This is a genomic window from Pseudomonas sp. VS40, assembly GCF_018587885.1.
In the GTDB taxonomy this organism is placed as follows: Bacteria; Pseudomonadota; Gammaproteobacteria; order Pseudomonadales; family Pseudomonadaceae; genus Aquipseudomonas; species Aquipseudomonas pergaminensis.
Genome location: NZ_JAGYWD010000002.1, coordinates 1 through 115,343, shown reverse-complemented (window position 1 = coordinate 115,343; position 115,343 = coordinate 1). Strand labels below are relative to the sequence as shown.

97 protein-coding genes and 3 pseudogenes (1 of these 100 running past the window's edge) are annotated in these 115,343 nt (G+C 62.9%); 49 read left to right on the top strand and 51 right to left on the bottom strand.

From position 1 onward, the window contains the following. From KHP07_RS05600 to gspG, 9 genes are all read right to left on the bottom strand, one after another. Positions 1-5,345, bottom strand: the 5' portion of a protein-coding gene (locus KHP07_RS05600) for a filamentous hemagglutinin family protein (RefSeq protein ID WP_214496752.1). Its footprint begins 6,700 nt before the window's first position; only the first 5,345 of its 12,045 coding nucleotides appear in the window; its start codon is at positions 5,343-5,345; its stop codon lies off the left edge, out of view. 185 nt (positions 5,346-5,530) lie between these two features. Continuing rightward, entirely contained in the window at positions 5,531-6,733 is a 1,203-nt protein-coding gene (locus KHP07_RS05595) for a substrate-binding domain-containing protein (protein ID WP_099491835.1), read from the bottom strand. 448 nt (positions 6,734-7,181) lie between these two features. Continuing rightward, the gene (gene gspF / locus KHP07_RS05590; RefSeq protein ID WP_078049043.1) at positions 7,182-8,393 is read right to left on the bottom strand and encodes a type II secretion system inner membrane protein GspF; all 1,212 of its coding nucleotides are present in this window, start codon (positions 8,391-8,393) and stop codon (positions 7,182-7,184) included. Further along, positions 8,393-9,811, bottom strand: coding sequence for a type II secretion system ATPase GspE (gene gspE / locus KHP07_RS05585; protein ID WP_078049044.1), 1,419 nt, complete (start codon positions 9,809-9,811; stop codon positions 8,393-8,395). The genes gspF and gspE overlap by 1 nt, the downstream gene beginning before the upstream one ends. Before the next feature lie 841 nt (positions 9,812-10,652). After that, entirely contained in the window at positions 10,653-12,956 is a 2,304-nt protein-coding gene (gene gspD / locus KHP07_RS05580; protein ID WP_100490392.1) for a type II secretion system secretin GspD, read from the bottom strand. Then, the gene (locus tag KHP07_RS05575; protein ID WP_078049046.1) at positions 12,953-13,465 is read right to left on the bottom strand and encodes a type II secretion system protein M; all 513 of its coding nucleotides are present in this window, start codon (positions 13,463-13,465) and stop codon (positions 12,953-12,955) included. Before KHP07_RS05575 ends, gspD begins: the two co-directional genes overlap by 4 nt. After that, positions 13,458-14,516: a type II secretion system protein GspL gene (gene gspL / locus KHP07_RS05570; RefSeq protein WP_214496751.1), complete on the bottom strand. Its 1,059-nt coding sequence runs from the start codon at positions 14,514-14,516 to the stop codon at positions 13,458-13,460. The genes KHP07_RS05575 and gspL overlap by 8 nt, the downstream gene beginning before the upstream one ends. Next, a complete protein-coding gene (gene gspK / locus KHP07_RS05565) occupies positions 14,513-15,382 on the bottom strand; it encodes a type II secretion system minor pseudopilin GspK (protein ID WP_158235485.1) in 870 nt (289 codons plus the stop codon). The genes gspL and gspK overlap by 4 nt, the downstream gene beginning before the upstream one ends. 8 nt (positions 15,383-15,390) lie before the next feature. Then, complete coding sequence (gene gspG, locus KHP07_RS05560) at positions 15,391-15,840, bottom strand: type II secretion system major pseudopilin GspG (protein WP_099491840.1); 450 nt, start codon at positions 15,838-15,840, stop codon at positions 15,391-15,393. 148 nt (positions 15,841-15,988) lie between these two features. Here gspG and gspI point away from each other — a divergent pair, with 148 nt between their 5' ends. Next, complete coding sequence (gene gspI / locus KHP07_RS05555; RefSeq protein ID WP_099491841.1) at positions 15,989-16,354, top strand: type II secretion system minor pseudopilin GspI; 366 nt, start codon at positions 15,989-15,991, stop codon at positions 16,352-16,354. Here gspI and KHP07_RS05550 read toward each other — a convergent pair. Next, entirely contained in the window at positions 16,341-16,772 is a 432-nt protein-coding gene (locus tag KHP07_RS05550) for a type II secretion system protein N (RefSeq protein WP_078049051.1), read from the bottom strand. The two genes, gspI and KHP07_RS05550, sit on opposite strands and share 14 nt — an antisense overlap. A 93-nt stretch (positions 16,773-16,865) precedes the next feature. On the opposite strand from KHP07_RS05550, the gene gspH reads away from it, so the two are divergent. Then, on the top strand, positions 16,866-17,318 hold the full coding sequence (gene gspH, locus KHP07_RS05545; protein WP_214496750.1) for a type II secretion system minor pseudopilin GspH: 453 nt from the start codon (positions 16,866-16,868) through the stop codon (positions 17,316-17,318). Continuing rightward, positions 17,315-17,911, top strand: a complete 597-nt coding sequence (locus KHP07_RS05540) for a type II secretion system protein GspJ (protein ID WP_078049053.1) — start codon at positions 17,315-17,317, stop codon at positions 17,909-17,911. Before gspH ends, KHP07_RS05540 begins: the two co-directional genes overlap by 4 nt. Before the next feature lie 160 nt (positions 17,912-18,071). Here KHP07_RS05540 and KHP07_RS05535 read toward each other — a convergent pair whose 3' ends face one another. The 3 genes from KHP07_RS05535 to KHP07_RS05525 are packed head-to-tail and all read right to left on the bottom strand — an operon-like array spanning position 18,072 to position 20,222. After that, entirely contained in the window at positions 18,072-18,998 is a 927-nt protein-coding gene (locus KHP07_RS05535; RefSeq protein ID WP_214496749.1) for a FecR family protein, read from the bottom strand. Positions 18,999-19,035: 37 nt separating this feature from the next. After that, positions 19,036-19,581: an RNA polymerase sigma factor gene (locus KHP07_RS05530; RefSeq protein ID WP_078049055.1), complete on the bottom strand. Its 546-nt coding sequence runs from the start codon at positions 19,579-19,581 to the stop codon at positions 19,036-19,038. Continuing rightward, positions 19,578-20,222, bottom strand: coding sequence for a TonB family protein (locus KHP07_RS05525; RefSeq protein ID WP_078049056.1), 645 nt, complete (start codon positions 20,220-20,222; stop codon positions 19,578-19,580). Before KHP07_RS05525 ends, KHP07_RS05530 begins: the two co-directional genes overlap by 4 nt. A 217-nt stretch (positions 20,223-20,439) precedes the next feature. Here KHP07_RS05525 and KHP07_RS05520 point away from each other — a divergent pair, with 217 nt between their 5' ends. Continuing rightward, positions 20,440-20,751 (top strand): hypothetical protein, encoded by a 312-nt coding sequence (locus KHP07_RS05520; RefSeq protein ID WP_214496748.1) that lies wholly within the window; start codon positions 20,440-20,442, stop codon positions 20,749-20,751. 900 nt (positions 20,752-21,651) lie between these two features. Here KHP07_RS05520 and KHP07_RS05515 read toward each other — a convergent pair. Further along, positions 21,652-21,843, bottom strand: a pseudogene (locus KHP07_RS05515) (NAD(P)-dependent alcohol dehydrogenase); the annotation flags it as partial. Positions 21,844-21,947: 104 nt separating this feature from the next. On the opposite strand from KHP07_RS05515, the gene KHP07_RS05510 reads away from it, so the two are divergent. From KHP07_RS05510 to KHP07_RS05500, 3 genes are all read left to right on the top strand, one after another. After that, positions 21,948-22,844 carry a VOC family protein gene (locus tag KHP07_RS05510; RefSeq protein WP_100490380.1) on the top strand — a complete coding sequence of 299 codons (897 nt, stop codon included), beginning with the start codon at positions 21,948-21,950 and terminating at the stop codon, positions 22,842-22,844. Continuing rightward, positions 22,841-24,232 (top strand): alginate export family protein, encoded by a 1,392-nt coding sequence (locus KHP07_RS05505; protein ID WP_214496747.1) that lies wholly within the window; start codon positions 22,841-22,843, stop codon positions 24,230-24,232. The genes KHP07_RS05510 and KHP07_RS05505 overlap by 4 nt, the downstream gene beginning before the upstream one ends. A gap of 88 nt (positions 24,233-24,320) precedes the next feature. After that, positions 24,321-25,139: an alpha/beta fold hydrolase gene (locus KHP07_RS05500; protein ID WP_214496746.1), complete on the top strand. Its 819-nt coding sequence runs from the start codon at positions 24,321-24,323 to the stop codon at positions 25,137-25,139. A 54-nt stretch (positions 25,140-25,193) separates the two neighbouring features. Here the strand turns inward: KHP07_RS05500 and KHP07_RS05495 are convergent, their stop codons facing one another. Further along, positions 25,194-25,580 carry a DoxX family protein gene (locus KHP07_RS05495; protein WP_078049061.1) on the bottom strand — a complete coding sequence of 129 codons (387 nt, stop codon included), beginning with the start codon at positions 25,578-25,580 and terminating at the stop codon, positions 25,194-25,196. Between the two features lie 77 nt (positions 25,581-25,657). Next, complete coding sequence (locus KHP07_RS05490) at positions 25,658-26,533, bottom strand: LysR family transcriptional regulator (RefSeq protein ID WP_078049062.1); 876 nt, start codon at positions 26,531-26,533, stop codon at positions 25,658-25,660. A 112-nt stretch (positions 26,534-26,645) separates the two neighbouring features. Between KHP07_RS05490 and KHP07_RS05485 the strand changes: the two genes are divergently transcribed. Next, complete coding sequence (locus tag KHP07_RS05485; protein WP_214496745.1) at positions 26,646-27,878, top strand: YbfB/YjiJ family MFS transporter; 1,233 nt, start codon at positions 26,646-26,648, stop codon at positions 27,876-27,878. After that, entirely contained in the window at positions 27,875-28,873 is a 999-nt protein-coding gene (locus KHP07_RS05480) for an NAD(P)H-quinone oxidoreductase (RefSeq protein ID WP_214496744.1), read from the top strand. The genes KHP07_RS05485 and KHP07_RS05480 overlap by 4 nt, the downstream gene beginning before the upstream one ends. A gap of 121 nt (positions 28,874-28,994) precedes the next feature. Here the strand turns inward: KHP07_RS05480 and KHP07_RS05475 are convergent, their stop codons facing one another. The 3 genes from KHP07_RS05475 to KHP07_RS05465 form a co-directional block, all read right to left on the bottom strand. Further along, positions 28,995-30,119: an alkene reductase gene (locus KHP07_RS05475; RefSeq protein ID WP_078049065.1), complete on the bottom strand. Its 1,125-nt coding sequence runs from the start codon at positions 30,117-30,119 to the stop codon at positions 28,995-28,997. Between the two features lie 78 nt (positions 30,120-30,197). Further along, entirely contained in the window at positions 30,198-30,875 is a 678-nt protein-coding gene (locus tag KHP07_RS05470; protein ID WP_100490376.1) for a type 1 glutamine amidotransferase domain-containing protein, read from the bottom strand. Next, on the bottom strand, positions 30,872-31,501 hold the full coding sequence (locus tag KHP07_RS05465; RefSeq protein WP_214496743.1) for a TetR/AcrR family transcriptional regulator: 630 nt from the start codon (positions 31,499-31,501) through the stop codon (positions 30,872-30,874). Before KHP07_RS05465 ends, KHP07_RS05470 begins: the two co-directional genes overlap by 4 nt. A gap of 173 nt (positions 31,502-31,674) precedes the next feature. Here KHP07_RS05465 and KHP07_RS05460 point away from each other — a divergent pair, with 173 nt between their 5' ends. Continuing rightward, positions 31,675-32,619, top strand: a complete 945-nt coding sequence (locus KHP07_RS05460) for a GlxA family transcriptional regulator (RefSeq protein WP_078049068.1) — start codon at positions 31,675-31,677, stop codon at positions 32,617-32,619. On the opposite strand, the gene KHP07_RS05455 is transcribed toward KHP07_RS05460, so the two are convergent. Beyond that, positions 32,597-33,103 (bottom strand): GNAT family N-acetyltransferase, encoded by a 507-nt coding sequence (locus KHP07_RS05455; RefSeq protein WP_214496742.1) that lies wholly within the window; start codon positions 33,101-33,103, stop codon positions 32,597-32,599. The genes KHP07_RS05460 and KHP07_RS05455 overlap by 23 nt on opposite strands. Positions 33,104-33,282: 179 nt before the next feature. Between KHP07_RS05455 and KHP07_RS05450 the strand changes: the two genes are divergently transcribed. Then, entirely contained in the window at positions 33,283-34,155 is an 873-nt protein-coding gene (locus KHP07_RS05450) for an undecaprenyl-diphosphate phosphatase (protein ID WP_214496741.1), read from the top strand. 39 nt (positions 34,156-34,194) lie between these two features. Here KHP07_RS05450 and KHP07_RS05445 read toward each other — a convergent pair whose 3' ends face one another. The 4 genes from KHP07_RS05445 to KHP07_RS05430 are packed head-to-tail and all read right to left on the bottom strand — an operon-like array spanning position 34,195 to position 37,666. Next, positions 34,195-35,019 (bottom strand): sugar phosphate isomerase/epimerase family protein, encoded by an 825-nt coding sequence (locus tag KHP07_RS05445; RefSeq protein ID WP_214496740.1) that lies wholly within the window; start codon positions 35,017-35,019, stop codon positions 34,195-34,197. A 1-nt stretch (position 35,020) separates the two neighbouring features. Continuing rightward, positions 35,021-36,220 (bottom strand): NAD(P)/FAD-dependent oxidoreductase, encoded by a 1,200-nt coding sequence (locus KHP07_RS05440; RefSeq protein ID WP_214496739.1) that lies wholly within the window; start codon positions 36,218-36,220, stop codon positions 35,021-35,023. A gap of 2 nt (positions 36,221-36,222) precedes the next feature. Next, positions 36,223-36,543, bottom strand: coding sequence for a MocE family 2Fe-2S type ferredoxin (locus tag KHP07_RS05435; protein WP_028619741.1), 321 nt, complete (start codon positions 36,541-36,543; stop codon positions 36,223-36,225). Positions 36,544-36,571: 28 nt separating this feature from the next. Beyond that, a complete protein-coding gene (locus KHP07_RS05430) occupies positions 36,572-37,666 on the bottom strand; it encodes a fatty acid desaturase family protein (RefSeq protein ID WP_214496738.1) in 1,095 nt (364 codons plus the stop codon). 162 nt (positions 37,667-37,828) lie between these two features. Here KHP07_RS05430 and KHP07_RS05425 point away from each other — a divergent pair, with 162 nt between their 5' ends. After that, the gene (locus tag KHP07_RS05425; RefSeq protein WP_214496737.1) at positions 37,829-38,872 is read left to right on the top strand and encodes a LacI family DNA-binding transcriptional regulator; all 1,044 of its coding nucleotides are present in this window, start codon (positions 37,829-37,831) and stop codon (positions 38,870-38,872) included. On the opposite strand, the gene rtcA is transcribed toward KHP07_RS05425, so the two are convergent. Genes rtcA through KHP07_RS05410 form a run of 3 tightly spaced genes read right to left on the bottom strand, consistent with a single transcriptional unit; the run spans position 38,869 to position 41,931 of the window. Then, positions 38,869-39,894, bottom strand: coding sequence for an RNA 3'-terminal phosphate cyclase (rtcA, locus tag KHP07_RS05420; protein WP_214496736.1), 1,026 nt, complete (start codon positions 39,892-39,894; stop codon positions 38,869-38,871). The two genes, KHP07_RS05425 and rtcA, sit on opposite strands and share 4 nt — an antisense overlap. An 8-nt stretch (positions 39,895-39,902) precedes the next feature. Then, on the bottom strand, positions 39,903-40,691 hold the full coding sequence (locus KHP07_RS05415) for a nucleotidyltransferase domain-containing protein (protein ID WP_099491863.1): 789 nt from the start codon (positions 40,689-40,691) through the stop codon (positions 39,903-39,905). 13 nt (positions 40,692-40,704) lie between these two features. Next, positions 40,705-41,931 carry an RtcB family protein gene (locus tag KHP07_RS05410; RefSeq protein ID WP_099491864.1) on the bottom strand — a complete coding sequence of 409 codons (1,227 nt, stop codon included), beginning with the start codon at positions 41,929-41,931 and terminating at the stop codon, positions 40,705-40,707. A gap of 213 nt (positions 41,932-42,144) precedes the next feature. On the opposite strand from KHP07_RS05410, the gene rtcR reads away from it, so the two are divergent. Then, the gene (rtcR, locus tag KHP07_RS05405; protein WP_214496735.1) at positions 42,145-43,725 is read left to right on the top strand and encodes an RNA repair transcriptional activator RtcR; all 1,581 of its coding nucleotides are present in this window, start codon (positions 42,145-42,147) and stop codon (positions 43,723-43,725) included. Between the two features lie 197 nt (positions 43,726-43,922). Here the strand turns inward: rtcR and KHP07_RS05400 are convergent, their stop codons facing one another. Then, on the bottom strand, positions 43,923-45,884 hold the full coding sequence (locus tag KHP07_RS05400; protein ID WP_214496734.1) for a sigma-54 interaction domain-containing protein: 1,962 nt from the start codon (positions 45,882-45,884) through the stop codon (positions 43,923-43,925). Between the two features lie 184 nt (positions 45,885-46,068). Between KHP07_RS05400 and KHP07_RS05395 the strand changes: the two genes are divergently transcribed. The 3 genes from KHP07_RS05395 to KHP07_RS05385 are packed head-to-tail and all read left to right on the top strand — an operon-like array spanning position 46,069 to position 48,795. Beyond that, complete coding sequence (locus KHP07_RS05395; protein ID WP_078049081.1) at positions 46,069-47,073, top strand: Gfo/Idh/MocA family oxidoreductase; 1,005 nt, start codon at positions 46,069-46,071, stop codon at positions 47,071-47,073. Further along, entirely contained in the window at positions 47,070-47,849 is a 780-nt protein-coding gene (locus KHP07_RS05390) for a TIM barrel protein (protein WP_214496733.1), read from the top strand. The genes KHP07_RS05395 and KHP07_RS05390 overlap by 4 nt, the downstream gene beginning before the upstream one ends. 19 nt (positions 47,850-47,868) lie before the next feature. After that, positions 47,869-48,795 carry a sugar ABC transporter substrate-binding protein gene (locus KHP07_RS05385; RefSeq protein WP_214496732.1) on the top strand — a complete coding sequence of 309 codons (927 nt, stop codon included), beginning with the start codon at positions 47,869-47,871 and terminating at the stop codon, positions 48,793-48,795. 131 nt (positions 48,796-48,926) lie between these two features. On the opposite strand, the gene yghU is transcribed toward KHP07_RS05385, so the two are convergent. Then, positions 48,927-49,760, bottom strand: coding sequence for a glutathione-dependent disulfide-bond oxidoreductase (gene yghU / locus KHP07_RS05380; protein ID WP_100490367.1), 834 nt, complete (start codon positions 49,758-49,760; stop codon positions 48,927-48,929). A 102-nt stretch (positions 49,761-49,862) separates the two neighbouring features. Further along, entirely contained in the window at positions 49,863-51,086 is a 1,224-nt protein-coding gene (locus KHP07_RS05375) for an MFS transporter (protein ID WP_100490366.1), read from the bottom strand. A gap of 64 nt (positions 51,087-51,150) precedes the next feature. Here KHP07_RS05375 and KHP07_RS05370 point away from each other — a divergent pair, with 64 nt between their 5' ends. Together KHP07_RS05370 and KHP07_RS05365 are read left to right on the top strand one after the other, a co-directional pair. Then, entirely contained in the window at positions 51,151-52,149 is a 999-nt protein-coding gene (locus KHP07_RS05370) for an AraC family transcriptional regulator (RefSeq protein ID WP_100492445.1), read from the top strand. Positions 52,150-52,251: 102 nt separating this feature from the next. Further along, positions 52,252-52,848, top strand: coding sequence for a glutathione S-transferase family protein (locus KHP07_RS05365; protein WP_078049086.1), 597 nt, complete (start codon positions 52,252-52,254; stop codon positions 52,846-52,848). 156 nt (positions 52,849-53,004) lie between these two features. Here the strand turns inward: KHP07_RS05365 and KHP07_RS05360 are convergent, their stop codons facing one another. Next, positions 53,005-53,772, bottom strand: coding sequence for an SDR family NAD(P)-dependent oxidoreductase (locus KHP07_RS05360; RefSeq protein WP_078049087.1), 768 nt, complete (start codon positions 53,770-53,772; stop codon positions 53,005-53,007). A 137-nt stretch (positions 53,773-53,909) separates the two neighbouring features. On the opposite strand from KHP07_RS05360, the gene KHP07_RS05355 reads away from it, so the two are divergent. Beyond that, a complete protein-coding gene (locus KHP07_RS05355; RefSeq protein ID WP_078049088.1) occupies positions 53,910-55,058 on the top strand; it encodes an aldose epimerase family protein in 1,149 nt (382 codons plus the stop codon). A 113-nt stretch (positions 55,059-55,171) separates the two neighbouring features. On the opposite strand, the gene araH is transcribed toward KHP07_RS05355, so the two are convergent. From araH to KHP07_RS05320, 7 genes are read right to left on the bottom strand one after another with little or no spacing between them, the layout of a single operon-like run. After that, positions 55,172-56,140 (bottom strand): L-arabinose ABC transporter permease AraH, encoded by a 969-nt coding sequence (gene araH / locus KHP07_RS05350; protein ID WP_100490362.1) that lies wholly within the window; start codon positions 56,138-56,140, stop codon positions 55,172-55,174. Positions 56,141-56,149: 9 nt separating this feature from the next. Continuing rightward, complete coding sequence (araG, locus tag KHP07_RS05345; protein ID WP_214496731.1) at positions 56,150-57,652, bottom strand: L-arabinose ABC transporter ATP-binding protein AraG; 1,503 nt, start codon at positions 57,650-57,652, stop codon at positions 56,150-56,152. Then, positions 57,649-58,653, bottom strand: coding sequence for a substrate-binding domain-containing protein (locus KHP07_RS05340; RefSeq protein WP_010211214.1), 1,005 nt, complete (start codon positions 58,651-58,653; stop codon positions 57,649-57,651). Before KHP07_RS05340 ends, araG begins: the two co-directional genes overlap by 4 nt. Before the next feature lie 37 nt (positions 58,654-58,690). Further along, positions 58,691-59,554, bottom strand: a complete 864-nt coding sequence (locus tag KHP07_RS05335; RefSeq protein WP_214496730.1) for an SMP-30/gluconolactonase/LRE family protein — start codon at positions 59,552-59,554, stop codon at positions 58,691-58,693. Positions 59,555-59,590: 36 nt separating this feature from the next. Next, on the bottom strand, positions 59,591-61,171 hold the full coding sequence (locus KHP07_RS05330; protein WP_214496729.1) for an aldehyde dehydrogenase (NADP(+)): 1,581 nt from the start codon (positions 61,169-61,171) through the stop codon (positions 59,591-59,593). Positions 61,172-61,182: 11 nt separating this feature from the next. Beyond that, positions 61,183-62,172, bottom strand: a complete 990-nt coding sequence (gene araD1 / locus KHP07_RS05325) for an AraD1 family protein (protein WP_214496728.1) — start codon at positions 62,170-62,172, stop codon at positions 61,183-61,185. Between the two features lie 15 nt (positions 62,173-62,187). Then, the gene (locus KHP07_RS05320) at positions 62,188-63,510 is read right to left on the bottom strand and encodes an MFS transporter (protein ID WP_078049095.1); all 1,323 of its coding nucleotides are present in this window, start codon (positions 63,508-63,510) and stop codon (positions 62,188-62,190) included. Positions 63,511-63,703: 193 nt separating this feature from the next. On the opposite strand from KHP07_RS05320, the gene KHP07_RS05315 reads away from it, so the two are divergent. Together KHP07_RS05315 and KHP07_RS05310 are read left to right on the top strand one after the other, a co-directional pair. Next, positions 63,704-65,440 carry an IlvD/Edd family dehydratase gene (locus KHP07_RS05315; RefSeq protein WP_099491878.1) on the top strand — a complete coding sequence of 579 codons (1,737 nt, stop codon included), beginning with the start codon at positions 63,704-63,706 and terminating at the stop codon, positions 65,438-65,440. A 48-nt stretch (positions 65,441-65,488) separates the two neighbouring features. Next, entirely contained in the window at positions 65,489-66,211 is a 723-nt protein-coding gene (locus KHP07_RS05310; protein WP_214496727.1) for a FadR/GntR family transcriptional regulator, read from the top strand. A 155-nt stretch (positions 66,212-66,366) separates the two neighbouring features. Here the strand turns inward: KHP07_RS05310 and KHP07_RS05305 are convergent, their stop codons facing one another. Continuing rightward, entirely contained in the window at positions 66,367-68,493 is a 2,127-nt protein-coding gene (locus tag KHP07_RS05305; RefSeq protein ID WP_214496726.1) for a TonB-dependent siderophore receptor, read from the bottom strand. A 173-nt stretch (positions 68,494-68,666) separates the two neighbouring features. Between KHP07_RS05305 and KHP07_RS05300 the strand changes: the two genes are divergently transcribed. Continuing rightward, a complete protein-coding gene (locus KHP07_RS05300) occupies positions 68,667-69,356 on the top strand; it encodes an SOS response-associated peptidase (protein WP_214496725.1) in 690 nt (229 codons plus the stop codon). Here KHP07_RS05300 and KHP07_RS05295 read toward each other — a convergent pair. Further along, positions 69,347-70,438 carry an NADH:flavin oxidoreductase/NADH oxidase gene (locus tag KHP07_RS05295; protein WP_078049100.1) on the bottom strand — a complete coding sequence of 364 codons (1,092 nt, stop codon included), beginning with the start codon at positions 70,436-70,438 and terminating at the stop codon, positions 69,347-69,349. The two genes, KHP07_RS05300 and KHP07_RS05295, sit on opposite strands and share 10 nt — an antisense overlap. A 78-nt stretch (positions 70,439-70,516) precedes the next feature. On the opposite strand from KHP07_RS05295, the gene KHP07_RS05290 reads away from it, so the two are divergent. After that, complete coding sequence (locus KHP07_RS05290) at positions 70,517-70,828, top strand: ArsR/SmtB family transcription factor (protein ID WP_099491881.1); 312 nt, start codon at positions 70,517-70,519, stop codon at positions 70,826-70,828. Between the two features lie 8 nt (positions 70,829-70,836). Here the strand turns inward: KHP07_RS05290 and KHP07_RS05285 are convergent, their stop codons facing one another. After that, positions 70,837-71,295, bottom strand: coding sequence for a metallophosphoesterase family protein (locus KHP07_RS05285; RefSeq protein WP_099491882.1), 459 nt, complete (start codon positions 71,293-71,295; stop codon positions 70,837-70,839). A 170-nt stretch (positions 71,296-71,465) separates the two neighbouring features. Between KHP07_RS05285 and KHP07_RS05280 the strand changes: the two genes are divergently transcribed. From KHP07_RS05280 to KHP07_RS05265, 5 genes and pseudogenes are all read left to right on the top strand, one after another. Continuing rightward, positions 71,466-72,356 carry a bestrophin family protein gene (locus tag KHP07_RS05280; protein WP_010211227.1) on the top strand — a complete coding sequence of 297 codons (891 nt, stop codon included), beginning with the start codon at positions 71,466-71,468 and terminating at the stop codon, positions 72,354-72,356. Between the two features lie 145 nt (positions 72,357-72,501). Further along, positions 72,502-73,581: pseudogene (locus KHP07_RS29820) on the top strand (cache domain-containing protein); the annotation flags it as partial. A gap of 321 nt (positions 73,582-73,902) precedes the next feature. Next, positions 73,903-74,445, top strand: a pseudogene (locus KHP07_RS29815) (methyl-accepting chemotaxis protein); the annotation flags it as partial. 347 nt (positions 74,446-74,792) lie between these two features. After that, complete coding sequence (locus KHP07_RS05270; protein ID WP_214496723.1) at positions 74,793-77,201, top strand: glucose/quinate/shikimate family membrane-bound PQQ-dependent dehydrogenase; 2,409 nt, start codon at positions 74,793-74,795, stop codon at positions 77,199-77,201. Between the two features lie 55 nt (positions 77,202-77,256). Next, complete coding sequence (locus KHP07_RS05265; RefSeq protein WP_214496722.1) at positions 77,257-78,522, top strand: carbohydrate porin; 1,266 nt, start codon at positions 77,257-77,259, stop codon at positions 78,520-78,522. Positions 78,523-78,528: 6 nt separating this feature from the next. Here KHP07_RS05265 and rpiB read toward each other — a convergent pair whose 3' ends face one another. Continuing rightward, positions 78,529-79,014: a ribose 5-phosphate isomerase B gene (gene rpiB / locus KHP07_RS05260; RefSeq protein ID WP_100490347.1), complete on the bottom strand. Its 486-nt coding sequence runs from the start codon at positions 79,012-79,014 to the stop codon at positions 78,529-78,531. Positions 79,015-79,270: 256 nt separating this feature from the next. Between rpiB and KHP07_RS05255 the strand changes: the two genes are divergently transcribed. The 5 genes from KHP07_RS05255 to dhaL are packed head-to-tail and all read left to right on the top strand — an operon-like array spanning position 79,271 to position 84,194. Next, complete coding sequence (locus tag KHP07_RS05255; RefSeq protein WP_214496721.1) at positions 79,271-80,758, top strand: sugar ABC transporter ATP-binding protein; 1,488 nt, start codon at positions 79,271-79,273, stop codon at positions 80,756-80,758. Next, positions 80,755-81,732, top strand: a complete 978-nt coding sequence (locus KHP07_RS05250; RefSeq protein ID WP_214496720.1) for an ABC transporter permease — start codon at positions 80,755-80,757, stop codon at positions 81,730-81,732. Before KHP07_RS05255 ends, KHP07_RS05250 begins: the two co-directional genes overlap by 4 nt. A gap of 14 nt (positions 81,733-81,746) precedes the next feature. Beyond that, entirely contained in the window at positions 81,747-82,505 is a 759-nt protein-coding gene (locus tag KHP07_RS05245; protein ID WP_214496719.1) for an SDR family oxidoreductase, read from the top strand. Positions 82,506-82,541: 36 nt separating this feature from the next. After that, positions 82,542-83,543: a dihydroxyacetone kinase subunit DhaK gene (locus tag KHP07_RS05240; protein WP_078049111.1), complete on the top strand. Its 1,002-nt coding sequence runs from the start codon at positions 82,542-82,544 to the stop codon at positions 83,541-83,543. 3 nt (positions 83,544-83,546) lie between these two features. After that, a complete protein-coding gene (gene dhaL / locus KHP07_RS05235) occupies positions 83,547-84,194 on the top strand; it encodes a dihydroxyacetone kinase subunit DhaL (protein ID WP_078049112.1) in 648 nt (215 codons plus the stop codon). A 124-nt stretch (positions 84,195-84,318) separates the two neighbouring features. Here the strand turns inward: dhaL and KHP07_RS05230 are convergent, their stop codons facing one another. Further along, positions 84,319-85,296, bottom strand: coding sequence for a sugar-binding transcriptional regulator (locus KHP07_RS05230; RefSeq protein ID WP_078049113.1), 978 nt, complete (start codon positions 85,294-85,296; stop codon positions 84,319-84,321). Positions 85,297-85,384: 88 nt separating this feature from the next. Further along, the gene (locus tag KHP07_RS05225; protein ID WP_099491886.1) at positions 85,385-86,557 is read right to left on the bottom strand and encodes a XylR family transcriptional regulator; all 1,173 of its coding nucleotides are present in this window, start codon (positions 86,555-86,557) and stop codon (positions 85,385-85,387) included. A gap of 138 nt (positions 86,558-86,695) precedes the next feature. Here KHP07_RS05225 and xylA point away from each other — a divergent pair, with 138 nt between their 5' ends. From xylA to KHP07_RS05205, 4 genes are all read left to right on the top strand, one after another. After that, positions 86,696-88,012, top strand: coding sequence for a xylose isomerase (gene xylA / locus KHP07_RS05220; RefSeq protein ID WP_214496718.1), 1,317 nt, complete (start codon positions 86,696-86,698; stop codon positions 88,010-88,012). A gap of 227 nt (positions 88,013-88,239) precedes the next feature. Beyond that, positions 88,240-89,232 (top strand): D-xylose ABC transporter substrate-binding protein, encoded by a 993-nt coding sequence (xylF, locus tag KHP07_RS05215; protein ID WP_078049116.1) that lies wholly within the window; start codon positions 88,240-88,242, stop codon positions 89,230-89,232. A gap of 5 nt (positions 89,233-89,237) precedes the next feature. Then, positions 89,238-90,782 carry a D-xylose ABC transporter ATP-binding protein gene (xylG, locus tag KHP07_RS05210; RefSeq protein ID WP_214496717.1) on the top strand — a complete coding sequence of 515 codons (1,545 nt, stop codon included), beginning with the start codon at positions 89,238-89,240 and terminating at the stop codon, positions 90,780-90,782. Next, the gene (locus KHP07_RS05205) at positions 90,783-91,919 is read left to right on the top strand and encodes a sugar ABC transporter permease (RefSeq protein WP_214496716.1); all 1,137 of its coding nucleotides are present in this window, start codon (positions 90,783-90,785) and stop codon (positions 91,917-91,919) included. 25 nt (positions 91,920-91,944) lie between these two features. Here KHP07_RS05205 and KHP07_RS05200 read toward each other — a convergent pair whose 3' ends face one another. Together KHP07_RS05200 and KHP07_RS05195 are read right to left on the bottom strand one after the other, a co-directional pair. Beyond that, positions 91,945-94,491, bottom strand: coding sequence for a hypothetical protein (locus tag KHP07_RS05200; RefSeq protein WP_214496715.1), 2,547 nt, complete (start codon positions 94,489-94,491; stop codon positions 91,945-91,947). Between the two features lie 392 nt (positions 94,492-94,883). After that, the gene (locus KHP07_RS05195) at positions 94,884-96,383 is read right to left on the bottom strand and encodes a CoA-acylating methylmalonate-semialdehyde dehydrogenase (RefSeq protein ID WP_078049119.1); all 1,500 of its coding nucleotides are present in this window, start codon (positions 96,381-96,383) and stop codon (positions 94,884-94,886) included. Between the two features lie 109 nt (positions 96,384-96,492). On the opposite strand from KHP07_RS05195, the gene KHP07_RS05190 reads away from it, so the two are divergent. The 5 genes from KHP07_RS05190 (at position 96,493) to KHP07_RS05170 (ending at position 100,624) form a co-directional block, all read left to right on the top strand. Continuing rightward, complete coding sequence (locus tag KHP07_RS05190) at positions 96,493-97,434, top strand: LysR family transcriptional regulator (protein WP_078049120.1); 942 nt, start codon at positions 96,493-96,495, stop codon at positions 97,432-97,434. A gap of 132 nt (positions 97,435-97,566) precedes the next feature. Next, on the top strand, positions 97,567-97,830 hold the full coding sequence (locus tag KHP07_RS05185; RefSeq protein WP_223204463.1) for a hypothetical protein: 264 nt from the start codon (positions 97,567-97,569) through the stop codon (positions 97,828-97,830). A gap of 93 nt (positions 97,831-97,923) precedes the next feature. Continuing rightward, positions 97,924-98,868, top strand: a complete 945-nt coding sequence (locus KHP07_RS05180; RefSeq protein WP_214496714.1) for an ornithine cyclodeaminase family protein — start codon at positions 97,924-97,926, stop codon at positions 98,866-98,868. Beyond that, positions 98,865-99,998, top strand: coding sequence for an NAD(P)/FAD-dependent oxidoreductase (locus KHP07_RS05175; RefSeq protein ID WP_214496713.1), 1,134 nt, complete (start codon positions 98,865-98,867; stop codon positions 99,996-99,998). Before KHP07_RS05180 ends, KHP07_RS05175 begins: the two co-directional genes overlap by 4 nt. Further along, positions 99,998-100,624 (top strand): helix-turn-helix transcriptional regulator, encoded by a 627-nt coding sequence (locus KHP07_RS05170; RefSeq protein WP_078049123.1) that lies wholly within the window; start codon positions 99,998-100,000, stop codon positions 100,622-100,624. Before KHP07_RS05175 ends, KHP07_RS05170 begins: the two co-directional genes overlap by 1 nt. A gap of 139 nt (positions 100,625-100,763) precedes the next feature. On the opposite strand, the gene aotJ is transcribed toward KHP07_RS05170, so the two are convergent. Continuing rightward, complete coding sequence (gene aotJ, locus KHP07_RS05165; protein WP_078049124.1) at positions 100,764-101,540, bottom strand: L-arginine-binding protein AotJ; 777 nt, start codon at positions 101,538-101,540, stop codon at positions 100,764-100,766. Between the two features lie 263 nt (positions 101,541-101,803). Here aotJ and KHP07_RS05160 point away from each other — a divergent pair, with 263 nt between their 5' ends. The 4 genes from KHP07_RS05160 (at position 101,804) to KHP07_RS05145 (ending at position 107,690) form a co-directional block, all read left to right on the top strand. Continuing rightward, complete coding sequence (locus tag KHP07_RS05160; protein ID WP_214496712.1) at positions 101,804-103,504, top strand: AMP-binding protein; 1,701 nt, start codon at positions 101,804-101,806, stop codon at positions 103,502-103,504. A gap of 151 nt (positions 103,505-103,655) precedes the next feature. Continuing rightward, positions 103,656-104,111, top strand: coding sequence for a (2Fe-2S)-binding protein (locus KHP07_RS05155; protein ID WP_010211243.1), 456 nt, complete (start codon positions 103,656-103,658; stop codon positions 104,109-104,111). Beyond that, complete coding sequence (locus tag KHP07_RS05150) at positions 104,111-106,330, top strand: xanthine dehydrogenase family protein molybdopterin-binding subunit (RefSeq protein WP_099491896.1); 2,220 nt, start codon at positions 104,111-104,113, stop codon at positions 106,328-106,330. Before KHP07_RS05155 ends, KHP07_RS05150 begins: the two co-directional genes overlap by 1 nt. A gap of 16 nt (positions 106,331-106,346) precedes the next feature. After that, positions 106,347-107,690: a c-type cytochrome gene (locus KHP07_RS05145; RefSeq protein ID WP_214496711.1), complete on the top strand. Its 1,344-nt coding sequence runs from the start codon at positions 106,347-106,349 to the stop codon at positions 107,688-107,690. Positions 107,691-107,692: 2 nt separating this feature from the next. On the opposite strand, the gene gbdR is transcribed toward KHP07_RS05145, so the two are convergent. Together gbdR and gabP are read right to left on the bottom strand one after the other, a co-directional pair. Further along, positions 107,693-108,769 carry a choline metabolism transcriptional regulator GbdR gene (gbdR, locus tag KHP07_RS05140; protein ID WP_214496710.1) on the bottom strand — a complete coding sequence of 359 codons (1,077 nt, stop codon included), beginning with the start codon at positions 108,767-108,769 and terminating at the stop codon, positions 107,693-107,695. Further along, complete coding sequence (gabP, locus tag KHP07_RS05135; protein WP_214496709.1) at positions 108,766-110,175, bottom strand: GABA permease; 1,410 nt, start codon at positions 110,173-110,175, stop codon at positions 108,766-108,768. Before gabP ends, gbdR begins: the two co-directional genes overlap by 4 nt. Before the next feature lie 259 nt (positions 110,176-110,434). Here gabP and KHP07_RS05130 point away from each other — a divergent pair, with 259 nt between their 5' ends. Both KHP07_RS05130 and KHP07_RS05125 read left to right on the top strand, forming a co-directional pair. Beyond that, complete coding sequence (locus tag KHP07_RS05130) at positions 110,435-110,890, top strand: GNAT family N-acetyltransferase (protein WP_214496708.1); 456 nt, start codon at positions 110,435-110,437, stop codon at positions 110,888-110,890. A 234-nt stretch (positions 110,891-111,124) separates the two neighbouring features. Continuing rightward, positions 111,125-111,400, top strand: a complete 276-nt coding sequence (locus KHP07_RS05125; protein ID WP_214497074.1) for a hypothetical protein — start codon at positions 111,125-111,127, stop codon at positions 111,398-111,400. Positions 111,401-111,466: 66 nt separating this feature from the next. Here KHP07_RS05125 and KHP07_RS05120 read toward each other — a convergent pair whose 3' ends face one another. Then, the gene (locus tag KHP07_RS05120) at positions 111,467-112,360 is read right to left on the bottom strand and encodes a glycine betaine ABC transporter substrate-binding protein (RefSeq protein ID WP_214496707.1); all 894 of its coding nucleotides are present in this window, start codon (positions 112,358-112,360) and stop codon (positions 111,467-111,469) included. A 156-nt stretch (positions 112,361-112,516) separates the two neighbouring features. On the opposite strand from KHP07_RS05120, the gene KHP07_RS05115 reads away from it, so the two are divergent. Beyond that, positions 112,517-114,553 carry an NADH:flavin oxidoreductase gene (locus tag KHP07_RS05115; RefSeq protein WP_214496706.1) on the top strand — a complete coding sequence of 679 codons (2,037 nt, stop codon included), beginning with the start codon at positions 112,517-112,519 and terminating at the stop codon, positions 114,551-114,553. A 682-nt stretch (positions 114,554-115,235) separates the two neighbouring features. Here KHP07_RS05115 and KHP07_RS05110 read toward each other — a convergent pair. Continuing rightward, the coding region (locus KHP07_RS05110) for an IS3 family transposase (RefSeq protein ID WP_146427598.1) at positions 115,236-115,343 on the bottom strand (108 nt) is incomplete at its 5' end.

Below are 115,343 nucleotides of genomic sequence, written 5' to 3'. Positions count from 1 at the left end.
GACAACCGCCCCGCCGTGGACCAGGAGCCATTGCGCATCGCCTGCGCCGAACCGTCGCTTGCCCCTGCGGCGAGCCCGTTGATTTCCACCCGGAACGCCCCCGGCATCAGGGCATACGTGGAGGGCATCAGGGTATAGGTGCCTGCCGCCAGCCCCGGCACACCGGCGCCGATGGTGATTTGCTGGCCGATCAGCGGGTCGACCGCGCCCCCCTCCGGCGCCACCGGGGCATAGCCCGGTTGCACGCCCGGCACAATCGCGTAGACCGGGTTGGTACCCAGCCCCGGCAGGACAAAACCGCCGTTCGCACCGAATTGCACCAATGGGTTGTAACGCGCATCCGTGGAACCGCCGCGCCCGGAAATAAAGCCGGCCCCCAGCAATTCCCCACCGCCCGACAGATCCAGGGTCGCGTCCGGCAGCACGGCCACGGACTGCCCGCCCAACGTCACGCCAACCAACAGGTTGCCGGCGTTGTTCGCACCGCCCTGGCCAATGAACGTCACGGTTTTGCCGTTGTATTTGTAGATCTGGCCGTCCACGGTCCCGCCGTACGGCAGCACCAGGCCCTTGCCGCTCACCGAAGTGAGGCTGCCGGGCAGCAATTCCACGCGGGTGGAACCCAGCCTGCCGATTTCAATCAGCCCCAGCGGCGCGCGGACCACACCGCCCTGCTTGATGGTGGGGCCGCCCAATTGAAGGCGGCCAAACACCGAGTACGGCATGGCCGCATTGCTGTTACCGGTGCGAGCAATGGTCAGGGTGCGCGTCGGGTCGTAGGTGAAGCCGGTGTCGACGTCTTGATTATCCAGGAAGCCTGCCAGCACCCGTGCCCCGACTTCGGTAGCCGGGTACAGCTGCGCCGCGCGCAGGGTCATGTCACCGCGCGTCATCAGTTGAGTGCTGATGCCTTCGGCGATCACGTCCGCCCCGGCGCCGGCCAGGAAGCGCAGGTCGCCCTGGCTGGTCAGTTGCACATCATCGAAACCACGACGGTCGACATTCACCAGGCTGGTGTCGCTCAGCGGCAGGTTGCTGTTGTTGCCGAACAGCACGTTGCCGCGCACATCGATCAGGTTACCGCTGGCGGCAAACAGCGCCTGGCTGGCGCGTTGCGACATGCCGGTGGTCAATACCGGGTGCAGGTACTGGTCCTTGGCCTCCAGCGGTTCAAGGATGCCCGCCAACAGCAGGTACGGCGCCGACAGGTTGATACGGGAATTGTCCGCCGCCTGTTCCGTGAGGCCCATGGCGCCGCTGTACAGGCGCAGGCTTTGGCCCATGTGCAGCGACACGTCACCGTCAAAACCCAACAGGCCGTTGCTCAACACGGCGAGGTTGTCGAACCCGCCCGCGTTGACCTGGTCGACGCCAAGGCGACCATGACCATATTCCAGGCTGGCGGCCGCCGCGTCGGCGGTGTCCGGCAATGCACTGCCCTGGTGGGTCTGGCTCAGCAGCAGTTCGCGCAGCTTGAGCACGCGGTCGGTGACTGCGTTCTTGGCGTAGTACGGGCTTTCCAGGGCCAGGGACAAACTACCGCCCGCCGCACCGGCGCCACCAGCGCGGGCGACAAAGCTGCCATCCAGGTACAGGCCGTTATTGGAGGCAAAACTGATGCTGCCGCCATTGCTTGCCACCTGTACCCGACCCTGGCCTGGCACATCCAACGCCGCCTGGGTACCGGACGCGTCCAGGCGCGCGCCGTCGCGCACCACTACAAACAGGTCGCTGGCCTTGGCAATGCCGGTCGCCAGGTCGATGTCGCCACCGATGCTGATCTTGCCGCCGTTACGCACCTGGCCGTAGACACCGCCACGATTGTTCACCGCCGTGACCGCCCGCGATGCGACGTCGATCAGCGCGTTCTCGCCCACCCAGATCGAGCGGCCATGGCCAATGGCGTTGACCGCCTCGGACGCCTGGACCGTCAAGCCGCCAAGGCTGACGCTGCCCCCCCAGGCATTGAGGGTGCCGTTCAGGGTCAATTGGCCGACGCTGCGCAGGTTGATGCCCTGGCCGGGGTCGACGTTGATCACGGCGCCCTTGCCCACTGTCAGGGCCGTGGTGGCCAGTTCGGCGGCCGTCGAATCGCGATGGCCGGCAGTCAGCGCCAGGCTGGCGCCACGGCGCTGGGTCAGCACACCCTTGGCAGCGTCTTCCTGGTAAAGCGCCGGGGTCCAGCGCTCCAGGGCCGTCGCCGGGTCGCTGCCCGTTGGCGTGGCCGACGTCTGCTCGCCCAATCGGTAGACGGGCGTGGTGACATCCACCTGGGTACCGTCCGTGACCAGCAGCCCTTCGTTGCCGGTGATGTCGTACGCCGAGAAGCCCTTGTTGAAAAAATCCCCCGCCAGTTTCAGGGTATCGGCGGCGGGCGCCGTGCCGCTGTCGCCGATCTGCACCTTGCGCGCCTGCAATGCCAGGGTGCCGCCGCCCGTGACGCCATAGCCACGAATCTCACCGTCCAGCGCCAACGCACCGAGCGCCCCCAGGGTCACGTCGCCGCCCTTGCCGCCGATGAGCTTGCCGTCCACGCCGAGGGTGGCCCCAGAAGATGCATCCACCACACTGCCCTGCGCCAGGCTCACATTGCCGGTGCCGCGCAGCGATACCTTGCCGCCGTTGACATAGGCCAGGCCGCTGGTGTCGGAAGGGTTCAGTGGCAGGTTGTTCCAGCGCCCGCTGGCATCCAGCTTGACGCCGCTGGCGACGTTGACCGTGCCCGCCCCCGCTGCAATTGCATCCTCAACGGCCCCGGCTTTAAGCGGGTTGACCTGGCTGAGCAGGTTGCCGGCGTTGATACTGCCGCCGTGGGCCGTCAGGTTCGCATTGAGAGTGACCCCAGGCCCGAACAGGGTGATATCGCCGCCGTCCGCCACCTTGAGCGCGCCATTGACGGTGATCTGCTGTGTGGCGCCCACCTTGATCGCGCCCAGTTGGTAGCCATTGAGTGGGTCACTGTCGAGCACCATCTTGCCTTGGCGATCCGCCGGCAGTGCTGTGGTGAGGTCCAGGCCATCAGCAATGTTCTGCGTGTTGCTGTCGATCAGCACGTGGTCGGTGGCGCCACTCAGGGCGTAGCGCAGGGTGCCGGTGGTCTTGTTGTAGATCGGAATGTACTGACCAATGATCAATTGCGCCCGCTGGGCCATGGCCTTCTTGGATTGCTGGTAACCGTCGAGGTTGATACTTGGCGCCTGGGTCTGGCGATCGCCCTGGAATACATCGCTGATCAACTGGCCTTCCAGCACCGCGCTGGTGGTGCCGATTACCAGTTTGCCGGCATCGCGGCCCACGGTGTAACCGGCCTCATACCGGCGCTGCGGTGCAATCAGCGGGTTGTAGTAGTACTCGGTCTGGCCCCAGCGCGCGCTGTTGTCTTCATAGCCTTTGTAGAACCCCGAATAGAGGATGTCGCCCGGCGCCTTGGAGAGTTCATACAAGCGGCCATTGGGACCCTTGAGCCAGGTTTGCTGGATGTAGCCGGCTTGCACGTCCACGGTACCGCCGGACAGTTTGATCTGCGCGCCCTTCTGGGTCACCACATCGTTGCCGGTAAAGGTCACGGTGCCGCCCTGGGCCATCCATTCACCGACCGTGTGCCCCTGGGTGCCGAGGTAACCGCCAACTTCCAGCAAGCCGCCGGCGGTGTACCAGCGATCCGTCGCATAGCCGTTGGTGCCCGCCGGTACAAACACCAGCTCGCGCAGGTCTACCCACACATCGTTGTTGATCAGTTGCCCGCCGTCCCGGTTGACCGGCGCATCGCGCTGCTCGTTGCCCTGCACGTTGATCTTGATGTTGTTGGATTCCATCGACACCTTGACGCCGACCGCGCCTGACACGTCGATCATCGCGCCATCGCGCACCAGGCTGCGCCCCGTCGCGCTGACCGCCACCTGGCCGCCGGTGGCCAGGGTGATCGAGCCTTTCTGGAAGTCCACGGTGCCGCCGCTGACGATCTCGATCCGCGACTGGTCGGTACGGTCGGCCACGGTGCTGAGGTTGTTGAACGGGCCGGTGATCAGGTTGGCCGGCGTGCCATCGAGCTTGATCAGGCCGTTGTCTTTCTGGCCGTTGAGGGCGGTGCTGCCACTGGCGTCCAGCAGGATCGCGGTGGTGCTGCCCTCGCCCAGGGTCACGCTGCCGGTGGTGTCGGTGGCAGCGTTGAGCAAATGAAGGGTGCCGCGCGTGTCCACCGACGTACTGGCCAGGGCTACGCCGTTTTGCTGCACCTGGTGCCCGGTCAGGGTGATGTCGCCGGTGGAGGCCATGATCAGGCCGCTGTTGGTGACCTTGCCGGCACTGCTGCCGGCGTTGAGGCTGGTCGCCACTTCATTGCCGCGCGTGGTGGAGCGGTCGTTGCCGGTGGTGCCGACGCCCTTGCGGATGTAGAAGCTGTCACCCGCCGCCAAGGTCGTCTGGCCCTTGGCGGTCATGAGGGTGCCGGCGTTGTCCACTTCGGCGCCCAACAGCAAGGCGTAACCGCCGGCATCCGTGGACGTGGCCGGGTTGTGGGTCTGGATCACGGCGCCACGCTGTACCTGCACCTTGCCGGCGGCATCGGTAAAGGTCGGCTGGGTGCCGTTGGCGTCAACGTAGATACCGCGCTGGGTGAACTGCTCGTCGGTGATGTTCGCCGCTGCGGCCACCAGGTTACGCACATTCACCTGGCTGGTGCCGCTGAACACCACGCCGTTGCGGTTCATGATCATCACCGTACCGGCGCCGTTGATCTGGCCCTGAATCTCGCTGGGCCGCGCATTCGGATCGTTGACGCGGTTAAGCACCGCCCAGCTGGACTGCTGCTGGAAATCCACGGTGGTGTTGCGCCCGACGTTGAAGGTCTCCCAGTTGAGGATCGCCTTGTCGGCGGTCTGCTCGATGGTCACCGTGGTCTTGCCACCGGACTGGCTCTGGGTCGGGCCCTTGGCGTTGGTCCAGCCCTGGGTGAGGCTGTTATCGACCTGCAGGCCGCCCTTGCCCAAGCCATCGGGAACGTTCGAGACCTGGCCGAACGCCGCCTGGCGCCCCGCTGCTTGCGCCGCCTGCTGGGCCGCAATCGCCGCGACACTGGTGTTCAAGGTGCTGATGGAGCGCGACAACTGCTGCTTGACGCGCGCCTGTTGGTTCAACGAAGGAATCCCCGGCACCTGGCCTGCACCGGTACGCGCCGCCGTGGCCGCCTGGGACGCGCCTTTGTCGGCAAACCAGCCGGAACTGAACGCCGTGGCCGCCTGGGCATTCCCCGCTACCATCAACAACGCAATGGCCTGGGCCAGTGGTTTGAGGCGCAGGATTGTCTCTGGGGCTTTGAGGTTAACCGGTGATTTGCAGCGGACCATCTGGAATCTTCCTTCTTGGTGTTAGCCCAGGGGCAAGACAAGCTCACGTATGAGGGTTAGGCGGTTGGCAAGGGGCGCGACTGAACTTCTGTCATGGAAAGTTCACATGCGGCTGGTAACGCAAAAAAATCAGCAACGGCACAGGCCGTTGCTGATCAGGTGGTGCGGGTCTTGGGTAGCTTGGGTTACAGCGGACGACCGATGCCGTTGCAGACGTTGGTCTTGCCAATGCTCAGGGCGCTGGTGGACGTTACAAACGTGTCGGTGATGGCGGCTTTCCAGTTAGCGGGCAGCGGTACGAAACGGTTGGCCGAGATGGCGTCGTCGTTGTTGGCGGTTTCGCCGAAGTGCTTGGTGAAGAAGTCACGCACCTGGGTAGTCTGGCCAGCGTTGGCGTAGCACTGGCTGAAGATCAGGTTGGTGAAACCAAGGATCGGGTAGCCCGAAGTCGGGTAAGGCTGAACGCCGGCCACACCGTCTTTACCGAACACTGGCACCCAGTTGTCCGGTTGGGTGATGTCCAGTGGAGCGCTAGGATCGTTAGGGGCTGGAACCAGTGCGATGGCATCCGACACGTTGCCTGGCGCTGGCGATACACCTTCGATGCCGTTGGCGACGTCTTTACCGACGCGAGCGACTTTGGTGGCGTCGTCCAGACCTTCCAGGGTGGTTGCGGCGTAGTCAGGGCTCATGTAGGTGATGCGGCCTTGAGCGGCGTTCAGGGCGGTCATCACGCCTTGGCTGCCAGTGGCGGCAACGGCGCCAACCAACGGCGTCAGGCCCAGGCTGTAGCTGTTGGCGAAGGTGGTGGTGACAGCGAAGGTGCCAGGCTCAGTGGTGCACTTGGCATTCAGGAAGCGGGTGAACAGCTCGGTAGTGCCGCTGCTTTCGCTGCGATAAACCACGGTGATCGGGCCGGTACGGCCAGAGCCGGAGATGCCCGACCAGTTAGTGATACGGCCGGAGAACACACCGCACAGCTCTTTGACGCTCAGGTCAACCGCTGCAGTACCGCTTTTGTTGAACGGGATGGCAACCGAGGTGGCAACCGATGGCACCTGGATCAGCTTGCCCCAGGCAGCTTGTTTGGTGGAAGCGTAGGTCGACAGCTCAGCCGAGGTCAGCTTGGAATCGCTGCCTGCCCAGTGCACGTTCTTGTTGGTCACGCCGGCCACGAACTTGGTGTAGTCGTTGGTCAGGAAAGCCGCTTTGCCGTTGCCGCTGCCCACGCCGATGTAAGGGGCGAAGCCGGCAGTGAGTACGCCGGCAGTCTGATACAGCGGTTGTGGCAGGGTTGCACCGCCGCCGTTGATGTCAGCCATTGCAGCCTGTGCCGAGCACAGGGCAGCGAGGGTCATGGATACCGCGAGAACGTTGCGCTTAAACATGAAGAATCTCCTTTCGTCGTGTTTGTACGTTGGGGTAGATGGCTCTTGCATGACGCCATGGCTTCGGTCCCAAGCCGTCTTCCGGGGGTGGCCGGGGGTGAAAACCATGGGAGAGAAATTCGCAGTTTCCGATGACGGTTGTAGGAAAAAACCTCGGGAGGAACACCTTGATTTTTAAAAAGATTCTCGGGTGTTTTGGTCATCGTTTTGAGCGGTTTGGGCACAGGTGACAGCGAGGTTTCAGCGCAATGGGCTGCAAGCGCCGTGGGACGTCGGGATGTGACGGAATGAGGAACCCGAGGTTCGGGGCCACGCACAAAACACTGCCGAAAAAATATCGATTTGCAGGAGCCGGCTGGCCAGCGATAGCGGTGGGTCAGTTCTATCTGTGTCGGCTGACCTATCGCTATCGCTGGCCAGCCAGCTCCTTCAGGGTGAAAGGGTGTAATCAGGTGACCAGTTGGTTGATCTCGATGATCGGCAACAGCACCGCCATGACGATTACCAGCACCACGGCGCCCATCACCACGATCATCAACGGCTCCAGCAACGCGGTCATGCCCATGGCGCGGCGTTCGATATCCCGCGACAGCGTTTGCGCCGCGCGCTCCAGCATCGGCGGGAGCGAGCCGGTTTTTTCGCCGCTGGCGATCAGGTGGATCAGCACCGGCGGGAAGACTTTTTCCACCGCCAGCGCCGGGGCCAGGTTGACGCCTTCGCGCACTTTGGCGGTGGCGTCGTTGACGCATTGGCTCAGGCGGTCGTTGGACAGGGTTTGCCGCGCCGCTTCCAGGGCGCGCAACAGCGGCACGCCGGCACCGCCGAGAATCGCCAGGGTCGAGGCAAAGCGCGCGGTGTTCAGGCCCAATACAAAACGCCCGATCAGGGGCAGGCCCAATACACGGCTGTGCCAATTCAAGCGCGCCACCGGGTTGCGCAAATACAGGCGCCAGCTCCAGAAACCGCCAACGATCCCGGCAAAACACAGCCAACCCCAGGCGCGGATAAAGTCACTGGCGTTCAGCATTGCCAGGGTCAGCCCCGGCAAATCCTGGCGCGCCTGGGAGAACGCGCTGACCACCTGGGGCACCACGTAGCTCAGCAAGAAAATCACAATGCCGATGGACACCAGCCCCACCACGCCGGGGTAGATGAACGCGGTGAGGATCTTGCCCCGCAGGTTGTTACGCTCCTCGATGTAGTCGGCCAGCCGCTCCATGACCTGGGCCAGATCACCCGACTCCTCCCCGGCCGCAATCAACGCGCGGTAGATCGACGGAAAGTCCCGTGGCCGCGCTGCCAACGCATCCGCCAAGCGCATGCCTCCGCGCACATCGGCGCGCACGGCGGCCAGGGTCTGGGCGATATGCTTTTTCTCGGCCTGCTCCACTGTGGCGCTCAAGGCGGCTTCCAATGGCAGGCTCGCACCCAGCAGGCTTGCCAGTTGCCGCGTGGCCCAGGCCAGGTCGTTGTCCGACAGTTTGGCGGTGAACAGGCTGCTGCCGGAGGCCGCTTGCTGATTGCCTTCAATTTGCACCAGCAACGCCGTCAGGCCTCGGCTGCGCAGGCTGGCAAATGCCGCGCTCTGGCTGTCGGCCTCCACGTGCCCGGCCTCAACCTTGCCGCTGGCATCGGCGGCCTCGTAGCGATAGCGATTCATCAGGCGTCCCGTGTCACGCGCAGGATTTCTTCAGGCGCGGTGGCGCCGCTGCGCACCCAGCGCTCGCCGTCTTCACGCATGCTGAACATCCCGGCACGCCGGGCGGCCAGGCGCAGGTCCTGCTCGTTGGCGCCCTGGTGAATGAGGCTGCGCACGTCATCATCGACGCAAAACAACTCATGGATCCCGGTACGGCCGCTGTAGCCCATCTGGTTGCACTGCGCGCACCCCACCGGACGCCACGTGCCGGGCGCCGCCGGGTCCTCCTGCTTGCAGTGCGGGCACAGGCGGCGCACCAGGCGCTGGGCCAACACACCCAGCAAGGACGACGCCAACAGAAACGGTTCGACGCCCATGTCGATCAGCCGGTTGACCGCCGACACCGCGTCATTGGTGTGCAAGGTCGCAAGCACCAAGTGCCCGGTGAGCGAAGCCTGCACGGCGATTTGTGCGGTCTCCAGGTCGCGGATCTCACCGATCATGATGATGTCCGGGTCCTGGCGCAGAATCGCACGCAGCGCCAGGCCGAACGTCATGTCGATCTTGGCGTTGACCTGGATCTGGCTGATGCCCGGCAGGTCGTATTCCACCGGGTCCTCGACGGTGAGGATATTGCTGGTGCTCGCATCCAGCCGCGCCAAGGCGGCGTACAGGCTGGTGGTCTTGCCACTGCCGGTGGGCCCGGTGACCAGCACGATGCCGTGGGGTTGGCGGATCAACGTGTCCAGGCGCGCCAGCAACTGCGGCTCCATGCCCAGGGTCTCCAATTGCAGGCGCCCGGCTTGTTTGTCCAGCAGGCGCATGACGACTCTTTCACCATGGCCGGTGGGCACGGTGGACACCCGAATATCGATGGGACGACCGGCCACGCGCAGTGCGATGCGACCGTCCTGGGGCAGGCGTTTTTCGGCGATATCGAGTTGGGCCATGATCTTGATCCGCGACACCAGTGCGCCATGCAACGCCTTGCGTGGCGACACCACGTCACGCAGGGTGCCGTCGACGCGGTAGCGCACGACGGAGTGGGTTTCGTAGGGTTCGATGTGGATGTCACTGGCTTCGTCGCGGGCGGCCTGGGTGAGCAAGGCGTTGATCATGCGGATCACCGGGGCGCCGTCCTGGGTGTCGAGCAGGTCGGTGACTTCGGGCATGTCTTGCATGAGGCGGTCGAGGTCGACTTCGTTTTCGGCGGCGCCCACTACGGCGGCGGCGCTGCCGGTGTCGGCGTAGGCGCTGGTGAGCAGGCCGTCGAGTTCGTCGTCGCGGACCTGTTCGAGGTGGGTTTGGCCGAATTGGCGGTGGACTTCGCTGATGGACCAGCCGGGGGTTGAGGGGCACACGGTTAGCAGGTGGCCTGCTTCGGTGGGGCGCAGGAGGATGCGTTGGGATTTGGCCCAGGCGTACGGCAATAGGCTCATTGGGTTGGACCCGCTTTTAGGTGTACATATCCGTTTTTTGGGTAACGGCGGCTATTGGTTCCGCTCTTACAGCGGCTCACTTTTGAAAAGCGCAAAAGTAAGCAAAACGCTCTTGCCCCAAAACTCGGCACCTCGCCTGGGCTCGGTGTGCCCGTAATCCGACAGTGATTTGGGGGGCCGCCGCCACGCGCCATCCATGGCGCGGGGCGGCTAAACCGGCATCCCTGCCGGTTTACCCCCCAAATCCCTGTCGAATTCCGGCCAGCGTGTTTGACGGGGCGCCTGAGATCAAAAGCGAGATCAAGATCAAAAGCAAAAGCACAGCGGCCTGACAGCCGGCTTGAGTGGTGTGGAGCAAAGGCATACGCGGTCTTGTAGGATCTGGCTTGTCGGATTGCCGCATCGCTGCGATGCAGGCACCTCGGTGAGTCAGCTACACCCAGGTGATACTTTCGCAGGCAAGCCAGCTCCCACATTTGACCGAGTTCGACAGTCAGATACCGGTCAGCTCTAAGGCCGACGCGCTCTGCTTTTGCTTTGGCTCTGGCTTTTGCTTTTGATCTTAGGCGCCCCGTAAAACCACGCTGGCCGAACGCAGGCTTTGGAGCGTGGGTAACCCGGCAGGACGCCGGGTTAGCCGCGCTGGGCCAAGGATGGCCCATCGCGGCGGCCCACGCTCCAAAGCCGGAGTGAGGGCACACCGAGCCTAGGCGAGGTGCCGAGTGGTGGGGCGAAGACCTTTTGGTTACTTTTGGGGCGTTTGCCAAAAGTGACCCGCTGTAAGAGCGGAACCCTAAGTGGCCGTTACCGCAGCAACGGATATGTACTCGGTGAAAGATACTCATCGCGCGGGCACCGCCCTGATCACCGCCCGCGGCCCCTGCTGCCCAGGAATCGCCTTCTCCACCGAAGGCAACTGCGGCGCCTGCACATCCGGCATCGCCCAACTATGCTCGGGCTGCAACCCCCCTTGCGCCCTGCGCATAAACTCATACCGATTCAACGTAATACTACGCCCCGCCCCACTGTCCCGAATAATGTACGGCCGCAAAAACACCATCAGGTTGGTCTTGTTCACACTGCGCTTCTCATTGCGAAACAACGCCCCCAACCCCGGAATATCCGACAACCAAGGCACCGCATCATTACTCTGGCTATAGCCATCCTGCAGCAACCCACCAAGCACCATGATTTGCCCGTCATCGAGCAAAATACTGGTATCGATCGCCCGCTTGTTGGTCACCGTCCCCGCCTCCACCGAGGCCCGCGCATCTACGGTGCTGACCTCCTGGTAGATATCCAGCTTCACCGTGCCACCCTCGGAAATCTGCGGCCGCACATTCAGCTTGAGCCCCACCTCTTCACGCTGCACCGTCTGGAACGGGTTATTGCTGGTCCCCCCGCCACCGGTCACGTAGCTGCCGGTGACAAACGGGATGGTCTGGCCGACAAAAATACTCGCCGCCTCGTTATCCAGGGTCAGCAGGTTGGGCGTGGACAATACGTTGGTGCCACCCTTGCTCTTCAACGCACGGGCCAACACCTTGAGGTCGAGTACCTTGCCAATACCGGGAATGTCCACCGTGCCGTTGACGAGCCCCACGTTCAGGCCCTTGGGCAAAACGTCGATGCTGGTCTTGCTGGTCGGCGTGCTGTTCACCCCGCTACCGCCCAGGTTGACCCCGCCGAAACCGCCCTTGCCGCCCAGGTTGCCGGCCTGCCACTGCACGCCAAACTCAGTGGCATCGTCTTCGCCGACTTCCACGATCAGGCTCTCGATCACCACCTGGGCGCGGCGCTGGTCGAGCATGTCGATGACTTCGCGCAGGTTGCGGTACAGCGGGTCCGGTGCGGAGATCAGCAAGGTGTTGGTGGTGGCGTCCGCCTGGATAGTCACGCCGCCGGCACTGAACGCGGTGTCCTGATTCTCGTTGTTGGCGCCATTGGGGCTGGTCGTCGAACCAGGGGCCTGGCCATAGCCCGACTGCACACCGCTGCCGGTGGGTGTGCCGCTGCTGTTTTGCGCAGTGCTGGTGCCTTGGCTGTTCTTGCCATTGCCGCCCATGGCGCTGAGCTTGCCGCGTGCGTCATCGCTCACGCCGGAATCACTTTCGCCGGTGAGCAAGCCGCGCAGCGACTGGGCCAGCTTGCCCGCCTGGGCGTTGCGCAGGTACACCACGTGCATGTTGCTGGGGTTGCTCTGGGCATTGTCGAGCTTGTAGATCAGGTTGCGGGCCAGCTCGGTGCGCTCGGGGCTGCCGGAGCGGATGATGATCGAGTTGGAACGCGGGTCGCCGATCACATTGATCTTCTGGGTCTGGTCGGCGCCCTGGGTTTCCAGCAGCTCGGAGACCATGGCGGCGATGTCCACGGCAATGCCGTTTTGCACCATCACTACGTCGGTGTCGATGGCGCTGGGGGTGTCGATACCGTTGATGATCTGCGCCACCCGCGCGAGGTTTTCCGCGTAGTCGGTGATCACGATGCTGTTATTGCCGGGGTAGGCATTGATCGGGTTGTTCGGCGACACGATGGGGCGCAGCACCGGGATCAGGTTGACCGCGTTTTCATATTGCAGACGAAAGGTGCGGGTCTGCATGCCGCTGCTGCCAGCGCTGTAGATCGGCCCGCCGAGCAACTTGGCATCGGCTTCGGGCACCACCTGGGCCACGCCGCCCACATCGACCACGCTGAAGCCCTGCATGCGCAGCGCCGCCAGCAGCATGTCGTAGGCCTGATGCGCCGGCACCTGGCCTTCGCTGACCAAAGTAAGGTTGCCCTTCACACGCGGGTCCACCAAAAATTGCTGGCCCGTGGCGCGGGACAGCGCGCGCACCACCGCCTGGATATCGGCATCGACAAAGTTGAGCTGCACCGGCTGGTCGCCCAGCGGGTTGCGCGCCTTGACCGCCGCCGGGGCGTGGCCGCGCGCGCTGTTGGTGACCCGATGCTGGACGGGCGGCTTGGGTGCCGGTTCGCGCTGGCGATCGAGCAAGGTTTCGCCGCTGCGGCGGGTGTCCGCCAGGGGTTGGCCGAGTTCACTGTCCACCAGTAACGGCTTGGCTGGCTCCTGGCTGCTGCACGCACTCAGGGCCAGCACCAGCAGCGGCGCGACCAGACGAAACGGGGGGACTGACCACTTCATGAAGCTTCCTTAGCGCCAAGCGCCTGATCCATGCGAACGGTCCCGGACACAGTGCCGGCCGCGTTGTCGACGGTGTCGAGGGCGCGCTGCAAACGCGCCTCGGACACCTCCAGGGAAAACGAGCGGGCATTGCCCAGCAGCCAGCCCACCACCGCGTCGGCCGGGGCGTTGTCGAACGTCAGGCTCCAGCCACCAGGTGCCAACGCCTGCAAGTGGTAGTGGCCTCGCAGGCCGGCACTATCGAGGGCCTGGCGCAGTGCGGTTTCGTTACCCGGCCGGGGCGCGGCGACATCCTGCAACAGCACCTGCAAGGCTTCGGCCTGGGCACGCAACTTGGGGGTTTCGGCCTGCCAGTAATCGATCTTCTTTAGCGCGGGCGCCACCAGCACCAGCCAGGTCAACAGGCTCGCTAAAACCAGGCCGGCAGCGCCGAGCATGCGCTTCTCGCGCAGGGCCAGGCCACGCCAGAACACCTGGGCCTGGCTGCGCAGTCGCTGGATTTTATTCATCAGCGGCCCCTGGCTTTTCCGCCGCCGGCGCCGGGGCGATGTTCCAACCGTGCTCATCGCGGCTGGCGGCAAAGCCGGCCTGGGCCAACGCCGCCTGCCATTCACCTTCGGCCGTCGGGTTGCGACTGTCAGCCAATAGCTCGACGTGCAGGCGCCCCTGCTCATAACTCACGTTGTCGACGCTGCCGACCATGAACGGCAGGTGGCTGCCCGCCAGTTGCAACAAGCGGGTGAAGCGTTGTCCGGGGTCGTCCGCCGCGCCGCTCTGGCGTGCGGCCAATTGCTGACGCGCCTGCTGCAAGGGGTTGAGCACCACCGGCAATTCGGGGAACGCCTGGCGCACTTGCTGACTCATCAACGCCTTAAGTCGCTGGCCTTCTTCCACCTGGCGTGCGGCGTACAGGTTGAGTCCCAGGGTCCAGATGGCCACGGCCAGCGCCACACAGGCCAGCGCCCTGCCCCAGCCGCCAGTCGATGACGGGTTGAGGCGACCGTGCAACCCCCAGGCAGGCACCGGCCCACTCCACCGCTGGGCCGCCTCCACCAGCGGCACCTCCAACGCCTGCACGCCCAACGGGTGCACCGCGCCTTGCTGCAGGCTCTCACGTGTCAACAGATAGCCTTCATCCAACGCCGCTGCGCCCACCGGCAAGGCATAGGGCGCCGGGTACAGGCCGCGCAACTTGAGTGGCAATTGCGCCAACCGCTCCAGCCCGGCCTTGGGCACCCAGGCCACTTGCACGCGGCCATCGCTCTCACGCGGACCGTGGGCCACCTGCATCTGCTCCACCGGGCCGAGGATCAGCGCCTGCGCCGCACAGGCCACGGCGGCCGCTGTCTTCGCCGCCGGCAATGGCGGCAGTTCCAGGCTGGTGAGCAGGCTGTCACGGGGATGCAGGAAACAGTCTGCCGCCTGGCGCGATTTACCCAGTTGCGCCAGGCTCTGAGAGCCCTCTTCAACGACCACGCCACGCTCCAGCCAGGCAAACCTGACCAGGCTTTCGGCGCTCAATTGATCCAGTGGCGGCAGGCCAATGCGCAAGCGTTTCATACACCCACCCGCGACCAGATCACCCGTGGCTGACGGTCTTCTGGACGGTGCAACAAGGCGTCGAGGGCGACCCGGCGTTGTTCGCGACGCGCCTGGCCCTGCACGCGAAACCACTCGCTGGTAATGCCCACCTGCACCGACTCCACCGCCACCTGGGGCAAGTGCAGACGGTTGACGAAATCCCCACGGTTGATAAACCACTGCCCACTGTCACGCTCGGCCACCAGCCCATGGGCCTGGGACAGACTCAGCTGAGGCACCACCGCGCTGAGCACTTCGGCGCTCGCGGTGTTGCCGTTGACCCAGGTCGGGCCGGGCAGCACGCTGATATAGGCTTGCATACGCTGCAACACGACAGGGTCGAGGCCTTCGATGCCGCCCAGGTCATCCAGGTTGCGCAGCATCGGGTACTTGGCCGGCGCTACATAAGACGCGATCACCCGCTGGCTGATGCGCCGACTCACCGCCGGGTCAACACCGATCAGCCGGCACAGCCGCTCGAAACGCTGCAACTGTTCGGTGTCCACCTGCTGGCGATTGACCAGGTTGCGCAGGTTGAACTTGCCCTGCTCATCCTCGATGCGCCCCTCGAAGGCGCCACGCTGGACCAGCGCCCAGGGCTGGTCAAGACGGGTCAGCACGTCTTTCTGGCGCGCATCCCAGAGCAGCTGGCGGCTGCGCTCCAGGCCACCCTCCAATAGCCATTGGCCCTGGATACGCAACTGCTCGGCTTCCAGGCTGCGGGTGAATACGGTCTGGCGCGTGAGCATGGCGCCGGCCAGTACTGCCACCACCGCCGCGATCAGCAAGGCGCTGATAATCGCCATGCCGCGCTGCTTCGCCGCTGGGGGCGAACACCCTTTCATGGCGCGCCTTACAGCTGCCAGGAGCCAATATCGGCATTCACGCCATCGCCATCCGGCTGGCCGTCGGCGCCGAGGGAGAACACATCCACCTCGCCATTGGCGCCTGGGTTGAGGTAGTGATAAGGGTGGCCCCACGGGTCATTGGGCAAGCGTTCCAGGTAGGCGCGCCAGGTGCTGTTCTTCGCATCCGCCGGGCGTTCCACCAGCACCTTCAAGCCCTGGTTCATGCTCGGGTAAGTGCCGTGGTCGAGGCGGTAGAGTTTCAGCGCCTGCATCAACCCGCCGATGTCCTGTTTGGCCGCCGTGGCCCGCGCCTGGTCCGGACGGTCGAGAACCTTGGGCACCACCATGGCCGCCAGGATCCCGAGGATGACCACCACCACCATAATCTCGATCAACGTGAAGCCACGCTGCCCGCGAGGGCCTGGCAATGGGGACGTTAGGCGCGCGATATCCATCTCGACATTCCTTGGCTTGAGTGCAATTCGTGGCGCAGTGTTGCAAGAACACATGTCAGTCGTATTGAAAATCCTCGGGAGTTTCGGTCGCCAATCGGTCAACTGCCGGCGCTAGTCTGCGGGCCTGTTTCCAGGCTTTGAGAGCGCCATGTACGGCCGTCGCAAGGAGCAAGGTTTTACCCTGATTGAAGTGCTGGTGGCGCTGGCGATCATCGCCGTGGCCATGGCCGCCGCCGTGCGCGTGGCCGGGCTGATGACCCAGAGCAACGGGCTGCTGCGGGACAAGTCGATCGCCTTGCTGGCGGCCCAGAGTCGACTGGCGGAGTTGCGCCTGGAGGGACACCTGCGCAGCGGCCAGAAGACGTTCGAATGCGACCAGGGCCGCCTGAAACTGCGTTGCGAGCAGACCATCAACGCCGATGGCCGCGTGTTTCAGATCAACCTGCAGGTGCTCGACGCCAGTCGCGCAGCCCCGCCCCTGGCGCGCCTGGAAACCCAGGTCATGGCCGAGTGAGCAGCGGCAACGCCGGCCCTTGCGGCAACTTGTCGAGGTTGACGCGCAGCGTCTCGCCACCGCGTTCGATCTCCACGCCGTCGCCTTCGATGGCCGTCAGCCGCACGCCGGGGCTGAGCCGTTCACCCAGTAGAAAACTGCGTGGCGGGCCGTCATTCAGACTGAGGATCGCCACCGCCCCTCGCGCGCCTGCCAGCACCCCCGTGACCTTCACCTGCAGCGCCGTCGGCGCATTGGAAAACCACTGCAGCGCCGGGTTGTCGCTGCGCGCCGCCAGTGCCTGGGGCGTGGCTGGCGGTGTGTGGGATTCGGCGGTGGTCAGCAGCAGCGGCGTCCATACCGCCACGCCCGTCAGCGCGGCCAACATACCCAGCGCCTGCACGCCATGGGCCAGGGTGAAGCGAGGGATGAATGTCATGGGCAGAACCTCCTGTTTGTCCGTCGCACCAGCCTACAGGTCAATTCGCACGCTTTTATTTCACACACTCCCCAGTTCTCCAGGTGGTCACCGATGAAACAGCAAGGCTTCACCCTGATCGAGCTGATGGTGGTGCTGGTGATCATCGGCATCGCCAGCGCCGCCATCAGTCTCACGATCAAACCCGACCCGTTGCACCTGCTGCGCAAGGACGCCGAGCGCTTGAGCCAACTGCTGCAAGTCGCCCAGGCCGAAGCCCACGCCGACGGCCGCCCCATCACCTGGCGCGCGGATGCCAAAGGGTTTCGCTTTAACCGCCAACGGGACGACGGCCAGGGCATCGAAACGTTTACAAACGACGATCAACTGCGCCCGCGCCTCTGGGAAAGCACGCCGATGAACATCAGCATCGAACCCCGCCAACCCCTGGTGCTCAACGCCGAATGGATCAACCCGCCGCTGCGCGTGGTGCTGTCCGACGGCCAACACAGCCTCAGCCTGCAACGCGACGCCGCCGGCCTGATGCGCGTGGTCAGCCAACCATGAACAGGTCCCAGCAAGGCTTCACCCTGATCGAAGTGATGGTGGCGATCATGCTCATGGCGGTGGTCAGCCTGATCGCCTGGCGTGGGCTCGACAGCGTGACCCGGGCGGATCAGCATTTGCAGGCGAGCACCGAGCAGACCGAGGTATTGCTGCGCGCGCTGAACCAGATGCAACGGGACATCAGCCTGCGCGCCCGTGTCGAACTGACGCCCCCGGACACGGCACAAACGGAAGGCCTGGCCGCCGTGACCGTGCGCAGCTCCGACAGCAAAGGCTTTCGCCTCGACGTGATCCGCAGCGCCCCCATGGCAGGCGATGGCCTGCAACGGGTACGTTGGTGGCTCAAGGGCGACGCACTGTATCGCGCCGCCGCCCCGGCGCGGGATCGCTACCCCCTGCCGGCAGCGAAGGACGGCGTAGTGGTGCTGACCGGCGTCAGTGACTTGCAGGTACGGGTGTGGGAAGCAGAAAAAGGCTGGCGGCAGCTGAGCGGGAATCGACGCGAAGACCCGGTGGGACTGGAGATCAGCCTGGTGCGACAGACGCCGCAGGGGGTAGAAAAATACCGGCAGGTCGTGGGGCCGTTGAAGTAGGGGCGGCCCCTCGGCCGTCCCGCCGCCGTCAACGTTCGCGCTGGCCTGTCTCAAGCCACGCTGTGTTGACACTCAAGGTTGTCGCCAGTTTTTCCATGCGCGCAACCGGCAGCCCGCGTGAAAACCAATTGTTGAGGCACGGGATGAACAATCAAGGCCTTCAACTCAACAACACCACCCCACCCGGCAACTCCGTACACTTGGCCCCGTACGCATCCCGAATCAACAACGCCACACCCGCCAGTTGCTGCAAACTGAACCGCGCTTGCACCCGGCGTTGGCCCAGTTGCTTATTCAACAGCACCAGCATGCCGGGGCGGTATCGGTTGATTTCATCCACCACCGTCGCCAGGGTGGCGTTGTTGAAGACCAGCACTTGCTCACGCCAGGCCACGACCGCCTGGGTGTCCACCGTCGTCACGTCGCTGACGCCGGCAGCGCCGTAGGTGAGCTGCCGGCCGCTGTCCAGGCGCACGCTGCGCCCGGCGATGTCCACCAGAAGTGAACCTTCGATGCAGGTGACGCACACGTTGTAGTCGGTATTGCGCAGGTTGAAGCGCGCCTGTGCCGCGCTTACCCAGCCTTCGCCGGCCTGGACCTTGAGCGGTTGTACCACGTGGGCGACCACTTCGACTTCGCCCTCGAGCAGCTCGATGCCCTGCCCCACCCGGCTGATGCGGGTCTGGGTGTTGAGTTCCAGGCTGATGCCGTCGCTCAGCAGGACTTGGCGTTGCTCGCCGACCTCGGTGCGGTAATCGGCGGTGAGCCCGGCAAAGCCACCCGGTACGCCGACGCGAACCATTACCACAGCGGCAGAGGCGGCGATCGCACCGCCCAGGAAGGCACGCCGGCCAAAGCTGCGCGGTTGCGAGACGTGCTCCAGCGCAGGCGCCACGTGCTGCCACAGCGTCTTGGCCTGCTCGAATGCCTGGGCATGTTCCGGGCTTTGTGCGCACCAGGCCTTGAGGGCCTTGGCATCGGCCACGGTGGCGCGGCCCGAGGTCAGCAGGACCAGCCAATCGCGGGCTTCATCGTGCAGGGGGCTGGCGGCGGATTGCCGGGCGGTGGAGAGGCTAAAAATATTCAAGCGCGCACGTACTCACGGATTTATCAGGGACTCGACACTAAGACGGTTTTCCGGCCCCGGGACCGAACCGCTGAATCACTTTTCTTTCCAGGCGCTTGGCACAGTGGCCCAGGGCAGCCTTGATTTCTTTCTCGACCATGCGCGTGGAAATGCCGAAACGCTGGGAGATTTCCAGGTGCGGCGCCTCCTCCAGGCGGGCGGCGATGAGGATTTTGCGCCGGCGTGCCGGCAGCTCGTAGAGGGCCTTGACCAGGGATTGGATGTCTTTCTGGCCGCCCACCACCCGCGACGGGTCCTGGGCTTCGTCGGCGCTTTGCAGCAACTCTTCCACCTCGCTGCCGGTGAGCAGGCGCGCATCGGCCTGGCGGCGGTCGGCGGCGATGTTCAGGGCCATGCGGTACAGGTAGGCATTGGGCTGCTGCAGGTTCGGCGGCACGTCCATGCGGTCGACCCGCAGGTACGTCTCGTGCAGCACGTCGTTGGCCAGGTCCTCCGAGCCCAGGCGCTTGCGCAAACGCACCTTGAAGTCTTCGTAGGAGGCCAGGAACAAGCTGACCATTGTGCTGTGCCCGGAATTTTTCATCCGCCCGAGGCTCCTTTCGCTGCTGTGCATTCCATGCGTGTTCCTGTTGTGTCAGGCATCAAAAGTAAAGTCACCGGTTGGCGCAGCGAGCTTGGCGCCGGGCGTTCGACCCGCGCCGTTGCCAGGCTGCGCACCAGTGCTTCATCGCGTTGTTCATCGCCGGTGGAACTGACCAGCCGGCTGTGTTCGATCACCCCGTCCGGGTTGACCCACACCTGCACCAGCGCACGAAAACTGCCGGGCCGGGTCAGCGGCGAACGGCACAGGCTGCCTTCGATGGCTTGCTGCAGCGCCGTCGCGTAGCTGTTGTTGATCCGCACAGCACTGCGTGCCGCCGCACCACGGCTGGGGGGCGGCTGACTGACCTGCGGGGCCTGCAAGGTAAACGCATCGCTGCGTGCATAACGGGCCATCAGGCCACTCCCTGTCAGCAACATCGCCAGTGCCTCTTGCGCCGTAAAGCGCCCGCGCACCCCGATGGCACGCCGGCCCCGCGTCAACTCGCGGTCAACCAGCACCGCCATCCCGGTGGCGCGGCTGTAGGCTTGCAGTGCGTGTTCCAGGTCTTGCGCCGGCAGGTCCAACGATAACAGGGGTGAATCTGCCTGCGCTGCGCGACCACCGACCAGCAGCAACAGCAAGACCAGGGCGCATGCGACGCGCCTCCAGACTCCCTGTTCACCCCCTGCTCTGCATCGCTGCACGGCCGACGCGCCCTAGAAAACCGTCATCCTGAGGCCAGTTTATGAACCTGATGTTACGGTGATAGCAAAAAAAACATCACGGTGATGAGAGGCGCGCTGCACTAGACTTTCAAGCCTAACCGGCCCCCTCCCCAGGGCCCGCCAGGAGGCCCCGATGAAATCGTTACCGACCCTCGCCAGCCTGTTGCTGTGCGCCGCCCTGCCCTTGCTGGCCCATGCCGACAACAGCGCCGGCACTTGCGCCGAAGTCACGGTGGATGGCTACAAGGCACCGGACTATGGCTGCCTGAGCCAACAAATGGGCAACGACACAAATACGGCCAAGGCCGCGCAAAAGAACCGCGAAGCGCAGGCCCTTTCCGTGGAAAAGCGCCTACCGAATAAAATTGGCCTGACCACCCCGGCGGCGACCAGCGTACGCATGGGCAATACCTTCGGGACGTCGGTGAAGCCGCAGCGGCCTTGAGAAATCAAGCGCCCAGGCAATGCCATCGCAGGCAAGCCAGCTCCCACATGGGAACGGGATCGACAGCAAAAACCCGGTCGGCTTTAAGGCCGCCTTCGCAGGCAAGCCAGCTCCCACATTTAGATCGCGGGGCTACAGCCAGATAGCGGTCAGCTGTCAGGCCGCCTTCGCGAGCAAGCCCGCTCCTACATTTGACCGAGATCGACAGCAAAAACCCGGTCGGCTCTAAGGCCGCCGCGCTTTGCTTTTGATCTTGGGCGCCCCGTCAAACACGCTGGCCGGAATTCGACAGGGATTTGGGGGGTAAACCGGCAGGGATGCCGGTTTAGCCGCCCCGCGCCATGGATGGCGCGTGGCGGCGGCCCCCCAAATCACTGTCGGATTACGGGCATACCGAGCCTTGGCGAGGTACCGAGTGTTGGGGCGAAGGCCTTTTGCTTACTTTTGGGCCTTTCCAAAAGTGAGCCGCTGTAAGAGCGGAACCATAAGCGGCCGTTACCGCAGCAACGGATATGTACCCCGCCAGATCCAACATCCAGGCCGGCTGTCAGGCCGCCTTTGCAGGCAAGCCAGCTCCCACATTTTGATCGCGGGGCTACAGTCAGATAGCGGTCAACTGTCAGGCCGCCTTCGCAGGCAAGCCCGCTCCCACATTTTGATCGCGGGGCTACAGTCAGATAGCGGTCAACTGTCAGGCCGCTTTCGCAGGCAAGCCAGCTCCCACATTTGGATCCCGGGGGGACAGTTGGAGAGTGGTCGGCTGTCAGGCCGCTTTCGCAGGCAAGCCAGCTCCCACATTTAGATCGCAGGGCTACAGTCAGATAGCGGTCAACTGTCAGGCCGCCTTCGCGAGCAAGCCCGCTCCCACAGAGAGCTGATACCACCGAATCGTCGGTGGTATCAGGCGGCGTGGCTTTCTTTTTTCAAGCGGTCCATGTCGATCACGAACCGATACTTCACATCGCCCTTGAGCATCCGCTCATACGCCTCGTTGATGCCCTGGATATCGATCATCTCAATGTCCGAGGCAATCCCGTATCTGGCGCAGACGTCGAGCATGTCCTGGGGCTCCTGGATGCCACCGTTCAACGATGACCCGCATAGACGCTGAATCGTTCAACCGAGCACGTCCGTACAATCCGCCGGTCGGCCCCGTTCCTAAGATCGAGACTTTCTCAAGACGCAGGAGAGTGGGCATGAGCAGAAAAGTAAGGACGGTTGCGCTGGCAGTCACGTTGCTGGCCGAGGCCATGATGGGCAATGCCTTTGCAGCGACAGCGGCGGTCGCCGTGGCTCCGCAATACGACACCAGCCACGTTTACGTCGCCCCGGCCGATGTGGACCGTTTTACCCAGAGTTTCCTGGCCACATTCGGCGGCAAAAGCACGCCCCAAGTGGTGGTGAACGTGTTGCCGGTGCCCAGCAGCACCACCTCGCAACTGTTGCAGACACCCGTTGGCACAGTGTCGCTGTTCGGTTTCACCACGCCGATCCCGCACCCGTTCGGCCAGGAGCGCAACGGTTACCTGGTCAAGGACATGGATCTCGCCCTCAAGGCCGCCCGGGAAAACGGCGCGGCGGTGATCGTCAGCGACTTCCCCGACCCGATCGGACGTGACGCGGTGGTGCAGTGGCCAGGCGGTGTGAACATGCAACTCTACTGGCACACCAAGACCCCGGATTACGCCGCGTTCCAGACCGTGCCGGAAAACCGCGTGTACCTCAGCGCCGAGCGTGCCGACAGCTTCATCAAATCGTTTGTCGGCTTCTCCCATGGCAAGGTGCTGACGGATGACAAACACGCCCCTGGCGTGGATATCGGCCAAGCCAACGGTAACTACCGTCGCGTCGACATCGAATCGCCGTTCGGGCGCATGGCCGTGCTGGTCACCAACGGCCAACTGCCCTACCCGTTCGGCCATGAGACCACCGGCTATCAAGTGGCTGACCTGACGGCTACCCTGGGCAAGGCCACCGGCTCCGGCGCCAAAGTGTTGGTGCCTGCGTTCGACAGCAAAGGCCGCCGCAGCGCTTTGGTGGAGTTTCCGGGCGGCTACGTCGCGGAGATCCATCAACTCAACGCCGCAAAATGATGCGCCGCACAGGCTGGGGCCTGGCCGTGCTGTGGCCGCTGCTCGTCAGCAGTGTCCACGCCGACGAGCAAGCGACACGCCCGGCCATCAAGGCCAACCGCTGGCAGGAAGACTGGTCGGTGCTGCAGGACCCGGCGCTGCGCACGCAGCCGCTGGACAGCTTGAAGTACATCCCGCTATCCAGCGCGAACCCCTACACCTACTTGTCCCTGGGCGCGACGTTGCGCGAGCGTTTCGAGATGAACGATGCCAGTGGCTTCGGCGTGCGGGATGTGAAGCGTGATCGCTACCTGATCCAGCGCTTCCAGGTACACGCCGACCTGCATCTGAACGAGCACTGGCGCGTGTTCACCCAATTGGAAGATGCGCGGGCGTACGACAAGACGACAATCGGCGGCGCCGACCAGAATCGCGTCGACCTGCGCCTGGCCTTCGCCGAGTATGTGAATACCTTCAGCAGTGGGACCCTTAAGGCCCGTGTCGGGCGCCAGGATTTCGCCTTCGACCTGCAGCGCTTCATCTCATCGCGGGACGGCCCGAATGTGCGGCAGTCCTTCGATGCGCTGTGGGCCGACTGGGAGACCTCCAACTGGCGTTTTATCGGGATCGCCAGCCAGCCGGTGCAGTATCAGGACGGGCGTCACTTCGACGACAAATCCAACAGCGATGCGCGCTTCCACCTGGTCCGTGTGGAGCGACTGGTGGGCGGCAATAACGAGTTGTCCGCCTACTACGGCGTGTATGAGCGCACCGCCGCTCACTACCTGGACGCCGACGGCGACGAGACCCGCCACCTGTTCGACGCACGCCTGGGCGGCGCGGCCATGGGCTTTGACTGGGACATCGAAGCGATGCTGCAAAGCGGCTCGGTCGGCAACAAGGACATTCGCGCCTGGGCCGGTGGCAGCCGTACCGGCTACACCTTCGACAGCCTGGCCTGGAAACCGCGCGTCGGTCTGCAACTGGACATCGCCTCGGGCGACCGCAAAACCGGGGATGGCACCGTCGGCACCTTCAACCCGCTGTTCCCCAACGGCTACTACTTTTCCCTGGCGGGCTACACCGGCTACAGCAACTTGATTCACGTCAAGCCGTCGATCACGGTCAAGCCGATCGACAAGCTCAGCGTGCAAACCGCCATCGGCCTGCTGTGGCGCCAAACCACCAGCGACGCGGTCTATACCCAGCCCAACCTGCCGGTGGCCGGCACCGCAGGCCAGGGCAATCGCTGGACCGGCGCCTATGCGCAAGTGCGCACCGATTATGTGTTCAGCCCCAACCTCACCGGCGCCGTCGAGGCCGTGCACTACGACGTGGGCCAGACCCTGCGCGATGCTGGTGGTGACGACAGCAATTACCTGGGGGTCGAGCTCAAGTTCAGTTGGTAACCCCAAGCAAGCACACCCGTACAAGCCCTTGAACCGGTTAACGGCAATAGTGATCCTGCGTTTTACACCACCTTGAAAGGAGATGTTCATGAGCACATTCGTCGCCAAAGACGGTACCCAGATCTATTTCAAAGACTGGGGCAGCGGTAAACCCGTGCTGTTCAGCCACGGCTGGCCGCTGGACGCCGACATGTGGGAATACCAGATGGAATACCTGAGCAGCCGCGGCTTTCGCACCATCGCGTTTGACCGCCGTGGGTTCGGCCGCTCGGATCAACCCTGGACCGGCAACGACTACAACACCTTCGCCGACGATATCGCCCAGTTGATCGAACACCTGGACCTCCAGGACGTGACCCTGGTGGGCTTCTCCATGGGCGGTGGCGACGTCGCCCGCTACATCGCACGCCATGGCAGCGCACGCGTGGCCGGGTTGGTACTGCTGGGCGCGGTGACACCGCTGTTCGGCCAGAAACCGGACTACCCGCAGGGTGTGCCGACTGAAGTATTCGATGGCATCAAGGCCGGCCTGTTGAAAGACCGTGCGCAATTTATCAGCGACTTCAACACGCCGTTCTTCGGCCTCAACAAGGGCCAGAAGGTCTCTGATGGTGTGCTGACCCAGACCCTGCAAGTGGCGATGCTGGCATCCCTAAAGTCGACGGTGGATTGCGTGACCGCGTTCTCCGAAACCGACTTCCGCCCGGACATGACCAGGATCGACGTACCGACCCTGGTGATCCACGGTGACGGCGACCAGATCGTACCGTTCGAAACCACCGGTAAAGTGGCGGCCGCCTCGATCAAGGGCGCCGAACTGAAAGTCTACAAGGACGCGCCGCACGGGTTCGCCGTGACCCACGCGCAGCAGTTGAATGAAGACCTGCTGGCGTTCCTGCAACGCTGAAACGCCTGCACCACCCTCTCCTTATTTGGCCGGGCTTGCCCGGTCTTTTTTTGCTCAGGAGAAACGCTGGCCCAGGACCAGGCGACCGGGTCCGCTGATCAGCAAGGTGGTGAAGATGATCAACAGCAGCCAGCCGAACTGCCCTTCGAACAACGTCCACTCCGGGTGCACCACCCACAAAGCGATCAACAGCACCGCCAGGATCGGCAGGCACGCCAGGCGCACCAGCACCCCGGCAATGATCAGCAGCGGGCACAGCACTTCAGCGAAAATCGCCAGCAGCAACGTGATAGTCGCCCCCAGGTGAAACGGATCTTCGATCAGCTTCAATTGCTCGTTGTAGTTGAGCAACTTGGGCAAGCCATGCACCCACAGCAGGAACAGCGCCCCGCTGATCCGCAGAAACAATAGTCCCAGGTCCTGACGCGTCGATTCGTTCATAGGTGCTCTCGGTTGATTGCCACAAACGTTGATTGTGGCGACCGGGCCACCTAAGCGCTTGCAAGCCTGTGCTGACCTCACTCCCCGGTGCCGGCAAACGCCGCCACGATTTCATCGATCACCGCCCGCACCCGGGCGGTGTGGCGCAGGTCGGCGTGGGTCACCAGCCACACGTCATACGGCAGTGGCCGGGTACGCTGCGGCCACAGGCGCACCAGCCCGTCGCGCTCACCGGTGTACACCGGGATTTCACCGATGCCGATACCCGCGGCGATGGAGCGGCGTACCAGCAGGCTGGAACTCAAGGCGGCGACAATGCGCCCGCGCGCTACGGGCTCAGAGACCAGGCTCATGTCCTTCTGGCTTTGCAGGTAGGGTTGGTAGACCACCAGGTCATGGCCTTCGAACAGGCTGCCCGGCGTGGGCACGCCGTGGCGGTCGATATAGCCCTGGGACGCAAACAGTCCGACCGGCCAGCGCGCAATGCGCCGGGCGATCAGGTCGGGGTTGTCCGGGCGGGTGTTGCGCACGGCGATATCGGCTTCCCGCTTGGCCAGGCTGAGGATCTGGGTGGAGGCGTCCAGTTGCACGCGCACGTCGGGGTGCTTGTCGTGCAGGCGCGCGATGGACGGAATCAGGAAGTCGATGGCCAGGGAGTCGGTGGTGCTGACCCGCACCGTGCCGGTCAGGCGGTCATCCAGGCCCTGGATCTGCCGCTCCAGGTCGAGGGCCGAACGCTCCATTTTCTCCACCGAGAGCAACGCCGCTTCGCCTACCGCCGTGAGCGCGTAGCCTTCGGAGGTGCGCAGGAACAAGGTCGCGCTCAAGGACTTTTCCAAGGCATTGATCCGCCGCCCTACCGTGGCCTGGTCCACCCCCAGCACCCGCGCGGCACCGCGCAGTGTGGACTCACGGCACACCGCCAGGAACACCCGTGCATCATCCCAATTCATACCGCCCTCCAGTGATGCATATCTGCATCGCCATGACGCTAATTCGCTGCATTATTGCATCTTAAAACCTCTTTATGCTGGCCGCCAGAGAAAAACCTTGAGGACCGCCATCATGCTCGACACCCCTGTTTCATCCCGCAGCGCGGTCTGGCTGCCGATCTTCGCCGGCCTGTGTGCCAGCCTGGTCAGCATTGGCCTGGCGCGCTTCGCCTATACGCCACTGATTCCAACGCTGATCCAGGCCCAATGGTTTTCCGCCAATGACGTGGTCTATCTCGGCGCCGCTAACCTGGTGGGCTACCTGATCGGTGCGCTGATCGGCCGGCCCATCGCCCAGCGCACCTCGAACAAGACTGCCCTGCGCATCATGATGGTCGCGGTGACCCTGGCGTTCTTCGCCTGTGGCTTTGCGCTGTCGGTGGTGTGGTTCTTCGCCTGGCGCCTGCTGTCGGGGATTGCCGGCGGCGCGATCATGGTGCTGGTGGCCGCCACCGTGCTGCCCCACGTGCCGGCTGCCCGTCGGGGCCTGGCCAGTGGCGCGATTTTCCTGGGCATCGGCCTGGGCATTGCCGGCTCCGGTACACTCGTGCCGCCGCTGTTGAGCCTGGGCTTGCAGCAGACCTGGTTTGGCCTGGGCCTGTTGGCATTGGTGTTGACGGCGGCCAGCTGGTTCGCCTGGCCCACCGGTACGCTGCAGGAAGCACCGGCCCCCACGGGCACTTCAGCGCGGATGCCATCCGGCGTGTACCTGCTGTTCGCCCAGTACGCCTTTATGGCGGCGGGCCTGGTGCCGGCAATGGTGTTCCTGGTCGACTACGTGGCCCGTGGCCTGGGTGCCGGTGCACACACTGGCGCGATGATCTGGGTGATGTACGGCCTGGGCGCGATTGTGGGCCCGGTGAGCTACGGGTTCCTCGCCGACAAACTCGGCGCGCGCTTGAGTATCCGCGTGGTGCTGGTGGTACAGGCAATTGCGGTGGGCCTGTTGCCGGTGGCCGGCTCCTTTACCGGCCTGGCAGTGCTGGCGGTGCTCCTGGGTTCCTTCCCACCGGGCATCGTGCCGCTGGCCCTGGCACGGGTGCATGAACTGCTGCCCAACCATCACCAGCAACAAGTGGCCTGGAGCCGCGCCACCGTGTCCTTTGCAACGTTTCAGGCGCTGTCCGGGTTTGCCTATTCAGCCCTGTTCAACAGCAGCGGCGGCCAGCATGGGCTGCTGTTCCTGATCGCCGCCGGCGCGATCGTGGTCGCACTCGCCCTGGAACTGGGCATGATTGTGCTGAACCGTCGACCGCTCGACACGGTCCCAACCCATACGCTCATCGCTGCAGGTACTTTGAAATGACGCTTCCTAAAGAAATGACCCTGATTGAAATCACCACCCCCGGCGCACCTGAAGTGCTGCAACCGCGCCGCGCCGATGTGCCGGTCGCAGGCCCTGGCGAAATCCTGATCCGCGTGCATGCCGCCGGGGTCAACCGCCCAGACGCCCTGCAGCGCGCCGGCAAGTACCCGATGAAACCCGGCATGAGCCCGATCCCAGGCCTGGAAGTGGCCGGCGAAGTGGTCGCCCTGGGCGATGGCGTGAGCGAGTACGTCGTCGGCGACAAGGTCTGCGCCCTGACCAATGGCGGCGGCTACGCGCAGTTCTGCAGCGTACCGGCCAGCCAGGCCCTGCCGATCCCGGAGGGCATGGACTGGATTCAAGCCGCCGCCGTGCCGGAGACCTTCTTTACCGTGTGGGCCAACCTGTTCGGCCTCGGCGGTGCGCACAAAGGCCAGCGCGTGCTGATCCACGGCGGTACCAGCGGCATCGGCACCACCGCCCTGATGCTGTGCCGCGAATTTGGCATCCAGGCCTTCGCCACCGCCGGCAGTGCCGACAAGTGTGCCGCGATTGCCAAGCTGGGCGCCGAGCCGATCAATTATCGCGAGCAGGACTTTGCCGAGGTCATCGCCAAGCGGACCGGCGACAAGGGCGTGAACGTGATCCTCGACATCATGGGCGCCTCCTACTTGAACAACAACATCAAGTCCCTGGCCATGGACGGTCACCTGGTGATGCTGGGCTTCCTCGGTGGCGGCAAGGCCAACGACGTCGACCTGCTGGGCATCCTTGGCAAACGGGCGGTGATTACCGGCTCGCTGTTGCGTGCACGCACCCGGGAAGAAAAGGCCGCGATTGCCGAACAATTGCGCGAATACGTGTGGCCGGTGCTGGCCGCCGGGCGTTGCCTGCCGATCATTGACAAGGTGTACGAATACACCGACGCCGCCCAGGCCCATGCGCGGATGGAGGGCGGTGATCACATTGGCAAGATCGTGCTGCGCGTGGAGTAACACAGGGGCTGGCTTGCGTGGGAGCTGGCTTGCCTGCGATAGCATCGCCGCGGTCTGACTCCTACACCGAGATGCCAGCATCGCAGGCAAGCCAGCTCCCACCTTGATCAGCGTTGCCTGGCTATTGGGCGTACACCGGGTAGTCGATATAGCCTTCTGCACCACCGCCGTACATCCCTTCAACCCGCAGCGGATTCAACGGCCACCCGTTGAACAACCGCTGTGGCAAGTCCGGGTTGGCTATGAACGGCCGCCCGAACGCGATCAAGTCCGCCAGCCCGGCTTCGACCAGACCGGCACCGCGCTCAGCGGTGTAGCGACCGGCGTAGATGATGCGCCCGCTGAACGTGTCGCGCACCGCGCGGCGGAACGATTCGGGCAACACTGGGGCGTTATCCCAGTCTGCTTCGGCAATGGACACATAGGCGATGCCCGACTCTTCCAGCACCTTGATCGCTTCGACGTAGGTGTGATGCGGATCGTCTTCCACCAGGCCGATATACACCCGGTCCTGATCAGTGCCGCTGAACAGCGGTGAGAAACGCACCCCCAGCCGCTCAGGCCCGACCACCGCGCTCACGGCTTCGACGATCTCGCGCAGAAAGCGCAGGCGGTTGTGCAGCGAGCCACCGTATTCGTCATCACGCTGGTTGGCGTGGGCCGAGATGAACTGGTTGACCAGGTAACCATTCGCCGAATGGATCTCCACCCCGTCGAACCCGGCATCCAGTGCATTGCGTGCGGCCTGGGCGTAGTGCCCGACCAGTTCCTCGATCTCCAGGATGGTCAAGGCACGCGGCACTGGCGGTTGCTTCAGCTCCCCAACGCCCGGCGCGGTTTCGATGAAGGCCTTGGCCTGTAGCGCCTGGAGTGCCGAGGGTGCGACAGGTGCCGCGCCGTCTGGCTGCAAGGCGTTGTGGGACACCCGGCCAACGTGCCACAGCTGGGCGAAGATCACCCCGCCTTCGGCATGCACCGCCTCGGTGACCTTGCGCCAGCCGTCGATCTGCGCCGGGGAGTAGATACCTGGCGTCCAGGCATAGCCCTGGCCACGCGGTTCAATCTGTGTGCCCTCGCTGACCATGAAACCGGCACTCGCGCGCTGGCGGTAGTACTCGGCCATCAAGTCGGTGGCGATATCGCCCGGTTGCGCACTGCGCTGGCGTGTCAAGGGCGGCAGCACAATACGGTTGTTCAGCGTGTGGTGCCCCAGTTTTACCGGAGTACTTAAAATAGGCTCATTCATTGAATCATTTCCAAATAGCGGGCGCGCTAAAGCATTGGCGACTTATAAAAGTCACCAATGCATCAAGCGGTCAGTTAATTAAGCGGTGAGTGTCAGCAGGGCTTTGGCGACATCACTGGAACTACCAGGGTTTTGCCCGGTGACCAGCAAGCCATCGGTGATGACAAAGGATTGCCAGTCAGCGCCTTTCTCATAAAGGCCACCCAACTTCTTGAACTCATCTTCTACCAGGAACGGCACCACATTGGTCAGTTCCACTGCCGCTTCTTCCGAGTTGGAGAACCCGGTGACGCGACGGCCCTTGACCAACGGGTCGCCGTTGACCGCCTTGACATGACGCAAGGCGCCCGGTGCGTGGCAGACGAAACCGATCGGCTTGCCAGCGCGCTCGAAGGACTCGATCAGGGCGATCGACACCGGCGACTCCGCCAGGTCCCACAGCGGACCGTGGCCGCCTGGGTAGAACACGGTGTCGAAGTCATCGGCGTTGACCGAATCGAGCTTCAGCGTGTTCGCCAGGGCCTGCTGCGCAGCCGGGTCGGCGGCGAAGCGGTGGGTCTGTTCGGTCTGGAAGTCCGGCTGGTCGCTCACCGGGTCCAGGGGCGGCTGGCCGCCGGCAGGAGAAGCCAGCACCACCTCGGCACCGGCGTCCTTGAACGCGTAATAGGGGGCGGCAAACTCTTCGAGCCAAAAGCCGGTCTTGCGCCCGGTATCGCCGAGCTGGTCGTGAGAGGTCAGTACCATTAATACTTTCATTTTCCAGTGCCTCGATAAGTGGAGTTGTCAGTCTGTTCAGGCCAACCCAACAACTGCCGGGTCAACCCCAGCGCCTCGTCAAAAGGCGCCGTAGTACGGGTGATCTTGCTCATGACGCTGGTCCCCAGCCACAACGCATACAGGCGCCGGGCCAGGCTTTCGGGGTGTTGCGCAATGACGACCGAACCGTCTTCGACGCCCTGTTGCAAAGCCTCGGCGAGCAAGCCGATGGTGCGTGCGGTGCCGCGTTGCAGGGCCAGGCGCATCGGCTCTGAAAGGTCTGACACCTCAGCGCCGAGTTTGACGGCAAGGCATTTGCCCGCGTCGGTGCAGCCGGTCTGGTTGTCGATCCAGCAGTCCCAATAACGCATCAACTTGGCGTGCTGGGTTAAGCCCGGCTGGTCGAACAGCTGTTGCATGCCGTGCACGTAGTTGTCGAAGTAGTGGTCGAGCAATACAACGCCGAACGCATCTTTGGAGGTGAAGTAGTGATAAAACGAACCTTTGGGTACTTCGGCGGCTTGCAGTATTTCGTTCAGGCCCACCGCAGAAAATCCTTTGCGACGGACAATACGTTGCGCGGTGTCGAGAATGGTCTGCCTTGCACTTTTGGTTTCGTTGCTCATGCTTCATCCCGTCCGATTAGACCAGTCGTCTAGTTCGTTGAGGGAATGTTAGGAGGCGGGCCAATCGCGCACAATGTCAGATCCGCAAGGATTCCGGACATGCCGCGAAGGCAGTTGCCGTTTACCCGGCACACGCCGACAATCCCCTCTCCCGCGCCCCTTGGAGAATGACGATGCACAGCGTTGCGCTGATGGTTTACCCGAACTTCCAGTCCCTGAGCCTCAGCCTGGGGTCGGTGTTCGAGTGCGCGAACCTGCTGCGCGGCGAGCCGGCCTATGAGTTTCACTTGGTGTCGGAGAGTGGCGGCGCGGTGATGACGTCCCAGGGTTTCTCGGTGAACACCACGCCGATCCGGCCGGAGGGCTACGACACCCTCATCGTCAGTGGCTACCTGGAATTCCGCCTGCCGGAAGCCAACCTGCTCGAACTGGTCAAGGCCGCGTCCGCCCAGTCGCGGCGCGTGGCCTCCTTGTGCATGGGCATCTTCGTGTTGGCCGAAGCCGGCCTGCTGGCAGGCAAGCGCACCACCACCCACTGGATTCACGCCCCGGCCTTTCGCAAGCGCTACCCAGACATTCGCCTGGAGGAAGACAAGCTGTTTATCGTCGACGGCCAGGTATGGACAGGCGCCGGCATGAGTGCCGGCGTGGACCTGGCCCTGGCCATGGTGGAGAACGACCTGGGCAGCGACCTGGCCCGGCGCATAGCGCGCAAACTGGTGATCGCCCAACGGCGCGGCAGTGAGCAATCGCAGTTGTCGGCGTTGTTGGAACTGGACCCAAAATCGGACCGCGTACAACTGGCCCTGGCCTACGCCCGCGAGAACCTGACCCACGACCTTTCGGTGGAAGCCCTGGCCGACGTCGCCCGGCTCAGCCCGCGCCAGTTCAGCCGGGTGTTCCGTGAAGAGACCGGACAAACGCCGGCCAAGGCCATCGAATCCCTGCGGGTGGAAGCCGCCCGGGCGATGATGGAAACCAGTCGTCACCCGGTTGAAGTGGTGGCCCGCGAAACCGGGTTTGGTGATCGCGAGCGCATGCGCCAGGCGTTTTTAAGGGCGTTCGGGCAGCCGCCGCAGGTGATGCAGCAAGCCTTTAATGCAACGCTGCCCGCGTAATCAGGTAACTCACCAACTGCGGGTCATCGTCCAGCTCAATTGTCTGCACCGGGCGTGGCAGGTTATCCAGCACTGTGCGCCAGAACGCTTGGGACACTTCGTCCTGGTCATAGAAGCGCACCAGCCAATTGGCGTCGCCACTGCACAGCACCTGGCTGGCGATGGCGCGGCCGATGCCTTTGCGGCGGTAGCGCTTGAGGATGAACAGGTCGGCCAGCTCCAAGGCGTCGATGCCCGGCAGTTCGCTGCCTTCGATCAGCAGGAAGCCGGCGATATAGCCATCGACCAGCAGCAGGTTGGCGCTCCATTGCGGGTCCTGCCAGTAACGGGCCAGGTGTTCGTCATGGATGTAGAAGCGGCCGTCCGCCTCGACATCTTCCTGCTCCCAGTCCGACGACTCATAAGCGTAATACTGGTAGAGATTGCGGATCAGCTCGGCGTGCTCCGGGCCGGTCTGGATCAGTTCGACGGTGGTTTCAGGCATGGGGCTCTCGGTCAGGAATGCAGGGCGACATTGTTCACAAAACGCGGGGACAGTCCAATAGCGTCGCCAACCTTTCTACTTGCTGAACCGATTGCAAATAGGTGTTGCCTCCCCCGAAACCCTGAAACATTTCGAATAAACTCCGCGAAATTGCCTCCCCTTTTTCAAGGACACGTATTGTGAGCAACGTCTGTTCCGCCGGCCTGGATGTCGGTTTTGCCTCCCTGGATTACCTGCAGATCTTCATCCTGGGCGTGATCCAGGGCATTACCGAACTGTTGCCGGTGTCGTCCACCGCCCATATGCGCGTAGTACCCGCCCTGCTCGGCTGGCAAGATCCGGGCTCGGCGTTTTCGGCGGCCATGCAGTTGGCGGCGCTGGCGGCGGTGGTCAGTTATTTCTGGCGCGACGTGCGCCAAGTGACCACCGGCAGCATCGGCGCAGTGCGTCGAAGTGACTACAACGACCCGTGGTTCAAGCTGGCCGTGGCGATTGTGCTGGCGACCGTGCCGATCGGGATCGCCGGCCTGGCGCTGTCGTCGACCTTGAATGCCTGCAACTCGCCGTTGCGGGGGCTGATGGTGATCGGCATTTCCTGCGTGGTGATGGCGGTGCTGTTGGCCGTGGCCGAAGTGCGCGCACGCCACACCCGGGAGATGGGTGAAATGCGCCTGCGGGATGCGTTGATTGTGGGGGTTGCGCAGATTGGCGCGCTGATTCCTGGCGTCTCGCGTTCCGGTTCCACCCTCACCGCCGCGCTGTTCCTGAACTTCAAGCGTGAGGAAGCCGCGCGGTTCTCCTTCCTGCTGGGCCTGCCGGCCATCGCCCTCGCCGGCCTGAAGGAGCTGTGGGTGCTGCTGCATGCCGACCTGCCGGTGCACGCCTGGCCGCATTTGCTGTTCGGTTTGGTGGTGGCGAGCGTCTCGGCATTTTTTGCGATCTGGGGGCTGATGAAGTTCCTGGAGCGGTTCTCCACCTGGCCGTTCGTGATCTACCGCGCGCTGCTGGGGATTTTCCTGATCGTGGCGGTGAGCACCGGCCTGCTGCACTGACCCCGTCCTGTAGGCATTGGCAAGCCGGCTCCTACAGGGTCAACGGGTGGTCTGGCAGTCTTGCCACACTTGCCGAATCAGCGTCTGGAGCTTGAGCGCTTCGCTCCAGCGATCGCTGATCTCGCGGCCGTCGGCACCGGTGATCGCATAAGGTGGAGGGCCGAGTTCACAGGTGAAGGACAGGCTTTGCGGTGTGTCGGGCCGGGCCAGCCAGTCCTCGATCCCGTAGCGCCACCATTGGGTAAAACGCTGTACCCAGGCTTGGTGTTGAGGGAAGTCCAGGGAGACCTGCACTTGTTCGCTGCTGGCGACACGACCGTGGAAACCCCAGCTGTGGCGCAAAATCGTCTGGATCTGTTGATCGTCTTCAGCGGCGCCCGGCTCCGGCAGCTCACGCCCGACCACGTAGTGGGACAGGTCGGCCAGCAGTTTCAAGTCGGGCATCTGTGACAGCAGGTCGAGGGTGAACAGCAGGTCATTGGTGAGTCGATAACGGTGGGTTTCCAGCAGCACCGGAAAGTCCACCTGCTCGGCCAGGCGTTGCCAGCCTTCGACCAATCGGGCCGCTTCGGATTGGGTACGCGGGCGCACATCGGCTTGCAGGGTGAGGTGGTGGCAGCCGTAGCCGCTGATCACATCCAGCGCGGCCGCCAGGTCGTCCACCGTTTGCGGGAACAACTGGCCTTCGACCTGCAGGCCCCTGGCCGTGGCGGCGGCGTGCAAACGCGCGACGTCGGCGGGCTTGAAGTAATGGTCGGTAATGCCGTCGAAACCGGCGGCCTTGATGCGGTCGAGTTGGGCATCGAGCGAACCGGGCTCGGTTTGCATGGCCCACAGGGATTGGAACACCAGAAATTGACGCATATCAGCCTCGCAGCAAGTATTTGAGGGACAGCTCGGGGTCGGCCAGGCTGGCGGGGGCCAGCGACAAGTGTGCGTTGATCAGGCGCTCGCACAGCTTGATGTCCTTGGCCACGCTGTTGCCTGGCGCCCAGCCGCAGGCACCGTGCAAGCGCTGATCGGCATCCAGGTAGAACAGCAGCACGCCACCGCTCGCCAATGGGCGACTGACCGTCAGGGGCGTCATCACACCCACGGTCTGCAAGCCCCAGTCGTACTGGTCGGACCAGAACCCGGGGAGTGCCTCGAACGGCACGTCGCGACCGAGCAGGTTCAGCGCCGCATGCCGCCCCTGGGCCTCGGCGTTGCGCCAGGTTTCCTGGCGCTGGTAGTCGCCACCCAGGCGAAACTCGCACACGTCACCGGCGGCATAAATGCCCGGCGCGCTGGTGCGCAGGTGGCTATCGACGCGAATGCCCTGCCCCACTTCCAACCCCGCCGCTGCGGCCAATTCGGTATTGGGTTGCATGCCGATGCCAACCACCACAAGGTCGCAGGGCAAGCGTTGCCCGTCGACCAGCCACACGGCGTCGGCCTGGATGGATTCCAAGGCCACATTCAAGCGCACGTCGACCCCGTGCTGACGATGCAGCGCCAGCAGCGCCTCGCTGATGACCGGCGGCAACACCCGCCCCGCCAGGCGCGGACCGGCTTCGAGCAGTGTCACCTCGCAGCCCAGGCCACGTGCCGTCGCTGCCACTTCCAGGCCGATAAAGCCACCACCGACCACCACCAGCCGCGTACCTGCCTTCAGCGCACTGCGCAGGGCCAGCGCCTCATCATGGGTGCGCAGGTAAAGCACATGGGCCTGCTCCTGGGGCAAGCGGCGCGCCCGGCCGCCAGTGGCCAGCAACAGGCCTGCGTACCGCAGCCACTGGCCGTCGGCGAGTTGCAGCCGATGCTGCTGCGGCTGCAACTGCGTCATCGGGTTACCGGCGATATGCTCGATGCCCAGCTCGGCCAGCCGCGCGCTGTCGCACAGGCTGCAGCCAGCCAAGTCCGTCGTGCCCTGCAACACGCCCTTGGACAGCGGCGGCCGCTCGTAGGGCAAGTGCGGTTCGTCGCCGATCAGGATCAGGCGCCCGGCATAACCTTCTTCGCGCAAGGTCAGCGCCGCACGGCCACCGGCATGGCCGGCGCCGACGATGATCAGGGGGGCGTTCATCATCACGCCGTGACGGCGAGCAATACTCGCCCCGCTTCGACCCGTACCGGGTAGGTCTTGAGGTTGACGCACACCGGCGCGCCGAGGGCCTTGCCCGTACGATAATCGAAACGCCCGTTGTGCTTGGGGCACTCGATCACGTGGTCCATTACCAAGCCGTCGGCCAGGTGGATTTTCTCGTGGGTGCACAGGCCGGCGGTGGCGAAGAATTCATTCTCGGCCGAGCGGTACAGCGCGTAGGTGTGCGGGCCGTGGTCGAAGCGCAGCACGTCTTCTTCGTCTATTTCGCCCACGGCGCAGACGTCGATCCATTGATCGTTCATGGTGTTTTCTCTTGTTCTAGGGGGGAATTCAGCCAGCAGCTGTTTCTGCATGCAGCGGGGCATGGGCAGCCGGTTCGGCTTTAGTGTGGATCGGGCGCTGGATGAAGTAGGTCGGGTCGCTGCGCTGCTTCCAGATCGTCGGCAGGATTTCCTTGTACGCCTCGAACAGGTTGGCGTACGGCGGCGGGCAGTCGCTGCGGATTTCTTCGTGCAATTGCGCGAGCGCGTGGTACGGCACCATCGGGTACATGTGGTGTTCGAGGTGGTAGTTCATGTCCATGTAGATAAAGCGCAGCACGCGGTTCATGTAGATAGTGCGGCAGTTGCTGCGGTGGTCCAGCACGTCTTCCGCCAGGCCGACGTGCTGGGTAAGGCCGAAGATATAGCCGAGCCAGGCACCGTAGAGGCTCGGCAGACCCATCAGCATCAGCGGCAGCCAGCTGTGCAGGTACAACGCGGTGCCAATCACCACCGCATAAATACCAACCCAGATCCGTGCCGCGCGAAACACCTTGGGCCATTCGGATTCGGGAATGAAGTCCGCCTCCTGGGCACTCACCTTGCCAACGGCATGCCGCGCCACGCCGCTGAAGGTTTTCCAGGCCAGGGGCAGGTTGAACAGGCTCAAGAACATCATCAAGAAGCTTGGCGGACGCGGCTCGACGATCTCCGGGTCGCGGCCGACCACGATGGTGTCGGTGTGGTGACGGGCATGGCTCCAGCGCCATACGTGGGGTTCGAAGATGCACATGAAGCTGGCGACCTGATAGAGCACGTCGTTCATCCAGCGGGTCTTGAACGCGGTGCCGTGGCCGGTTTCATGCCAGCGCGGGTTGGACGCGGTGCCGTAGAGCACGCCATAGGCGAGGAAGAACGGCACACAGGCCCAGGTGCCCCAGAACCAGTAGCCACCAACACCGGCGGCAAACAGCGCGCTCACCCAAATAGCGGTGTCGAGCAGGGCCGGGCTGTCGCGGCGTTGCATCAGTTCTTTCATGCGCTTACGCGAGATCGGGGATTGGTACCAACTGGCCGAGACCAGGCCTTTCTCAAAGGCGCGGGCGGCTTCGGGGCCGGTGAGGCTGTAGTCGCGACGCGTGATAGGAGCAGTGTGTTCAGGCATTGTTATTGTTCTCCACAAGCGGGTGGTTGCTGGTGCTATGTGAAACCCACCATAGAGAACGGGTAATTCCCCCTCAAGGCCTTGAATCCATTCCCTATCAAGCTATCATCCAGGCCCAGCGGGGCTTGATAGTTTTCTATCAAGACGCTCAAGGGGCCTGTCATGAACAACCATAAACGCCCAACCATCGCCACCGTTGCCGCCCATGCGGGGCTCAGCGTGGCCACCGTCGACCGCGTGTTGAATGCACGCGCGCCGGTCAATCCAGAGACCGCCGAGCAGGTGTTCCAGGCGGCCGAAGCCGTGGGGTATTTCGCGGCGCGGTTGATCGGCCAGCGTATCCGCGAACGCCGGCCAACCTATCGCTTCGGCATCCTGTTGCTGGCGACCGCCCAGGCGTTCTATGCCAGCCTGGCGCAGGCGATCAGCGCCGCCGCCGAGCAGCATGCCGGTGCCAACCTGACGTGCCAGTTCGAGTACATCGTCGATCGCACGCCCAGCGCCATTGTCGCGCAGATCGAACAACTGGCCGTGCAATGCGATGGCCTCGCGGTGGTCAGCTTTGCCCATCCGCTGATCAACGCCTGCCTCAAGCAGATCCGCGAAGCCGGTGTACCCGTGGTTGCCCTGCTCTCGGATATCCACGAACAGGCCGAAGAACCCTACGTCGGCCAGGACAACCATGTGGTCGGCCGCACCATGGGCTGGCTGCTCGCCCGCACCTGCGGCGCGCGCAAAGGCAGCGTGGGCATCCTGCTCGGCGGCCATCGGTTTCTCGGCCACCAGGCGCGGGTCGAAGGCCTGCACAGTTACCTGGCCGAGCACGCGCCAGGGCTTAAGCCGTTGGAGCCGCTGATCAACCTCGACAACTGCGACATCACCGAAGAAGCCACCCTCGACCTGATCAGCCGCCACAGCGAGCTGCGCGGCCTGTGCGTGGTGGGCGGCGGCGGCGACGGCATCATCAGCGCCCTGGCACAATTGCCCAAGCGCCCGGCACTGTGTTGCATCTTGCAGGAGTCCACCGAGCTGTCACGCCAGGCGTTGCGCGAGGGGGTGATTGATGTGGTGATGGATTCACAGCCACGGCACACGGCGACCGCACTGGTGCAGTTGATGGTGCAATTGCAGGGCGCTGAGGGGTTCGATCCGGTGCGGCAGCGGGTGTATATACCGCCGCACATTGTCACGTCGGAGAACCTTTAGCGGGCGCGGCACTCGATTTTCAAACCGCCCTCCTCCAGCACGTGGCTCTCGATCACCATAGGCAGGAAGCGTTGGATCACCTGCATGTTGCTGTGCAGATGGTCGCTCATATGTGGCGTGGTGAAACGACCACCGCCAGCCAATGCCATCGGCAACAACAACTGGTCGGCCAGGTGCTCACCCACCGCCGCGTCGGTCCCCCGCCACTCCATGGCTTGGTCGATGGCCTGGTCGGCCACGGTCTCGGCACGCACGTTGGCCAGGCCGAACGCGCTGAACACTTCGGTGACGTGCTCGTGGACATACTCCAGCATCAGCACGTTGCCCGGTCCTTGCGCGGGGTCGACCTCAATCGGGAGCCACTGGCTGTCGTCGAACGACAAGCGCTGGCGCACGCGCTTGAACTCGCGCTCGCTCACCTGGGCAGGCAACCCGGCGTTCAGCGTTATCGCGCGGGCTTCGAGCAACTTGCCGCGCTGCATCAACTGCAACGGCGCCAGTTCGCCGGGCTGGATATAGACCTCCAGCTCGCCGCCGCCTGCGGGCACAAACCCATGCCGGTTCAAGCTCAATTCGATACGCGCGCCCATGCGCCGCAACAGCGGGAGCCAGGCACGCTGCAGAAAGTCCACCGGCGGTGCCAGTGGGTTATGGGTGCCGCCATAGATCGTCACGCGACTGGCCGTGGGGGCGCGCAGCAATGCCGGCAGCAAAGTCTGTAACACCAGGGTGCAACTGCCGGCCGTGCCGATGGAAAAGCGGTATTCGCCCCCTTGGATCGGACCGGGCTCGAACACCAGGGACTGCGAGCCCAATTGCGCACCGTGCACCTGGGCACCACAGACTTGCGCCGCCGCCAGCACAGCGGTCAGGTGTTGACGCATCAAGCCTGGCCGACTGCGCTTGGCGCGAATGTTTTTGATCCGCAGGGTCAGCCCGGTCACCATCGACAGGCTCAGGCCACTGCGCAGCACCTGGCCGCCGCCAATGGCCCCATCGAGTTCAATCACGTCCTGTTTCATCGTCATCCTTAAGCAAAGCGTTTGACCGTATCCCGCAGGTAGTGGTCCAGTTGTCGGGAGTCTGCATGGGTGCGTGGCAACACCGGTGCGCCGCGTTCCAATTCACGTTGTATGTACGCGTGCAGCGCCGGGCGCCGAGGCCCGTACGCCGCTTCCCCGGCATTGCGTTTCAGCGCCAGCAGGGTCGAGACTTCATCGAGTAATTGCGCGTCATCCACCGTGCTCAACAAATCAGCGAACGTCATCGGCGGCCGGCCCAGCCCCAGGTCGATCCAGCGCACTGCCAGCAAAGGTCGCAGCACGTAGAAGTACTTTTTGAACCGCACCGTGTCGCCTTGCAGGTAGCCGCGGAAATTTTTCCGGGCCATCGACAGGTAATGATTGCGCGCCGCCGGCGGGCTGTAGAACGTCTCGGCCAGGGCGCGCAGTTGCACGGTGGCGTCGACCTGCTGGCGATACACCAGCGGCGAGTCCAGCCATTCCAGCAACGTGGGGTTGGATTTGCGCAACAGGCCCAGCGTCTTGCGCAACTCCCAGCCACTCACGTCCAATTCATCATCCAGCGGACGCTCGATGACATCGCGCGGCGCATCCACCTGCATGAACCAGTCAGGTTTTTCCACGTAGACAAAGCGCACGTCGTAGTCGCTGTCGGTGGAAGCAAACCCCCAGGCCCGGCTGCCGGACTCGCAGGCATACAGCACGCTGACATTGCGTTCGCGCTCTATGCGCTCCAGCTCCAGCAGCACCCGCGCGCGCATGGCGTCGCTCAATGGGTGGCGTTCATCCTTTTGCATCTTGATTCCCCTCTTATCCTTTGACGCACACCACCTGGCGCAAGGTGTGCAGCACTTCCACCAGCTCGCGCTGGGCATGCATAACCTGGTCGATGTCCTTGTAGGCCATCGGAATTTCGTCGATCACATCGGCATCCTTGCGGCACTCCACATGGGCGGTGGCGCGGATCTGGTCAGCCAGCGTGAACGTATTCTTCGCCTTGGTGCGGCTCATGGTGCGGCCAGCGCCATGGCTGCAGGAACAGAACGACTCTTCGTTACCCAGCCCACGCACGATGAAGCTTTTAGCGCCCATGGAGCCTGGGATGATCCCCAGCTCGCCTTTCTTGGCCGACACTGCGCCTTTACGCGTGACCAGGATTTCTTCGCCGAAGTGCCGCTCTTTCTGCACGTAGTTGTGATGACAGTTCACGGCCTCCAGCGCCACTTCAAACGGTTTGCTGATCACCTGGCGCGTGGCCTGGACCACCGCACGCATCATCAACTCACGGTTCTGCCGGGCAAAATCCTGGGCCCAGCCCACCGCTTCCACATAATCATCGAAGTGCTGGCTGCCCTCTTCGAAATACGCCAGGTCACGGTCCGGCAGGTTGGCCAGGTGTTGGCGCATGTCGGCCTGGGCCAGTTGGATAAACAGGTTGCCAATGGCGTTCCCCACGCCACGCGACCCGCTGTGCAACATGAACCAGACGCGGTTGGCTTCATCCAGGCACACCTCGACGAAGTGGTTGCCGCTACCCAGGGTGCCAAGGTGTTGGCGGTTGTTGCTGCGCTCCAGTTGCGGGTACTTGTCGGTGATCGCCTTGAAGCGTGGGTGCAGCGCCGACCACACCTGATCGGCCTGGGCCGGCACCTGTTCCCACGCGCCTTTGTCGCGACCCTTGCGGCTGTGGGTACGGCCATGGGGCACCGCTGCCTCAATGGCGCAACGCAGGCCGTGGAGGTTGTCGGGCAAGTCGCTGGCCATCAACGTCGTACGCGCAGCGATCATGCCGCAGCCGATATCCACGCCCACTGCCGCCGGGATGATCGCCCCCACGGTGGGGATCACGCTGCCGATGGTCGAGCCCTTGCCCAAATGCACATCCGGCATCACCGCAAGGTGCTTGAAAATGAACGGCATCTGGGCGGTGTTCATCAGTTGCTTGCGCGCCTCGGGCTCCACAGGCACGCCCTGGGTCCAGAGTTTGATCGGCTTGCCGTTGGCGACTTCCAGCAGTTGGTAGGTGTTCTCTTGCATGATCTCGATTCTTTTCTTGAAAGCCGGCAGTGCGGCGTTGGCTGAGAGATAGCAGCGGGCGTGCCAGGTTTATTCCTACCGCGACAAAAAATTTTATCTCATTGTTTTATATCGTTATTTTTTATGATGCTGCTGCGTGACGTTAAAAACCGATGACAAGGGCGCTAGCGCATTCATATCCTTGTATATCGCCACTTATATTTTGGTCTAGTCATGAAACACAAGCGCACGGTCGCCATCGGGTTTATCGGGTCCAAGCTGGACCGCGTTGGCAAGGGCGCCAACCGCTGGAATCACTGGCGCCCCAGTGTCGGCCTGTGCCAGCAAGAGGACCTGCAGGTCGATCGCCTGGAGCTGATCCACGACATTGACGCCCGTGACATCAGCCTGGCCGAGCGGGTATGCGCCGACATCCAGCAGATCTCGCCCACTACCGAGGTGCGCCTGCACCCCATGCCACTGAATGATCCCTGGGATTTCGAAGAAGTCTACGGCGCGCTGCACGACTTCACCGCCGGCTACACCTTCGACACCGACCGTGAGGACTACCTGGTCCACATCACCACCGGCACCCATGTGGCACAGATTTGCTGGTTCCTGCTTACCGAGGCGCGCAACCTGCCGGCGCGCCTGATCCAGACAGCCCCCAGTCGCCGCCGGGACGACACCGCTCCCGCCACCGGCACCCACACCCTGATCGATCTCGACCTGTCGCGCTACGACCGCATCGCCTCGCGCTTCGCCCACCAACGCCTGGAAGGCCTGGCCTTCCTCAAGTCCGGGATCGCCACGCGCAACAGTGCGTTCAATGCTTCCATCGAACAGATCGAGCGCGTGGCCGTGCGCTCCACCGCGCCCATGCTGCTGATCGGCCCCACCGGCGCAGGCAAATCCTTCCTCGCCCGGCGCATTTACGAACTCAAGCGCAGCCGCCACCAGGTGCAGGGGCGTTTCGTGGAAGTCAACTGCGCCACCTTGCGTGGCGATGGCGCAATGTCGGCTTTGTTCGGGCACACCAAGGGCGCCTTCACCGGCGCGCAAAACGCCCGTGACGGCCTGCTGCGCGCGGCGGATGGCGGCATGTTGTTCCTTGATGAGATCGGCGAACTGGGCCTGGATGAACAGGCGATGCTGCTCAAGGCCATCGAAGAAAAACGCTTCTACCCCATGGGTGCCGACCGTGAAGTGGCCAGCGACTTCCTGATCATCGCCGGCACCCACCGCGACCTGCGCGGGCGCGTGGACGAAGGGCTGTTTCGCGAAGACCTGTATGCGCGCATCAACCTGTGGACCTTCGACCTGCCAGGCCTGGCAGGACGGCGTGAAGATATCGAACCCAATATCGATTTCGAACTGGAGCGCCACGCCCGCGAGCAAGGTCGTCGCGTGCGTTTCAACCTGGAGGCGCGCCGCCGCTACCTGGCGTTCGCCTGTTCCAGCGAAGCGGCATGGCTCGGCAACTTTCGCGAGCTGTCGGCGTCCATCACGCGCATGGCCACCCTGGCCGACAGCGGGCGTATCGATGAAGCCCAGGTCGAAGAGGAAATCCAGCGCCTGCGCTACGCCTGGGGGCTGACCGAAACCCATGCACTGCTGCCGGTCGATCTGGACCTGTTCGACCAGCTGCAACTCAAGGCGGTGATCGACGTGTGCCTGCAATCCGACAGCCTTTCGGACGCCGGCCGACGACTGTTCGGGGTTTCGCGCCAGGCCAAGGCACAACCCAATGACGCGGACCGCCTGCGAAAGTACCTGGCGCGCTTTGCCATTGATTGGAAGCAGTTGAAGCCTTAGGCCTGCTATACCGCCAGCTAGCGGGCAGTGAGTGGCATGTGCTGGAGATTGCCAAGACCAGGGTGGAACGCTCTATCGAGCGCATGAAACACGTTTAAACAATGTGGCAGAGGACTTGCTCCCGATAGCGGCGGGTCAGTCTGAATTTCCTTGGCTGACTCTCTGCTATCGGGGCAAGCCCCCTCCCACCTTTGGCCTCAGGCGCCGCGAAAATCGCTGGCACTCAGCCCGAACCGGCTCATTTTGTTGTACAGCCCGCCCCGCGACACGTTCAGTTGCCGGGCGGCCAGGCGGATGTTGCCGCCGGTGTTCTGGAGTGCGGCGACGATGGCGTGCATTTCGTGGCTGCTCAAGTCCTGGGCGGGTTGCGGCTCATAGGCGCGCAACGGGGTGTGCTGCTTGGTTTCCATCGGCAGATCGGCAGGCTGAATCAGCTCGCCCATCGCCAGGTTGGTCGCCCGCTCAATACTGTTTTCCAACTCCCGCACATTGCCCGGCCAGCCATAGGCCGACAGCAATGCCATCGCCTCCGGCGAAAAGCCCTGCACCGACTTACGCAACGAGCGTGCACAGCGCGCCAGGAAGTGCCGTGCCAGCAACGGAATGTCTTCGCGGCGCATGCGCAGGGGCGGCACGGTCAGGTTGAGCACGTTGAGGCGGTAGTAGAGGTCTTCGCGAAACGCGCCTAGTGCCACGGCCTGGCTGAGGTTGCGGTGGGTGGCGGCGATGATGCGCACGTCCACTTGCCGTGAGTTTTTCGCGCCGACGCGGGTGATCTCCCCCTCCTGCAAGACCCGCAACAGGCTGACCTGGGCATCGAAGGACATATCGCCGATCTCATCCAGAAAAATGGTGCCACCGTCCGCCAGCTCGAACTTGCCCGCCGAACCACCACGGGTGGCGCCGGTGAACGCGCCTTCGACATGGCCGAACAGTTCGCTTTGCACCAGGTCACGGGGGATCGCCCCGCAGTTGACCGCCACGAAAGGGCCTTTTTGGCGGTCGCTGCCGTTGTGGATGGCCTGGGCGAACAGCTCTTTGCCGGTGCCACTTTCGCCGAGGATCAAGGTGGTGGAGTCGCTGCGACTGGCGATACGCCCCAGGTGCAGGGCGTCGTGGATGGCTCGGGAGTTGCCCTGGATGGTTTCAAATGTATAGCTGGCCTGGGTGCCGATCAGGCGCCGGGTGATTTCGCGGATGCGGCGGTTTTCGCGCAGCGACACGATCACCCCGCCCTGCTCCAGCGGGCACACCGACACCAGGCAGGCGAGTTGGCCCCGGTTAGCCAGGTGGAAGGTGCAATCGAGATCGCGCACGGGCTCGCCAAGGACGTCGCTCAACTCACTACGACCCAGGTGCTGGAAAGGTCGCCCGACCAGCTCCAGCCCTACGCCGAACAACTGCCGGGCATAGCGGTTGAGCGCCTTGATGCAGCCGCGCTCGTCCAGCACCACCAGGCCTTCGTTGAGGACTTCGAGCACCGCTTGCTGCTCCTCCAGCAACGCCTGCAACGCCATCTGCCGCGATACCGCCTCGGCGGCCGCCTGCACCGTGCCGAGGGTATGGAAGTGAAACCAGCCAGGCTCGGCGGTGAGGGTCAGCATCGCCACGGTGCGGCCTTGGGCATTCCTGATCGGCGCGGCGGCGCAATGCATGCGGCGCTGGCGCAGGCCGATGCCGAAGTTTTCCTCGGCCAGCACGTACACCAGGCGGTCTTCGGCCAGGGCCAGGCCGGTGCAGTTGGTGCCTTGCACCGACTCCAGCAGGCGGCTGCCCACCGGGGTGATGTCCAGGCCACAGAAATACAGGGTGATGCCGTCGGCATCGGTGAGGTTGATATGGCCGCGCGGGTTATAGGCCAGCAAGCCGTGCATGACTTGCGCGGCGGCGGCGATCAGCACGCGGTGGGAGGCCAGGGTGGCGGTCAGCGTGTCGGCGGCGACAAAGCGGTACGCGTTGTCGGCTGGATCGATGCCGGCCTCGACGCTGCGCCGCCACGAATCCCAGATCACTTGGCGCACGGGCGCCGGGCGCTCGACCTGACCAGCCAGGCAATCGCGCCAGGCCTGCTCCAGCGCGGCCACTGGGCCGTCATTCAGCGCCGCAGGCCCCAGGGTCGTCAGGTAGTCGAGGTCTTGCACACTGAAGGCCATGCTCACTGGGTGATATCCATGTTCATGTTTTTGACATGTCAGTATAGGCATGTCATCAGAATGAACACTTTTTGTTTATAGATAATTATTAATCGTTATTTATCAACACGTTAAAAAATGGCACACGCCTTGCTCTCACCCCTTTGCCATCAGGACCGTCCTGCGGCCAATAACAACAAGGGGTTATTTCATGAGTACACAGAACATCCGCCTGGGCTTGATCGGTGCCGGCCGCATGGGCAGCTTCCACGGCCTGACCGCCGCGCGGCATATCCCCGGTGCCAGCCTGGCAGCGATTGCCGACCCGACGCCAGGCCAGGCCGCCCGCCTCGCCGCTGAACTGGGCGTGAGCAAGGTCTACACCGACCCGCAGCAGTTGCTCGACGACCCGGACATCGACGGCGTGCTGATCGCCGCCCCCGCCCGCAGCCACGCAGAGCTGGTGATCAGCGCCGCCCGCGCCGGCAAGGGCATCTTCTGCGAAAAACCCATGGCCATCACTCTCGATGAAGCCGACCGCGCTATCGCTGCCGCGGCCGATGCGCGAGTGCCGCTGCAAGTCGGGTTCAACCGGCGCTTCGCCAAGAGCTTTCGCACCGCGCACCTCGATGTCGCCGCCGGCCGCATCGGCACCCCGCAGTTGCTGCGCTCGCTGACCCGCGACCCGGCACTGAACAACCCGGCCAAGTCGCCGCAATGGGTGATCTTTCTGGAAACCCTGATCCACGACTTCGACACCCTGCGCTACCTCAACCCTGGCGCCGAGGCGGTGCAGGTCTACGTGATGGCCGACGCATTGATCGCGCCCGAATACAAAAGCAAAGGCTTCCTCGACACCGCCGTGGTCGCGATCCGCTTCGACAACGGCGCCATCGCCACCGCCGAGGCCAACTTCCAGGCGGTGTATGGCTACGACGTGCGCGGCGAGGTGTTCGGCAGCGCCGGCATGCTCAGCATGGGCAGCCTCAACGATTCCGACCTGGTGCGCTACCTGGCCCAGGGCATCCAGGCCGACACCCAGCGCCTGGACACCGACCTGTTGCGCGACGCCTATATCGCCGAGCTCAACCACTTCGTCGACTGCCTGCGCAGCGGCGCCAAGCCCCTGGCCAGTGGCGAAGACGCGCGTGCGGCATTGGCGATTGCCCGCGCCTGCATCGAGTCATTCGAAACCGGCAAGGCGGTGGCCGTATGAGCCCCTTCAAGCTGGCCGTCAGCGCGGAGATGGTGTTTCTCGACCTGCCCTTTGTCGAGCGCGTACAGCGCATTCATGCGCTGGGCTTCAGTGCCGAAATCTGGAACTGGACAGACAAGGACATCGCCGCCCTGGTCGCTACCGGCGCCGACTTCACCTCCATGACCGGCTACATCAGCGGTACCCTCACCGACCCCGGCGGTATCCGCCAACTGCTCGACAGCGCCCGCGAATCCTTAGGGGTCGCCGAACGACTGAATTGCCCCAGCCTCAACCTGCACGGCACCGGCCTGGGTGAAGGCGGCCTGCCCGTTCAACCGGTGAGCCAGACCACCGGGCGCATGTGGCTGAGCGCCTGCAAGACCCTGGAAAAAATCGCCCGCCTGGGGGAAGACGCCGGCCGTGTGTTCCTGCTGGAAAACCTCAACACCGAGGTCGACCACCCCGGCACCCCGTTCGCCCGCGCCGACGACACCCTGGCGCTGATCGAGGCCGTGGGCAGTCCGCACCTGAAGCTGAACCTGGACCTGTACCACGCGCAGATCGGCGAAGGAAATTTGATCGAACTGATCCAGCGCGCCGGCAGCGCCATCGGTGAAATCCAAGTGGCCGATGTACCAGGTCGCAAGGAGCCTGGCACCGGTGAAATCCACTACCCGGCCATTGCCAAAGCCTTGCACGCCATAGGCTACAGCGGCGTGGTCGGCCTGGAAGGCTGGGCCAGCGGCGACAGCGAGCTGGCCCTGGCGCGTTTCCGCCAGGCGTTCACCCTATAACAATAAAAGGATCACCCTTATGAATCGCTATTCGTTGTTTGCTGCCACCTTGTTGCTGCTGTTCAGCCAATGGACCTTTGCCGCCTATCGCATCGGCGTGAGCATCGCCCGGGTCGACGATAACTTCATGACCTACGTGCGCACCGGCCTGGAAGCGGCCGCCAAGCAGCAGGATGTGCAGATCCAGTTCGAAGACGCCCAGGGCGACGTGGTGCGCCAGCTTAATCAGGTCGAGGGCTTCCTCAACCAGAAGGTCGACGCGGTGATCGTACTGCCGGTGGACACCGCCGCCACCGCCAACATGACCCGTGCTGCCGTGGCGGCCAAGACGCCGCTGGTGTACGTCAACCGTCACCCGGACGAACGCACTCTGCCCAGAGGCGTGGTCACCGTGGCCTCTAACGACATCGAGGCCGGTCAGTTGCAGATGCGCTACCTGGCGGAAAAACTCGGTGGCAAGGGCAACGTGGCGATCATCATGGGCGATCTCGCACAGAACGCCACCCACGACCGCACCGAGGGCGCCAAACAGGTGCTCAAGGACTTTCCCGGTATCAAGGTGGTCGAGCAGCAAAGTGCCGAATGGCAACGCAGCAAGGGCATGGACCTGACCAGCAACTGGCTGCTGGCGGGCACGCAGTTCGATGCCATCGTGGCCAATAACGATGAAATGGCGATTGGCGCGGCCATGGCTTTGCAGCAGGCGGGAAAAACCAAGGGTGAAGTGGCGATTGTGGGTATCGATGGCTTGCCCGATGGGCTGGCAGCGATCAAGCGGGGGTTGCTGACGGCGTCGGTGTTCCAGGACCCGAAGGCCCAGGCTACCCAGGCCGTGCAGGCGGCGGTGCGAATGATCAAGGGCGAGGCGATTGAGTCGGAGGTGTGGGTGCCGTTCGAACTGATCAAGCCCGAGCAAGTGGCGGTGTTCGAGCAGCGCTACAAGTAGAGTGAAATACACAAATCCAAATGCGGGAGCGGGCTTGCTCGCGATTGCGGTGGATCAGCCAATGAATCTGTTGACTGACACTCCGCATTCGCGAGCAAGCCCGCTCCCACCTTTCTTACCGCGTCAGGCCTTTAGTCCAGGTCGCTGGCGTTATGCCGCTCGGCCAATTGCTCATGGGGCTCACCGGACACCCGATTCACCCGCCGGCCGCGCTGCACCGCCGGCCGCGCTTCGATCGCGTCTGCCCAGCGCAACACGTGCGTGTACTCATGCACCGACAAGAACTCCGCCGCGCCATACAAGCGACCTTTGACCAGCCCGCCATACCACGGCCAAATCGCAATATCGGCGATGGTGTACTCATCACCCGCGATGTATTCGCTCACCGCCAGGCGTTGGTCGAGCACATCGAGCTGACGCTTGGTCTCCATGGCGAACCGGTTGATCGCATATTCCATCTTGCTCGGCGCGTAGGCATAGAAGTGTCCGAAACCACCGCCCAGGTAGGGGGCGCTGCCCATCTGCCAGAACAACCACGACAGGCATTCGGCGCGGGCGGCGGGTTCGGTGGGGAAGAACGCACCGAACTTCTCCGCCAGGTATTGCAGGATCGCTCCGGACTCGAACACCCGAATCGGCGCGGCGCCGCTGCGGTCCAGCAGTGCCGGGATCTTGGAGTTGGGGTTCACCCCCACGAAGCCGCTGCCGAACTGGTCGCCATCACCGATCTTGATCAGCCAGGCATCGTATTCCGCACCGCTGTGCCCCAGGGCCAACAGTTCTTCCAGCAGGATCGTAACCTTCTGCCCGTTGGGCGTGGCCAGGGAGTACAACTGCAACGGATGCTTGCCCACCGGCAATTCTTTTTCATGGGTCGCGCCGGCCACAGGCCGGTTGATGCTGGCGAAAGTGCCGCCATTCTCGGTCTCCCAGGTCCACACTTTCGGGGGTACGTAATCGGTCATGCTGACTGCTCCAAATGTGCTTGCGTTCAACGAAGCGCTCCAGACTAAACCAAAGGTCGATGGCTCGTCACACCGTGAATGCGGCCAATCTCCAGGCTGACGTCAAAGATGCAGCGGTGCACCCACGGCCACATTGCCCGACACTGTTACCCGCAGTGCAATCAACAAGGCGGCCAACAACATCAACACACCGGCGCCTAGAAACACCCCGCTGATGCCACTGAGACTGAACATCGCGCCCCCACCGGCCGCACCCGCCGCAATGGCCGATTGCACGGATGCCACCACCATGCCACCAGCACTTTCAGCTTGATCCGGCACGGCGCGGGCCACCCAGTTCGACCACGCCACCGGCACCCCGCCAAACGCCATGCCCCACAACGCCAGCAGCAAGGCCTGGCCTGGCAGCGAGGCCGGCAGCAACACCAGGGCCAGCGCTGCGACGCCCACCAATACCGGCATCAGCACCAAGGTGCCGCGCGGATAACGCACCAGCATCCAACCGGCCAACAGCGTGCCGACGAAGTTGGCTGCACCGAACCCCAGCAGCATCAACGCCAGCCCTTCGCTGCCCACGCCCGTGGTGCTTTCGAGGAACGGCCGGATGTAGGTGAACAGCGCAAAGTGCCCGGTGTGCACCAGCACGCAGCCCAACATGCCGATGGCGATGCCCGGGCGCAGCAGCACATCCAGTACCGTGCGCAAGCGTGCGCTGCCCGTGGGGGCCAACGGTGGCAACGTGAACAGCTGGAACGCCAGCGTCACCCCGCCGACCGCTGCCGCCGCCAAAAATGCACTGCGCCAGCCATACAGGCCGCCCAGGTAGCTGCCCAACGGCACGGCAACCACCGTGCCCACGGCAATGCCACTGAAGATGATCGACAGCGCACGGGGCAGCAGCGCCGCCGGCACCAGGCGCATCGCGACCGCCGCCGCCATGCTCCAGAAGCCTCCCAGGGCCACACCCAGCAGGATGCGCATCAACAGCAGCACCGCCAGGCTGGAGGAAAACGCCACCAACAGGTTGGATGCAATCATCAGCAGAGAGAATCCCAGCAGCACCACGCGCCGGTCGATCCCACGCGTGAGGCCCGGTACCAGCAACCCGGCGAACAACGCCACCACGGCCGTCACGGTCACGGCTTGGCCGGCCAGCGCTTCCGACACGCCAAGGTCCAGCGCCATCGGCGTCAGCAGGCTGGCCGGCAGGTATTCGGCCGTCAACAAGCCGAACACCCCCATGGCCAGGGAAAACACCGCCATCCAGGCGGGCGCATCGGGCGCCACCTGGGCAGGGCGAGCGGCTTGGGCTACACAATCATTCATCACACGACATCCTCGGTAATTAGCACGACGGCCAGTCTAGGTTCGCCAACCCGGATGATCTATGATGCAAACCCTTGAGTTTTTGACTGAAACCCCGAACATGACTGCAGCAGCGCCCTTCAACCTGTCCTCCGACCTTATCGACGAACTGCTGCGCGGCATGCGCCTGCGCGGCGTGCAGTACCGACGCATCCAGGCCGGACCGACCTTCGGCATGGGCTTTGACGCCAGACCGGGGCATGCCTACTTCCACCTCCTCGCCGCAGGTACGGCCACCCTGCGCACCGATGACGGCAGCCTGTTCGAATTGTCGGCGGGCAATGCCGTGTTCATCTCCCACGGCGGTGCCCATGCGCTGCTGTCCAGTGCGGACAGGACGGTGCAGGACATCGGCGGCTTTGACACGACACCACTGGGCGAGACCGTCTGCGCCGTGGATGCATCACCGGACTCACCGCCTAGCACGTTGCTGTTCAGCGCCTGCATGGAGTTCGAACTCGGCAGTCTCCAGGGGCTCGGCAGCCTGATGCCAGCCTTGATGCTGATCGATGCCCAGGGCCAGCGTTACCCCGGCCTGATGCCAATCCTGGCGGTGATGGAGCGCGAAGTCGCCGCGGCTCGCGTCGGCTACCCCGGCATCCTCACGCGCCTGGCCGATGTGGTGGCTGCCATGATTGTGCGGGGTTGGGTGGAATGCGCCTGCGGCAATGCCTCGGGGCTGGTGGCCGCGTTGCGCGACTCACGCCTGGCGGGCGCCCTGCTCGTGCTGCACCAGCAACCCGGGCGCGATTGGAGCGTGGCCGAACTGGCCGCGCAGTGTCACACCTCCCGCTCGGTATTCGCCGAGCGCTTCCAGGCCACCCTGGGTCTCCCGCCACTGCGCTACATGACGGAACTGCGCATGCGCCTGGCCAGCCAATGGCTGACCCTGGAGCGTTTACCCATCGAAGAAGTGGCGCTGCGCCTGGGCTACACCTCCCAGGCAGCGTTCAGCCGTGCATTCAAGCGCATTACCGGCCAGCCACCGGGGGCCAGCCGGCAGAACATCAGGCGTCCTGCCTGAATGACCGCAGCCTGACCTTTGCAGGCAACATTCAGTCATTGCGCATGCCGATCCTGTGCCCTTACTCTCTGGAGCCATCACCTTGAGAGCAACGGAGGCTTCATGAAACTGATCGGCATGCTGGACTCGCCCTACGTACGCCGCGTGGCCATTTCCCTGGACCTTTATGGCGTGGATTTTGTGCATGAACCGCTGTCGGTGTTCAGCACGTTCACCGAGTTTTCCCAGATCAACCCGGTGGTCAAGGCGCCGACCCTGGTGCTGGATGACGGCACGGTGCTGATGGATTCCAGCCTGATCCTCGACTATCTGGAAACCCTGGCCCCGGCCGATAAAAAGCTGCTGCCCCCTTCCCCCGCAGGTCGTGCCCATGACCTGCATATCCTTGGCCTGGCCTTGGCGGCCTGCGAGAAAAGCGTGCAGATCGTTTACGAACACAACCTGCGCCCGGCCGAAAAGCTGCATGCGCCCTGGCTGGATCGCGTCAGCGGGCAATTGCTGGCGGCCTACTCGCTGCTGGAAAAGCAACTGCCTGACAGTCAGGAGTTGACCCAGGCTTCCCTGACGGCGGCAGTCGCCTGGTCGTTCAGCCAGTTCACCGTGGCGTCGGTGGTCAAGGCCGATGCGTTCCCCAACCTCAAACGCCACGCCGAGCGGCTGGAACAGCACCCGGCTTTCAAGCGTTACCCGATCGAATAAGCACCCTCGTCATGATGTCGGACTGGGTTTTGTGTGGGAGCGGGCTTGCTCGCGAAGGCAGCGTGTCAGTCGGCAACTTTATCAACTGACCCTGCGTATTCGCGGGCAAGCCCGCTCCCACATTTTGTCTGTGCAGCCTGGATAATTGAGCCCGACTCAGACCCACCCACCATCCACAATAAAGTTCTGCGCCGAACACATCGCCGAGGCATCAGAGGCGAGAAACAACGCCATATTGGCGATGTGTTCCGGCAAAACGCTCCCTGGCAAACACTGACTGCGGCTGATCAGTTCCTTGGCGGCATCGTCGACCCACATCGCCAATTGTTTTTCCGTCATCACCCAGCCCGGCACCAGCGTGTTCACGCGGATGCGGCTCGGCCCCAGTTCCCGGGCCAGGGCGCGGGTCATGCCGTGGGCGGCGGCCTTGCTGGCGGCGTACACCGGGTAGCCGGCCGAAGCCATCATCCAGCCCACCGAACCGAGGTTGATGATCGCGCCGCCGCCGGCGCCCTTCATCATCGGCACCACCGCCTTTGCGGCAAAGAAGGCGTGCTTGAGGTTGACGGAGATCAGCCGGTCGAACATCTCCGAATCGACTTCCTCCAGGGTATGGCGTACGTCATTGGCGGCGTTATTCACCAGCACGGTGATCGGCCCCAGCGAGTGTTCGAAACGAGTGATGGCGGCTTTATAGGCTATCTCGTCGGTGATGTCGCAATTGACGAATTCCACGGTGTGCCCGCGCGAACTCAACAGCGCCGCCAGGCGTTCGCCCTGGCTTTGCGCGCGGTCGACAAAGCCGACCTTGGCGCCTTGGGCGGCAAAGGCGCGCACCATGAATTCGCCGATGCCCGAGGCACCGCCGGAGATCAGGACAGTCTTGCCTTCAAGGTCGGGATAAACCGCGTGCTGAGTCGTCATAAAAGGTTGCCTCGCTTAATTAGTCTTATTTTATTTTGCAAAAATGGCGTTAAAGGCTATAAATTCGCTATCCAACCGACAAAATATCGCACATTAGTAGAACTATTCCACTCAAAACAACAAAAGGAAGTTCGACCATGAAGCACCCTCGTTACCTGCTTTCGGGCCTCGCCCTGTCCATGCTGGTCGCCAGCGGCGGCGCCCAGGCGGCGGGCCTTACCAGCGAACACAAACCGTTCGGTAAAACCAATGACGGCACCGCCGTCGAGCAGTACATCCTGCGTAACAGCCATGGCATGCAAGCCACGGTGATCACCTACGGCGGCGTGTTGCAGTCGCTGAAAGTGCCAGACAAACACGGCAAGCTCGACGACGTGGTGCTGGGCTTTGACGACGTGCAAGGCTATCAGAGCGGTACGGCGTTCTTCGGCGCGACCATCGGCCGTTTCGGCAACCGCCTGGCCGGCGGCGCCTTCGAACTCGACGGCAAACGCTACCAGGTGCCACTCAACGACGGCCCCAACTCGCTGCACGGCGGCGCCCAGGGCTTCGACAAGCACGTCTGGACAGCCACGCCGGTCAAGGCCAAGGACTCGGTCGGCGTGACCCTCACCTACCTGTCCAAGGACGGTGAAATGGGCTTCCCCGGCAACCTGAAGACCGAAGTCACCTACCGCCTCACTGACACCAACGAACTGCACATCGACTACACCGCCACCACCGACAAACCGACGGTGCTCAACCTCACCAACCACAGCTACTTCAACCTGGCCGGCGCGGGCAATGGCGACATCCTCAAGCAGGTCGCGACCTTGCATGCCAGCCACTACACGCCGGTGAACGCGACGTTGATTCCCACCGGCGAACTGGCGCCCGTCAAAGGCACGCCGATGGACTTTCTCAAACCCACGCCGATCGGCCAGCACATCAAGGACGATCACCCGCAGCTCAAGTTCGCCGAGCCGAAACAGGGTGGGTTCGACTTCAACTGGGCGCTGGACACCCAAGGTGATGTGAAGCAGTTGGCGGCCGAGGTGCACGATCCTGCGTCCGGGCGGCGGTTGCAGCTGTTTACCACCGAGCCTGGGGTGCAGTTCTATACCAGTAACTTCCTGGATGGGTCGGTGAAGGGCAAGGCTGGGAAGACCTATCTGCACTGGAGCGGTTTTACGCTGGAGACCCAGCATTTTCCGGATGCGCCTAATCAGCCGAAGTTCGCGTCTACCCGCCTGAATCCAGGGCAGACCTACACCCAGAACACAATCTTCAAATTCACCACCGACTAAACTGTGGGAGCGGGCTTGCTCGCGAATGCGCCGTGTCAGTCAACTCATTCGGGTCTGACACTCCGTATTCGCGAGCAAGCCCGCTCCCACATTTAGTGTTCACATGGCATGACTCAGCGTTGTTTCATGCGGTCGATGACCACGGCCAGGAGCAGGATCGATCCCCGGATCACGTACTGGTAGAACGTGTCGATATTCTTCAGGTTCATCGCATTCTCGATGATCGCCAAAATCAGCACCCCGGCGATCACGTGGCGGATCATCCCTACCCCGCCGCTCAGCGATACCCCGCCGAGCACGCACGCCGAGATCACCGTCAGCTCGAAGCCCTGGCCGATCATGGGCTGGCCGGAGGTCATGCGCGAGGCCAGGATCACCCCGGCCAAGGCACCGATCACGCCATGCACGGCGAAGATCAGGATCTTGGTGCGGTCCACGTTCACCCCGGCCAGCAAGGCCGCTTCCGGGTTGCCGCCGATGGCCATGGTGTTGCGCCCATAGGTGGTGTAGTTGAGCAGCCAGCCAAAGAACAGGAAGCACAGCACAGTGATCAGGATCGGCACCGGCACACCGAGCAACTGGCCGTTGCCAAAGATAAAGAACTGATCCTGGGACACGCCCACCGCCTTGCCATTGGCGAAGATGTACGCCAGGCCACGCACGATCTGCATGGTCGCCAGGGTAGTGATCAGTGCATTGACCCGCAGCTTGGCGATCACAATGCCGTTGATCAGCCCCACCAGCAGGCCCATCAGCAAGGCGGCGCCAATGCCGAGCATGACGCTGTCGGTGTCACGCATCACGATCGCCGCCACCACGCCGGCGCAGGCAATCACCGAGCCCACTGACAGGTCGAAATGCCCCGACGCCAGGCAGAACAGCATGGTGCAGGCGGCAATGCCCACGGTGGAAATCGCCAGCCCCAGCCCGCGCATGTTCAGCGGTGAAAGGAAGTTATCGATCAGCAAGGCGCACAGCAAAAAGATGCTCACGGCGGCCAGCAGCATCGCCCAGTTGTCCAGCAGTGCGCGCAGGTCCAGGGGCTTGCGCGCGGTGGGCAGCACGTTGTGTTGAGTGGTCATAGGGGTCTCTCAGTTCGCCACGCTGCGCGGCAAGGCCAGTTGCAGCAAGTTGGATTCGGTGGCGTGCTCACGGGTCTGTTCACCCCGCAAGGCGCCTTCGCACAGCACCAGGATACGGTCGGAGATGCCCATCACTTCCATCAGGTCGCTGGACACCACGATCACCGCAATGCCCTGGGCGGCGAGGTTATGAATGATCTGGTAGATCTCGGCCTTGGCGCCGATATCGATGCCACGGGTCGGCTCGTCCAGCAGCAAGACTTTCATCGGCATCGACAGCCAGCGGCCGAGAATGGCCTTCTGCTGATTGCCCCCGGAGAGGTACATGATCTTTTGCGCTGCGTTGGGCGTCTTGACCTTCATGGCCTGGATCTGCTGGTCGGCGTTGCGCTTTTCCCAACCGTCGCGCAGCAGCCAGCCAAACCTGGAATGAGCACCGCGAGCACTGATATTGATGTTCTCCGCCACGCTGGACAGCGGGATGATGCCTTCCTTCTTGCGGTCTTCCGGGCACAGCAATACGCCGGCGGCGATGGCGTCGCGCGGTGACTGCAGCTGCAGTGTCTGGCCGCAGAGCTGAAGGCTACCTGCGGTGCTGCGGGTCAAACCGCTCAGCAGCCGAAACAGCTCCGTGCGCCCTGCCCCGACCAATCCAAACAGGCCGAGAATCTCGCCCTTGTGGACGCTCAGGCTGACCGGCTCACGCAACCCTGGACCGAGCAAACCCTCGACCTTGAGCGCGACCTCGCCCTGCTCACGCGGCCGGTAGTCGTAGATGTCCTGGATATCGCGGCCGACCATGCAGGTGACCAACTGGTCGTGGGTCAGCGCGCTCATGTCGTCGAAGGTGCGCACGTAGCGGCCATCCTTGAACACGGTCACCGCGTCGCAAATGCGAAACACCTCTTCCATGCGATGGGAGACATAGAGCACCACTTTGCCCTCATCGCGCAGCCGCGTGATGATCGCCATCAAGCGGTCGATCTCCCGCGCCGAGAGGCTGCTGGTGGGTTCGTCGAACGCAATCACGTGGGCACCACGGGACAGCGCCTTGGCGATTTCCACCAGTTGGCGCTGGCCCAGGGACAGGCGCCCGAGCTTTTCATCGGGGTCGATTTCATCCGCCAGGCCCTTGAGGCAGGCCAGTGCCTGCTGGCGCAGCAGGCCGCGGCTGACCACGCCAAAACGCGAGGGCAAGTGGCCGAGGAACAGGTTCTCGGCCACGGTCATTTCCGGCACCAGGTGCAACTCTTGGTGGATCACCGCCACGCCGCTGGCAATGCTGTCGGCGGTGTTTCGGAAAGCCATGGTCTGGTCGCCGATCTGCAGTGTGCCGCTGCTGGGAATGTAGGCGCCACCGAGGATCTTCAGCAGCGTCGACTTGCCCGCGCCGTTCTCGCCCATCAGCGCGTGCACCTGCCCTGGGTGGGCGCTGAAGCTGATGCCATCCAGCGCCTTGACCCCAGGAAAGGTTTTGCCGATGCCGTCAAACCGCAGGGCGGCAGCCGTCATTGCCACAGCCCGATCTTGGTCAGCTCTGCCTGGAAGTTCTCACGGGTGATGAGGGTCACTTCGTCCATGGCAGTGTACTTGGCAGGCTCGGTGCCCTTGGTCACCCACTCGTACATCATCAGCGCGGTGTTATAGCCCTCGATATGCGGGCTTGGCAGCATCGAGCCGAAGAAGCCGCTGCTGGGTTTCTTCAATTCGCCGATGGCGTCGGTGCCATTGATGCCAATGCCGATCACGTTGGCGGCCTTGAAGCCGGCGCTTTCGGTGGCGCGTACGCCGCCCAGTACGGTGTTGTCGTTCATGCCGCCGATGATCAGGTTTTTCGCGCCGCTGGGCAGCTTGACCAGGGCGGAGTTGGTGGCGTCCATGCTGCCGGGTACGTCGAGGGTCTTGGCGGCGGTGAACAGAATGTGGTCCTTGGGGATACCCGCTTCTTCCAGGGATTTGACCGAGCCGTCGGTGCGTTTTTTACCGGTGTCGAGTTCGTTGAAGGTGTTGATCACCGCGTAGGTGTCCTTCCAGTCCCAGCCGCGCTTTTTCGCTTCGGCGGCCATCGCGGCGCCCTGCTTCTGGCCGACTTCAAAAGCCGCCATGCCCAGGTACGGCACGTCTTCCATGAAATTGCCCTTGGCATCGACGAACCGGTCATCTACGGCAATCACTTTCAGGCCGTTGGCCTTGGCCTTGGCGACAATGGCCGGGCCGAGGGACACGTCCGGCGGGCAGATCACAAAGCCCTTGGCACCGTTGGCGGCCAGGCTGTCGATAGCCGACAGGGTCTTCTCACCATCCGGCACGGCGATCTTGATCACGGTGAAACCATGCTCCTTGCCGGCTTTTTCGGCGAAGGCCCATTCGGTCTGGAACCACGGTTCCTCAGCCTGCTTGACCAGGAAACCGATCTTCACTTCCTCAGCGGCCAGCAACAGCCCGCTCAAGCTCATGGCCGAGACCGCCACAGCGGCGCAGCACAGGGAACGCAAACCACGACGACGATTCATACGGGTGACTCCTTGTTGTTGTTTTTAAGTCTTGGGTTTATCCGGCAAAGCGATGACAAGATGTTCCAGGTACATCTACTTCCATGGCCAATACCGCACCGTCCCAGGGGTGATCCAAGGGGCTGGCGGCGCTGGTGATGTAGAGGGTGGTGAGGTTCGGGCCACCAAACACGCAACTGGTGGGACGGCTGACGGGCAGCTCGATAATGCGGTCGACTTCACCGTCCGGGGTCAGGCGCAACAGGCAGCTGCCGTCCCAGCGGGCGTTCCAGAGGTAGCCTTCAACGTCCATCGCCGAGCCGTCCGGCCCGCCGCGCGGGTGCGGGCCGAACCACGTCTGCGCAGGGTCGAGTTGGCCGTCTGGCCTGATAGCGTGCCGATACAGCGTGCCGTCCAGGCTGTCGCCAAAATGCACTTGGCGGCCGTCATCACTCCACAGCAAGGTGTTGGGAATGCCCAGGCCACTGAGCAACGGCGTGACCTGCGCATCCGCATCAATGCGAAACAGGCCGCCGGAACGCTGGGTAATGGGCAGGTCTTCACCCTGCTCGCCAATGTTGTTCTGCATGGTGCCCAGCCACAGGCGGCCTTGGGCATCGCAGCGTGCTTCGTTGCCACGGTTGCCCGCTTGCGGGTCGGCCACGCACAGCAGGGTCAGGGCTTCGGTGACGAGGTCAAGGCGATACACGCCGCTGCTCAAGGTCACCAGGGCATCGCCGCTTTCACACGGGATGAACGCCGAGACATGCTCCGGCAACTGCCACACCTGCAACTGCCCGCCCATCAGGCGCAGCGCCTGCTTGCCGGCGATATTCACCCAGTACAGTGCCTGGGTGGGCGCATCCCAGAACGGACCCTCGCCCAACTGCGCACGGTGCGGGGTAACGGCGATACACGACATGATGCCTCCTGGATTCTTATTGCTCTCAGGTGCGCGTTACAGCGGGTCGCGAGATGGCGTGCCATCCACCAGCCGCTGGATACGCAACGGGTTGGCGTTTTTCAACGCGTCGGGCAGCAGGCTATCAGGGTAGTTCTGGAAGCACACGGGGCGCAGGAAACGGTCGATGGCCAAGGTACCCACCGAGGTACCACGGGCATCCGAAGTGGCCGGGTACGGCCCGCCGTGCACCATCGAATCGCAGACTTCCACGCCGGTTGGGTAGCCATTGAGCAGGATGCGCCCGACTTTCTGTTCCAGCAGTGGCGTGAGTTCCGCGAACTGCTGCAAGTCGGCCGGCTCGCCAATGATTGTCGCCGTGAGTTGGCCGTGCAGGCCGTGCAACGCCGCGCTGAGTTGGGCCTGGTCGGCGACTTCGACAAACACCGTGGTGGGGCCGAACACTTCTTCCTGCAGCACTTCATCGCCCTCGATCAACAGGCGCACGTCAGCCTTGAACACCTGCGGTTGCGCTCGGTTGCCGGCCTGCTGGCTGCCCGCCAGGTGCTGGATGCCAGGGTGCGCCAGGAGTTTTTCCAGGCCCTTGCCATAGCTGACCAGGGTGCCGGCGTTCAGCATGGTCTGCGGTGGTTGGTCGCCGATCAGTTGGGCGACCTGCTGGGTGAACGCGGTGAAGGCTGGCGAAGCAATGCCGATCACCAGGCCGGGGTTGGTGCAGAACTGGCCGCAGCCTTGCACCACCGACGCGGTCAGGTCACGTGCCACGGTGTCGGCCCGCGCGGTCAATGCCTGGGGCAGCACGATCACCGGATTGATGCTCGACATCTCGGCGAACACCGGGATCGGTTGCGGGCGTGCCGCCGCCATGTCACACAGTGCACGGCCACCCTTGAGCGAGCCGGTAAAGCCGACCGCCTGGATGGCCGGGTGCTTGACCAGTGCTTCACCGACGCCACCGCCAAAGATCATATTGAACACGCCGGCCGGCATCTGGGTGGCCTCGGCCGCGCGGATGATCGCATCGGCGACGCGTTCCGCCGTCGCCATATGCCCGCTGTGGGCCTTGAACACCACCGGGCAGCCAGCCGCCAGCGCAGCAGCGGTGTCGCCGCCCGCAGTGGAAAACGCCAGGGGGAAGTTGCTCGCGCCAAACACGGCGACAGGCCCCAGGCCGATGCGGTACTGACGCAAATCCGGGCGTGGCAGCGGTTGACGGTCGGGCAACGCCTTGTCGATGCGCGCGCCGTAGAAATCACCGCGACGCAATACCGTGGCGAACAGGCGCATCTGGCCGCTGGTGCGCCCACGTTCGCCCTTGATACGTGCAGCCGGCAGCGCGGTTTCGCGGCACACCAGCTCGACAAAATCATCCCCCAGCGCGTCCAGTTCGTCGGCCACTGCGTCGAGGAACTGCGCGCGACGCGATGCACTCAAGGCGCGGTAAGCAGGGTATGCCGCAGCGGCAGCCGTGGCGGCGGCGTCGACCTCTTGTGGTGTGGCCTGGTAGAACGCCTGGGGCAAGGCTTCACCGGTGGTCGCGTCGAGGCTTTGCAACGTGACGCTGCCATTGGCGCTGCGCTGGCCGCCGATGTAGTTGTGGCCGAGGTACTGGGTCATGGGGATCTCCTTTAAAGGGTGATGACGTTGCCGGGCTCGAAGGCTGCCTCGCTGCTGCCGACACGGTTGACCAGCGGCGCGCCGAACTCGGCCTGGCTGATCTCGAACACATCGCCGGCCTGGGTACGTATACCGTCGGCAAATGACAGCGTGGCGGTGCCGAAAAAGTGGATGTGCACATCGCCCGGCTTGAGGAACTGGCGGTATTTGAAGTGGTGGTATTCAAGGTTTTCCAGGCTGTGGCACATATTGGCCTCGCCGCTGAGGAATTCGTTCCGCCAGATTTCCTCACCGTTACGCAAGAGACGGCTGGTGCCCGCCAGGTGCTGGGGCAACTCGCCCACGCGCAACTCCGGGCCATAGCTGCAACTGCGCAATTTGGAATGGGCCAGGTACAGGTAGTTCTTGCGTTCCATCACGTGGTCGGAGAATTCATTGCCCACTGCAAAACCGACGCGATAGGGCTTGCTGTCCGGCCCGATGACGTAGAGGCCACCGATTTCCGGTTCTTCACCGGCATCCTCGGCAAACGGTGGCACCGGGAAGGCCGCGCCGGGACGCACGACGATGCTGCCGTCGCCTTTGTAGAACCACTCGGGCTGCACGCCCGCCTGGCCAGCCGCGGGCTTGCCGCCCTCCACGCCCCATTTGAAGATGCGCATGGTGTCGGTCAGCGCGGTGTCGTCACCGGCCTGGTGCATCTTGTCACGCGCCGAGGCGCTGCCCAGGTGAGTCAGGCCGGTGCCACTGATCAGCATATGGGCCGGGTCCGGGTGGTCCAGCGGCGGCAGGATCTTCAGGTCGGCCAGCAATGTTGCGTAGTCGTAGCTGTCGCCCAGGCCCAGGCTGTCCACCTGTTGCGCCAGGCCGACGCCCGCCTCGATGGCTGCCAGGGCCAACTCACGCACGCTGCGGGCCGTGCTGACTTCGCGCAGCTTGGTGCCATCGACCACGCCGACGCGACGCTCGCCATTACGCAACTCGAACTGAACTAAACGCATGCCATTTCTCCTGGATTAAGTACGTGTGGCGCCACGGGCACTGGCGGCGAATTGGTCGGCAGGCAGCACATGCTTGCGCTCCAGCAGGTGGTAGACCACCCAGGTCAGCACCAGCCCGAACACCATCACCCCGGACAAAAAGTACAAGCCCGACGCCAGGTTGCCGGTGTATTCCTTGAGCGCGCCGATCACGAACGGGCCGATATAGCCACCGAGGTTGCCCACCGAGTTGATCAAGGCAATGCCCGCCGCCGCACTGGCACCCGCGAAGAAGCGCCCCGGCAAGGTCCAGAACACCGCCGTGCAGGAAAACAGGGCAAACGCCGCCAGGCACAACGCGGCCATTTGCAGCACCGGCACACTGAGCCAGGCGCTGAAGAACAGGCCGATGGCACCCAGTACATAAAGCACTGCGAGGTGGCCGTAGCGGTCGTTCAGGCGGTCGGAACTGCGCGGGATAATCAGCAGGCCGATGATGCCGAAGATATACGGCACGGCCGAGATAAAGCCGGTGACCAGGTCAGTGCCGCCGAACTGTTTGATCAGGGTCGGCAGCCACAGGCCCAGGCCGTAGATGCTCAGGGTCACCGGCAAGTAGAACAGCGCCAGCAACAACACGCGTTTGTCTTTCAACGCATGCAGCGGGTTGCCATGGCGGGTCTGCCCGTAGGCTTGCAGGTCTTTGGCGAGTTCGCCGGTGAGCCAGGCCTTTTCGTCGTCGCTCATCCAGGTGACCTGCTTGGGGCCGTCCGGCAAATAGCGCAGCACGGGCCAGGTCAGCAGGATCGCCGGGGTGCCGATCACGATGAACAGCCACTGCCAGCCGTGCAGGCCAAGGATGCCGTCCATGCCCAGCAAACCACCGGACACCGGGCCGGTGATCATCATCGCGATGGGTTGCGAAAGGATAAACAGCCCAAGGATCTTGCCGCGATGGCGCACCGGGAACCATTGGGTGATGTAGTACAGCACGCCCGGAAAGAACCCCGCCTCCGCCGCGCCGAGCAAAAAGCGCATGACATAGAAGCTGTGCGGCCCTTGCACGAAGGCCATGCCGATGGTGATGGCGCCCCAGGTGATCATGATGCGTGCAAACCAGCGCCGCGCGCCGAAGCGGTCGAGCATCAGGTTGCTGGGGATCTCGAACAGGAAGTAGCCAATGAAGAACAACCCCGCACCCAGGCCATAGGCGGCGTCGCCGATGCCGACGTCGGCGCCCATGTGCAACTTGGCGAAGCCCACGGCGGAGCGGTCCACGTAGGCGATCAGGTACAGCAGGATCAGGAAGGGAATCAGTTTCAGCGTGATGCGCCGAATAAGCCGCAGTTCCTGGCTCATGGGGGTCGATCTCCGATTGTTGTTTTTATAGAAGCTCGGGGGACGCCTCTCGCGAAAATCCGCCAGGGCCATACCTCAGTGAAGACCGACTATATAGTATGACTATTTGCAAAACAACTCTTCCAAAGCATCGATTTTACGCTTATGTTTAAGCACGCATAGAACATATAGTCATACAATAAGAGAATCGATCATGCCTGATAAAAAGCCCGGCCTACGCTCTGCCCAGTGGTTTGGTACCGCCGACAAGAACGGCTTCATGTACCGCAGCTGGATGAAGAACCAGGGCATTGCCGACCATCAGTTTCATGGCAAGCCGATCATCGGCATCTGCAACACCTGGTCGGAGCTGACCCCGTGCAACGCGCATTTCCGCCAGATTGCCGAGCACGTCAAACGCGGCGTGATCGAGGCCGGTGGCTTCCCGGTGGAATTCCCGGTGTTCTCCAACGGCGAGTCGAACCTGCGCCCTACCGCGATGCTGACCCGCAACCTGGCGAGCATGGACGTGGAAGAGGCGATTCGTGGCAACCCGATTGACGGCGTGGTGTTGCTGACTGGCTGCGACAAGACCACCCCCGCGCTGCTGATGGGCGCGGCCAGCTGCGACGTGCCGGCCATCGTCGTGACCGGCGGGCCGATGCTCAACGGCAAGCACAAGGGCCAGGACATTGGCTCGGGCACGGTGGTGTGGCAGCTCAGCGAGCAGGTCAAGGCTGGCACCATCACGCTGGATGATTTCCTCGCGGCCGAGGGCGGCATGTCGCGTTCGGCAGGCACCTGCAACACCATGGGCACCGCCTCGACCATGGCGTGCATGGCCGAGGCATTGGGCACTTCCCTGCCCCACAACGCCGCGATCCCGGCAGTGGATGCGCGGCGCTATGTGCTGGCGCATATGTCGGGCATGCGTGCGGTCGAGATGGTGCGCGAAGACTTGAAGCTGTCGAAGATTCTCACCAAGGAAGCGTTCGAAAACGCGATCCGTGTGAATGCGGCCATCGGCGGTTCGACCAACGCGGTGATCCACCTCAAAGCCATCGCCGGGCGCATCGGCGTCGAACTCGACCTGGATGACTGGACCCGCATTGGCCGTGGCATGCCGACCATTGTCGACCTGCAACCCTCGGGGCGCTTCCTGATGGAAGAGTTCTACTACGCCGGTGGCCTGCCCGCCGTGCTGCGCCGTCTCGGTGAAGCCAACCTGATCCCGCACCCGAACGCCCTGACCGTGAACGGCAAGTCCCTGGGCGAGAACACGCAGGACTCGCCGATCTATGGCCAGGACGAGGTGATCCGCACCCTCGACAACCCAATCCGTGCCGACGGCGGCATTTGTGTATTGCGCGGCAACCTGGCGCCGCTGGGTGCGGTGCTCAAGCCGTCAGCCGCCAGCCCGGCACTGATGCAGCACCGAGGCCGCGCGGTGGTGTTCGAGAACTTCGACATGTACAAGGCGCGCATCAACGACCCGGAGCTGGACGTCGACGCCAACTCGATCCTGGTCATGAAAAACTGCGGCCCCAAGGGTTACCCTGGCATGGCCGAAGTCGGCAACATGGGTTTGCCCGCCAAGCTGTTGGCCCAGGGCGTGACGGACATGGTGCGGATTTCCGATGCACGCATGAGCGGCACCGCGTACGGCACGGTGGTGTTGCATGTGGCGCCGGAAGCCGCTGCCGGCGGGCCGTTGGCCACGGTGCAGGAAGGTGACTGGATCGAACTGGACTGCGCCAACGGCCGCCTGCACCTGGACATTCCCGACGCAGAGCTGGCAGCACGCATGGCTGACCTGGCGCCCCCACAGAACCTCATTGTCGGCGGCTATCGCCAGCTGTACATCGACCATGTGCTGCAGGCCGACCAGGGCTGCGACTTTGACTTCCTGGTGGGCTGCCGAGGGGCTGAAGTCCCCCGGCATTCCCACTAATTGGGATGCTATGATGCTGCGAATTCAAGCCAGAGCCTCCCCGTAGTCATGGATCACCAGCCGCCCAAGCCGCGCAAGAGCCAGCATGCCCAGATCGTTCAGGACTTGGGCATGCACATCGTTTCCGGTCGCTTCAAGCCTGAAGAACGGCTGCCCATGGAGGCCACGCTCTGCGAGGAGTACCAGGTCAGCCGTTCGGTGTTGCGTGAAGCCACGCGGGTGCTCAGCGCCAAGGGCCTGGTGTATTCCAAGCCACGGGTGGGCGCGGTGGTGCGGCCTCGGTTGAAATGGCACCTGCTCGACCCGGACGTGCTGTCCTGGTTGATGCAGTCCACGCCCCACAGCGAATTCTTCAACACCCTGGCCGGGGTGCGGCGCATCCTCGAACCGGAGATCGCCGCCATGGCCGCGACCACCGCCACCAATGAAGACATCGCGACCATCGAACAAGCCTACCTTGGCATGGAAACCGCGCAGACCCACGAACAGCTGCTACAGGCCGACCTGGACTTCCACCGCGCCATTGCCGACGCCACCCGCAACGACCTGCTGGCCTACATGTGCAACATGCTGTCGCTGCCGTTGCGTGAGTCGATCAACATCACTAACCGCCGCCCGGACATCCAGGGCCTGAGCCTGCCCCGGCACAAAGCGATCCTCACCGCAATCCAGAACCGCGACGCCCTGGGCGCGCGGCACGCGTCGCTGGTGCAATTGGATGACACGCGGGTGGCGCTGGATACGGTGATGAATGTGCTCACGCCGCTCTGAGCGCCAGGCCAAAACCACGCGCTATCAGGTAAACACCGATTCAAAAACGTGGGAGCGGGCTTGCTCGCGAATGCAGGGTGTCAGTCACTGAATGTATTGGCTGACACACCGCATTCGCGAACAAGCCCGCTCCCACAGGTTTACCTGAGTACGCCTTATAGGGTGTAGGCGATCCCGACCTGAACGGTGCGGGGTTCGCCTGGGTAGGCATACACGTTGCCGAACGCTCCCTCTTCATACTCGCGATTGAACAGGTTTTTCACGTCCAGGTTCAGCCGTACCTTGTCGTTGACCTTGTAGTAGCTGAGCAGGTCGACCACGGTGTAGGCGTCCATCGAGAATGCCGTGTTGGACGTCTGCCCGGCGCGCTCATCCACGTATTTAGCGCCGGCCCCCAAGCCGAGGCCTTTCAGCGTGCCGTCCTGGAATTCATAGACGTTGAGCAAGCTGAAGCTGTTGCGCGGGATGTTCAGCAAGCGCGTGCCAGTGCGCAGGGTGTTGTCCTTGGTGACTTCGGCGTCGACGTAGGCATACCCACCGATCACGCGCCACTCAGGGGTGATGTTGCCTGCCACATTCAGGTCCAATCCGCGGCTGCGTACCTGGCCGGCGGCGACGCTGAAGGTGGAGTCCAGGGGGTCGGTGGTGAGCACGTTTTTCTTCTCGATCTGGTAGATCGCTGCGTCGACGCTCAACTGGCGATCGAGGGCTTCCCACTTGATACCCATCTCATAGGACTTGCCTTTCTCCGGCTCAAAACCGCCGCCCTGGCGGCTGGCACCGGTGTTGGGCTTGAACGAGCGCGCGGCGTCGGCGTACACCGCGACGGTGTCGGTGAGGTCGTAAATCACGCCAACGCGGGGGGTGACTGCATTGTCGCTGGCTTCCCAGCTTTTACCGCCTGGTACGTAAGTGTGGTAGTCGTGCTCAAAGCGTTCGAAGCGTGCGCCGGCCAGGACTTTGAGGCGTTCGGTGAGGGCCACCTGGTCCTGGACGAACGCGGCGTAGGTCTTGAGGTTTTCCTTGTCATGGGTCGGCGTGCGCGTGAGCGCCGGGCGCGCCTGGCCGTAGACCGGGTTGAAGATGTCGATGGCATAAGCGCCCACCGCGCCGCTGGAGCGCTGGATGATCGACTTGTAATCGTAGTCTTCGAACTCGACGCCGGTGAGCAGGGTGTGATCGAAGCCGGCCGTGGAAAAATGCCCGGTGAGGTTGAGCTGGGTGTCTTTGTCGGTCCACTCCAGCTTGCGGTAGTTGAAGTTGCGACCCAGGGTGCGGCCGTCAGCAGCCAGGCCGTTGGCTTCGATGGCGTTGCCTTGCAGGGTGCCGTCCAGCCATTGGAAACCGCCGCCCAGGGTCCAGTTGTCATTGAGCAGGTGTTCGAAACGCAGCTGGGCCATGCTGTTGTCATTGTGCAATTTGCCGACGTCTTTCTCGCCCCAGAAGGTGTCGCGCGACGGCGTACCCTTTTGATTCGGGTAACGTGTCAGGCCACGGTCCAGCGGGTGATTGTTGCGCATGAAATCACCTTCGAAGATCACCTTGGTGGCATCGGTGGCTTGCCAGGTGATGACCGGGGTCACGCCGTAGCGTTCGGTTTCCACATGATCACGGAAGGTGTCGCCGCCCTCGCCCACCACGTTCAGGCGATAGGCCAGGCGGCCCTGTTCGTCCAAAGGGCCCGATGCGTCGAGTGTGGCGCGCTGCATGCCCTGGTCATCCAGCTGGCTGCCGAGGGTCACGGTCGGCTCGGCCAATGGCTGCTTGGACACCACGTTGAAGGTACCGCCAGGATCGCCCCGGCCATAGAGCATGGTTGCCGGGCCGCGCAGGACTTCCAGACGTTCAATGGTGTTGGCGTCGGGCATGTTCGGATAGCCGCGGTTGATCGGGAAACCATTGCGGTAGAACTCGCCCGTGGTAAAGCCGCGCACAGTGAAGGTGGTGAGCCCTTGCCCGCCGAAGTTGTTGGCACGGCCAACGCCGCCGGCATAGTCCAGGGCGTCTTGCAGGCGGGTGGCGCCGATATCCTCGACCACCGCCTTGGACACCACACTGATGGACTGCGGGGTTTCGTGGATCGAGGTGTCGGTGCGCGTCGCACTGGCCGAGCGGGTGGCGTGGTAGCCCTGCACCGGTCCCTGGGCGGTTTCATAATCGGCAGTGCCGGTGATGCTGGTGGCTTGCAGCTCGATCGTGGCTCTTTCAACCGGCTCGAGCTGCGCCCAGCTCAAAGGGGAAAACGCTTGAAGCACACACACGGAAACCAGGGTACGACGCATGAGATGAACCTAGTGAAAGAGCCAGATGGAGCGGCATATCTGCCAATTTTTGTGCGGCGCAGGGTATACCAACTTTCACACCATTGATATGCATTCTCATTTGTCATGTTCAAATTTGTGCAAGCGTGCGCACGGTGGCGGCTAAGCTCAGGGTTCAGCCGGAGGATCCAGCCATGTGCGGACGACTTTCGCAGTACCGCGGCATTCATGATTTTGTGGCGGCCTTGAGCATGCCCAATGCCCTCGCCGATTCGGCGGGCGATCAGGCCCGCTACAACGTCGCGCCCTCCACCCTGGTGAAGCTGCTGCATCTGGACAACGAGGTGCTGCACGCCGACCGCGTGCGCTGGGGCTGGCGGCCGCATTGGGCCAAGGACCGAGCAGCGCCGATCAACGCCCGCGCCGAAAAAGTCGCCCACGGTGCGTTCTTCCGGGCGATCTGGCCACACCGTGCGATAACGCCGGTGGACAACTGGTTTGAATGGGTGGATGAAGGCGGCCCGAAAAAGCAGCCTTACCTGATACGGCGAAGGGACGGCGCGCCCGTGCTGTGCGCCGCCATCGGCCAGCTACCCGACGCCGATGAAGGCGCGGGCGAGCACGATGGGTTTGTGATCATCACCGCCGACAGCGCCGGCGGCATGGTCGACATCCACGACCGCCGGCCGGTGGTGCTCAACCCGACACTGGCGCGTGAATGGCTGGACCCGGCGACAACCAAGGGCCGGGCCGAGCAGATGGTGCTGTTCCAGGGAGAACCTTGCGATGTGTTCGAATGGTTCAGGGTGGACACGGCGGTAGGCAATACGCGCAATGATGGGCCCGGTTTGCTTGAGCCCGTCGGCGATCAACCTCAGCGATAACGTTCCAACCAATGCGCGTAAGGCGCAGGCAAGGTCCACGACGACTTCTCAACCCCCAGTTCCTTGGCTGCAAAGTACGCCCAATGCGGGTCTGCCAGGTGTGCACGGCCCACCGATACCAGGTCCAGATGCCCGGCCTGCAACGCGCCTTCGGCCAGTTGCGGGGTGCCAAAGCCCCAGGCCGAAGTCACCGGGATACCGGCTTCACGACGCACACGCTCAGCAATCGGCCCCATGAATGCCGGGCCCCACGGGATGTTGGTGTCAGGGATGGTGAACCCGACGCTGACGCTCAGCAGGTCCAGGCCACCGGCTTTGAAACGACGGGCCAGTTCGATGGATTCGGTGAGGGTCTGCTCGTCGCGGCCATCGTATTCGATCACGCCGAAACGCGCGGTGAGCGGCAGGTTTTCCGGCCAAACTTCACGCACGGCGGCCAGGGTTTCCAGGAGGAAACGGCTGCGGTTGTCGAAGCTGCCACCGTAGGCGTCGGTGCGCTGGTTGGAGTGTTCGGAGAAGAAGCTCTGGCCCAGGTAACCGTGGGCGAAGTGCAGCTCGATCCATTCAAAACCGGCGTCGCGGGCACGGCGGGCAGCGTCGACGAAGTCCTGGCGCACCCGGGCGATGTCGTCCAGTGTCATCGCGCGCGGCACCTGCGGCAGGTTGGCACCGAAGGCGATGGCCGAGGGGGCGATGGTTTCCCAGCTGCGGGCATCGGAGGCGGCGATATGGTCGTCACCTTCCCACGGGCGGTTGGCGCTGGCCTTGCGACCGGCGTGGCCGATCTGGATGCCCGGCACCGAGCCGGCAGCCTTGATAGCCTTGACCATCGGCACGAAGGCCTCGGCGTGAGCATCGCTCCAGAGGCCGGCGCAGCCAGGGGTGATGCGGCCTTCCGGCGCGACGGCGGTGGCTTCGACCACCACCAGACCGGCACCGCCACGGGCCATGCTGGCCAGGTGCACCAGGTGCCAGTCGTTGACGATGCCATCTTCGGCCATGTACTGGCACATCGGCGGGATAGCGATGCGATTGCGCAGGGTGACGTCTTTGAGGGTGAACGGTTCGAACAAAGCGGACATGGAGAACTCCAGGAGCGAGTGAGTGATTCGATAGTTCGATGGTAATCGAACTATGGTATTCAACGATACCCCCCTGTTATGATTCATTTCATGCGAGCCTTTAAACACCCTCCCCTTGAAGACCTGACCCTCGAACGCCTGCTGTACGCGTTGAGTGATCCGGTGCGCCTCGACATCGTACGCTGCCTGGCGGGTGTGCCCGAGGCCACCTGTGGCGAACTGGACGGCGGACGGCCCAAGTCGAGCATGTCCCATCACTTTCGCGTGTTGCGTGACGCCGGGCTGGTGCACACCCGCAGCGTGGGGACCACTCATCTGAATTCGTTGCGTGCCGAGGTGCTTGAGCAACGGTTCCCAGGCTTGCTGCACTGCATTCTGGCGCAGCGGTAACACCCGGATCAGTCCAGTAACGCTATCAGGCGTGGATCGATGGACGCCTCCAACACCTCCAGCACGGCCAACGTCACCGGCAACTTGAAGCGCCGTCGCCCTGCACTGCCGGGGTTTACATACAGCGTTGCGCCACGCCACTCGATCAGGGGCTTGTGCGAATGGCCAGTGATCACCAACCGCGTGTTTGCATCGAGCAATGCGGGGGCGTGGGCGATGTCATGCACCAGCAACGCCTGCCAGCCATTCACGTCGATGTTCAGATGATCGGGCACATGTGCCGCCCACGCCGAGTCCTGGTCATTGTTGCCGCGCACTGCCTGAAGCGGCGCGATGCGCGCCAATTGTTCGAGAATCTCAGGGCTGCCGATATCGCCGGCATGGATGATCAGCTCGCACCCCTGCAAGGCCTCGACCGCTTCAGGGCGCAGCAGGCCGTGGGTGTCGGAAATAACGCCAACCTTCATTCGTGCTCCTCGCCTGCAGGGTTGCAGCCAAAGACCCTAACATGACGCCCCCCGTCCCAATCAACAGAAGCGAGCGCGACTTAAACGTTTCAGGCAGCCACCGAACCTTTCCCCTCAAACCGGCGTCCGAGTAAGGCACTGTCGCTTACTGCTCACCCCGAGGTTCTCGTTTGAAAGCCGCCATCATCAAAAAGTACCGCCTGATCATCAAGACCATGGGCTACGTGGGCTGGGCGCTGTTCTGGCTGTTGTTGTGGGACGTCGCCGTCACCGTGGACTTCATGCTGTTCCTCACCTACAAAATCAATCTGCCGCTGATGCCCCTGACCCTGCTGGGTTCGGCGCTGGTGGTGCTGATCAGTTTTCGTAACAGCAGCGCCTACAACCGCTGGTGGGAAGCCCGTACCCTGTGGGGCGCGATGGTCAACAACTCGCGCAGTTTTGCGCGCCAGGTGCTGACCCTGCTGGACGATCCCGACGACGAAGTGAACCCGGTCAAGGCCACCCTGCTGCGTCGCCATGTGGCCTATGTGAATTGCCTGGCCGCGCACCTCAAGGGCCAACCGTGCCCCGAAGAAGTCCGCGCGTTTATCCCCGGCGATGAGTTTGCGCGTAACGGCGCCACCAACAACTTTGCCAACGATATCCTCACCGGTTCAGCAGCATTGCTGGCACGGGAGTACAAGGTCGGTCACCTCGACAGCATTCGCCTGGCACGGCTGGAGTCGACCCTGGTGGATTTGTCCAACGCCCAGGGCGGCATGGAACGGATTGCCAACACCCCGCTGCCCTACCCCTACGTGTATTTCCCGCGCCTGTTTATCTCGCTGTTCTGCCTGATCGTACCGGTGGGCCTGGTGGAGTCCCTGGGTTGGTTCACCCCGCTGGCCTCGACGGTGGTGGGCTTCATGCTGCTGGCCATCGAGCGCATCGGCACCGACCTGCAAAGCCCGTTCAACTCCAGCGAACACCAGATCCAGATGGACACCATCTGCGAAACCATCGAGAAAAACCTGCAGTCGATGCAGCGTGATGCGCTGGGTGGCGAGCGCATCGGTTAAACCCTCCCTTCGGCCTCAAGTGCGTGCTCCCTCAGTCGATATACAGGGAGTACGCATGGGCCACACCCCTCTCATAACAACACATGCGACGCTCGACGCTACTGTTTTCTCCTTGCCAAAATTATAAATACCCGCGGGTGAAGTCATGAATATCAAGCAAAAGCTGACCTGGGCATTTGCGGCCATCGCGTGCGTGCCGGTTATCCTGGTGGCCGTGCTGGTCGTGTTGAATCTGCGCGAGGGGGCCCAGGCCAATTTCCTCGACAGCAGTGGCCGCGAGATCCGCCAGATCGACAATGGCATGAAGCAGTTCTTCGATGGCATCAGCCAAAACGTCGACTATGTGGCCAAGGACCCACGCGTTGTCGCGGCCAAGGACCTCAAGAGCTACGCCGGCGCCGACGCCGCACAAATCCCTCTCACGCCGACCAACACGGCGCTGCTAGAGATTTTCGACCAGTTCGCCAAAAGTCATCCGAGCACCGCCTACCTGTCCCTGGGCTTGAAGGACGGCGGCTACGCCAGTTGGCCCGACGATACCAAACTGACCAATTACGACCCGCGCGTCCGCCCCTGGTACCAGGCGGCCATCGCCGCGCCGGGTAAAACCGTGCGCACCGGCGCCTACTATTGGGCGCCGGACGATGTGACGCTGATCGGCACCGTACACACCGTCGCCGACGCCACCGGGAATATCCTCGGCGTGGTCGGCCTGGACGTGTCGCTCAAGCAACTCACCGAACTGGTGCGCAACATCAAGCTGGGCGACAGCGGCTACCTGATGCTGGTGGAAGGCAACGGCAACGTGCTGGTCGACCCCAGCGATGCCAAGCACAACTTCAAGCCCCTGGCCGACCTGGGCCCCAACTACGCCGAACTGGCCAAGCGCGGCGACGGCGTAAGCCAGATCGACATCGATGGCGTGGCCTACATGGCCAACATGGTCAGCTCCAAAGACCTCGGCTGGCGCTTTATCGGCCTGATCAAGCGCGACGAAGTGATGGCCGGCGCCACCCGCCTCACCTGGTTGATCGCGGCCATTGCAGCAGTGTTGGCCCTGGTATTCGCGATTGTCGGCGCCAGCTTTGCCAGCGTCATCGTGCGCCCGATCCGCGGCGTGGCCGACGGCCTGCAAGAAATCGCCGAAGGTGAAGGCGACCTGACGCGCCAGCTCAAGGTGCAAGGCAAGGACGAAACCGCCAGCCTGGCCGGTTGGTTCAACCAGTTCCTGAGCATGATCGCCCAGTTGGTGCAGCGCATCGGCAACGCCTCGTCCGACCTGCAGACCGCCGCCGCCGACACCAGCGAAGTGGCCCACAACATGAACCAGGCTGCCGGCCGCCAGCGCGAAGCCGTGGAACTGGTGAGCACCGCGTTCAACGAAATGGTGGCCACCGCCAACGAAGTCGCACGCTCCTGCAGCGCCGCCGCCACCAGTGCCGACGAAGGCTACCGCGACGTGCACGACGGCCAGCAGCACATCGGTGAGGCCACCGGCAGCGTGCTCAAGCTCAGCGAAGACCTGCAACGCTCCACCCAGACCATGCAGCAACTGGAGCAGGACAGTAAAAACATCAACACCATCCTCGACACCATCCGCTCGATTGCCGAGCAGACCAACCTGTTGGCGCTCAACGCGGCGATCGAGGCCGCGCGCGCCGGGGACCAGGGCCGAGGCTTTGCGGTGGTCGCCGACGAAGTCCGTGCCCTCGCCCGCCGCACTGCGGACTCCACCGGCGAGATCGACAGCCTGCTCGGCAACCTCGCCCGCCGCACCCAGGAAGTGACCCAGCAGATGCAAGGCAGCCTGTTGGTGTCTCACACCAGCGTGGAACGTATCCAACAGGCCCGCGACAGCTTCGACAAGATCCGCGGCTCGGTGGACTCGATCCGCGACCAGAACACCCAGATCGCCACCGCCGCCGAAGAACAACACCAGGTGGCCGAAGAGATCAACCGGCACATCGCGCAGATCCATGCCGATGCACAACTGGTGGAAGGCTTCGCTCACTCGGCGCAGACCGGATCAGGGCGACTGACGGATATTTCGGGTCAGCTCAAGGGGTTGGTGGGGCGGTTCAAGTTCTAACAGGCCGGCGAGCGCGCAGAGCAACAACTTACGGCCAGCGGGCTTGCTGTAGTGAGCGGGCTTGCCCCGCGCTGGGCTGCGAAGCAGCTCCCTATAAGGCCACCGAGTTAATCCAGGTAGATCTCGGTGTCCGGATTGGGGGCTTCTTCGCAGCCCAGCGCGGGGCAAGCCCGCTCACTACACGTTGCGTGCACCTTATAAGTATCACGTCAGATCCTGGGCGACATTTAGCCACACGCCATCATCGCAGCACCTGTAATAGTCTATTGCAGGACTCTAATGTACTAACCAGTTACTTATCTTGCTAAAATCGCGTCTTTGCCCTCTCACATTCGAGTCCTTTCGACATGAAACGAGCATCGCGCGCCGCTGGCGCCTCTAGATTATTACTGCTGGGCCTGGGCGTGATCATCGCCCTGCTCGGCGTTGCGCTGGCCATTGGCGGCGTCAAACTGGTCAGCCTGGGAGGTTCCTGGTACTTCCTGATCGGCGGCGCGGTCATGGCGATTGCCGGGCTGTTGATTGCCGCTCGCAAGCCGGCGGGTGCCTGGCTGTTCGCGGCCTTCCTGGTCGGCACGGCCATCTGGGCGGTGGCGGATGTGGGCCTGGTGTTCTGGCCCTTGTTCTCCCGCGTGTTCATGTTCGCGGCCATCGGCATGGTGGTGGCACTGGTTTACCCATTGCTCGTCAATCGGCCTGCACGCGGCGCCTATGCCGTGGCGGCGGTATTGGCGGTGGGCGTGGCAGTGGCGGCAGGCAATATGTTCGTCGCTCACCCAAGCGTCGCACCGACCGGTGCCGGCCCTGGCATCACGCCGGTGGCTGCAGCGGATGCGCAGAAAGACTGGGCGCACTACGGCAACACCGAAGGTGGCAGCCGCTTTGCCGCGCTGGACCAGATCAACCGTGACACGGTCAACAAGCTCAAAGTGGCCTGGACCTATCACACCGGTGATGTAGCCATCAGCGACGGCAACGGTGCCGAAGACCAACTGACGCCCCTGCAGATCGGCAACAAAGTGTTCATCTGCACGCCGCACAACAACCTGATCGCCCTGGACGCCGACACCGGCAAAGAGCTGTGGAAGAACGAGGTCAACGCCAAATCGGCGGTGTGGCAGCGTTGCCGTGGCATGGCCTACTTCGACGCCACCGCGCCAGTTGCCCAGCCGACCCAGCCCAACAGCTCGCCGATCATTGCCGCCAGCGTTCCCGCCGGTGCGCAGTGCCAGCGTCGCTTGCTGACCAACACCATCGATGCACGCCTGATCGCCGTGGACGCCGACACTGGCAAGTTCTGCGAAGACTTCGGCACCCATGGCCAGGTGGACCTGAAAGCCGGCCTGGGTAACGTGCCGGACAGCTACTACCAACTGTCCTCGGCACCGCTGATGGCCGGCACCACCGTGGTGGTGGGCGGCCGCGTGGCCGACAACGTCCAGACCGACATGCCCGGCGGCGTGATCCGTGGCTTCGACGTGATCACCGGCCAGATGCGCTGGGCTTTCGACCCGGGCAACCCGGAAGACAAAAAAGCCCCGGCCGACGGCAGCACCTATGTGCGCAGCACCCCGAACAGCTGGGCGCCGATGTCCTATGACCCGCTGATGAACACCGTGTTCTTGCCAATGGGCAGCTCGTCCACCGACATCTACGGCGTGGAACGCACCCAGCTCAACCACAAATACGGCGCGTCGGTATTGGCACTGGACGCCTCCACCGGTACCGAAAAGTGGGTGTACCAGACCGTCCACAATGACCTGTGGGACTTCGACCTGCCAATGCAGCCAAGCCTGATTGACTTCACCCCGCCAGGCAGCGACAAAGCCGTGCCTGCCGTGGTGATCGGCACCAAGGCCGGGCAGATCTACGTGCTCGACCGCGCCACCGGCAAGCCGCTCACCGACGTGCAGGAAGTCCCGGTCAAGGCCGCCAACATCCCTAACGAACCCTACTCGCCCACCCAGCCAAAATCGGTCGGCATGCCACAGATCGGCGCACAGACCCTGACCGAATCGGACATGTGGGGCGCCACTCCCTACGATCAGCTGCTGTGCCGCATCGACTTCAAGGGCATGCGCTACGACGGCCTGTACACCGCGCCAGGCACCGATAAATCCCTGAGCTTCCCGGGTTCGCTGGGTGGCATGAACTGGGGCAGCATCTCCACCGACCCGGTGCACGGCTTTATCTTCGTCAACGACATGCGCCTGGGCCTGTGGATCCAGATGGTGCCGTCGCAGAACAAGGCCCAGGCCTCGTCCGGTGGCGAAGCGCTGAACACCGGCATGGGCGCCGTGCCGCTCAAGGGCACACCGTATGCCGTGAACAAGAACCGCTTCCTGTCGGTGGCCGGCATTCCGTGCCAGGCGCCACCGTTCGGCACCCTGACCGCGATCGACATGAAGACGCAAAAGGTCGCCTGGCAAGTACCGGTCGGCACCGTTGAAGACACCGGCCCCCTGGGCATCCGCATGCACCTGCCGATCAAGATCGGCCTGCCAACCCTCGGCGGCACCCTGTCGACCCAGGGCGGCCTGATCTTTATCGCCGGCACCCAGGACTTCTACCTGCGCGCCTTCAACAGCGGCAATGGTGATGAAATCTGGAAAGCCCGCCTGCCCGTCGGCAGCCAAGGCGGCCCGATGACCTACGTGTCGCCGAAAACCGGCAAACAGTACATCGTCATCACCGCGGGCGGCGCACGCCAGTCCACCGACCGCGGCGACTACGTGATCGCCTACGCCCTGCCATAACCCCCTCCAGGCGCGGTGCCCCTCGCACCGCGCCTTTTGCTTTGGAAGAACCCGCATGACCCCCTCTTCTCATCTTTCCCTTGGGCGCCTGCTGCTCGGCCTGGCCCTGGGTGCCGCGCTGCCTGTGCAAGCCGATGACACCACCCTGACCGGCGACTGGGGCGGCCTGCGCCGTGAACTCGACGAGCAAGGCATCCGTTTCACCGGCGACTACAGCGGCGAAACCGCTTACAACGCCCACGGCGGCCAGCACCGCTCGGCGCGTTACTCGCAAAACCTCAAGCTCGGTGTGCAGTTCGACCTGGGCAAGCTCTACGGCTTGCCCCATGGCGACCGCATCCAGCTCACCGTCAACGACCGTCGCGGCAACAGCGCCTCCGAGGACCTGGTGGGCAACCGCCTACCGATCCAGGAAAACTACGGCGGCCTCTATACCCGCCTCACCGAGTTGAGCTACGAACGCACGCTGTTCACCCCGGCGCTGAACATCAAGCTCGGCTACATGGCCATGGGCAATGACCTTGGCGGCCTGGACAGCGGGATTTTGTGCAACTTCATGAACGCCGGTTTCTGTGGGCACCCACTGAACATGTCCGGCGGCAGCGGCTGGACCAACTACCCCAACGCACGCCTGGGCGCACGAGTGAAATATGACTTCGCGCCGTCCTGGCAACTGCGCGTCGCCGCGTTCAACGTCGACCCGGACAGCAACGGCGACTCCAGCCGCGCCTGGCACTTGAGCCCCAAGCACACCACCGGCACCGTGGTGCCCATCGAGCTGGTGTACAAGCACGCAGGCCGCCTGCCAGGGGAATACAAACTGGGCTATTACTACGACAGCTCCGACGTCAAACGTATCGGCAGCAACAAGGAGGTCAGCGGTCGCGGCGGTCACTACCTGCTGGTCGACCAGGCGGTGTGGGCGTCCGACGCATCCGCCGGCCGCGTGCTGCATGCCTTCGGCCAATATTCGGCAGCCAGCGAAGCGGCCTCGCCGTTCAGCAAGTGGTATGGCGCGGGCGTGGTGCTGTACAAACCGTTCGAAGGCCGTCCGCGTGACACCCTGGCCCTGGGTTATGGCCGTGCCGTACCCAACCCGCGCAGCCGCGATGTGCAGGAACTGGCCGCCTTCAACGCCGGGACCGACTACCCCAACCTGAACAATGCCGAGCAGTTGATCGAACTCAGCTACGGCTACCAGGCCACCCCATGGCTGACCCTGCGCCCGGATGTGCAATACATCATCGAGCCGGGCGCGTTTTCTGGCGAGAATATCGATAACGCGCTGGTGTTGGGCCTGCAGGTCAAGGCGGTGTTCTGAAGCGGCTCAGTCGTCGCCCGACGGCAAGGCCCTGTTCGCCTGTTCGAGCGCAGTAATGCGCTCGACTTTCTTCCCGGAGCGCTCCGCTTCGAATTCCGACGCCAGAAACACTTTGACGATGCTCTTGGCCAGCTCGGGCCCGATCACCCGTGCACCAATGGACAGGATCTGCGCATCGTTGCTCTTGCGCGCGCGCTCGGCCGAATAGGTGTCATGGGCCTGGGCCGCCCGCACACCCTTGATCTTATTGGCGGAAATCGCCATGCCGATGCCAGTGCCGCAAATCAACACGCCCAGGCGCTGTTCACCCGCCCCCACCGCCGTAGCCACGGCCGCTGCAATGTCCGGGTACAGCACCGGGCTGGACGAATAGCAGCCAAAATCCTCGACCCCATGCCCGAGGCTTTCGATAAAGCCCTTGAGCATTTCCTTGAGTTCAAAGCCTGCCTCGTCGCATCCGATCGCCACCGAAAACGTCGTTTGTGCACCCATTACTGTTTCTCCGCCAGACCGATCAAATGATCACTCATTGAAAATATGCACAAACATTAGCAGGCGACAGGCAGGCGGCTGTCAAGGCTTATTTAAAGAGCCCTCCCCCTAAAAACTGCAAAACGACAGAAGCTCCCTGGTCGGACCATTGACAAAACCGGCCCAAGCAGTTTAAACATATGATCATTATCCGATCATATGATCAGGCTATTGGATAAAACGACCTAATAACAAAAATCAGCAAGAGGACACACCGATGGCCATGCCATTACTGCTCCAGGCTGAACACGTTTCCAAGGCCTACGCCGGGGTCCCTGCCCTGCGCGACGGGCGCCTCTCCCTGCGGGCCGGCAGCGTGCACGCCCTGTGCGGCGGCAACGGCGCGGGCAAATCGACTTTCCTCAGCATCTTGATGGGCATCACCCAGCGTGACGCCGGCAGCATCCTGCTCAACGGCCAGCCGGTGCAATTCGACCGCCCCAGCGCGGCACTGGCCGCCGGGGTGGCGATGATCACCCAGGAGCTGGAACCCATTCCCTACATGACCGTGGCCGAAAATATCTGGCTGGGCCGCGAGCCGCGCCGTGCCGGCTGTATCGTCGACAGCAAGGCACTGAACCGGCGCACCCGCGAGCTGCTGCAAAGCCTCGAATTCGACGTGGACGCCACCAGCCCGATGCACCGTCTGAGCGTGGCGCAGATCCAACTGGTGGAAATCGCCAAGGCCTTCAGCCATGACTGCCAGGTGATGATCATGGACGAACCCACCTCGGCCATCGGCGAGCGTGAAGCCGAGACCCTGTTCAAGGCCATCCGCCGCTTGACGGCACGGGGCGCCGGCATCATCTACGTGTCACACCGCCTCAGCGAGCTGGCGCAGATCGCCGATGACTACAGCATCTTTCGCGATGGCGCCTTTGTGGAGAGTGGGCGCATGGCCGATATCGACCGTGCCCACCTGGTGCGCGGCATCGTCGGCCAGGAACTGCAACGCATCGACCACAAGGTCGGTCGCGAATGCGCGGCCACTACTTGCCTGGACGTCAGCGGCCTGAGCCGCGAGGGCGAGTTCGAGGACATCAGCCTGCAATTGCGCCAGGGTGAAATCCTCGGGATCTATGGCCTGATGGGCTCGGGCCGCAGCGAATTCCTCAACTGCCTGTACGGCCTGACACTGCCGGACGCCGGCAGCGCCACTCTGCAAGGCCAGCCGTTGCCCACGGGCACCCCGGCGGCAACCATCCGCGCCGGCATGTCCCTGGTCACCGAAGACCGCAAGGACAGCGGCCTGGTGCTCAGTGGCAGTATCCTCGCGAACATCGCACTCTCGGCCTACAAGCAACTGTCGAGCTGGTCGGTGATCAATGCGCGCAAGGAACAGGCGCTGGCACACAGCATGGTCAAGCGCCTGCAGATCAAGGTTTCGTCCCTGGACCTGCCGGTGGAGTCGATGAGCGGTGGCAACCAGCAGAAGGTGGTGCTCGCCAAATGCCTGTCGACCCAACCGATCTGCCTGTTGTGCGATGAGCCCACGCGCGGCATCGACGAAGGCGCCAAGCAGGAGATCTATCACCTGCTGGACGAGTTTGTGCGCGCCGGTGGCGCGGCCATCGTGGTGTCGTCCGAAGCGCCGGAGCTGTTGCACCTGAGTGATCGCATCGCCGTGTTCAAGGGGGGCCGCCTGGTCACCGTCAGCAGCGACACCGCCCTTTCCCAGGAAGCCTTGTTGAGTCTTGCCTCATGAACAGTAAAGTCCTTGCCGCCCCCGTTACCGCCGCACCGCGCAACCGCCTGCGCCTGTCCCTCGACCGTTTCGGCCTGCCGCTGGTGTTTATCCTGCTGTGCCTGGTAATGGCTTTTTCCAGCGAATACTTCATGACCTGGCGCAACTGGATGGACATCCTGCGCCAGACCTCCATCAATGGCATCCTCGCGGTGGGCATGACCTACGTGATCCTCACCAAGGGCATCGACCTGTCGGTGGGTTCGATCCTGGCGTTCGCCGGCTTGTGCAGCGCGTTGGTCGCGACCCAGGGCTATGGCCTGCTGGCAGCGGTGAGTGCGGGGATGTTCGCCGGGGCCATGCTCGGGGTGGTCAATGGCTTCATGGTTGCCAACCTGAGCATCCCGCCCTTTGTCGCCACCCTTGGCATGCTCAGCGTGGCGCGGGGCATGACCTTTATCCTCAACGACGGCAGCCCGGTCACCGACCTGCCGGACAGCTTCCTGGCCATGGGCATTGGCAAGCTCGGCCCCATCGGCGTGCCGATCATTATCTTTGTGGTGGTCGCGCTGATCTTCTGGATGGTGCTGCGCTACACCACCTACGGCCGCTACGTGTACGCCGTGGGCGGCAATGAAAAGAGCGCGCGCACCTCGGGCATCGGCGTGCGTAAGGTGACGTTCTCGGTGTACGTGATTTCCGGCCTGCTGGCGGGTCTGGCGGGCGTGGTGCTGGCGGCGCGGACAACCTCGGCCCTGCCCCAGGCAGGTGTGTCCTATGAGCTGGATGCAATTGCGGCGGTGGTGATTGGCGGCACCAGCCTGTCGGGCGGCACCGGCAGCATTGTCGGCACACTGTTTGGCGCGCTGCTGATCGGGGTGATCAACAACGGTTTGAACCTGCTCGGGGTGTCCTCGTATTACCAACAAGTGGCCAAGGGGTTGATCATCGTGCTCGCGGTGCTGATCGATGTCTGGCGCAAGAAAAAACGCTAAGTGGAGTGTGTGCAATGTCCAATTTCTGGAACCAGGCGTTCGACCTCACCGGCCGTTGCGCCGTGATCACCGGGGGCGCCGCCGGTATCGGCCTGGCCTGCGCCAATTTATTGGTGGAACGCGGCGCCAGGGTGGCCTTGCTGGACCGTGACCCTGCGGTAGTGGAAGTGGCCGCCAGCCTCGGCAGTGGCCACCTGGGCGTGGTGGCCGACCTGCGCCAGCTCGACTCGCTGCAGGCCGCCGTCGACCAAGCCGCCGCCGGCCTCGGGCGCATCGATTACCTGGTCAACAGCGCAGGGGTCGCCCTGCTCGACAAAGCCCTGGACGTCAGAGAAAACGCCTGGGACACCACCCTGGATATCAACCTCAAGGCCAGCTTCTTCGTGGCCCAGGCCTGCGCCCGGCATATGATCGAACACGGCGGCGGGCGCATCGTTAACCTCGCTTCCCAAGCTGCCGTCATCGGCCTTGATCGTCACGTTGCCTACTGTGCCAGCAAGGCCGCGGTGGTCGGTATGACCAAGGTGCTGGCCATGGAATGGGCGCCACACGGCATCAACGTCAACGCCGTCTCGCCGACCATCGTCGAAACCGCCCTGGGCAAGAAAGCCTGGGCCGGTGAACTGGGCGAACGGGCCAAATTGCAGATCCCGGTGGGGCGCTTTGCTCAGCCGGAAGAAATCGCCGGCTTGGTGCTCTACCTGGTCAGCGATGCGGCCAAGATGATCACTGGGGAAAACGTGGTGATCGACGGCGGCTACAGCATTCAGTAATCCGATTCCAGACGAATAAGAACAAGGAAACACCCTATGAATCGAGTCATCAACGATCCGGACCTGGTGGTCGAGGACATGCTCGCGGGCATACTCCTGGCGCACCCGGAACTGGTGCAATACGAGAGCAACCCACGGGTCATCCGCAAACGCACGCCTTCACCGGTCGGCCAGGTGGGCATTGTCACCGGCGGCGGCTCGGGCCATGAGCCGGCGTTTCTCGGCTATGTCGGCCCAGGGCTGGTGGATGCGGTCGCCGTCGGCGAGATATTTTCTTCGCCCACCGCCAAAAGCTTTTTCGATGCCTTCCGCGCCGCCGACCAGGGCGCGGGCGTGGCGTGCCTGTACGGCAACTACGCCGGCGACAACATGAACGTGAAGTTGGCGATGAAAATGGCCGCCAGCAAAGACATGACCATCCGTACGGTGGTCGCCAACGACGACGTGGCATCTGCCCCGCCGGCGGACATCGCCAAGCGGCGTGGCGTGGCCGGTGAGATCTTCATGTGGAAAATCGGTGGTGCCGCCGCTGCCCAGGGCTACGACCTCGACGGTGTGATCCGCGTGGCGCAAAAAGCCGTGGACCACTGCCGCTCCATTGGTGTCGGCCTCACGCCCTGCACCATCCCCGCCGTGGGCAAGCCGAACTTCCAGATTGCCGACGGGCTGATGGAACTGGGCATTGGCCACCACGGCGAACCCGGTATTGAAGTGGTGCCGGTGGAGTCTGCCGCCGCCATGGCCGAGCGCATGCTCGCGCCGATCCTGGCTGACCGCGACTTCACCCAGGACCAGAGCGTGGTGGTGCTGGTCTCGGGCCTGGGCGCCACGCCGGTGATGGAGCTGTATATCTTCTACGCCGAGGTCGAGCGTCAACTGCGCGCCAAGGGCCTGCGCATTCACCGCTGTTACGTGGGCAACTACTTCACGTCGCTGGAAATGATGGGCGTGACCCTGACACTGCTGGGCCTCGACGCCGAGTTGAGCAGCCTGATCGACCAACCCTGCCGCGCCATCGGCATGACACAGTCGGAGTGAAGCATGAGCGAGCATTTCCCCAGCAATACCGGTAGCGCCATCGTTACCAACCTGGTGTCGATCATCGTCGCCAACCGCGAATACCTCAGCGAAGTGGACGGCGCCATCGGCGACGGCGACCACGGCATCAACATGGCCAAGGGTTTCTCGCGCTGCGGCAAGACCCTGGAAGGGCGCGAACTGTCCCTGGCCGAGGCACTGGACGAATTGACCCTGGCGTTGATGGAAGGCATCGGCGGTTCCATGGGCCCGCTGTATGGCAGCCTGTTTATCGGCATGGCCGACGAAGTGCGCGGCCGCGACAACATCGATGCGGCGACCTTCGCCAAGCTGCTGCGCGGTGGCCTGACCTCGTTGCAGGACATCAGCGATGCCGGCGTTGGCGACAAATGCCTGATGGATACGCTGATCCCGGCCGTCGAGGCGTTTGAACAGGCCCAGGCCAGCGGCGCGTCGTTCCGTGACGCCTTGCGCCAGATGAAAAGCGCCGCCTCCCAGGGCCGCGACTCCACCCGTGACCTGGTGGCCAAGATCGGCCGCGCCAGCCGCCTGGGGGAACGGTCCCTGGGGGTACTGGATGCTGGCGCGGTGTCGTGCTGCCTGATCCTGACCGACCTCGCCGAATCGGTCGAGGCGCGGTTGGTCGCCTAGCTGTTGTGAGGGGCTTTCTGTGGTGAGCAGCTCACCACAGAAAGCCCGCTCACCACAACAATCCTGCTCACTGCAGCAAACCTACTCACTTCAGCAAGCCCCCTCACCCCCTACAAGATGTCACCTAGCGGCGCGTCGCGTCATCCAGGGCGAGGATCGTGTAGGCATTCGACACGGTCGTCGCCAGGGTGTTGATCACCCCGGAGCGCAATGCGCCGAGGGTGGCCGCCGCCTTGGTGTTCTCGCTGGCGATCGCCACCACGTCGGGAATGCGCACCAACTCCTGCACCGTCAAGCCGATCACGCGGCCCTGCAGGGTGTTGACCGCCGGCTGGCCGTGGATGTCGATAAAGTCGTAGCCCATCATGTCACCAACGGTGCCGGACACGCGGGCCTGGGCGATTTCCTGGGGTGAGAACCAGCCCATGCGCACCATGTTGCTGTTCTCGCTCATGTCACCGATGCCGATCAAGGCGATATCGGCGCGACGGGCGCGGTCGAGGGTGGAACGCACGGTGTCGTTGTTAATCAACACGCTGCGCAGTTCGGGGTTGGCGACCAGGGCCGGCGCGTAGAGGGTTTCGCTCTCGGCGCCGAAGCGCAGGGCCAGGCGCCGGCAGATATGGTCGGGGTTCATGTATTCGCCGGCCTTGAGCGAACCGCCGATGGCGCACACGAAGGTGCAGTTGCGCGTCACCGGCAGGAACACGTTCTCGGCCACTGCGCCCACGTTGCGACCCATGCCGACGGCAACGATCATGCCGTCGCTGAGGGTCTTGTTCAGGTAGTTGGCGACCAGGCTGGCCACGGCCGAGCGCTGGGTGTCGGGGTCGCCGTGGTCAACCGCGATCAATGCGCGGTCCAGTTGGAAACGCTCGACCAGCGCCTGCTCCAGCTCAGTGTTCAGGGCCGGATGCTGCAGCACCCGCACCTCCACCACCCCTTCATCACGGGCGCGCTTGAGCAAGCGGCTGACCTTGACCCGCGACAGGTCGAAGCGCTTGGCAATGGCTTCCTGGGTGATGTTGTCGAGGTAATAAAGCATGGCCACTTCAGTCATCAGGTCGATGTCGCTGGCGGCACGCTGGGCACTGTCGGTCATGGGAGCTTCCATTTACGCCACAAAAAACCATTCTCCCTAGTCTGTGCGGTGCAAGTCCAGCGGCGAATGGGCGATGCCTGCAAAGATTCTAGTGACTGTGCTGGTATTCCCGTGGCGTACAGCCGAACTCGCGACGGAACACCGTGTGCAGGTACTGCGCCGACTTGAAGCCGCACTGCCGTGCAATATCGGCAATTGCCAGTTGGTTGCCCTGCAGGCCCTTGGCGGCGCTGGCCAGTTTGAAACGCAGGATCTCGTCATGCACGCTGCACCCGCGCGCCTTGCGAAAGTGTGCCTCCAGCGAGGAACGCGACACTCCCACATACGCCGCCACCTGAGCTGTCTTGATGCCCTGGCACGCGTACTGGCGGATAAACAGCAGGGCCTGCATCACGTAAGGATTGCCCAAAGGTTGATGCAGGCTCGAGGCCTGCACGTTGATCGCGTCCGGCGGCACCAGGATCTGTTCCCCCCGGCAAGGCTTGCCGTGCAGCATCTGGTGCAACAGCGCGGCGGCGGTACGGCCCATGGTCTCGGTGCCCTGGATCACCGAACTCAACGGCACGCGTGTGAGCGTGCGGGTCAGCGGGTCGTTGTCGATGCCGATCAGCGCCACTTCCTCCGGCACCGCAATGCCGGCGGTCAGGCAGGCTTGCAGCAATTGCCGGGCGCGGGCGTCGGTGACCGCGATAATGCCAATCGGCTTGGGCAGGCTGTGCAGCCAGGCGATCTGCTGCTCCACTGCGCTGTCCCACAGCGGCGCGCTGGTGCCCAGGCCGCGATAGATCTGCACCGGCAAACCGTCGCGTTGCAGCAAGCGCTTGAAGGCTTTTTCGCGCTCCTGGGCCCAGCGGTTGGCCTGGGCCTGGGGCAGGCTGAAACAGGCAAACCGCGTCACACCGGCCTCGATCAAATGCTCATAGGCGAGTTTCATCAAGGCCGCGTTGTCAGTGGCCACGTAGGGGACGCCCTTGGGGTAGTCGCGCGCATCCTCGTAGGATCCCCCCACCGCCACCACCGGCACCTTGCTCCCGGCCAGCGCCTCGCCGATCAGCGGGTCGTCGAAGTCGGCAATGATCCCATCGCCCTGCCAACGCTCGATGCCTTTGAGGCGGCACAGGAAGTCTTCTTCAAGGAACAAGTCCCAGGACGCACGGGTGCTGCTCAGGTAATTGCCGATGCCGGCGATGATGCCGCGGTCATAGATTTTGCTGCCGTTGAACAGCAAGGCAATGCGGTGCACGGGCGGTAGGGTTTTCATTGTTGTTGTCCTTGTCCGGTCGCAACAGCCTAGACCCTGCCACTCAAAATCGCACCCTTCCTTGGTGATTTTCATAATCGCCAGGCCATTGGCCGTTGCTAGTATCGGGGCACCGCCAAGAACAATAAGGAAAACGCCATGCCGTACTTCCCCGGTGTCGAGAAGGTTCGCTTCGAAGGCCCCAGCAGCGACGCCCCCCTCGCCTTTCGCCATTACGACGCCAATAAAATCATCCTCGGCAAACCAATGCGCGAGCACCTGCGCATGGCCGCCTGTTATTGGCACACCTTTGTATGGCCAGGCGCGGATATGTTTGGCGTGGGCACGTTCAAGCGGCCGTGGCAGCGCAGTGGCAATCCGATGGAACTGGCGATCGGCAAGGCGGATGCAGCCTTCGAGTTTTTCTCCAAGCTGGGCATCGACTACTACAGCTTTCACGACACGGATGTCGCCCCCGAAGGCAGTTCGCTGAAGGAGTACCGCCACCACTTTGCGCAGATGGTCGATCACCTGGAGCATCATCAGGAACAGACCGGGATCAAGCTGCTGTGGGGCACGGCCAACTGCTTCAGCAACCCGCGCTTTGCCGCCGGCGCCGCCAGTAACCCGGACCCGGAAGTGTTTGCCTACGCCGCCGCCCAGGTGTTCAGTGCCATGAATGCAACGCTGCGACTCAAAGGCGCCAACTATGTGCTGTGGGGCGGGCGTGAAGGCTATGAAACCCTGCTCAATACCGACCTCAAGCGCGAGCGCGAACAACTCGGGCGCTTTATGCGCATGGTCGTGGAGCACAAGCACAAGATCGGCTTCAAGGGCGACTTGCTGATCGAGCCCAAGCCCCAGGAGCCGACCAAGCACCAATACGATTACGACAGCGCCACAGTGTTCGGCTTCCTGCATGAATACGGGCTGGAACAGGAGATCAAGGTCAATATCGAGGCCAACCACGCGACCCTGGCCGGGCACAGTTTTCATCACGAGATTGCCACCGCCGTGTCCCTGGGCATCTTCGGCAGTATCGACGCCAACCGGGGCGACCCGCAGAACGGCTGGGATACGGATCAGTTCCCCAACAGCGTCGAAGAGATGACCCTGGCCACCTATGAAATCCTCAAGGCTGGCGGTTTTAAGAACGGCGGCTATAACTTCGACTCCAAGGTGCGTCGCCAGAGCCTGGACGATGTGGACTTGTTCCACGGGCATGTGGCGGCCATGGATGTGCTGGCCCTGGCACTGGAACGCGCGGCGGCGATGGTCGAGAACGACCGGTTGCAGCAGTTCAAGGACCAACGCTATGCCGGCTGGCAGCAACCGTTGGGCCAGGCCGTGCTGGCGGGTGAGTTCAGCCTGGAATCACTGGCTGAGCATGCGTTTGCCCAGGAGCTGAACCCGCAGGCGGTGAGTGGGCGGCAGGAGATGCTTGAGGGTATTGTGAACCGCTTTATCTACCGCTAGCACTGTGGCGAGCGGGCTTGCTTGTGGGGTGTTGGCTTGTATGTGGTGAGCGGGCTTGCCCCGCGCTGGGGCGCGTCGCGGTCCCACTGCAGGCGATGTGTTTTTACCTGACACTCTGAGGTGCCTGGTTTTGGGGTTGCTTCGCAGCCCAGCGCGGGGCAAGCCCGCTCACCACAGATACAGTGTTTGTCTAGAGTCTTCCAACAACAATAAAAGGACGCACAATCATGAAACGTACACTCATCGCCACTGCCCTGGCCCTGCTCGCCCTGCCGGTGATGGCCGATTCGGCTCATCCGAAAATCGGCTTTTCCATCGACGACCTGCGCCTGGAACGCTGGTCCCGCGACCGCGATTACTTCGTGGCCGCAGCGGAAAAACTCGATGCCAAGGTCTTCGTGCAATCTGCCGATGCCAATGAGCAAAAGCAGATCTCGCAGATTGAAAACCTGATTTCCCGTGGCGTCGACGTGATCGTCATCGTGCCCTTCAACGCCACCGTGCTCACCAATGCCGTCGCCGAAGCCAAGAAGGCCGGGATCAAGGTGGTGTCGTATGACCGCCTGATCCTCAACGCCGATATCGACGCGTACATCTCCTTCGATAACGAAAAAGTCGGTGAGATGCAGGCCAGCGGTGTGCTGCAGGCGGCGCCCAAGGGCAACTACTTCCTGCTCGGCGGCGCGCCCACCGATAACAACGCCAAGGTGCTGCGCGAAGGCCAGATGAAGGTGCTGCAACCGGCCATCGACAAGGGCGATATCAAAGTGGTCGGCCAGCAGTGGGTCAAGGAGTGGAACCCGACCGAAGCCCTGAGCATCGTCGAGAATGCCCTGACCCGCAATAACAACAAAATCGACGCCATCGTCGCCTCCAACGACGCCACCGCCGGCGGTGCGATCCAGGCCCTGGCCGCGCAGAAGCTGGCGGGCAAGGTGCCGATTTCCGGCCAGGACGCCGACCTCGCGGCCATCAAGCGTGTGATCGACGGCACCCAGACCATGACCGTGTACAAGCCGCTCAAGCTGATCGCTTCGGAGGCGGCCAAGCTCTCGGTACAACTGGCACGCAATGAAAAACCCACCTACAGCTCGCAATACGACAACGGCAGCAAGAAGGTCGACACCATCCTGCTGACGCCGACACCGTTGACCAAGGCCAATATCGACGTGCTGGAGAAAGACGGGTTCTATACCAAAGAGCAGATTGCCGGGCAGTGACCGCCATGGCCGACTACCTGCTGCAAATGAACGGCATCGTCAAAACCTTTGGCGGAGTCAACGCGCTGGACGGTATCGACATCAAGGTGCGGCCGGGGGAATGCGTCGGCCTGTGCGGCGAGAACGGTGCCGGTAAATCCACCTTGATGAAGGTGCTGTCGGCGGTCTACCCGTACGGCACCTGGGACGGTGAAATTCTCTGGGACGGGCAGCCGCTCAAGGCCCAGTCCATCCGGGACACCGAAGCGGCCGGCATCGTCATCATCCACCAGGAACTGACCCTGGTGCCCGACCTGTCGGTGGCCGAGAACATCTTCATGGGCCACGAACTGACCTTGCCGGGTGGGCGCATGAACTACCCGGCAATGATCCACCGTGCCGAAGCCTTGATGCGCGAGCTCAAGGTGCCCGACATGAACGTGGCGCTGCCGGTGTCGCAGTATGGCGGCGGCTACCAGCAACTGGTGGAAATCGCCAAGGCCCTGAATAAACAGGCGCGCCTGCTGATTCTCGACGAGCCCTCCTCGGCCCTGACCCGCGCGGAAATCGAGGTGCTGCTCGACATCATCAAAAGCCTCAAGGCCAAGGGTGTGGCCTGCGTGTACATCTCCCATAAGCTCGATGAAGTCGCAGCCGTGTGCGACACCATTGCGGTGATCCGCGATGGCAAGCACATCGCGACCACCGCCATGGCCGACATGGACATCGCGCAGATCATCACCCAGATGGTCGGCCGCGAGATGAGCAACCTCTACCCCACCGAACCACATGCGGTGGGCGAGGTGATCTTCGAAGCGCGCAACGTCACCTGCTACGACGTCGACAACCCCAAGCGCAAACGCGTGGACGATGTGTCCTTTGTGCTCAAGCGCGGGGAAATCCTCGGCATTGCCGGGCTGGTCGGCGCCGGGCGCACAGAACTGGTGTCGGCGCTGTTCGGCGCCTACCCCGGCCGCTACCACGGTGAAGTGTGGCTCGATGGCCAGGTGATCGACACGCGCACACCGCTCAAAGCCATCCGCGCCGGGCTGTGCATGGTGCCCGAAGACCGCAAGCGCCAAGGCATCATCCCGGACCTGGGCGTGGGCCAGAACATCACCCTGGCGGTACTCGACACCTATGCGCACCTGACCCGCATCGATGCCGAAGCGGAGCTGGGCAGCATCGACCAGCAGATCGCGCGCATGCACCTCAAGACCGCCAGCCCGTTCCTGCCGATCACCAGCCTGTCCGGTGGCAACCAACAAAAGGCCGTGCTGGCGAAAATGCTGATGACCAAGCCCAAGGTACTGATCCTCGACGAACCCACGCGCGGGGTGGACGTGGGCGCCAAGTATGAGATCTACAAACTGATGGGCGCCCTGGCGGCCAAAGGGGTGTCGATCATCATGGTCTCGTCGGAGCTGGCCGAAGTGCTCGGCGTGTCGAACCGCGTGCTGGTGATCGGCGACGGCCAGTTGCGCGGGGACTTTATCAACGAGGGGCTCACCCAGGAACAGGTGCTCGCCGCTGCGCTCAGTCATAACAATAACGATCGGAAGACCGCGTAGATGAATCAGGTCAAACACCTTTTTACCCGCTACAAAATGCTCGCCCTGGTCATCGCGGTGGCGGTGATCTGGCTGTTTTTCAGCTGGCAGACCGAGGGTGGGTTCCTTACCCCGCGCAACCTGTCCAACCTGCTGCGGCAGATGTCGATCACCGGGATCCTGGCGTGCGGCATGGTGCTGGTGATCATCAGCGGCGAGATTGATTTGTCGGTGGGGTCATTGCTCGGCCTGCTCGGCGGGCTGGCGGCGATTCTGGATGTGGTTTACCACGTGCCGCTGCTGGCCAACCTGAGCCTGGTCGCTTTATGCGGCTTAATGATTGGATTGGCCAACGGCTATATGACCGCCTACCTGCGCATCCCGTCGTTTATCGTCGGGCTGGGTGGGATGCTGGCGTTTCGCGGGATTCTGCTGGGAATCACCGGTGGCACCACCATTGCGCCGGTGTCGCCTTCATTGGTGTATGTCGGCCAGGGGTATTTGCCGCATGCGGTCGGTATCGGCCTCGGTGTTTTGCTGTTTGCCCTGACGCTGTTCCTGACCTGGAAACAACGCCGCAACCGCGCACTGCATGGCCTGGCTGCGCATTCATTGGTGCGTGATGTGCTGCGCGTGGTGCTGATCGGCGCCGTGCTGGCCGGGTTCGTCACCACCCTCAACAGCTATGACGGCATCCCCGTGCCGGTGCTGCTGTTGCTGGTGCTGCTCGGCGTGTTCAGCTACGTCACCAGCCAGACCGTGTTCGGCCGCCGCGTATACGCGGTGGGCAGCAACATGGAAGCCACGCGCCTGTCTGGCATCAACGTACAGGCGGTGAAACTGTGGATCTTCGGCATCATGGGCGTCATGTGCGCCCTCGCCGGGCTGGTCAACACCGCGCGCCTTGCCGCCGGTTCCCCTTCGGCGGGGAACATGGGCGAGCTGGATGCCATTGCGGCCTGCTTTATCGGCGGGACGTCGATGCGTGGCGGTTCGGGCACGGTGTATGGCGCGTTGCTCGGGGCGTTGGTGATTACCAGCCTGGACAACGGCATGTCGATGCTGGATGTGGACAGCTATTGGCAGATGATTGTGAAGGGCAGCATTTTGGTGTTGGCGGTTTGGGTCGACGTCAGTACACGCGCCGGGCGGCGATGATACTCACGGCGGTGCGGCCGTGGGCTCAATAAATCGGAGCCCCGTCATAAATAGTGTAAAGATGGTCGGGCACTTCAGAAGGCCTGGAGAGATAGACGAACAGCTTGCCATTGTGTTCTTCGTACGCAAGTACTTTCATACTTTCTCCAGGCCCCACAGCGACATGATCCATCAAGTATCCGGTTGATAGGTTTTTCTTGGGTATTGACTCATCGAATACAAACACCACAGGTTGGACTTTATCACTTCGGCCCTTGACGGCATTCTTTGCCCATCTTTCCCATTCTCCGGCGTTACCCACAGTTGCCGAAGCTGACTGTACACCGGCATCTTGAAAAACCTTTCCAACGCCTTTTTTAATTCTTTCTGCGCCGTCACGTGTGACAAAGGCGCTGCGATAGGCCTTACCCTCATAAGCATTCAGTTGGTTGAACTCTTCAAGAAACGCTTCCAGATCAGGCGACGTGTCGCCGGAACGCAGAGGCCCGTTAACAAAATCGGAGCCTGCCTCAATATAGGTTTCGACACCCGCGAAATCCTCCGCATTACTGCCCTGTATCAGTGAACCCAGCACACGTTCAACCCGTTGCATTTCCTCTTTCGTGACGGCCTCCACGTTATCGCGCTGCGCAATGACCGCCTCCAACTCCGCGCGTGCCCGCCTATATTTAGGTGAGAAAAATTCGGATATTTTCCCGCCCCCTACCACACCCATTTTTTGCCACACGCCCGCGGCATCAGGCTTGGCAACAATACCGCTACTCACCAGTTTCTCAGGATCATGCGGATCTTTTACATATAACCGGTAATGCATTGAGTCACCCGCGTCGGGGTGTTCAGCGGCGTAGTACACCTTCCCCCTGAATTCCACCTCGCGCAGGCCTGTCAAAGATGAAGGTAGTTTGAAAGCAGGCGTCGTCTCAGGCGCATTTTCCAACGAAACAGCTACCTCATCCGTTGTGACCTGATACTTCGGCTCCCGCACTAATTCAAAACCGTCAGCGGGCGAACTGTATCGCCATCCAAACTGTTCGCGGGTGGAGGAATCAAAAGTCAACAGGGGTTCACCCGCTTCCAGCACCCCGTCGCCAGGCAATAATTCGTGCGCAAGTTGCAGCCCTGATATAACCACTGCCGCATTACCGCCAACGCGATCACTGGCGGTCATTCCATCGATGGAATCGTGAATCCCGAAAACAATAGTGCCGATGTTGCCGACGATGGGTACGTAGCCAAAGGTGCTCCCCCAGAGGTCTTTTGCTGCCTTCCAGTTTTGCTGCGCGGAGCCGAACACCTCGGTTTGATCGGACCAAACCGCGTTGTCGGCATTCGCCTTTTGGTACTTGGCAGCAATACCGGAATCCAGGCGACCATAGATCAGTTGGTAAGCACTGCTGCGCGCGCTGGTGTAGTTGAATGTCTCCCACACCGGCACCGCTTTGTCTTTGAACACGCTGGAGTACCCAGGGTAACTGGCGTGATTACCGGCAATCACGTTATCGAGCACATCCCCTGCCTTTGGCCAATGGGCATCCAGGCCGCCTTGCCTGTCGCGGGCATTGAAGCTGCGCAACAAATTGTCCCTGTTGTTTTTAGCCCAGTTGGCAAATGCCTCATCACCTTGTATCTCACTCACCCTGCCGTTCTTCAAATCGATCATCAACCCCTTGTTTGGGCGATGCTCATAATTGCCGTCATAGGCGGTGTAAGGAATAAATGCGTACCCCGTCAGTGGGTAGCCATAGAGGTTGGGAATAATCACTTGCCCATTGTGCGACAGTGTTCGCGTGACCGCCGCTTGACCATCGGCGCTTAAGGTCTTGAACGTATTCTTATTGTTCTTCAAGCTTTGCAAGGTGCCTCTAACAACGTAGGCGTCCGCTTTGCCCGAGCGCTCTGCCAGCACTCCGGACGCGTCGCGCATGGGTGGCGCTATTGCATTGTCCCAGTGTTTCTCGAGGTGCGTACCCACGGACTCCAGGTCGGCGACCTTGCTCCGGTCTTGCGGCTCGATCTCCATGAACTGGAAATTGAGCGGGCCGCCTCTCTGGACTTTGTCGTGCGCCAGTGCGCCGGCCGCGATTTCCCAGGCGAAGTAAGTACGCGTGTCGGTGCGGGTCAAATGCTCAGGTTTTCCGACCCCGGTGTACGAGGTGAACTTGAGCGTGAATTTCTCATGCGGATCGTAACCGGCAGCCAGCAGTCCACCACTGAAGTAACCCGCTGGCTCCAGGAACTGGCGAACCTGCTGGAAGCGTATGTTTCTTTCGCCTTCACTGCCCACTTCAATATTGCTGGCATGCGTAACGACACGACTCGCATAGGCATTGATACGTTGTATCTGCTCTGGCAACGGATCGCGTGCAGTCGGTGGCGATACCGCATCGGATCCAAAAATCAGGGTGTTATGAAAAGAATCGGAACCCGCTGGTACGGATGTCGACGGGGCACGAGAAAAAGTAACACCCGCATAGGTCAGCGTCAGTCCATCCTCGACGAAACCCATGTCGTCATTCAAATAGGAGTAGTCGGCTGCGAGGATAGGCGACGAAGAGTACGTATTTACACTCATGAAAGGACGACCTTTAAATATTCTCGTAATTTTCCCTACGCCGTTGAAAGCATGATTCTTACGCTTTTTGAGAAGGGCACACATGGCAGGATATCTTCGTACATAGACCGCACGACGATACCGATACCAGCAGGCCAATAAGTCGCTCCTGAAAGTCAAAGGGTTCCTTCAATGAGAAGGCCCGTTCATTGCGCACTATTTCACGAGCACAGCACTCAAACTCCTGGAAACGGCCAAGCTAAAACGCGGATTTGATCGCCTGAAGCCCACGCAATAAAAAATGTGAGAGCTGGCTTGCCTGCGATAGCGGTGAATCAGTGCCAGATGTACTGCCTGACACCACGCTATCGCGGGCAAGCCCGCTCCCACAGTTGACCGTGTACAGGCTTTGGTTATTTGGAGACTGGCATGGCGAATTCGGCGCCCTGCTCGATGCTTTCCGACCAGCGCTGCATGATCGACTTCTGCTTGGTGTAGAAGCGCACACCCTCGGTGCCGTAGGCATGCATGTCGCCAAACAGGCTCTTCTTCCACCCGCCAAACCCGTGCCACGCCATCGGCACCGGGATCGGCACGTTGATGCCGACCATGCCCACTTCGATGCGCCGTGCAAACTCGCGGGCGATGTTGCCGTCGCGGGTGAAGCAGCTCACGCCGTTGCCGAACTCGTGATCGTTGACCAGCTTGATGGCCTCGGCGAAGTCATTCACGCGCACGCAGGCCAGCACTGGGCCGAAGATTTCTTCGCGGTAGATACTCATCTCTTTAGTCACGTGGTCGAACAACGTCGCACCCAGCCAGAAGCCGTTTTCCAGGCCCGGTTCAGTGGGTACATAGTCACGCCCGTCGAGCAGCAACTGCGCGCCGGCCTGCACGCCTTGTTCGATGTAGCCGCTGATGCGTTCCAGCGCCGCGCGGGACACGATCGGACCCATTTCTGCCTTGAGGTCGCGACCGTCGGTGATGCGCAGGTGCTTGGCACGTTCGGTCAGGGCGGCGATGACTTTGTCGCCCACATCGCCCACCAGCACCGCCACCGAAATGGCCATGCAGCGTTCGCCAGCACTGCCGTAGGCGGCGCCCATCAGGGCGTCGACGGTTTTTTCGATATCCGCGTCGGGCATCACCACCATGTGGTTCTTCGCGCCGCCCAGGCCTTGCACGCGCTTGCCATTACGGGCGCCGGTTTCGTAGATGTACTGGGCAATCGGCGTCGAGCCGACAAAGCTCACAGCCTTGACGTCCGGGTGTTCGATCAGCGCGTCCACCGATTCCTTGTCGCCCTGCACCACGTTGAACACACCTTTGGGCAGGCCGGCTTCGCGCAGCAGTTCGGCCATGAACAGCGAGGCGCTCGGGTCGGTCGGGCTTGGCTTGAGGATGAATGTATTGCCCGCCGCGATGGCGATCGGGTACATCCACATCGGCACCATCACCGGGAAATTGAACGGCGTAACGCCGGCGACCACGCCAAGGGGCTGGCGCATTGTCCAGTTATCCATGCCACGGGAAACCTGGTCGGAATGCTCGCCCTTGAGCAGGTTGGGAATGCCACAGGCGAATTCGAGGATGTCGATGCCACGGTCGACTTCGCCCTGGGCGTCGGTAAAGACCTTGCCATGTTCGGCGACGATGATGCGCGCCAGGTCATCCTTGCGCTCACGCAGCAGGTGCAGGTACTCGAACAGCACACGCGCACGGCGGATCGGCGGCGTGTCCGCCCAGCCGGCGAACGCGGCCTGGGCAGCGGCGACGGCTTCGGCGACGGTCTGGCGGCTGGCCAGGGCGACGCGGCCGGTCTTTTCGCCGGTGGCCGGGTTGTAGACGTCCTGATAGCGATCATCGCGGGACACGCGCTGGTCGTTGATGTAGTGCTCGATGGTGGTGGTCATGGCAGGCGATCCCAGGTGAGTAGCGTTGGCGCACACGATAGGCTTTCGATTTGTTCCAAACCAGAGCAGAATCCAGAACTTATTGTCCACAACAGCGAACAATACACCCATGGAAAAGGCTGAGATCGAAGGGCTCTGGACCCATATCCACTGGCTGTCAGTGCTGGAGGAACACGGTACCTACACGGCCGCCGCCGCACGCCTGGGCGTGAGCAAGTCGGCGGTGAGCCAGCGCATTTCCGACCTGGAGAAGGCCACCGGTACCCGACTGGTGACGCGCACCACGCGCAGCGTACGGCTCACCGATGCGGGGCAGTCGCTGACCCGCGACGTGCGCAGCGCCTATGAACAGATCGCCCGCAGCTTCTCGTCGGTGCGCGACTCGGCCGGGGAAATTCGCGGGCTGGTGCGCCTCACCGCGCCGGTGGCGTTTGCCCGTCAGCAACTGGTGCCGCATCTGTCGGAGTTCTTGCAGCAGTACCCGCAGGTGCGCATCCAACTGGACGTATCCGACGCCCTCAGTTCACTGGCCGCCGAAGGCTACGACCTGGCCGTACGCCATGGTTTCCAGGTGCCGGAAACCCATGTGGCGTGGAAGCTCTGCGACACCGGCTCAGTATTGGTCGCCACCCGCGACTACCTGCAACGCCACGGCGAACCACGCCAACCCGGCGACCTGTCCGCGCATAACTGCCTGTTCTACCCACGCGGCACCGACCAGCCCGCCTGGACCTTTGAGCGCGGCACAAAAAACATTGAGCGCCTCACCGTGCCCATCGCTGGCAGCTTCGCCACCAATAACAGCGAGGCCCTGCGCGATTCGGCGCTCAACCACCTGGGCATCGCCCTGCTCCCGGACTTCAGCGCCCATGCCGCCCTGGCCAGCGGCAAGCTGGTGCAGGTGCTCAAGGACTGGACGCTCAAGGGCGCGTTCGCCGATGAGATCTACCTGATCCGACCGTATTCGCCCCATGTGCCGAAGTCGGTGAGCGCGTTGGTCAGTTATTTGAAGGGCAAATTGTCCGCGGGGTTTCGCTATACGGCGACATAATGGCTCTACCCAATCAATCATAAGTGGATCTTTTTGAGGAACCAATTCGCCCGTAGGATGCGCCTGCGGCCACACCACTCCAGGCCGCTGCAGAACTATCTCAAGGGCTCTCCTGCGGGAGTGTTGATCATCATGAATTGGAACATCGTCCCCTCCACCGCCTTTCAAACCACCGCTGCCGTGATGTCCGCCATTGCCTTGCTCGGCTGCCAACCGCCAACGCGGGCGGACTTCATCAAGTACCCGTCGCTGCAACAACGCTGGTCGATGATCTGTGACCCACGCAGCAATATCGCAGACGCGAATGTAGAGGGCTGCCAGCACTTTCACGAATGGCAAGCGGCCAGCCGGGGACCGGTGCTGGACAACCTGATGAATCAGCACTTGGGCAAGTGAGGCGCGCATCGCGCCAGCTTTTTTGCAGTGGGATATTGCTCGACAGAACTAAAAGTCCATAATGGACAAATTAGTTTAACTGCGGAGCCCCCCATGTCCAGCTCGCCTCATGTGATCCACTCGGCCCAGGCCCACGAACTGCTCGCCCAGGTCGATGTACCGCAGATCCTGCGCAAGCTGTTCCGAGACCTGGCGGCCGGACAAGCGGTGCAGCCGGCACAGCAGTGGGTAGAATTCCCCCACGCGGCGGGAGACTTCATCAACTACTTGGGCGTGCTGGCCGAGGATGGGGTGTATGGGGTCAAGACGTCGCCCTATATCGTGCGCGAGCAAGGACCGCTGGTGACGGCCTGGACCTTGCTGATGTCGATGCAGACCGGCCAGCCAGTGCTGTTGTGCGATGCCGCCGAGCTGACCACGGCACGCACCGCCGCCACCACGGCCCTGGCAGTGGATGCGCTGGCGCCCTTGTCCGCGCGGCGTTTGGCGATCATTGGCAGTGGCAAGGTCGCACAGGCGCATTTGCACTACGCCCGACACCTGCGAGACTGGCAGAGCATCAGCGTATTTTCGCCCAGCCTGGCCAACGCCAGCGCCGAGACCACCGCAGGCATCAAGCGCCTGGACCCTCGGGTGGTCATCACGCACAGCAGCGACATGGCGGTTGAAGACGCCGACGTGATCCTACTGTGCACCTCGTCGGCCGGGCCGGTGCTCGACCCGGCGTGCCTGAGCAAACCGGCGCTGATCACCTCGATCAGCACCAATGCCCCGCGTGCCCATGAGGTCCCGCCACAAAGTCTCAGCGCGATGCAGGTATTCTGCGACTATCGACAAACCACCCCAGGCTCGGCCGGTGAGATGCTGATCGCCGCCGAACAACACGGCTGGGACCCACGCACCGTGGTCGGTGACCTGCCTGAATTGCTCAGCGAACAGGTGCCGCGCCCGACCTACGACCGCCACGTATTCTTCCGCTCCATCGGCCTGGGCCTGGAAGACATCGCACTGGCCCATGCCCTCTGGAGACAACTATGAGCCACGCAGACTTCATCATCATCGGCGGCGGCATTGCCGGCGCGTCCACCGGTTTCTGGTTGTCGCAGCACGGCAAGGTGCTGGTGCTGGAGCGTGAAAGCCACCCGGCCTATCACTCCACCGGGCGTTCCGCCGCCCTGTATTCCGCCGCCTATGGCACCCCGCAGGTGCGCGCGCTAACCCTGGCCAGCCGGGCGTTTTTCGACAACCCGCCAACGGGTTTCTGCGAACACCCGCTGCTGACGCCACGGGGCGAAATGACCGTGGATTTCCTCGGCGATGCGGCCGAGTTGAACGCTCAATACCTGAACGCCAAGGCCACCGTCTCCCAGGTCGAATTGCTCAGTGCCGATGAAGCCTGTGCGAAGTTGCCGATCCTGCGCCGCGAAAAAGTCCACGGCGCGCTGTATGACCCCACCGCCAGCGACATCGACACCGATGCCCTGCACCAGGGCTACCTGCGCGGTATCCGCCGTAACGGTGGCGAGGTGCGCACCGACAGCCACGTGCTCGGCTTGAGCCGCGACGCCGCCGGCATGTGGCAGGTGCACACCCAGGATGCCACCTGCACGGCGCCGGTGATCATCAATGCCGCCGGCGCCTGGGCCGACCATATCGGTGGGCTCGCCGGCGCTGCCTCCATCGGCTTGCAACCCAAGCGGCGCTCGGCCTTCATCTTCGCCGGCCCAGAAGGCGTCGACAGCCATCACTGGCCGATGCTGGTGGCGCTGGACGAATCCTTCTATATGAAACCCGACGCCGGCATGTTCCTCGGCTCGCCAGCCAACGCCGACCCGGTCGAGCCCCAGGATATCCAGCCCGAAGAACTGGACATCGCCATGGGCATCTATCAGATCGAAGAAGCCACCACCCTGACCATCCGCCGCCCGACCCGTACCTGGGCCGGCCTGCGCAGCTTTGTGCACGACGGTGACCTGCTTTCGGGTTTCGACCCGATGATACCGGGCCTGTTTTGGGTGGCGGCACAGGGCGGCTACGGCATCCAGACCTCGCCGGCCATGGGCCAGGCGAGCGCGGCCTTGGTGCGTGGCGCGCCGCTGCCGGAGGCACTGACGCAGTTCGGCCTCGACGCTGGTATGCTCTCCCCTGCCCGCCTGGAGCCGCATTGATGAACACCGCTGAACAAGACAAGGTCATGCAGAACTTCCGCGCGATGGCCGACGCCATCGCCACCCTGTTCTTCCCTCACGCCGAAGCGGTGTTGCATGACCTGCGTTCACAAAAAGTCGATTACATCGCCAACAACCTGTCCAAGCGCAGCATTGGTGATGACTCGGCACTGGAAGACATGCTCGACGCTGACGTCAGCGAAGTGAATATTGGCCCGTACGAAAAGCTTAACTGGGACGGTCAGAAAATTCGCAGCCTGAGCACCGTGCTGCACGACCACAAAGGCCGCCGGCTAGCGGTGCTGTGCATCAACCTGAATATCTCGCTGTTTGAAAACGCCAAGGCGGCGCTGGACCTGTTCCTGTCGCCGAGCAAACTGATCCCGCAACCGGACGCGCTGTTTCGCGATGACTGGCAGGAGCGTATCAATACGTTTCTGCATGCGTGGATGCGCGAGCGTCAGTTGAGCCTCAACCTGCTGACCCGTGACCACAAGCGTGAGCTGGTGCTGGCACTGCACGCCGAGGGGGCATTCAAGGGCAAGAGCGCCTCGAACTATGTGGCCAATGTGCTGGGCATGGGGCGGGCGACGGTCTACAAGCATTTGAAAGAACTGAAGGGCTGATCGGTACGGCTGGAAATACCGCCGGACAAGTGTGGGAGCGGGTTTGCTCGCGAATGCGGAGTGTCAGCCACCCGATAGGCCAACTGAGCCACCGCATTCGCGAGCAAGCCCGCTCCCACATTTAGTCCGCGTAGACCTCTCAGTCGCCGTAGATGTCGGACTTGAAGTACTGCTGCGAAATCTTCTGGTACTCACCACTGGCGCGGATGCCGTCGATCGCCGCGTTCAACTCGCTGACCAACTCGGTATTGCCCTTGCGCACGGCAATCCCGGCACCCTCGCCCACGTATTTCGGGTCCTTGAGTTCCGGGCCGACAAACGCATAGCCCTTGCCCCGTGGCATTTGCAAAAAGTCGTTCAGGGGAATGGTGTCGGCAAAGATCGCATCCAGCCGCCCGGCAGCCAGGTCCATGTAGATCTCTTCGTTATTGCTGTAGCGCTTGACGTTGATGCCCTTGGGCTCGAACACCTCGGTGGCGTAACGATCCGTGGTGGTGGCGCGTTGCACGCCGACTGTCTTGCCCTTGAGGCTGGCGTACTGGTCATCGACCATCGCGCCGTCCTTCATCACCAGGCGCGATGAGGTGAAGTAGTACTTGTGGGTGAAGTCCACCGACTTCTTACGGTCTTCGTTGATGGTCATGGACGACAATGCCATGTCGATTTTCTTCACCTTGAGGGAAGGAATCAGGCCATCGAACTCGCCTTCTACCCATACGCACTTGACCTTCATTTGCGCGCACAGCGCATTGCCGATGTCGTAGTCGAACCCGACGATCTTGCCTTCCTGGGTCTTGGACGCAAAGGGCGGGTAAGCCGCCTCGATGCCAATGCGCAGGGTTTTCTCGGCGGCCACCAAGTGGCTGGACGCAAGCAGGCCAAAGGCCAGGGCGGTAATGAGGGCGCGTTTCTTCATGAGGATGTTCTCGCAAGTTGTTGTTGGTTTTGGCAAGCCTGAAGAAAGAGAGAGCAGCGGTGCTTTTGTACTTATAATTCCATATTGGACTTTTACGTCTTGATCGTCAATCACGCTACCGCGCCGGTGCACACCCATGACTTTTTTGCACAACGCACCGGTGTTTTTGAGCGTTCTGCTCTGATTTATGCGTGCCTATACTCGGTCCAGCCTCTCGGTTCAGCCGGGGGCAAGTCCCACAACAATAATTAAGGACAGCCACCATGACCCAGCCCTTCCTGGCCGCTCGGGATTTTCTGCTCGCTCACCGCACCGACTACGCCACCGCCGTACGGGATTTCCGTTGGCCGCAGCTGGGCGAATTCAACTGGGCCCTGGATTATTTCGACGCCATGGCCGAGGGCAATGCGGCGAATGCGCTGTGGATCGTCGAAGAGGACGGCAGCGAGCAGCGCTACAGCTTCCAGCAATTGGCCAGGCGCTCCAACCAGGTGGCCAACCACTTGCGTGCCCTTGGCGTACACCGGGGTGATCGTGTGCTGTTGATGCTCGGCAACGATGTGGCGTTGTGGGACACCATGCTCGCGGCCTTCAAGATCGGCGCAGTGGTCATCCCCGCCACCGCCCTGCTGAACCCGGATGACCTGCGTGACCGCATCGAACGCGGGCAGGTTCGCCATGTGGTGGTCGGCGATGCGCATGTGCACAAATTCGCCGGCCTGGCGGAGGGTTGCAGCCGTATCTGCGTGGGCTCGGCGCCTGCCGGATGGGTTTCGCACAGCGCTGCCTTTGAATACCCCGAACACTTCGAGGCCGAAGGCCGAACCTTGGCCACCGACCCGATGCTGCTGTACTTCACCTCGGGCACCACGTCCAAGCCGAAGATGGTGCTGCACAGCCATCAGAGCTACCCGGTAGGCCACCTGTCGACCATGTACTGGATCGGCCTGCAACCAGGCGACCTGCACCTGAACATCTCATCGCCCGGCTGGGCCAAGCATGCCTGGAGTTGCCTGTTCGCGCCGTGGAATGCCGGGGCGTGCATCTTTATCCATAACGTCGCGCGGTTCAGCGCACCGGCCTTGCTCAGTGCGCTGGAACGCTATGGCGTGACCAGCCTGTGCGCGCCGCCTACGGTGTGGCGCATGCTGATCCAGGAAGACCTCGCCAGCTACAAACCGCGCTTGAGCCTGCGCGAACTGGTCGGCGCCGGTGAGCCGTTGAACCCGGAAATCATCGAGCAGATCCAACACGCCTGGGGCCTGCCGCTGCGCGACGGTTTTGGCCAATCGGAAACCACTGCCCTGGTGGGCAACACCCCCGGGCAGGTGCTCAAGCCAGGTTCCATGGGCCGCCCGCTGCCGGGCTATCAAGTGGCCCTGCTTGATCCCGATGGCTGTCCCGGCACTGAGGGCGAAGTCGCCCTGCCCCTGGACGTACGCCCGCTCGGCCTGATGCTGTGCTATGAAGACAGCCCGGAAAAAACCGCCGAGGTCATGCGTGACGGTTACTACCGCACCGGCGACACCGCGCAGATCGACGCCGACGGCTACATCACCTTCGTCGGTCGCGCCGACGATGTGTTCAAGGCTTCCGACTACCGCATCAGTCCGTTCGAGCTGGAAAGCGCCTTGATCGAACACCCGGCCGTCATGGAAGTGGCCGTGGTGCCAAGCCCCGACCCGTTACGCCTGGCCGTGCCCAAGGCGTTCCTGATCCTGGCCCACGACGAACCGGGCAGCGCGGAGTTGGCCCAACACATTCTCGCCTTCGCCCGTGAGCATCTGGCGCCCTACAAGCGGGTGCGACGTATCGAGTTCGTCACCGAACTGCCCAAGACCATCTCCGGGAAAATTCGGCGGGTGGAACTGCGGCAGATGGAAGTACTGCGACGCCAGGGTGATGCGCGGGGTGAGCATGAGCACTTCGAGGAGGACTTCGTGCGGCCAACGGCTGAGTCGTAGTCGCACAATCCTGTTGAATACTTGCCCAATCCTCCGACTTGGCGACTAATGGATAGATAGCCCTGGCGCACTGGTCTAGAGTTCGACGATAAGCGGCCACTGCGTTCATCACTAAAACAGGCCGCACCTACCGTCGATCAGCAGGTGAGCCATGGAATTACGAATCAACCAAAAGGCCTATCAGGTGGATGCCGACGCGGACACGCCATTGCTGTGGGTGATCCGCGATGACTTGGGCCTGACGGGTACCAAATATGGCTGCGGCCTGGCCCAGTGCGGCGCGTGCTCAGTATTGGTGGACGGCAATGTGGTGCGCTCCTGCGTCACGCCGGTGGCTGGGGTGGTCGGGCGCGAAATCACCACCATCGAAGCGATTGAAACCGATGAAGTGGGCAAGCGTGTGGTCGCGACCTGGGTCGAGCATCAGGTGGCGCAATGCGGTTACTGCCAGTCCGGGCAGGTGATGGCGGCCACGGCGCTGCTCAAGCACACTCCGGCGCCCAGCAAGGCGCAGATCGACGCGGCAATGATCAACCTGTGCCGCTGCGGCACCTATAACGCCATCCACGCGGCCGTCGACGACCTGGCCAAGCAGGGGGGTGTCTGATGAACCTCATCAACGAACTGCTCGATGCACCGGTGAACCTGTCGCGCCGCCGCTTTCTGGCGAGTACGGCCGTGGGTGCGCTGGTCATTGGTTTTGGCCTGCCACTGGGCTCGGGCCGGGTACAAGCCGCCACCACCGCCGAACGCGGCACCCAGGTGCCGGCCTTCCTGGAGATTCGTCCGGACGGCACGGTGCGCCTGCTCAGCCCCTTCATGGAAGGCGGGCAAGGCACGCACACCGCCATGGCGCAGATTGTCGGTGAAGAGCTGGACGCCGACCCCGCCACATTCATCGTCGAGGCCGCACCGCCCGGCGAAGCCTACGTGGTGATGGAAAACGGTATGCGCATCACCGGCGGCAGCATGTCGGTGCGCATGAGCTACCCGACCATGCGCCGCCTGGGCGCCCTCGCCCGCGCGATGCTGCTGCAGGCCGGCGCCCAGCAGTTGGGCGTGCCGGTAAGCGAACTGACCACCCAGCCGGGTCGCGTGGTGCACGCGGCGTCCGGCCGGTCGCTGGGCTACGGTGAGCTGGCCGGTCGCGCCCTGGACATGCCAGTGCCCGACCCGGCCAGCATCATCCTGCGCGACCCGAGCCAGTTCCGCTGGATCGGCAAGCCAGTCAAACGCCTGGACGCCTACGATAAATCCACCGGCAAGGCGCTCTACAGCATCGACCTGAAAGTCGACAACATGCTCCACGCCGCGGTACAGCATGCGCCACGCCTGGGCATGACCGTGGGCAGCCTGCGCAATCAGTCGCAGGTCGAAGGGATGAAAGGCGTGCATTCGGTGCACGTGCTGCCCGGCGCGGTGGCCGTGGTGGCTGAGCGCTGGTGGCACGCCAAGCGTGCGGTAGAAGCAATCCAGGTCGACTGGCAGGAAGCGGCTGCCGACTCGGCACTGCGGGTCATGCCGGCGGATTTTTCCAGCGACAAGCACTTCGAGTTCCTCGCCGCCCAGCAAGGGCCGGCCCGTGATGACGAGAACGAAGGCGACGTGGCCGCCGCGCTCAAAGGCGCCAAGACCCAGGTAGAAGCGACGTACCACAACCAGTACCTCAACCACGGCCAGTTGGAGCCACCCTCCGCCCTGGCACGCTTCAACCCCGACGGCACCCTGGATATCTGGTTGCCCAACCAGGCGCCGGACATGTTCCGCGGCGATATCGCCAAGCGCACCGGCCTGGACCCTGCGCAGATCAATCTGCACTCGCCGTTGCTCGGCGGTTTTTTCGGCCGGCATTTCCTGTATGACTCGGCCAACCCCTACCCGCAGGCCATCGCGCTGGCCAAGGCGGTGGGCCGTCCGGTCAAGCTGATCTGGAGTCGTGAGGAAGAGTTCCTGCGCGATGTATTGCGCCCGGTGGCGGTGGTCAAGTTCCGCGCCGGTCTGGATGATAAAGGCCTGCCGGTGGCCATCGAAGCGGTGAGCGCCACCGAAGGCCCGACCGAAGCCCTCGCCGGCAAACAGGGCGACAAGATCGACCCCACGGCGGTCGAAGGGTTGTCGGGCAAGTCCTATGCAATCCCCAACAAACGCATCGCGCAGATCTACGTCAAAGGCGCGCCCATGCTCGGCTACTGGCGTTCGGTGGGCAATTCGCTGAATGACTTTTTCTACGAGTCGTTCCTCGACGAGCTCGCGGACAAGGGCAAACATGACCCCTATGAGTTGCGCCTGCACCTGCTGCGCGACAACCCACGGCTGACCACCTTGCTGCAAGCGGCGGTTGAGTTGTCCGGCGGCTGGAAGCGCGGCCCTTTCACCGCCGAAGACGGCAGCCGGCGCGCACGCGGTGTGGCCATGGCCTCGCCGTTCGGCTCCCATACGGCGGCGATCGCCGAAGTGTCCATCGAGAATGGCAAGGTCAGGGTGCACGATATCTGGCAGGCCATCGACCCAGGCAGCATCGTCAACCCGGCGATTGTCGAAGCGCAGGTCAATGGCGCCGTGGCGTTGGGCTTGTCCCAGACCTTGCTGGAAGAAGCGGTGTACGTGGATGGCAAGCCCCGGGCGCGCAACTACGACCTTTACCCGATCCTGGCGCCTGCGCAAATGGCGCGGGTGCATGTACGGGTGGTTGAAAGTGGCGAAAAGATGGGCGGTATCGGCGAGCCGCCGTTGCCGGCCGTGGCACCGGCCGTGGCCAATGCGGTGGCGCAGTTGACGGGCCAGCGTGTTCGCAGCCTGCCAATGAGCCGACACACCTTCAGCTGACCTTCAGGAAACGCCCATGAACAACCGTCGATTCGCAAGAACCGCAGGCTGGCTGGCGCTGCCCTGCCTGGTCGCGGCAGGCCTGCTGGCCTGGTACGTCACCCGTGAGCCTGCTACACCGTTCGAACAGGCGCAGGCCGCCGCCCCCTTCGAGTCCGCCTTGGTCAGCCGTGGCGAATATGTCGCCCGCCTCAGCGACTGCGTGGCCTGCCACAGTCTGGCGGGCAAGGCGCCGTTCGCCGGTGGCCTGGAAATGGCTACACCGCTGGGGGCTATCCACGCCACCAACATCACGCCGGACAAGCAGACAGGGATCGGCACTTACAGCCTGGCCGATTTTGACCGTGCGGTGCGCCATGGCGTAGCACCCGGCGGCCGCCGGTTGTACCCGGCCATGCCCTACCCGTCCTACGTGAAACTCAGCGATGACGACATCAAAGCGCTGTACGCGTTTTTCATGCAGGGCATAAAACCGGCCAACCAACCGAATATTCCCAGTGATATTCCCTGGCCGCTGAACATGCGCTGGCCCATCGCCCTGTGGAACGGCGTGTTCGCGCCCACCGCGACTTACGCGGCCAAGCCCAATCAGGACGCCCTGTGGAACCGTGGCGCCTACATCGTCCAAGGCCCCGGCCACTGCGGCAGTTGTCACACGCCGCGCGGGCTGGCGTTCAACGAGAAAGCCCTGGACGAATCCGGCGCGCCGTTCCTTGCCGGCGCGCTGCTCGACGGCTGGTATGCGCCGAGTCTGCGCCAGGACCCCAACACCGGCTTGGGTCGGTGGACCGAGCCGCAGATCGTGCAGTTCCTCAAGACCGGGCGCAACGCCCATGCGGTGGTCTACGGTTCGATGACCGAGGCTTTCAACAACTCCACGCAATTCATGCAGGACGACGACCTGGCCGCTATCGCCCGCTATCTCAAGTCATTGCCTGGCGACCCACAGCGTGACGGCACACCCTGGCAATATCAGGCAGTGGCGGCGGTTCAAGACGCCCCCGGCGCCCATACCTATGCCACCCGCTGCGCCTCTTGCCATGGTCTCGACGGCAAGGGCCAGCCCGAGTGGATGCCGCCCCTGGCCGGCGCCACGTCAGCACTGGCGAAAGAAAGCGCCTCGGCGATCAACATCACCCTCAACGGCTCGCAACGCGTGGTAGCGGCCGGCGTGCCGGATGCCTACCGTATGCCGGCCTTCCGTGAGCAATTGTCCGACGCGGAAATCGCCGATGTACTGAGTTACGTGCGCAGCACCTGGGGCAATAACGGTGGCGCGGTCGATGCGAAGGCAGTGGGCAAGCTGCGCGGGCACACTGACCCGGCGAGCAGCAGCCCGATCATCCTGCACATGCGCTGAGGTCAGGGCTTCAGGTTTTTCACGCTGGCAAACGTTGCCTCTCCCCGCGCCTGCTCCAATACGTTCATGGGCGCGGGCGTAGGCAACGCATGCATCACCGGCTTGAGCACGATGGTTCGCTCACTGTCGGTGACGGAGCGCTCGTCGCTGGGCGGTACACCGAAGTATTCGCGGTAGCACTTGGAGAAGTGCGGCGTGGACACAAAGCCGCAGAGCACGGCCAGCTCCACGATGGAAATGGGTGTCTGCTTGAGCAACTGCCGCGCCCGGATCAGCCGCAGCCTGAGGTAGTAGCGCGACGGCGAACAGTGCAGGTATTTCTGGAACATGCGCTCAAGCTGGCGACGCGACAACGCGACATACGCAGCCAGCTCATCCAGGTTGATCGGTTCCTCCAGGTTGGCCTCCATCAACGCGACGATTTCCTGCAGCTTGGGCTGCTGGGTGCCGAGCATGTGCTTGAGCGGCACGCGCTGATGGTCCTGCTCGTTGCGGATGCGCTCGTACACAAACATGTCGGAGATGGCCGCCGACAACTCATGCCCGTGATCCCGGCCGATCAGGTGCAACATCATGTCCAACGGCGCCGTGCCGCCCGAGCTGGTGAGACGGTCCCGGTCGAGGCTGAACAGGCTGGAACTGACCGTCACACGAGGAAAGGCCTCCTGCATGGTCGCCAACCATTCCCAGTGCACGCTGCATTCATAGCCATCCAGCAAACCGGCGCGTGCCAACACAAAGCTACCGGTACAGATACCGCCCAGTCGCTTGGCGTAACGCGCCTGGCTGCGCAACCACTTGACCAGCTCACCCGTCACGGTGCCCTGGATGCCGATGCCACCGCAGACAATCACAATGTCGGCGGACGGCACGCTGAGAATCGAACCGTCCGGCGTGATGGGCACGCCGTCACTGGCCCACACGGGATTGCCGTCCGGGCTCGCGGTGTGCCATTTGTAGAGTTCCTGACCCGAGAGCTGGTTGGCCATGCGCAAGGGCTCGACCGCCGAGGCCAGTGACATCAGGGTGAACTGGTCCAGCAGCAAGAACACGATGCTGCTTACGGGGCGGCCACTCATGGCGGTGAGGCTGCGGCCACTGGATTTTGCGTGCGTTCGGGTTGCCGCGCGGTGAGCAAGCCGACCAGGGAAATCATCAGGGCCAGGCCGATGGTCGATGACACTTCAAAACGGTGTTCAGGCGTGACCAGCATCACCGTCAATGCGGCACAGATGAACGCAATGACCAGCCAGGTCAGCCAGGGAAACAGCCACATCTGGAAGGTGAGCGTGACGTTGCGCTGTCGCAGGATCTTGCGCATGCGCAACTGCGACACGGCGATCACCAGGTACACCAGCAAGGCAATGGCGCCCGAACTGGCCAGCAGAAACTGGAACAACCCGGCCGGCGCGAAGTAACTGAACAAGGTCACGCCCGCGCCCAGGATGGTGCTGGCAATCACCGCGGCCCTCGGCACGCTGGCCGCCGAGGTCTTCTTCATCAACGTGGGGGCATCCCCGCGCTTGCCCAGGGAAAACAGCATGCGCGAGGCAATGTAGATGGAGGAGTTCATACAACTGGCCACAGCGATCAACACCACCCCATCAACCAGCAGCTTGGCGTGGGGAATGTTCATCAGCTCCAGGGCGCGCTGATAAGAACCTACCGAGGCAAGCAACGGGTCATTCCACGGCACTACGGAAATCACCACGAAGATCGACAACAGGTAGAACACACCAATGCGCCACATCACCGAGCGCGTGGCCCGGGCGATGTTCTGCGCCGGGTTACTGGATTCGGCCGCCGCGATGGTGACCGCCTCAGTGCCGATAAAACTGAACATGATGGTGATAAAGGCCCCAACCACCGCCGACAGTCCGTTGGGCGCGAAACCGCCGTGTTCCTCCATCAACCGGCTCAACCCACTGACCTCACGCTCGGGAATCCAACCCATCAGCACCGCAAAGCCCAAGCCGATGAAGCCGATGATCGCGATCACCTTGGCCATGGCGAACCAGAACTCGAACTCGCCGTACTTGGACACGCTGAACAGATTGGTGACCACCAACAAAAAGATCGACAACAAGGCAAACAGCCAAGCGTCGATCTGCGGGAACCACTGGTTGAGGATATGCCCGGCGGCCAGGGCCTCGATAGGGATCACCAGCACCCAGAACCACCAGTACAACCAACCGATGGTGAAGCCGGCCCAGCGCCCAATGGCCTGGTCGGCATAGGTCGAGAAAGATCCGGTATCGGGGTTGGCCACCGCCATCTCCCCGAGCATGCGCATGACCAGCACCACCAGCGTGCCAGAGAACAGATAAGCCAGCAGCACCGCCGGCCCCGCCGCCGCAATCGCATGCCCGGAACCGACAAACAACCCCGCGCCGATAATGCCTGCAATGGAAAGCATGGTCACATGACGTGGCTTGAAGCCTTGCGCCAACTGGCCGTTGGAATCGTTGGAATTCAGGCTATTCATTGTTTTTGTTGTTCTCGGTGATCGACGTCAAGGTGTACTGACTGAAGAGTCAGGCGATCATCATTTCTTAATGATGGGTCACCTTACGCGGCCTGAGTTCATCAAAAATAGCCTGGGAGCGGCAGGAGTTGGTCTGATATCGACATTAGGCCGGGCAAAAACCAGAAGGCAACTTTGGAAAGGAATGGTGTTTCCAGGTCAGCAACCCATGGAGTAGGCTCTGTCAAAGCAGTACTCCAACATTGGCAGGACGCTTGCAATGCCTAACGACAGCAACTACGCGAAAGATCCCATTCGCCAAGCCACACCCGACGACGTGCGTGCCCTGATCGAACTGGACGCCTACGCAACCGCCCACACCCATCGCCGCGTGTTCATCCATGACGCCGTGGTTCGCCAACAATGCCTGGTTGCCGTCGACATCGCCGGCCGATGCGCCGGTTACCTGGTGCTGACCCATGACTTTTTCGATCATGGCTTTGTGGCGCTGGTCGTCGTGTCGCCGGCGCATCAGCGTCAAGGTGTGGCGCTGCGGTTGCTGGCGGCGGCGCAGGCGGCATGCAAGACGCCCAAGCTGTTTGCTTCGACCAATGCGTCAAACACCGCAGCCCAGGCGTTGTTTGCAAAGGCTGGATTCGTGCCGAGCGGGCAGATCGACAACCTGGACGACCACGACCCTGAGCAGGTGTATGTGAAATTCATCAAACCCCTGTGATTGCGTTCCCATCGGCTCCACGCCCCCTCCATCGAACCCCCCGTAAAACTCCACCCCCCTTGTGCACACTGGCGCCTCCCAAAACAGCGACAACGTTTTAGAGGTTTCCGTGCTCCGAACTCTTGCGACTAGCCTTTTGCTGATGCCGGCGCCCCCGGCGATTGCAACGCCGCTCACGGCCGAACAGCTTTCGGCCATCGACCGTTATGTCACCTCGCACTCCTCGAAGAGTCGCTGCGACTGCACACGGCCCGCCTGAAACGGCTGCAAAGGTTCTGGGTGCCGCTGCAACAGCGCGCGCCAAAGTGGATGCTGGCGCTGTGGATCATCGGCGTTTTCGTGTCACTGGCGACGCAATGCTGGTGCCATTGGTTCGTGACCGCGCCGCTGATCTGCGTGTTGATCGTCGCAGAAATCGTGATCGACGAGGCGCAGATGACACTTCAGTTGCGCACCGATGCCGTTCGCGATTCGCTGCGCGCAGCGCGTGGCGGCTATTCATATGCCTGATATCGTAGGGCGAGGGACAAGCCCGCTCACCACAATGGCTCGGAAACCTTGAGCAGAAGGCTATGCCTACCGGGAAACCACCCCCGGCTTGAACATCCCCTCAAAACGCACCTTGTTCGCCGCGTAATACGCCGCCACCGCCTTGTCTGCCGTACTCTCCCGCGCCTGCATCATCAGCGCTTCGAGGTCGGCCTGAGGGATGGAGAAATGCGCAAAGAAGTACGCCACCTCGGGGTGTTCCTGGCTGAAGCCTTTACGGGCCATGGCGTGGATCTGCTCCGCGCCGCCGAAAATCTGCTTGGGATCGTCCAGGTAGCGCAGCGACCATTTGGAGAACATCCAGTGCGGGCTCCAAGCGTTGACCAATGACCACTTGTTGCGCTTGAGGTTGCGGTCCAGCTCGTTGAGCATGCCGCTTTCCGAAGACCCCACCAGTTTGTAGCCCCTCAGCTTGTAATCCTCAATCGCCTTGACGGTGAGCTTGTACTGGCCGTTGCCGACTTCGGAGGTAAAGATCTTGCCGTCGAACTTTTCGCGGATCCCGGGCTTGTTCAGGTCTTCCACGCTGGCCACTTCCGCCACCGGCACCGAAGTGGGTACAGCCATGCCGATTCGCCCTTCATACAGCACGCCGAGGTCTTCGAGGCTGTCTTTGTACTTGTCATAGAACGCCTTGTGGGTGCTGGGCAGCCAGACCATCGGGATCAGGTCAATGTTGCCGTTGGCCAGTGCCTGGAACTGGATGCCAATGTCGGCCATCACCAGCTTGACCGGTTGCTTGAGGTGCTCCTGCAACGCGGTACTGGCGAGCTTGACGGTGATTTCCGTATCGGACCAGTTCACCCAACCGATGCGTACCGGTGGTTTTTGCTCCGCATGGGTCAGTGCAGCACTGGCACCCAGCGCAAGGCCGAGCAGGTAGGCACAGGCTTTTTTCCGATAGCGCATTTGAGTAGTCATCAGGCGTCCTCCTAGGGGGTGAAGGCGATCTTAGCGACGACTTCCGGGCCTCGCAATAGAAATGTACATACGTGTCGTCTATTATTGACACCTATGTACATTTACCCTAATTTCAAATCGCCCAGCCTGATGATGCCCACGACGGAGCACACCCCGATGTCCAGCGATCCCCTGCTGCAGCCCTACACGATCAAGCACCTGACTCTGCGCAATCGGATCATGACCACCGCCCACGAACCGGCCTACCCGGTGGACGGCATGCCGCAGGCGTTGTACCGCGCGTACCACGTCGAACGTGCCAAGGCCGGCGTGGCCTTGACCATGACTGCAGGCTCTGCCGCGGTATCGCGTGACAGCCCGCCGGTGTTCAATAACGTGCTGGCTTACAAGGACGAGGTAGTCGGCTGGCTGAAGGACCTGACGGATGAGTGCCACGAACACGGCGCGGCCGTGATGATCCAGCTGACGCACCTGGGTCGTCGCACACGCTGGGACAAGGCGGATTGGCTGCCGGTGGTTTCGCCGTCGCACCGTCGCGAAGCCTCACACCGCTCCTTCCCGAAGAAGATGGAAGACTGGGACATCGAGCGGATCATCAAGGACTACGTCGACGCCGCCGAGCGCATGCAGGCGGCCGGGTTGGATGGCCTGGAACTGCAAGCCTACGGGCATTTGATGGACCAGTTCTGGTCGCCGCTCACCAATGACCTCGACGGCCCGTACGGCGGCTCGCTGGAGAACCGCATGCGGTTTACCTTCGATATCCTGCGCGGCATTCGCCAGCGGGTCGGGGAACACTTTCTGTTGGGCGTGCGCTACACCGGCGACGAAGCCTTGCCGGGCGGGTTTACTGCCAACGAAGGCTTGCAGGTGTCGCACATGCTCAAGGACAGCGGGCTGGTGGATTTCCTCAATGTGGTACGTGGACATATCGACACGGATGCGGGCCTCACCGATGTGATTCCTATCCAGGGCATGCGCAACTCGCCGCACCTGGATTTTGCCGGCGAGATTCGCGCGTCCACCGGGTTTCCCACTTTCCATGCGGCAAAAATCCCGGATGTCGCCACCGCGCGTTATGCCATTGCCTCGGGCAAGGTGGACATGGTCGGCATGACCCGCGCCCACATGACCGACCCGCATATCGTGCGCAAGATCATCGAGCGCCGCGAAGAAGACATTCGGCCCTGCGTCGGCGCCAATTACTGCCTGGACCGTATCTACCAGGGCGGCGCGGCCTACTGCATCCACAACCCGGCGACCGGCCGCGAAACCAGCATGCACCATGACATTCCCAAGGCGGCGGTGAAGCGCAAGGTGCTGATAATCGGCACGGGCCCGGCCGGGCTGGAAGCGGCGCGGGTGGCCGGAGAGCGTGGTCACGACGTCACCGTGCTGGAGGCCGCCGACCGGCCCGGTGGGCAGATCCGCCTGACGGCATTGAGTGAGCGGCGTCGCGAGATGATCGGCATCATCGATTGGCGCATGGCCCAGTGCGAGCGCCTCGGCGTTCGGTTCCACTTCAACACCTGGGCCGAAGCCGAGACAGTGCTGTCCCATGAGCCGGACGTGGTGATTGTCGCCACCGGCGGCATGCCGCACACCGAGGTGCTGGCCCAGGGGAATGAGCTGGTGGTCTCGACCTGGGACATCATTTCCGGCGACGTCAAGCCGGGGCGCCACGTGCTGATATTCGATGACGCCGGCGACCATGCCGCCCTGCAAGCCGCCGAGGTGATCGCGCAGAGTGGCGCCAGCGTCGAAATCGTCACCCCGGACCGCGCGTTCGCCCCGGAAGTCATGGCCATGAACCTGGTGCCCTACATGCGCAGCCTGCAAGACCTGCACGTGACCTTTACCGTGACCTACCGGGTCGAAACGGTGGAGAAACACGACGGTCGGCTGCTCGTCAGCTTTGGCAGCGACTACGGCAAGGTGCACAAGCAGCGGGTGGTCGATCAAGTGGTGGTCAACCACGGCACCCTCCCCCTGGACGACCTGTACTTCGACCTGCGCGCGCATTCCAGCAATGGTGGGGCCGTGGAGCAACACGACTTGATTGCCGGGAACCCGCAGAACATCGTGACCAACCCTAACGGCCGCTTCCAACTGTTCCGGATCGGCGATGCAGTAGCCGCGCGCAATACCCATGCAGCGATCTATGATGCATTGCGGTTGGTTAAAGACCTGTAAAGAACACCGAGCCCTCTGTTGGCGCTTTTGGCGGTCATGTCTGCCAACACAGCCGATCCCCTTGTGGGAGCTGTCGAGCTTTAGCGAGGCTGCGAAAGCGGTGGTTCCGGCGATAAAAATGCCAGCAGTGCCGCCGCCTTCGCAGCCTCGCCAGAGCTCGACAGCTCCCACACGAGTGCTTCGTCGTGGCACAAATCCCACCCACACAACCGATCCCTTGTGGGAGCTGTCGAGCTTTAGCGAGGCTGCGAAAGCGGTGGGTCAGGCGATAAAAATGCCAGCAGTGCCGCCGCCTTCGCAGCCTCGCTGGGGCTCGACAGCTCCCACACTAGAGCTTCGTCGTGGCACAAACTGCACCCACACAACCAATCCCCTGTGGGAGCTGTCGAGCTTTAGCGAGGCTGTGAAGGCGGTGGGTCAGGCGATAAAAATGCCAGCAGTGCCGCCGCCTTCGCAGCCTCGCTGGGGCTCGACAGCTCCCACACTAGTGCTTCGTCGTGGCACAAATCCCACCCACACCACCGATCCCCTGTGGGAGCTGTCGAGCTTTAGCGAGGCTGCGAAAGCGGTGGGTCAGGCGATAAAAATGCCAGCAGTGCCGCCGCCTTCGCAGCCTCTCTGGGGCTCGACAGCTCCCACACTAGAGCTTCGTCGTGGCACAAATTGAATCGCCCCGGATTCTCTAGACACCTTGCAAGCTCATTGCGTAACGCTTTTCAAACTCTACCGGTGACAGCTGATTGTTGAAACCATGGCGGCGTTTTACGTTGTAGAACATCTCGATGTAATC

Bases quoted from the DNA above. Each gene is read 5' to 3' on its own strand.
- KHP07_RS05595 (WP_099491835.1), bottom strand. From the start codon at position 6,733: ATGTTTAAGCGCAACGTTCTCGCGGTATCCATGACCCTCGCTGCCCTG.
- gspF (WP_078049043.1), bottom strand. From the start codon at position 8,393: ATGAATCGCTATCGCTACGAGGCCGCCGATGCCAGCGGCAAGGTTGAG.
- gspE (WP_078049044.1), bottom strand. From the start codon at position 9,811: ATGAGCCTATTGCCGTACGCCTGGGCCAAATCCCAACGCATCCTCCTG.
- gspD (WP_100490392.1), bottom strand. From the start codon at position 12,956: ATGAAGTGGTCAGTCCCCCCGTTTCGTCTGGTCGCGCCGCTGCTGGTG.
- KHP07_RS05575 (WP_078049046.1), bottom strand. From the start codon at position 13,465: ATGAATAAAATCCAGCGACTGCGCAGCCAGGCCCAGGTGTTCTGGCGT.
- gspL (WP_214496751.1), bottom strand. From the start codon at position 14,516: ATGAAACGCTTGCGCATTGGCCTGCCGCCACTGGATCAATTGAGCGCC.
- gspK (WP_158235485.1), bottom strand. From the start codon at position 15,382: ATGAAAGGGTGTTCGCCCCCAGCGGCGAAGCAGCGCGGCATGGCGATT.
- gspG (WP_099491840.1), bottom strand. From the start codon at position 15,840: ATGGATATCGCGCGCCTAACGTCCCCATTGCCAGGCCCTCGCGGGCAG.
- gspI (WP_099491841.1), top strand. From the start codon at position 15,989: ATGTACGGCCGTCGCAAGGAGCAAGGTTTTACCCTGATTGAAGTGCTG.
- KHP07_RS05550 (WP_078049051.1), bottom strand. From the start codon at position 16,772: ATGACATTCATCCCTCGCTTCACCCTGGCCCATGGCGTGCAGGCGCTG.
- gspH (WP_214496750.1), top strand. From the start codon at position 16,866: ATGAAACAGCAAGGCTTCACCCTGATCGAGCTGATGGTGGTGCTGGTG.
- KHP07_RS05540 (WP_078049053.1), top strand. From the start codon at position 17,315: ATGAACAGGTCCCAGCAAGGCTTCACCCTGATCGAAGTGATGGTGGCG.
- KHP07_RS05530 (WP_078049055.1), bottom strand. From the start codon at position 19,581: ATGAAAAATTCCGGGCACAGCACAATGGTCAGCTTGTTCCTGGCCTCC.
- KHP07_RS05520 (WP_214496748.1), top strand. From the start codon at position 20,440: ATGAAATCGTTACCGACCCTCGCCAGCCTGTTGCTGTGCGCCGCCCTG.
- KHP07_RS05510 (WP_100490380.1), top strand. From the start codon at position 21,948: ATGAGCAGAAAAGTAAGGACGGTTGCGCTGGCAGTCACGTTGCTGGCC.
- KHP07_RS05505 (WP_214496747.1), top strand. From the start codon at position 22,841: ATGATGCGCCGCACAGGCTGGGGCCTGGCCGTGCTGTGGCCGCTGCTC.
- KHP07_RS05500 (WP_214496746.1), top strand. From the start codon at position 24,321: ATGAGCACATTCGTCGCCAAAGACGGTACCCAGATCTATTTCAAAGAC.
- KHP07_RS05495 (WP_078049061.1), bottom strand. From the start codon at position 25,580: ATGAACGAATCGACGCGTCAGGACCTGGGACTATTGTTTCTGCGGATC.
- KHP07_RS05490 (WP_078049062.1), bottom strand. From the start codon at position 26,533: ATGAATTGGGATGATGCACGGGTGTTCCTGGCGGTGTGCCGTGAGTCC.
- KHP07_RS05485 (WP_214496745.1), top strand. From the start codon at position 26,646: ATGCTCGACACCCCTGTTTCATCCCGCAGCGCGGTCTGGCTGCCGATC.
- KHP07_RS05480 (WP_214496744.1), top strand. From the start codon at position 27,875: ATGACGCTTCCTAAAGAAATGACCCTGATTGAAATCACCACCCCCGGC.
- KHP07_RS05475 (WP_078049065.1), bottom strand. From the start codon at position 30,119: ATGAATGAGCCTATTTTAAGTACTCCGGTAAAACTGGGGCACCACACG.
- KHP07_RS05470 (WP_100490376.1), bottom strand. From the start codon at position 30,875: ATGAAAGTATTAATGGTACTGACCTCTCACGACCAGCTCGGCGATACC.
- KHP07_RS05465 (WP_214496743.1), bottom strand. From the start codon at position 31,501: ATGAGCAACGAAACCAAAAGTGCAAGGCAGACCATTCTCGACACCGCG.
- KHP07_RS05460 (WP_078049068.1), top strand. From the start codon at position 31,675: ATGCACAGCGTTGCGCTGATGGTTTACCCGAACTTCCAGTCCCTGAGC.
- KHP07_RS05455 (WP_214496742.1), bottom strand. From the start codon at position 33,103: ATGCCTGAAACCACCGTCGAACTGATCCAGACCGGCCCGGAGCACGCC.
- KHP07_RS05445 (WP_214496740.1), bottom strand. From the start codon at position 35,019: ATGCGTCAATTTCTGGTGTTCCAATCCCTGTGGGCCATGCAAACCGAG.
- KHP07_RS05440 (WP_214496739.1), bottom strand. From the start codon at position 36,220: ATGAACGCCCCCCTGATCATCGTCGGCGCCGGCCATGCCGGTGGCCGT.
- KHP07_RS05435 (WP_028619741.1), bottom strand. From the start codon at position 36,543: ATGAACGATCAATGGATCGACGTCTGCGCCGTGGGCGAAATAGACGAA.
- KHP07_RS05430 (WP_214496738.1), bottom strand. From the start codon at position 37,666: ATGCCTGAACACACTGCTCCTATCACGCGTCGCGACTACAGCCTCACC.
- KHP07_RS05425 (WP_214496737.1), top strand. From the start codon at position 37,829: ATGAACAACCATAAACGCCCAACCATCGCCACCGTTGCCGCCCATGCG.
- rtcA (WP_214496736.1), bottom strand. From the start codon at position 39,894: ATGAAACAGGACGTGATTGAACTCGATGGGGCCATTGGCGGCGGCCAG.
- KHP07_RS05415 (WP_099491863.1), bottom strand. From the start codon at position 40,691: ATGCAAAAGGATGAACGCCACCCATTGAGCGACGCCATGCGCGCGCGG.
- KHP07_RS05410 (WP_099491864.1), bottom strand. From the start codon at position 41,931: ATGCAAGAGAACACCTACCAACTGCTGGAAGTCGCCAACGGCAAGCCG.
- rtcR (WP_214496735.1), top strand. From the start codon at position 42,145: ATGAAACACAAGCGCACGGTCGCCATCGGGTTTATCGGGTCCAAGCTG.
- KHP07_RS05395 (WP_078049081.1), top strand. From the start codon at position 46,069: ATGAGTACACAGAACATCCGCCTGGGCTTGATCGGTGCCGGCCGCATG.
- KHP07_RS05390 (WP_214496733.1), top strand. From the start codon at position 47,070: ATGAGCCCCTTCAAGCTGGCCGTCAGCGCGGAGATGGTGTTTCTCGAC.
- KHP07_RS05385 (WP_214496732.1), top strand. From the start codon at position 47,869: ATGAATCGCTATTCGTTGTTTGCTGCCACCTTGTTGCTGCTGTTCAGC.
- yghU (WP_100490367.1), bottom strand. From the start codon at position 49,760: ATGACCGATTACGTACCCCCGAAAGTGTGGACCTGGGAGACCGAGAAT.
- KHP07_RS05375 (WP_100490366.1), bottom strand. From the start codon at position 51,086: ATGAATGATTGTGTAGCCCAAGCCGCTCGCCCTGCCCAGGTGGCGCCC.
- KHP07_RS05370 (WP_100492445.1), top strand. From the start codon at position 51,151: ATGCAAACCCTTGAGTTTTTGACTGAAACCCCGAACATGACTGCAGCA.
- KHP07_RS05365 (WP_078049086.1), top strand. From the start codon at position 52,252: ATGAAACTGATCGGCATGCTGGACTCGCCCTACGTACGCCGCGTGGCC.
- KHP07_RS05360 (WP_078049087.1), bottom strand. From the start codon at position 53,772: ATGACGACTCAGCACGCGGTTTATCCCGACCTTGAAGGCAAGACTGTC.
- KHP07_RS05355 (WP_078049088.1), top strand. From the start codon at position 53,910: ATGAAGCACCCTCGTTACCTGCTTTCGGGCCTCGCCCTGTCCATGCTG.
- araH (WP_100490362.1), bottom strand. From the start codon at position 56,140: ATGACCACTCAACACAACGTGCTGCCCACCGCGCGCAAGCCCCTGGAC.
- araG (WP_214496731.1), bottom strand. From the start codon at position 57,652: ATGACGGCTGCCGCCCTGCGGTTTGACGGCATCGGCAAAACCTTTCCT.
- KHP07_RS05340 (WP_010211214.1), bottom strand. From the start codon at position 58,653: ATGAATCGTCGTCGTGGTTTGCGTTCCCTGTGCTGCGCCGCTGTGGCG.
- KHP07_RS05335 (WP_214496730.1), bottom strand. From the start codon at position 59,554: ATGTCGTGTATCGCCGTTACCCCGCACCGTGCGCAGTTGGGCGAGGGT.
- KHP07_RS05330 (WP_214496729.1), bottom strand. From the start codon at position 61,171: ATGACCCAGTACCTCGGCCACAACTACATCGGCGGCCAGCGCAGCGCC.
- araD1 (WP_214496728.1), bottom strand. From the start codon at position 62,172: ATGCGTTTAGTTCAGTTCGAGTTGCGTAATGGCGAGCGTCGCGTCGGC.
- KHP07_RS05320 (WP_078049095.1), bottom strand. From the start codon at position 63,510: ATGAGCCAGGAACTGCGGCTTATTCGGCGCATCACGCTGAAACTGATT.
- KHP07_RS05315 (WP_099491878.1), top strand. From the start codon at position 63,704: ATGCCTGATAAAAAGCCCGGCCTACGCTCTGCCCAGTGGTTTGGTACC.
- KHP07_RS05310 (WP_214496727.1), top strand. From the start codon at position 65,489: ATGGATCACCAGCCGCCCAAGCCGCGCAAGAGCCAGCATGCCCAGATC.
- KHP07_RS05305 (WP_214496726.1), bottom strand. From the start codon at position 68,493: ATGCGTCGTACCCTGGTTTCCGTGTGTGTGCTTCAAGCGTTTTCCCCT.
- KHP07_RS05300 (WP_214496725.1), top strand. From the start codon at position 68,667: ATGTGCGGACGACTTTCGCAGTACCGCGGCATTCATGATTTTGTGGCG.
- KHP07_RS05295 (WP_078049100.1), bottom strand. From the start codon at position 70,438: ATGTCCGCTTTGTTCGAACCGTTCACCCTCAAAGACGTCACCCTGCGC.
- KHP07_RS05290 (WP_099491881.1), top strand. From the start codon at position 70,517: ATGATTCATTTCATGCGAGCCTTTAAACACCCTCCCCTTGAAGACCTG.
- KHP07_RS05285 (WP_099491882.1), bottom strand. From the start codon at position 71,295: ATGAAGGTTGGCGTTATTTCCGACACCCACGGCCTGCTGCGCCCTGAA.
- KHP07_RS05270 (WP_214496723.1), top strand. From the start codon at position 74,793: ATGAAACGAGCATCGCGCGCCGCTGGCGCCTCTAGATTATTACTGCTG.
- KHP07_RS05265 (WP_214496722.1), top strand. From the start codon at position 77,257: ATGACCCCCTCTTCTCATCTTTCCCTTGGGCGCCTGCTGCTCGGCCTG.
- rpiB (WP_100490347.1), bottom strand. From the start codon at position 79,014: ATGGGTGCACAAACGACGTTTTCGGTGGCGATCGGATGCGACGAGGCA.
- KHP07_RS05255 (WP_214496721.1), top strand. From the start codon at position 79,271: ATGGCCATGCCATTACTGCTCCAGGCTGAACACGTTTCCAAGGCCTAC.
- KHP07_RS05250 (WP_214496720.1), top strand. From the start codon at position 80,755: ATGAACAGTAAAGTCCTTGCCGCCCCCGTTACCGCCGCACCGCGCAAC.
- KHP07_RS05245 (WP_214496719.1), top strand. From the start codon at position 81,747: ATGTCCAATTTCTGGAACCAGGCGTTCGACCTCACCGGCCGTTGCGCC.
- KHP07_RS05240 (WP_078049111.1), top strand. From the start codon at position 82,542: ATGAATCGAGTCATCAACGATCCGGACCTGGTGGTCGAGGACATGCTC.
- dhaL (WP_078049112.1), top strand. From the start codon at position 83,547: ATGAGCGAGCATTTCCCCAGCAATACCGGTAGCGCCATCGTTACCAAC.
- KHP07_RS05230 (WP_078049113.1), bottom strand. From the start codon at position 85,296: ATGACCGACAGTGCCCAGCGTGCCGCCAGCGACATCGACCTGATGACT.
- KHP07_RS05225 (WP_099491886.1), bottom strand. From the start codon at position 86,557: ATGAAAACCCTACCGCCCGTGCACCGCATTGCCTTGCTGTTCAACGGC.
- xylA (WP_214496718.1), top strand. From the start codon at position 86,696: ATGCCGTACTTCCCCGGTGTCGAGAAGGTTCGCTTCGAAGGCCCCAGC.
- xylF (WP_078049116.1), top strand. From the start codon at position 88,240: ATGAAACGTACACTCATCGCCACTGCCCTGGCCCTGCTCGCCCTGCCG.
- xylG (WP_214496717.1), top strand. From the start codon at position 89,238: ATGGCCGACTACCTGCTGCAAATGAACGGCATCGTCAAAACCTTTGGC.
- KHP07_RS05205 (WP_214496716.1), top strand. From the start codon at position 90,783: ATGAATCAGGTCAAACACCTTTTTACCCGCTACAAAATGCTCGCCCTG.
- KHP07_RS05200 (WP_214496715.1), bottom strand. From the start codon at position 94,491: ATGAGTGTAAATACGTACTCTTCGTCGCCTATCCTCGCAGCCGACTAC.
- KHP07_RS05195 (WP_078049119.1), bottom strand. From the start codon at position 96,383: ATGACCACCACCATCGAGCACTACATCAACGACCAGCGCGTGTCCCGC.
- KHP07_RS05190 (WP_078049120.1), top strand. From the start codon at position 96,493: ATGGAAAAGGCTGAGATCGAAGGGCTCTGGACCCATATCCACTGGCTG.
- KHP07_RS05185 (WP_223204463.1), top strand. From the start codon at position 97,567: ATGAATTGGAACATCGTCCCCTCCACCGCCTTTCAAACCACCGCTGCC.
- KHP07_RS05180 (WP_214496714.1), top strand. From the start codon at position 97,924: ATGTCCAGCTCGCCTCATGTGATCCACTCGGCCCAGGCCCACGAACTG.
- KHP07_RS05175 (WP_214496713.1), top strand. From the start codon at position 98,865: ATGAGCCACGCAGACTTCATCATCATCGGCGGCGGCATTGCCGGCGCG.
- KHP07_RS05170 (WP_078049123.1), top strand. From the start codon at position 99,998: ATGAACACCGCTGAACAAGACAAGGTCATGCAGAACTTCCGCGCGATG.
- aotJ (WP_078049124.1), bottom strand. From the start codon at position 101,540: ATGAAGAAACGCGCCCTCATTACCGCCCTGGCCTTTGGCCTGCTTGCG.
- KHP07_RS05160 (WP_214496712.1), top strand. From the start codon at position 101,804: ATGACCCAGCCCTTCCTGGCCGCTCGGGATTTTCTGCTCGCTCACCGC.
- KHP07_RS05155 (WP_010211243.1), top strand. From the start codon at position 103,656: ATGGAATTACGAATCAACCAAAAGGCCTATCAGGTGGATGCCGACGCG.
- KHP07_RS05150 (WP_099491896.1), top strand. From the start codon at position 104,111: ATGAACCTCATCAACGAACTGCTCGATGCACCGGTGAACCTGTCGCGC.
- KHP07_RS05145 (WP_214496711.1), top strand. From the start codon at position 106,347: ATGAACAACCGTCGATTCGCAAGAACCGCAGGCTGGCTGGCGCTGCCC.
- gbdR (WP_214496710.1), bottom strand. From the start codon at position 108,769: ATGAGTGGCCGCCCCGTAAGCAGCATCGTGTTCTTGCTGCTGGACCAG.
- gabP (WP_214496709.1), bottom strand. From the start codon at position 110,175: ATGAATAGCCTGAATTCCAACGATTCCAACGGCCAGTTGGCGCAAGGC.
- KHP07_RS05130 (WP_214496708.1), top strand. From the start codon at position 110,435: ATGCCTAACGACAGCAACTACGCGAAAGATCCCATTCGCCAAGCCACA.
- KHP07_RS05120 (WP_214496707.1), bottom strand. From the start codon at position 112,360: ATGACTACTCAAATGCGCTATCGGAAAAAAGCCTGTGCCTACCTGCTC.
- KHP07_RS05115 (WP_214496706.1), top strand. From the start codon at position 112,517: ATGTCCAGCGATCCCCTGCTGCAGCCCTACACGATCAAGCACCTGACT.